The sequence below is a fragment of the Sunxiuqinia elliptica genome (genome assembly GCF_900113005.1).
GTDB lineage: Bacteria > Bacteroidota > Bacteroidia > Bacteroidales > Prolixibacteraceae > Sunxiuqinia > Sunxiuqinia elliptica.
This window is the reverse complement of the sequence record NZ_FONW01000006.1, coordinates 115,344-230,686: the sequence shown is the minus strand read 5'-3', so window position 1 is coordinate 230,686 and position 115,343 is coordinate 115,344. Positions and strand designations below refer to the sequence as shown.

Sequence of the window (115,343 nt, the reverse complement as noted above, 5' to 3'; positions counted from 1 at the left end):
TGTGCCTGAACGCCGGAAAATGCCGTAGCAACAAACAAGAATAGCGTTAATCCGACGATACGTATTTTATTCAATCTTCCCATTTTTTCAATTTTTCTACTTTTAATAGATCATTAGATTTTCAGTTTTCTCGACTACCAGACAATTTCAGGACATTCATTCAGAAAAATTTAACAAAACGACTCATAGAATTAAAAAGAAACTAAAAATCAGGCGACTATAAAAATTCAACTTACTATTATACTTCTCAATAAACGCTTTAAAAACTAGATTCGATCCTTCATCCCTACTCCAAAACAATAATTCTTTCGGAAAAAGAATCTTCATAATGACATGAAAGAGGCTAAACTGAACCTATTTTTTTATTTGAACCGATAAAGATAAAAGAATATCGCGCGCAGAACAATGCCTCCACATTAATAAGTGTTAAAGAGCAAAAAGAGTTCATTGGGAACCAGAGGTTTTGCGTAACAAATGATCAAATCCCCCAAACGTTGTATGCAATTAGGATTATAAAAGAACTGGCATTTAATCTCATCGATTGCTCAATTTTCAGATATCAGACTAAAAGACATTTATAATACCTTAATTAAACTAAGCTTAGCAAGATACAATGAATTACAATACCCGAGCAATCAAGCAACAACAAAAAAGGCTGTCTCTAAACGGACAGCCTTTCATATTTATCGTTATTTCTTTGATTATTCCCACTCAATTGTTGCTGGCGGTTTTGAGCTGATATCATAAACAACGCGGTTAATACCACGCACTTTGTTAATGATTGAATTGGATACTTTTGCCAAAAACTCGTAAGGCAAATGCACCCAGTCAGCCGTCATTCCATCTGTTGACATAACAGCACGCAAGGCAACCACATTCTCATAAGTTCGCTCGTCGCCCATTACACCAACCGACTGTACTGGCAACAACATCACACCAGCCTGCCATACATCGTCATACAGGTTCCATTCGCGTAGCCCATTGATAAAAATAGCATCGGCTTCCTGCAGAATGCGAACTTTCTCTGGAGTAACATCGCTCAAAATACGAATTCCCAATCCTGGTCCCGGAAATGGGTGACGTCCCAGTAATTCCTGTTTAATATTAAGCGCTTTTCCAACCCGACGGACTTCATCCTTAAACAACAAGTTTAAAGGCTCAACCACTTTCAGGTTCATTTTTTCAGGTAGCCCACCCACATTGTGATGTGACTTGATTGTTGCAGATGGTCCATTAACAGACACCGACTCAATCACATCAGGGTAAATTGTTCCTTGAGCCAGCCACTTGACATCTTTAATTTTGTGAGCTTCTACGTCAAATACTTCAATGAAGTCGCGACCAATGATTTTACGCTTTTCTTCTGGCTCTGTGATTCCTTTAAGATCATCCCAAAACTTCTGTTTAGCATCAACCCCAATCACGTTCAATCCCATATCTTTGTACGAATCCAAAACAGACTCAAACTCGTTTTTACGCAACAAACCATTATCCACAAAGATACAAGTCAGGTTCTTGCCAATGGCCTGATGCAACAGAACGCCTGCCACGGTTGAATCGACACCTCCTGAAAGTCCAAGTACAACTTTATCGTCACCCAATTTTTCTTTCAGCTGAGCAACAGTTGTCTCAATGAAAGAATCAGGAGTCCAATCTTGCTGACAGCCACAAATGTCCACAGCAAAATTCTTCAGCAGTTGAGTTCCTTCAGTTGTATGATAAACCTCAGGGTGAAATTGAATGGCATAAGTGGTTTCGCCTTCAATTTTATAGGCAGCATTTTTCACATCAGCTGTTGATGCAATAATTTTATAGTTCTCAGGCAAACGTTCGATGGTATCACCATGCGACATCCAAACCTGCGTATTCAGGGTCATGTTTTTAAACAACTTGCTTTCCTGATCAATAAAACCAAGGTTTGCTCGTCCATACTCTCTGGAGTCAGAAGGAAGAACTTCGCCTCCAAAGTTGTGTGCCATGTATTGCGCACCATAGCAAACGCCCAACAAAGGCAATTTACCTTTGATGTTTGACAAATCTGGTTGTGGTGCATTCTCATCGCGGACAGAAAAAGGACTTCCACTTAAAATTACACCTTTCACGTTTTCATCAATTTCAGGAAAATGATTGTAAGGATGAATCTCACAATAGATATTGAGCTCGCGCACCCTCCGGCCAATTAACTGGGTGTACTGAGAGCCAAAATCAAGAATTAAAATTTTGTCTTGCATGAATCTGTTTTTTTGGATGGGGCAAAGATAAACAAATCCTGCAATGCTATTTTAATAAATAGCCATTAGATGATAGATTTTAGACAATGGAAATATAGCAGCAGATCGTTGGATTTTCAGGCTTCAGACAATTAGACATTTGTAATCTCTTAATTTAAAGCGTTTTATTAGACCAGGCCATAAAATCACAAAAAATTAATAATCAGACAACTACAAGCTCCTCCCCTCAAACTATTGATATAGCACAGATAAGCATCAATACAAAAATAAAGGGATGCCAAATCAGCATCCCTTTAATATTATCAATCGTTGCCATCATCTTCAATGACACCTTTTTGCCTTATTATCTATTGTTTAACAACATCCAGGTATTCTTTTAAAAACCGTTGATCATTCGCATCGCTATCACCGTATTTTTCACGAAGTTCTGTCAAACGCGTGTGCATCATTTTCTGAACATCAGCATAAGCCGGGTCATCATACACATTTTTCATTTCCTGAGGATCTTTCTCCAAGTCATACAATTCCCACTCGTCAATATCGTAATAAAAATGAATGAGTTTATACCGATCGGTCCTTACACCATAGTGGCGCTTCACCATATGAATCGACGGATATTCGTAATAGGTGTAATAAATGGCATCGCGCCATTCTGATGCTTCTTTACTCATCAATTTACGCATTGATACACCTTGCATGTCTGCAGGAATTTCAACACCAGCATAATCCAGAAAAGTTGGAGCAAAGTCAATATTTTGAACCAGTTCGTCAATTACAGTTCCTGGTTTAATTTCTTTCGGATATTTAATTAGCAAAGGCATCCGGAACGACTCTTCATACATAAAGCGCTTGTCAAACCAGCCATGTTCTCCCAAGTAAAATCCTTGATCGGAAGTATAAACGACAATGGTATTTTCATCCAAACCATTTTCTTTCAAAAAGTCCAACATCTGTCCCACACCATCATCAACTGCAGCAATACATCCCAGGTAATCCTGCATGTATCGTTGAAAGCGCCAATGCATCAAATCTTCTTGAGACATGTTAGGATAATTCTTTTTGAACTCATCAATAATCGGGTCGTAAACAGCATCCCAAGCTGCACGTTGCTTTTCATCCATTCGCCCCAGATTACTTTTGAAAGCCGCTTTATCCCATGTCAATGTTTGAGGAATACCAAGCTCGTCCATAACCTCGGGCCGAACTTTTGAGTCTCCAGACCAGTTTTGATCTTTCAAAATATTCATTTCCTGCTCATGAGCAGCCCGACCACGCCCTTCATAATCATCAAAAAGCGTTTCAGGTTCTTTAAAGGTCATTTTTGTGTACTCCTTATAATGCCGTTCAGCCGGAAGCCACTCACGGTGAGGAGCTTTCTGATGATACAACAAGCAGAATGGCTTATTGGGATCCCGTTCCTTCAGCCATTTCAACGACATTTCAGTCGTCAGATCGGTCACATAACCTGGAATGGTCTGCTTCTCTCCGTTGATAATAAATTCGGGATTGTAATAATGACCTTGCCCAGGCAATACTGCAGAAAAGTCAAATCCTTGAGGAAGTCCATCCAAATGAATTTTCCCAATCAACGCAGTTTGATAACCATTTTGCTGAAGCAATTTGGGGAAATTGTTCTGGTTCCAGTCGAATGGCTGCACATTATCCACCTTACCATTCTTAAAGCTATGCTTTCCCGTCAGCATTACCGCACGACTAGGGGCACAGATGGAGTTTGTAACAAACGCACGATTAAAAATGGCTCCTTCTTTAGCAATCCGATCAATATTAGGCGTTTTGTTTAAGCCCTCATGCCCGTAGGCACTAATTGCCTGAAAAGCATGATCATCACTCATGATGAAAACAATGTTCGGCTTCTTTGCTGCTTGTTCAGCTGCTGGCTGATTACATCCTACCAAGCCTAGACCTGCTACTGAAAGCAATCCCATGGAGGCTGCAATATTCCGATTTTTTGACATCTGGTTCTATTTAAAGTTTTACATCGATTTTTCTATTCACTCGCTCTCCCCGGCTCCCGCCGGTTAGCTCCTTCGTTTCCGGTTAACGAATCCCCCATATCCTCACGAGCTTTTTCTGCAAGAGCTTGCAACTCACTTATTTTTTCAGGGTAAAAAGCACTCACATCATATTGCTCACCGGGATCGCGACGAAGATCGTATAGTTCAAGTCCTGATGTTGCCGTGTGTGTTGGTCCTGGCAAACCATTCTGCCCAGGTTCATCTCCTACATAAGAGCGATGATCGTGTGGAAAAACAAGTTTCCAATTGTCTTTTCGAACCGCTTCAAGCTGATTATTTCCATAGTAATAATATAGCACACGACGAGGATCGGCATCCTGTTCTCCTTTCAATAAGGGCAGAATATTAACTCCGTCAATTTTTGCCTTAGGCATGGTGGCTCCTGTTATTTCAGCCAATGTTGGCAGCACATCAATTGTTGAAGATAATTTATTACAGATGGTTGATTCTGGAATTACGCCCGGCCACTTCATAATACAAGGAACACGCTGTCCTCCTTCGTAGCTGGTTCCTTTTCCTTCACGCAATCCACCGGCCGACCCAGCATGATCACCAAAACACAACCAAGGGCCATTGTCCGAAGTAAAAATCACCAAGGTGTTTTCGGCAACTCCGTACTCATCCAACGCGTTTAAAATCTCTCCAACCGACCAATCGATTTCCATCATGACATCACCATACAAGCCTTGCTCACTTTTTCCTTTAAACTTATCAGAAACAGCCAAGGGGACATGTGGCATCGAATGTGCAACATACAAAAAGAATGGATCATCATGCTTCCGCCGGATAAAATCAACGGCAGCTTCCGTATATACTGTTGTAATCTCGTTTTGATCTTCAATACTTTTTAATTCCCTGTATAACTCATTTCCTTTTATTAAAGGCAACTCCGGGTAAGTATTTTTTCGTTTATGCGATGGTGGAACATTTCGCGTATTATCGTAATACAAAGGCCACATGTCATTCGAATAGGGAATCCCCAAATATTCATCGAACCCTTGTTGCAACGGAAGAAATTGGCGCAAATGTCCCAAATGCCATTTCCCGACCATCCCTGTTGCATAGTTTTCACTTTTCAACACATCAGCAATTGTTTCTTCCTCAGGATTCAGCCCAATTTTAGCATGTGGATTTAAGGCTCCATTAATCCCAACCCGATTCGAGTAACACCCGGTTAAAAGCGAAGCCCGGGAAGCACTACAAACCGCCTGCGACACGTAGAAATTTGTAAAACGCATTCCCTCCGAGGCCAATCGATCAAGGTTGGGCGTTTGAAACAGGGTAGCCCCAAAGGTTCCTAAATCGCCATACCCCATATCATCAGTAAAAATCAGAACGATATTAGGCGATTGCTTTTGAGGAGTCGTTACGTTTTGTGCCAATCCCTTCATTCCTGGCACAAGCAATGAAGTTCCGGCAAGTAACTTTGTTAAATTATTCATTTCTTAGTTTTAGTAATAGTAAACGTACGAAGATAATGGTTTTCGAAAACTCCATAGCAAAACTCCCTACAAAGACTACGATTTTCCTCATTTAGCAATGCTTCTTTTGACTTTTACACGCCATTACGGTGGGGCTATAAAAACGAAAAATAAAAAGCTGAAAGTGCCCCCAAAACCATCTCCCCGTTCAAACAAAAAACCCGCAAGGTCTTGCCCAACGGGTTTTCTAAATCAAAAAAACTAAAAAATGAATTATTGAATTACTGTTGTCTTTCCTTTTAATTGAAAACGTCCCGAAACAGTTTCTGTTGTTCCCGCATCAGCTTGTCCGCTAAATCCGGGTTGTTTTCCACCTACTGAAACGGTAAACCATCCTGGTTCTACTACACGTTGATCTTTTTTGTTGATCAGCGACAACTGTCGTGGCTCCACGGTAAAGCTCACCGTTTTTGTTTCTCCCTTTTTTAGGTGAATACGTTCAAAACCTTCCAGCTGACGAATCGGTCGTGGCGTTGAAGCTTTCTCGTCAGTCAGGTACAATTGAACCACTTCATCGCCATCCCAGTCGCCGGTGTTGGTCACCTCAACAAAAATTTTCACCGGCTCGTTCATGCCTACTTTTGCTGGAACTTCCAAGTTGCTATAACTAAACGACGAATAACTCAAACCATACCCGAAAGGGAAAAGAGGCTGTCCTTTAAAATAACGGTAAGTGCGCCCTTCCATGTCGTAGTTTTCAAAAGAAGGAAGTTGCTCCACCGATTGGTAATAAGTCACAGGCAAACGTCCGGCCGGATTGTAATCGCCAAACAAAACATCGGCAACTGCATTTCCCCCTTGCTGTCCGGGGTAACCTGCCGTTAGAATAGCGGGGATATTTTGAGCAGCCCAGTTGACCGACAAAGCACTTCCATTGATCAATACCAAAACAACCGGCTTACCTGTAGCCATCACAGCTTTCATCAATTCAACCTGCGTTGTAGGTAGGTTCAGATGCGTCCGGTCACCTCCTTCAAAGCCATCAGTTTTCACTTTCATTTCTTCACCTTCCAAACGTTCGTTCAAGCCAAGCGCTAAAACCACCACATCCGACTTTTCAGCTATTGCTACTGCCTCTTTCACCATGTCTCCTTTGGGAGTTGTCCACATCAAGCGGGCTGTTGCATCACCATAGTAATTGCGGTATTCTGCAACGATTTCGTATTGCTCTCCGGCTTTCAAGTTCAACGAAACAGGATTAAGAGCAGCATGATGTTCATGATTTCCGCCAGTCACTTCGGTGCCGTTCACCGTAATTTTCATGTATGGCTTGCCCCAATCACTAAAATAATAAAGCCCATCTTTAGGAGCAGTTACATAGCCTGACCAACGAATACTGAATTGTCCGCTTTCCAAGCGAGGATCGGGAGTTCCGATGTCCCAGGCAAAATCGACACGATCATCGAGCTGCGTATATAAAGGCTGTCCTTCAAACTCACTGTTGGCAAAATATTCGCCAAGCAAGCCCTGTTCTCCATTTTTGGTTTGCAAATAAATAGAAGGAATTGACTCCATCGCTGGAACTCCTTCAGCCAAATCGGAACCTTGAGCGTACAACACTTTTGTTTGCGGCTCAAGCTTATTTCGAATCCCCTGCAAAACGGTAACCGGATGCGAAGGAACCCCATTGTAATTTCCCCAAAGCGATTGCACATCGTCCGCATTAGGACCAATAACTGCAATTGTATTCAGTTCTTTGGAAAGGGGAAGTAAATTTTCATTCTTCAATAACACGATGCTCGACCGGGCCGCTTCACGAGCCAACAAGTCGTGCGCTGGATTATCATTCACCTCAAAAGGAATTTGCGCATATTCTACCCGCTCAACGGGATCAAACATGCCCAGCTTGATCCGTGTTTTAAACAAGCGCTTTACGGCAATATCAATTGCTTCTTCCGTTACAAGGCCTTTTTCCAAAGCTTCATCCAGCGCTTTATAGCTTACGCCACAGTTCAAGTCACAGCCTTCGGTAACAGCCATCGCTGCAGCCGAAGCCGCATCGGGAACAATCTTATGAAATTGAAAGAAGTCGGAAATTGCCCAACAATCGGAAACGACATAGCCTTCAAAGCCCCATTCTTTCCGCAAAATATCGAACAATTGAGGGCTGGCACAAGCAGGTTCACCGCGAAACCGGTTGTAAGCACCCATCACCGAATAAACACCTCCATCAACAACTAAAGTGCGAAAAGCTGGTAAATAAGTCTCGCGCAAATCACGCTCACTGACTTCGGCATTAAATTCATGACGTATTGGTTCAGGCCCGGAGTGTACGGCATAGTGTTTGGCCGTGGCTACTACTTTCAGGTAATCGGAGTCGCCACCCTGCAGACCCAATACAAATTCCTTTCCCATTTGTCCGGTCAGGTATGGATCTTCACCATAAGTCTCATGGCCACGTCCCCATCGGGGATCACGAAAGATGTTGATGTTGGGCGACCAAAAAGTCAATCCCTGGTAAATTCCACGCTCTCCCTGGCGAACAAATTCATGATGTTTTGCCCGGGCTTCATCTGAAATAACCGATGCAACACGATTCATCAAAGGCTTGTCCCATGAAGCGGCAATAGAAATAGATTGCGGAAATACGGTTGCATAACCGGCACGGGCAACGCCATGCAAACACTCATTCCACCAATTATACTTAGGAATTCCCAAACGCTCAACAGCAGGGGCTTCATAAAGCAACTGACTTATTTTCTCTTCGACACTCAAGCGTGACACCAAGTCCTCTACCCGCTCGTCATCAGGCAAATCAGGATTTTGAAAAGGAAATTCAAATTGTGCAGACGCCTGAATTAACAGGCCAAAAATAAAGACAAAAAGTAATGTCGTTCGTTTCATCATTAGTTGGTTTTAACTGTTCTGTTCTGGTCTGTAAATATACGAGATTTTTTGAATAAGCTAAATACAAAACAGGAGTCTTTTGAATATTCAAAAGACTCCTGCTAAATAAGTGAATGATCTTATCAATCCAGTCTACTTGGAAACAACACCCCAATTCTTATTGGGTTTTGGTCCCATTTCCAGTTCGAGCTTTCCGCCTTTTAACAATTCGCTAGCCGGAAACTTAAAATCGTTCAACTTCTTGCCATTCAACTTAGCCGATTGGACATATTTATTCAGGCGGGAAGCATGCTTGGCTTCAATAGTAAACTGGCTACCACGTCCAAATCGTTCTCCCAAATCAATTTCTACTTTCTCAAACAAAGGGCTTCCAATTTCATAAACCGGATCAACCCGGCAACCACCATCCGTTTGGAACAGCCCAATGGATGCCATGATAAACCAGGCACTCATCTGCCCTTGATCTTCATCACCCAAATACGCATTGGAAATGCCATAACCATAGTAACGGTCCAAAATGGAACGGCTCCACTTTTGCGTTAACCACGGCTGCTGCACCCAGTTAAAAAGAAAGGCAAAGTGCATCGACTGCTGATTTCCCTGCATAACCGGGTAGTTCCAGTATTGGTCGTTTAAACCATTGAAGCGTGTTTTATAACTTTCAGTAAATCCCCAATCCAGCCGTTCTACAAAACGGCCTTTCCCAATGGCTTCAGCCAATGCCGGCACATCCTGCGGCACAAAGTAGGTTAACTGCCAAGCATTTCCTTCCACATAGTGGTGGTTGGCCCCAGACTTGTACGGATCAAAATCAGGAAACCACTCCCCTTTAGAATCTTTCATCCGGGCAAAACCAGTTTCCGTATCGATCACGTTCCGCCAGTAAGCTCCGCGTTTCGAGAATGCTTGATAATCGCCCTGCTTACCTAGAGCTTCTGCAAACTGTCCAATGGTCCAATCGTCAAAAGCATACTCCAGCGAATTGGAAAAACGGCCTTGGTCGTAGGGCACATAACCATGTTCCAGGTAAGTAACCAAGTCTCGATTACCGGCAAAACCTCCTCCGACTTCCTGCGCGGGAGTTGTTTGCATCTTTTTTACGGCTTCAAAAGCCTTCTCCACATCGTAGTCGCGAATCCCCATTTGGTAAGCACCAACAATCAGTGGAATCTCATGCTCAGCCACCATCACCGGAACATATTCCATTCCGGCCGGCCCCTTGGCTAGCCAACCATTGGCATCGTACATGGCCAACTGCGAATTTACCCAGCGGTTGCTCCATTCCGGCGTTACCAGATTCCAAAACTGATTCAGGTTCCAGAAGGTATTCCAGAAAGCATCGCAGCCCAAAGCCGGAGACGACGGGTCTTCCATTCTTCGGACTTTTTCCCCGGCATCCCGCCACTCGCCATTCACATCGCTAAACGTATTGCGGCTGCACAAAGCACGATACATGTTGGTGTAAAAACGTGTTTTTTCATACTTGTCGTTGCTGCCCACTTTCACACGACTAAAAAGGTCATTCCAGGTATCAACATTATTTTTCTGAACGGCCTCAAAGTCCCAGCCGAAAGGATCAATGACTTCAGTTTTCAGGTTCTCTCTTGCATTTTCAAGGCTCACATAAGAAATCCCCGAACGAAGCTGAACCACTTTATTTTTTTTAGTATCGAAATCAACAATAACTCCGGCATCTTTTGCACCCTGAACATTTAAACTTGCAGCGCCTTCTTCCACGCCATTTTCAGTCCAGGTACTAAATCCGGCTATCGGCTGGTCAAACTCTACAACAAAGTAAATGGTGTACTCCTGCGAGATTCCACCACTCCAGGTATTTGGTGAAAGCTGATGGCTAAAGCCTTCTATTGTATTTTCGCCCGTTTGTTTTACCGAAGCTTCAAGCAGGTCATACCGGTATTCCGAAGGAATCACCAGATCCAGCAAAACACGCGATCCATCGCGATCTTTCGGGAAGGTATAGCGCTGAAAACCACAACGGGTAGTTGCAGTCAATTCGGCTTGAATGTCATAATCGGTTAAATGCACTTTGTAGTAACCCAAAGGTGCCTGCTCTGTTGATTTATCAATTCGCGAACGGTAACCACCATCCACATCTTTTTCATCGCCAACTTCTGTTTGAAGTGCGCCATTGGTGGGCATGGTCCCCAATCCGGCCATGGTCCACTCGTGAATGTGCGAGAAGCAAGCCACCGACTCAAAGGTAGGTTCATATCCAGACTGCCAACCATCATTTTGGTTGTCAGGGCTTAATTTCACCATACTGAATGGCATCCACGGTCCCGGAGCAATCATCCACCGAGAATGGGCAGTCCCAATTTTGGTATCCACATAGCCTGCTGGTGAAGTTAACTTCGGCGGCTGCCTTGTTACTTTCCCCGCCTGAAGCTTTTCTCCATTAAGCCAAATTTCGTAGCTGCTCTTTTGTGCTTTCTGAACCACCGGCATCGGCACTTCAAACACATACCGTCCTTCTTCCAAAGTTGATGCAAAAACTTCCTCGTTATCTAGAATCACGGTCATGTCAGGTGTGCCTGATAGATGCTCAACATCAATCAATAGTGGTTGTATTTTGTTGCCGTAATGCTCTACTTCATAATCGGCAGGTTCCACTTTTCGCAAAAAGGCCTGCTTGTTTTGTGTCAGTTCCACGCCCTTAGGTCCTTCAAGTTTAATTTGATCAAAGCGAAGCCAGGATCCTTCAAGAACAGTTAGAGCAATTTCATTTCCCCCGCTTGCAATTAAGCCTTTGGGAAGGGGAATTTCGACAAGGTATTCCGACGAATTATCAGAATCATTATCGATTGAACTAGCCGGGTTGATTACCGGAATTCGGTACTTCCATGATTTTCCGTTAACCGTTACTTTAAACAGTGGCAAATCATCCGGATTGCAGTCCAAAAGATCAACCACCAGTTTCCAATCATTGGAACGAGGCAACTGATCCAACCCAAACAGAATGGTCAGGGTACTTGAGCGCCAACCGGATGTTCCCCAGGTTCCACCCCAGGTATCACTTGTTCCGGGGATGATGTATGGCCAGTCTTTTTGATCGTTAGATGTCCCGATCAGGAAATATTTGTCTTCCCAGCCAAAGTCATTCGCAATGTAATCAGGATAGCCCTTGGGGGCCAATGCAAATTCAGCACAACTATTGTTATTTTCACCGATTTGCCAAATCACACTTTGATCTTTGGCATAAGCCTTTGTTCCTGCCAGACAACACAACAAAAGCAGGTAGCTTAAGCTTTGTTTTATTTGTTTTCTTCTGCCCATTGGTTAAATAGTTCGATTGATTTTCCAAGTACTCCGGCAGATCCTTTAAAATCGCCAGAACCTGCCGGAGTTCCATCGATTTTATACCACTCGTAAAACCCTTTATTTTTAATGACACGGTTCATCATGGGTTGTACCAACTCATACGCTTTGTCAACCATGTCATTCACAATAAGCTGTTGGATCATTCTTCCGCCAAACCAAGTCCAGTCTCCACCATTCTGATATTCATAAGGCGCGGAGACATTCTTGCCCAAAACATCGCTTGGATAAGTCGGGTAAAGCGTTAAACCGATCGACGGAGCACCTGATTGCTCAACATTTCTCACCATATGCTTAAGGACTGCAGCAATTTCATCTCTGGTTAAAACGCCTGCCTCAATGGCAACTGCGGTTCCCCCATGATAATGAATTTCATTTTCGTTGAAGTCGTCCGGAAAAGGAGAACCATCCAGGTAAATATGTGGAATGAATTTGCTGTTTTCAGCATCCCACAAATACTTTCGAATATTCACCAGCAAATCTTCCTGCATCGTCTTCCATCGCTGTTTATCCGAGTTATCATCCGTTAATTCAGCCAGGTTATCCAAAGCAATTGCCAACATCGCATTGTCATACACATCAATGCTCCAATGAGTCAAGCTATCCACATCCACCACAGCACCTCCTTCAACCTGCACGTCTCCCCAGTCAAATGTCGTAGCACCAGTAATCAGGCCATATTTTGCAGCATACCTTTCATTCAGCAAGTAATTGATCGACCATTTCAGCCGCTCGTAAGCAGACTTACCTGCCACCTCTTCGGCAAGGATTGTTTTATCCCCCGTCTTCACCACATATTTATAAATAGCCTGAATCAGCGAGGTTTCCTGATCCGTTTCTACCGTATTCTTAAAACCGATGTGCCCAGGAGCTGTTTCCGACTCATAAGTATTCGGATCTCCCCAAGTAAAAGCTTCGCAGGGAACATAACCATCCAGCAACTCGCCGTTTGCCTGCTGAAAATGAAAAAACATCAGCAGGTTTTTACGAATAACGTCCTGATCATATTCCTCGCAGGATAGTTCAATGAAGGTGTTTAAGTCGCGCGACCAGACCATTTGGTAGCCTGATCCGGCATAAAACCCATTCTTCATCAGCTGGCGAGCCATGCTGTCTACTTCCTGCATTGTTTGATCAGCAAGTATTTTATCGGCAAGTTCTTTATTCTTCGAACTGCAAGAGCTTAATAATAGCCCTGCCAGTAAAAGAATTGTCGAAATCTTGTAAAGTCTCATATGTTTAGAATTAGATCCAAGACAAAAGAATCAAGACACAAGACTTTTAGATTTTCGGATACGCAGACTTTCATACCGGTGTCCGGCCTCCGCTTTCCTTCCTCCTTTATTGCGTCAAGAAATCTTTGTCTTGGATGTTTCACATTAATTGGGTTAGGTATTCTTTCCTAGAAATTACTTCACAAATGCTTTTACTACCAAGGCTTCGCCTTCACCCTCATTGGTTATTTTATAGGAACCTGCAGCAGCAGGAATTACAAATGTTTCAGCATAGTTAAAGCGCTTCGTCAGGCCATTCTCCGTCTCTACCAAAATGCTGCTTCCTTCAACCAAGCTCAGCACATGACAACGGTTTTCGGTTTGCACCTCAACTTCTCCGGTCAAATGGAAGCGATGCACATCATACAAATGCTTTTCGTGGGTTGGCAAATGATACAACTTCCATCCCGCACCTTCCTCCACCAAGGTCGGTTTTGCCACCAATTTATCGGTCACATAATCGCCTTTTCGGTCGAAACAAACATTTTCCATTCCTCGTTCAATATTGATTGGACGCGGTTTTCCATCCATGTCCAAACGCAGCCAGTCATACATTTTAAAGGTAAAAATGTAGGGGGTTGAGCTAATTTCCAGCACCAGGTTATTAATTCCTGAACCATGAATGGTACCCGGAGGAATCAAAAACAAATCGTGTTTGTGTGAGTCCAATACTTGCACATGGCGGGTAATGTCAATGGACTTATTGTTCTCGAAACTGTACTTCAAATCAGCTTCAAAAGCCTTGGGATCAATGTCCTCATTAAAACCAAGATAACATTTCGCTTCCGGTGCTGCATCCAGGATGTAGTAGGTTTCCTCCTGGGTCATGTTTTCGCCAAAATGCTTTTGAATGTAATCTAAATGAGGATGACATTGAATGGACAAATTCCCTCCGTCGAAGGTGTCCAGAAAGTCGAAACGAATGGGGAATTCGGCCCCAAACTGAGAATGTGCTTGCCCCAAGACATTCTCGCCCTCCTGAAACATAACCGCATCGAACGACACTTCTGCAACATGACCTGAGCTTTCAAAGACCAAGCCGTTTTCAGGAACAATCAACTCAAACGACCAGGCATAATTCGGCACATCTTTGTTCAATCCTTTCACCTTTTCGCCAAGCCATTGTCCACCCCATGCACCGGGCTCAAACCATGGGCGCACTCGGAATACATTTTTGCTTATTTCATTTAATCCTTGCCTTAAATCGTCTCCCTTTAACCAGGTTATTTCATCCAAACGCTGTTCGTCAACAAGCAAGTCAATCTTCGAAAGTAATTCCTGCTTGCGCTTGTTCAGAACCACCCAATCTACAAAGTAGAAGCGCTTGTACATGGGCTTAATCTCGTCCGGATTCGATGCGCCGATATTGGTAATGGTCTTTGCGCGGGCACGGAATTGTAATTCGTTTTTAGGCAGATCAACGTATACCAACAAGCCCTCGATTCCAACAAGGCTGGCTCCTACGCCATAAACTATGTTCTTTCCTGAAGCAATTTTATCTTGAATTTCGCCCCATCGTGTTTTGTCAAAAAGATCAATCAACTCAATGGTTGCCCGTTTCCCAAAAATCGGATCGTCACCCCCGAGAAATGGCTCGATAAGCGCATTGATTTCGGCCTCTGGCTTTAAGTATTCAGCAACATCAATCCAGTTTACGTCAATCCCCTTTTGTTTAAACTGTGCGTCGAGCTTCTCTTTCAGTTTTCCGAAAAACACGCCCTGGTAACCATCGATTATAATCGTTTCATGTTTTTCAAGCTTTTCAACCAAGCTCTCTACCCCCAAATGTATTTTGCCTTCGCCCAACGAATGGGCCGGATACAAGCCATAATCGCCTGCACTTTCCTCTTCCTTTTGAGCTGGCATCAAATACTGACTCGTCTTTCTCCAATTCTGTGTACTCATATTTTGCTTTATCTTTTTCAATTTAGATTCAAGAAACAAGAACTTAGACACAAGACTAAATCTAACGATCTAACTTGTTTCCATTTTCCTCTTGGCTCTTTGCCCCATGCCCTTTGCCTATTATTTCTCTTTCGCGTAATCCTCAAACATCTGAATGGCTTTGTACAATACACCGGCTGAACCGCGGAAAGTTCCTGAACCTTCAGGTTGATTATCAACTGTGTACCATTCAAAGAAACCATCGTTATCCTTTACCCTTTTAACCATGGGCTGCATTTGCTCATAAGCCTCTTCTACAAAACCATACTTGATCAATTGCTGAATCATACGACCACCAAACCAAGTCCAGTCTCCGCCATTTTGATAACCATACGGATACATGCCTTTATTTTCAAACGAACCTTCGGGATACGGAGGATACATGGTTAAGCCAATCGATCCGGCTCCAGATGCTTTGACGTTTTCAATCATTTTATTGAGCGAAACCTTAATTTGCTCTTTCGACAGCAATCCGGCTTCAATGGCTGTAGCGGTACCTCCGTGGTAGTAAATTTGGTTTTCGTCGAAGTCGGCAGGGAAAGGAGAACCATCGAGATATACGTGTGGAATGAACTTTTGATTCTGCTCGTCCCACAAGTATTTCATCGTATTTTTTGCAATTCCATCGCAAATTGGTTTCCACTTCGCCTTCGTTTCAGGAACAAGCTCCATTAAGTTGTTCAACGCAATCACCAACATGGCATTGTCATAAATGTCAAGACAAAATTTCGTGTCGTCTGTGATGTAAACGCCCCAAGGATGGCTGTGCTGCACATCTCCCCAATCGGCAGTAGTCGCTCCGTAGATCAGGCCATACTGATCGCTCCAGCGTTCATTCAACAAAAAGTCCATTGACCACTCCAGGCGTTGAGCAACCGTTTTGTCACCAATTTTCTCCTTCAGAAATGCGGTGTCTCCCGTTTTCTTCACATACTTATAAACGGCCTGAACCAATGATGTTTCATGATCGGTTTCAACCGTATTTTTATGCCCGGCATAGTTCGGCTCCAGATCGGTAAAAATATAGTCGTAACCACCTTCCGATGCCTTTGCTTTCTCTTTCGGAATAAATCCATCAATAATGTTTCCATCATCTCTCTGCAAACGAAAAAAAACACGCAGGTTTTCTTTCAAGGTTTCCTGAGGATAAACTTCCGCAGAAAGTTCAATAAAAGTGTTGTAATCGCGAATCCAAACTTCGCCATAGCCATCACCGGCATTAAAACCTGTTTTGACAATGTCAAGTGCTTTTGCTTTTGTAAAGGCAAAATATTCATTGTTTCGAATCTGATCTTTGAGATCCGGCTGAGTTGATTTCGACGTACAACACGTCATTCCAAGTACTAAGAAAATAGCAATAATTGCTTTCATATCTATTAAAGTTGTTGATTAATAAAGTTTTGTTTGCCACACAAGACAACGACCGATGGGTTCGTTGCCATTATTCATTAAAAGTTTTGATGATTCTTTTTCCATTCCATGGAGCCAATTCCAACTGAAGTTTATTAAAGTCCTTCTCTTTGGGCAATTGCGATAAATCAATCGCAATCTGCTTTTGCTCACCGGGGAAAAGCGTCAGGTAGTTATCTTCAAAAAAAACAGGCAGCATCAACTCGCCAGTCATTCTATCCGTAATTTTCAATCGAATAAAAAAGGCGGTTGACTGATCCTTGTTGGAAATATCAGCCAGGTAGTTGCTTCCTTCCGTTCTTTTTAAGTTCACCTGAAGATTTACTGGAGCAAGATTATCGAGTTGTTGCCAATCGGAAGGTTCGCTCACCAACCAATAAAGATTTTCATCAACTAGTTCATCCTGCTTGTTTTTCAGGCTTAAACGAGCAAAATAAAATCCCTCCGGCTTTTCTTGTTCAAACAGTCGTCCGGCATTTTTATAGGCGTTGGCCTCAACATCAAGCTCGAAGGTTCGTTCATGCAAAAGCTTTCCGTCCAGCCCAATCAACTGCACCTCAACGGTAAGATCGGTCACCTCTGAAAGCGTTTGATTCATCACACAAATGGTAGAATCATTCAAATTGAGTTGAGCATGAATTGGGCTTGCGCCATGCTGATAACCGTAGAAACCACCTGTCTGATCCAGAAACACATCGTAAAACTGTCCGCGCAAAGCGGTCCACGGATTTTGGTTTTTCCACACCAGCATACCGGTGTATTGATTCCACATGCCAGCATTAAAGCCTTCCTGCAACGCCCGGTATTGCTCGTAATTGACCAGTTGAGCCTTTTTACAGAAATCCTCAATCCCTTTGATTTCGCCCATTTGCTCAATGGTATTTCCATAGCCAATGTACTTATGGTAGCGCCACACCTGATTGGGGCGGTCATTGCTCGGTGGAACCAAATCCTTTGCATCCATCATCTTGCGCATGGCCTCAACATTGGGAACGCCCACTGACCCCAACTCCGGATTAAACGGATACGACTCCACCACAAAAAAGCGAAGTGGATCCTGAATGCCGTATGGCCCGTCGCCATTTCCGCCAATCGTATTTCGAAGAATACTGTCCGAGGTCGACTCATTCACGTAGTAACGGGTTCCATCAAACTCTGGAAAAATCCGTTCCTCCAATTGCTCGTTAATGTCCGGTGGAGGTGGAAATTCATTGCCCCCGCACCACAGGTACAAACTCGGATGGTTCCGGAGCATCTTAATCTGATCGATAGCCGATGTCAAAAACAACGAATGATCATCAGGATACGCCTGTCTTCTGGCTTGCGACTCTTTTTTCTTTGGATCGGGCCAGCGGCCATTACAGTCGCCCGACACCCACAAATCCTGCCAAACCAAGAGTCCGTATTTATCGCAGGCCTCATAAAATTCAGGCCGTTCTGGCATCGCGCCTCCCCAAACCCGGATCATGTTCATGTTCATCTCCGCATGCATCCGAACCTCAGCTTCATACCTTTCGGGCGAAAGTCGCAACAGCGCATCCGAAGCAATCCAGTTTCCACCTTTTATAAATACTTTTTGACCATTCACCAGGAACACACGCCCACCAACTTCCTGATCAAAATAAGTTCCGGTTTCGCGTATCCCAAAGCCGACTGCTTCTTTATCCGATTGTGTATTATTCTGCTGAAAGCTCAATTCCAACTGGTATAAATTCGCTTCACCCAAGCCATTCGGCCACCACAATTTCGGATTCTCCATTTTAATCTCAGGAAAGCTTAGCGTAACCGTTTCCCGAGTCTTAAGCGTAGCAGGCAAAGTCCATTTCTGATCACCTATTTGGGCAACTAAAACCCCCTTCTGATCTTCTGCTGTTGCATTAACCAATTCCGCAGAAACAGTTAAAAAGGCCGGTTTTTGTTTCTTTCCGGAAGTTCGTTTTCCGGGCACTCTTGAACGAACAAATGGATTTTGAATATCCACAGGTCCGGTAATTTCAATGGCAACCTGGTCCCAAATTCCGGTATTTCTGTCACGAATCGGACAAATCCAGTCCCAACCTGCAGTAAACTGCTGCGTAACCGACCGGGCAATTGTTCCATCACCTCCTTGTCCGCCATTGGCATGCCCAACCGGATTGGGCGGATGTACAATTACTGCCAGGTTATTGGCAGCACCATCCTCTTGACTTAAAAACGGAGTGATCAAGTACTTTTCCCGCAGGAACATACCATGATGAGTATCAGTATTCACACGCTGTCCGTTCAAAAAGACGTTAGCCGAATAGTTAATTCCTCTGAATTTCAGCCAAACCTGTTGCCCCTCCTGCAATTCCAGCTTCGGCAAACGCTTGTGAAACCAAAACGTATAGTAATCTGCTCCTGTATCGTAAATATCAGGAATCAGCTCGTTGTTCAAACCGTAAAAAGGATCTGGTACTTTGTTATTTTTCAGCATGGTGGTCAACACCGTTCCCGGCACCTGAGCATCCATCCAGTCATAAAACTCAAAGTCAGCCGAGGAAATCACAGTTCCATCCACCGGAAGCTCACTTGCCCGTTTGGCCTTCCACCCTGTGTTCAACAGAATTTCCTCTCCCTGAGCAAATCCCACAGACATGAATGCGAACAAAAAGAACACCGTTAAAACAGAATTTTTACTCATCGCTTTTGGTTTTTGGTTGACAGATTCTACTACTTCGTCATAGACGGAGGAGGCATTCCTACTCCCCAATTTTTATTAGGGCTGCTACCCATTTCAAAAAGCAGGGTTCCCCCTTTCATCAGTTCATTTCGCGAGATCCAGCAATTTTCCACAGGCTGGCCATTCCAGGTAACCGACTGTACGTATCTGTTTTCTTTGGAGTTGTTGCGGGTTTCGAGAACCAAAGTCTTTCCTTCGTAATAGTTTTCATCCAGTTGAATGGTCACTTTGTCAAACATCGGACTTCCGAACTGGAAGGATGGATTCATTGCCGCATGCCCCTGAACATCGAATAGTCCAAGTGCCCCCATCACGTACCAGGCGCCCAGCTGTCCCTGATCTTCATCCTGCCCAAAACCATAACCATGCAGTGGTTCTGTTCCATAAAATTCATCGCAAATGGTTCGTGTCCAATGCTGGGTTTGCCAAGGCTTGCCCGAGTAATTGAACAACCAGGCCTGGTGCAGGCAAGGCTGATTTCCCTGATTGTACAGCTTCTCCACACCTGAAAAACTGTGCACCTCGCGACCTCCTCCAAACAATGATTTTTGACTTTCAACAAATGTTTTCTCCAAACGAACGTTGAATGTATCAATTCCAATTTTCTCGATGAGGCCAGCCGGATCATGCGGAACATACCAGGTATATTGATAGGCATTCCCTTCCTGAAAACCACGCCATCCTTCCAGCGGATTGAAGTTCTCAATAAAGCGGCCATCTTCGTAACGCGGCCTGATAAAACGGGTTTCCGGGTCAAAAATATTTGCCCAGTTTCCAGCCTGAGTCATTAATTTCTGGTAATCAGCCTTATGTCCCAATGCTTTGGCAAATTGCCCTACGGCATACGAACTAAAAGCATATTCCAGGGTGTGAGATGCTCCAAAGTTGAACACCCAACCATTAGCAATCACCGTATCTTTTGATGGCACATAGCCATTCTTTACGAAATAATGCAAATCATATTTCCCATTTCCCAGGTTTCGACTGTGGTATTCAAGCTCATTTCTCAAGGCTGCCTCATAGCCTGTTTCTACTTCAAAATCGCGAATACCTGCATTGTAAGCCGAAGCCATTAACAAGCCCTGAAAGTTGGTTTGGACTCCGTTTGTGTAGGTTCCGGCAGCCATTCCATCATGCAGCCAGCCACTTACTTTCGAGAAGTCGATATTGGACTGGACATATTCACTCAAGTAACGGGGATAAGCCAGCGCCCAAAGCTGCCCAAGATTCCAGAAACCGCCCCAAATGCCGTCTGTGTTATACTGATGATACCGAGGTGTACCCGATTCATCCAACGGAATCTGCCCAATTGTTTTATCGTACTGAATGTATTGGCCATTCACATCGCTCGCTATTCCGCGTCCCAACAGGGCATGGTACAAGCCCGTATAAAATTTGATCCGGTCAGCCTCAGTAGCCCCTTCCACCTGGAAGCGGGAAAGTTTTTCATTCCATTTTAATGCTGCATTTTCTTTCACCGAGTCAAACGTCTGTCCCTCAGCCTCCACATTCAAGTTGTTGCGTGCATTGGCTATGCTTGTATAAGACAAGCCCACCTGCATCTCAACCAGTTCATTTTCATCAGTTTGAAATGTAAGGTAAAAGCCATTGCCAACTCCCTTGCTTTCGGTTTTACCGGCTTCCTGTTGCTCATTGACAAACGAGCCAAAAGCTTCCGGTTCTTTATCCAACTGAATGACAAAGTACATTTTCACCCGGTTATCCGGATCGCAAAAAGTAAGGTACACCGGATACGTTTCGATATAACCTTCAAGCTGCTTTTTCCCATTCATCCGGATAAAAGCATTGGTTACCGTGCTACTTTCACCTTGCTTATGCCCAATGTCAACAATCAGGTTCGACTGCTCCGACTTTGGGAACGTATAACGATGAAAACCTACGCGCTCTGTCGCAGTCAACTCAGCCCGAACGTCGTAATCCTTCAATAACACCGAATAATAACCGGGCTTTGACTCTTCGCTGGCCTTATCGAACCGAGAGCGATAGCCCGCATCCGGCTCTTCCAATGTTCCGGGAACCGTTTTCAATGCTCCCGTTGTTGGCATGACAACCAGCCCACCAATCTGAAATTCATGGAAATGCCCAAATCCTTCGATGGAACCATGCCGGTCGTCATATCCCTGGGGCGACCAACTTCCTTCGCCCTCATAAGCATTGGTGTGCGGAGCCAACTTGGCCATCCCAAAAGGCAAGGCTGCCGGCGTGTAAAAAAACCAACGTCCGTGCACCGAACCGATTTGAGGATTGACATACTGTAAGGCGTCATAAGCTGTTGGATTGCTCTTTGGACTGCATGCTACCAGCAGTGCAAATACGCCTGCTACCAACCACTGCAACCTTTTTTTATTTTTTCTGAAAGCCATAAATTGATACGATTAAGATGAAAACAATTGCTGCGAGTAAGACCACAAAGCTTGCGGTAATATTGAAGGCATCGGCCACCCATCCCATTACTGGAGGCAGAATAGCCCCTCCAACGATGGCCATAATCATTAAGCCTGAAATTTCATTGGCACGGGTAGGATAACGCTCTACTGTAAGTGAAAAAATGAGTGGGAAGATATTCGCAATTCCTAAGCCTACGATGAAAATAACAACCAAAGCCAGTGTCTCGGTAGGTGCAAAAATTAAAGCCAGCAGAGAAAGAACTCCGGCTATAGATGAACCGACAAAGAACTTTCGTGACGACCATTTCGCCAACAAAATAGCTCCTCCCAAGGTTCCAAGCAGTTTACCAAAGAAATAGAAACTGCGCCCTGACTCAGCCAAGGTTTGTGCCGACGAAAATTTATGCAAGAGAAACTGTCCGGAAACCGCATTTACACCAACATCAATCCCCACAACCAAGAAAATACAGAGTACCATTAGGGCAATAAATCCATTTCCCAACAACTTAAAAGAAGAAGCAAAAGTTGCCCGGGTCTCCGTGTTTCGGCTTTCTTCAACAGGGGTTAGGCCCAACCACAAAATAGCCAAAATGGACACCACCCCGAATACCGCAAATAAAAGTTTCCAGTCGCCATACACCAAGGCCAGCCAACCCGCTAAAGGAGCAGCCAACATCGATCCGATGGACTTGATAAATTGAGAGAAACTCAGAAAGCTTGATCGCTTTTGATCCGGCACCACATCTACCAGCAATGGGTTCGCTGAAACCTGCACAATGGTGTTTCCAATTCCCAGTAGGGCAAAGCCAAACAAAACCATTCCGAAGGAATAAAAGAAGAAAGGGACGAGAAGCCCAACGGCAGTCACGGCCATTCCCAGGTTTAGCACATTTCGTTTTCCAATCCGATCCTGCAAAATTCCAACGGGAACAGACAGGACGAAAAACCAGAAGAAAACGGCTAACGGAATTAATTGAGCCATGGTGTTGGACAAGCCAAACTCAAGCTTTACACGATCAACACCAATCCCTACAAGATCGCAAAAGCTCATGACGAAAAAGCTCATCAGGACTGGAGCCACTAGTTTCAAGGAAATTTTTGATTTTGTCATATTTAGTTGGTTTAGATTCGGATTACATTTCAGCCAATAAAGGTTCTACCCGCGCGTAAAAAGAATGGTCGGCCAAGACGGCGCTACCGATAATGGCAGCCGTTTCCTTCAGGCTTGATATCTCGACACGCACGTTACTGTTCTTATCTTTTAAGGCTGCTGTTAAGGCTGGCTGAAACCAATCATAAGCATTGGCTATATTTCCTCCAATAACCAAAACTTCCACCTGAAAACGCTCCAACCAGGGCTGCAACAAATTCACCAGTTGCGATCCAAAATCATTAAAAAGCTCACGAGCAACTTCTTCTGTTGGTGCGCTCATGGCAATCTCTTTAACACCTTTGACCAATTTCCCTGTTTTTTGCTGATAGCGGCCAACCAGTCCTCGGGTTGAGAAGTAATCATCAGCAATTCCCTCTTTAAATGGAAGGTGCCAAATACAGCCTTGCTCGGGAACATCATCGCCTGAAGTAACCGGAAGATTGTCTTTCAGAAAAGCCGATCCAAAGCCGGTTCCCAGTGTAATCGACAACGACCGCTTGCTGCCTTGAGCTTTCCCGGCCCAATCTTCACCAATGGCAAATGCTGTTGCATCATTGATGAAGCGGATTGGAAAGTCGACCGGAAGATTCAGCGACTTTCGCAATGCGGCTGGAACATCAATCCCATAAATGTTTTCGTACTTATTGTTTTCTCCGGTAAATAGCGGAATCCCTTTTTCATAATTGAAAGGACCAGGCATAGCAAATCCAATTCCAGACAGATTTTCCAAACCAACTGCTTCGATGGAACAAGCAATCGTTTTGCTCCACACAGCAATAATCTCATCTGCAGGACCATGATTATCCAGATCACTCTCCGCAAAGGTTTCCGGCAGGTATTTCTTTTCATTCAAATTGAAGGCAGCACAACTAACGTGGCTTCCTCCTACGTCAATTCCGATAGCTATTTGTTGTTTCATATCCTAATATTTTTGGTGTGAATCAATCAATTTCAAGTCCTAATTACGGCCTCCGAATATCAATTTTATAGGTGAATTTGTCGGCTTTGTAAAAACCAATATTGTATTCCAATGGACGATCGCCTGGATCATAAACAAACCGTTCGCGAACCAAAACCGGATCACCGGCTCCAATCTGCAATCGCTTGGCTGTAATGGTGGTTGCCAAACGCGCTTTTAGCTTTTCGCGCGACAAAGACGCCACAACGTGAAAATCATTCTCAAGCAAATCATACAAAGGCTTCGAAAAATCTTCATTCCCGGTTAATCCAATACGCGGATGAAAGTAACTTTCGAAATAGACAAAAGGAGCTTCTTCATCCCCTCGCAAACGACTCAATTTCAAAACAGATGTAGCTTCCGGAATATTAAAAAAAGTAGCAATTTTTCGATCAGCCTCCACCCATTCAACAACTAAGCGATAATTCTTAAAGCTCAAGCCTTGCGCACTCATTTCGTTGGTAAAGCTATGCCAATGATCAAGCTGCGTTGTCACCGTTTTTTCAGCGACTCGAGTACCGACTCCTTTCTTACGAACCAGCAAGCCCTCGTACTCCAATTTATTGGTAGCCTGTCGCAAGGTATTTCTCGAAATTCCTAGTTGCTTGGCCAAGTCAACTTCCTTGGGGAGCAAGCCCCCATTCTTATATTTCGGCAACTCAATTAATTCTCGTAATAATGTCTCGACCTGAGCATGCAAAGGCACCGCACTGGAATGGTCTATTTTAAATTTCATTCTTTTATAATTGTTTATTTCTTAGGGTAACTCATGAAATTTCACTCTCTCAGAAATTATATGTTCATATGTTTGAACATACAAATGTAGACTTTTTAAAATCATAGAAAAAGTTTAAGTGAAAAAAATGCTTAAAACATTATTTAACAAAGGATAATATCCGATCAAAAAATAACGACACAATCTAAATCATAATATTAAACATGCATACTATCTACCTCTCGAGAGATCGTTTTAAGTGTATAAATACAACCAAACGCCCTTTTGTTTAAACAAATAACTACTACTCCCATGCAATAAATGAGCAAACGAATAAACAAGAACAGAATCAATCATTATGACAACACTTATATGATCATAACTTCAATATAAATGAGTTCGATGCTTTGTTTTTCCTATTCCAGATTTTGCTTGCGATTCACTTCGTTTTTGATATCTTTGTCGCCACTTTTGGTGGAAATTTCAGTTTTACTTTGAAGGAGAAAGAGGGAGAATACTTCCATAATACATTGACTTTTCTATCAGCCCCTAACGACCGTTAATTTAAAGAATAGTAAATATGAAGTATCGTTTCATTACATACCTTCTGGTGGCTTCTTTTACCCTATTTTTTACGACTAAGGGATTTGCTCAGTTAACAGACCAGTCTGTGATTCCATTGAATCCTAAGGTTGTAAAGAAAACGTTACCCAATGGGTTCACGTATTATCTGCAGCACAATGCGATTCCAGAAAAACAGGTACAGTTTCGGATGATTATCAAAGCCGGATCGATATTAGAAACTGAAGAACAACGCGGTTTTGCCCACTTTTTGGAACATATGGTATTTAACGGGAGTAAGCATTTCCCCAACAATACACTGATCGACTATTTACAGTCGATTGGAGTTGAGTTTGGAGCCGACATTAATGCCTATACCGGCTATGACGAAACGGTTTACATGCTTCCGCTTCCAAATTCCAATGAACAAACGCTAAATAAGGCCTTCCACTTTTTTGGTGATATTCTTTCGGGCCTGACGCTTAGCACCGAAGCGATTGACAAGGAGCGCGGTATCATTCTAGAGGAATGGCGAACAACAATTGGACTAGACAACCGCTTAAAAGATGAAATGTACCCCATGTTGTACCACAATGCCCGCTATCTTCATCGCCGTCCTATTGGATTGATGGAAGTGGTTACTAAGGAAGGAAATGACGAAGAACTAAGAAAATTTCATCGTGCATGGTATCGCCCCAATTTAACAAGCCTGGTGGTTGTCGGGAATTTCGATCAAGAAGATATTGAACAACGTATTGAAGCTACATTTGGAACGATTAAAAATCCCGAAAATGCCCCCGAGCGTAAGCATTACACCTTGCCAGCTCATGATAACACACTAATTAAAATCATCAAAGATCAGGAAATTACAAATACATCGGTAAAGATTATTCGCAAGTTTCCTCATCAAGATGAAAAGACATTGGCAGATCTCAAACGCAGTGTAACCAATATCATTTACACTTACATGGTTAACCAGCGACTTACCGATATTGCCCAGCAAAAAGATGCTCCCTATATGTACGCGCACTCATACGCAACAAGCGGACCTGGGCATACCGATCGCTACATGTCTTTGGCAACGGTTAAAGCCGACAAAATTATTGAAGGTACCCAAGGTTTAATGCGAGAACTGTTGCGCATCAAAAAATTCGGTTTTACGCAAGCGGAATTGGAGCGAAAAAAGGAAATCCTCTATAACGACATGGAGCGAATGGCTCATGAAGAGAACAAACAATCCTCGGGACAGATCATGGATGCGATTTCCAACCACATTCTTTATGGAGAAGAGAATGCCAGCATTTCGTTCAAAAAAGAGTTTGTTCAGAAAACCCTGGACCAAATCACCTTGGACGACATTCAGGCTTTGGTTGATGAATATATCGATCAATCCGAAGAAAACCGGGTGATTTTTGTGACTGCACCTGCTGATACCGATACGCCGACAGAAGAGGAACTTTTGACTGCCTTGAAAGATGTAGCCAAAGAGAAACTGGCTCCCTATGACGATCTGGCGATTGATGAGCCTTTGATGGCGGAAAAACCTCAGGCTGGACAGATTCTAAAAGAAACATACTCCGAAGAAATGGGCATTACAACCATTGAATTTGACAATGGTGTAAGCGTTGCCTTGAAACCAACGACTTTCAAAAATGATGAAATTCGCTTCTCTTCCTTACGCGAAGGAGGCTACTCATTGGCTTCAATAGACAACTTCGACAACGCCTCAATGGCTGCCATTCTGGTTAATGGAGGTGGTTTATCAAAATTCAATGCACTGGAAGTGGAACGGATTCTTTCCGGCAAGCAAGTGTATATTGCGCCATACATCCATCGCTACACGGAAGGAGTAAGTGGTTTTTCATCGAAAGCTGATTTCGAAACCTTACTTCAGCTAAGTTATTTAACCTACACTGCCCCGCGAAAAGATGAAGCGAAGTTCGAACAGTTCATCGAGAATAAGAAAGAATACAACCGAAATACTTTGAATAGCCCGGACTCCTATTTTGCGGATGAAGTCAATAAAATCATGATGCAAAATAGCCCAAGAACGGCCACGCTGTTAACACCGGAGCAGCTTGACCAAATTAGTCTGGACAAAGCATTCGACTTTTACCAATCGCGTTTTGGGTCAGCTTATGGAACACGCTTTTTCATTGTCGGGAGTTTTGAAGTCGATTCGATCAAGCCTCTTTTAGCGCAATACCTGGGGAGTCTTCCATCAAAAGAAATAAGAACAACTTATGCTGATCATGGAATTCGCCCACCAAAGGGAGAACATCGCTATGAGTTCCCTCGCAACACGGATGAAAAGACCAAAGTACTGATGCGCTTCACCGGGAAGTATCCAAGTTCTCAAAAGTCGAGAATTGAGATGGCCTTGTTAAGCGATATTCTTACCATTCGCCTGAATGAAAAGCTACGCGAAGAAATCGGTGGCGTGTACTCCCCTTATGCTGCTTCAACAATCTTGCAGCGCCCGTACGACAGCTACCGAATGGATATCTATTTCACCTGTTCTCCGGCCAATGTCGACACCTTGATTCAGGCCACTTTTGGCGAAATTGAATCGATGAAAAAGCAAGTGAAAGCTGCAAACCTCGAAAAAGTCCAAAAAGCCTGGCTGAAAAACCGGGAAGGTTCTTTAGAAACCAATGGCTATTGGCGCCGGGTATTGGAAGACCAATGGACACGTGGTGAAAAAGCAAAGGACTTTGAACGTTATGAGAAGCACATACAAGGTGTAACAACCAAACGATTGAGTAAACTGGCTAAAAAATACCTGGATCAGAAAAATCATTTACAGTTTATTCTAAGCCCGGAAAAATAAAAAGGAGGTTCACCCCTTCCTGACGAAAAAGAAAAATATACCTATTCGATTTAATAATGAAGTTTATACAAAAGCATTTAGTTCTTTTAATACTATTCCTGAGTTTGCTTTGCTCGTTTAATACCAATGCGCAGGAGCAAATAACGGTAGAAGGGATTATTACAGATGCACAAACAGGAGAAAGCCTGATTGGAGCAACTGTCATCATTAAAAATACCACTTCAGGAGTCATCACCAATTACGAAGGACATTATAAGTTTGGAGGCCTGGTTCCTGAAACGATTTTGCAATACTCCTACATTGGTTACGAAAGCCAAGAACTGGTTGTAGGAAGCAAAACAATTATTGACATTCAGCTACAACCCTCATCTAAGGATTTGGAAGCGGTCGTGGTCTTTGGAGAGAACCAGAAAGATATCCGGACCATTACCGGTTCGGTTGGCAAGATCGATACTAAAGTATTCTCCGCCGGAACACCTGCGGGTTCATTTGACCAGCTATTGCAAGGACAGGTAGCCGGTTTGGCCATCCAGTCGAGCGGAGAACCCGGCGAAAAAGCATCCATTCGGATTCGCGGGAACAACTCCCTGGGAATTCGTGCAAAAGATGATGCAGAGCTGGTCTCGGCCAACAGAGCCAACGAGCCTCTTTATATTTTAAACGGCTCTCCAATTTCTTCAGATGTCTTTAACACCATTAACCCGGATGATATTGTTGACATTCGCGTACTTAAAGACGGATTATCGACGGTTGAGTACGGAACCCGGGGAGCCAATGGAGTCATCGAAATCAAGACAAAACGCGGGATTGTTGGAGAAACTCAATACAACGTTCGCTACCAACATACCGTCAAACCTATTTCTGGACTCGGTGGAATTAGCTTAATGCAATCAAGCGAGAAACTGGCATTGGAAAGAGAATTGGAGATTGTTTCTGGCTTAGGCTTTATTTATACGCCTACCCCAAGCGACTCCGAAGAAGAAGCTTTCATCAAAAACAAGCGTTACCGTCAACTTGAATCAACCAGCACCAACTGGCTAAAGGAATTGTCGCGCATTGCCCAGGTAAAAGACCTGCAATTGAGCATTTCCGGAGGAGCAGACGATACGCGCTATTATTTATCAACCAGCTATTACGATGAACAAGGTGGCTTTGATAATTCATGGGCTGAGCGATTTACAACCCGCTTTAACCTGGATCATAACTTCAACGATGATGTTTCCGTTGGTTTTGATTCCTCGGTAGGACGAAGTAAACGTTCAAAATCGCACTCATCTCCTGCCAGCTTGATTTACACGCTGCAACCCTACGAAACAGCGAACTCGGACGACTTCATCGCACGAAATCCAATCACCATTGGCGGACAGTACTTCGAAAATCCTTTTGACGAATTGAATGGCCGTTATTCTGATTATACCTCCTGGCGCGTTGATCTTAATTCGCGATTGAACTGGATTGTTTCGGAAGCTTTCAATGCCAACGCTTCATTTGGAATAACCTACAACGATAGCGAAAACAACAGCGTCACACTAGCGAACAAATTGGTACAGGATGCAGGGATCACCAAAGGCAAAGGAGCTTTTAACAAGAACGAATCAAAATCCCTGGCTTCGCGCTTAAACCTCTCGCTTGATTTCAGAAAACGTTTTAACGATCATTCGATCTCGGTAAGTGGTGGAACGGAATACATTCACACAAAAAACTGGGGGTTTGGATTTAATAGCATTGGCATATCCGATAAGGTTGATCCGGAGATTGGGGCCAATCCCAATGCCACCATTTCAACAGCAAAATTTTACGATGCTCTTCTGGGATTCTACCTGCGCGGGAACTATAATTTTGCCTCCAAATACAATGTTACCGGATCGTTCCGCTACGATGGATCATCCATTCTTCCTGAGGACAAACGTTTTGTTCCAGCCTGGGGATTGGGTGCTTCGTGGAACATCCAAAAAGAGTCGTGGTTTGAACAATTCGATGTATTTGATCAGTTTAAATTACGCGCCTCCTACGGTGTAAACTACAACTCCGGCGGCATCCGCCAAACCTTGGGATTGCCGTTCTATGATTTCACCAATAATGATACCTATTTAGGTGATCGCGTCATCAACTTGGTTGAATTTTGGAACCCCGACTTGAAGTTTGAACGTGCCAGACAGTGGAGTTTAGCGCTGGACTTCGGGCTTTTCGATCATAGCATTTACGGAACCATCGAAGCCTATGTGAAAAACACCGATGACCTGCTGGCCGCGGTGGATATTCCTGCCAGCAATGGTTATTCTGATCTATTGCGCAACATTGGAAAGCTCCGTAACCAGGGGATTGAATTGCAGCTGAGTGCTGTAACAATTCGTACCGATCATTTCCGTTGGACAACAAACATCAACTTTGCTTACAACGACAATGAAATCACCGACTTATACCTGCAAGATGAGATTAAAGTAGGCAGTGAAGGCTATTTCAAAGTCGGTGAGCCGATTAACTCAGCCTATGTGAAATATTGGGCAGGCGTGAATCCTGAAAACGGCATGCCTCTTTATTACGACGAAAACATGAATCTGGTAACAGGAGGAGTTGCCCCACAAATGACTGGTTTCGGCACCTACACACATCCTGTAACCGGTGGTTTTACCAATATTTTTAACTATCACGATTTAGAAGTATCAACCTTGTTTACCTACGCCTGGGGAGGTGTAAATTACAACAACCTGAAGGCTCGAATGATTCGTAACGTGAAAAATGGCGAAGTTCCTTATGAAGGTTTTTACAATGATATTTGGCTGAAACCCGGCGATGTGAAGCCACTTCCCTACCCCAAATTCTTTTCCGACACGAGTGTAAACTCCCTGTTTGTTGAAAATGCTTCGTACCTGCGCTGGAAGAATATTATTATTCGATACAACCTTAGTGAGCAGCTTAAAATTAAAGGAATCACTGCTTTCAAAATAACGGCACAGGCAAACAACCTGCTGACCATTACTGGCTACGAAGGTATTGACCCTGAAATTACAGGAATTGGGCAACCACTACCACGATCCTTTACGCTGGGAGTCGATGTCACCTTTTAAAAATTCAAGATGAAAAAATATATTCAATCACTCAAAATAGCACTTTGTGCCCTTGTCTTTTTATCCAGCTGCGACTTGCTGGATATCACTCCAGACCATGTTGTTCCTGAGGAAGCTGCGTTTTCTGACGTGGATTCATACCAAATGGCCTTGAATAATGTGTTTCGCAAGATGACCTCATCCGTCATGAATATGCAATCGACGGATTTTGCCAGCGATGATTTTTCAAGCGTACTCCCAGGCTATGCTCCAACCAATTATTACATTTACAACTGGGACTACCAAACACAACCACAGCCCTTTATTTGGAGTTATCAGTATCAATTGATTGCTCAGGAGAATGTGCTTATTGGGAATTACAGTATTGTTCCGGCCAATGATGAAACGGAGCAAAAAGAGATTGACCAAATTTATGCGCAAGCTTTGGGCTTACGCGCTTGGTCTTTGTTCAACCTGGTTCAATTGTATGCGCCTCACTACACTGGCGAGAACGGCGCTGAAGCTGCCATTCCTCTAAAGCTAAAACTAGATTTGGAATACCTGCCCAGAGCGAGCTTAACTGAGGTGTTCCAACAAATTTATTCGGATTTGGAAAAAGCGGAGCAGCTGTTTGTTGACACAGATTACGCACCTTCATCAACTCGCAAAGCCTACCAATTTGGCTTGGATGCCGTGCGCGCACTACAAGCCCGTGTAGCCCTTTTTGCCGGCGATTTGGACAAGGCCAAGGATGCATCGGCCCATTTCATCCATACGCCACTGCTTTCCAAAGAAACTTACTGGATGCTTTGGGAAGACCAGTTTGGAACGGCTAACAAAGAAATCATCTTTATGACCCATGATTTGAGTGATACCGATGATGCAGATTTGGTAGACTACCACGAAATGTATGTGACCAATAATGTAAGCTTGAGCGACGAACTGATGACCAGTTTTTCGGCAGATGATGTGCGCAAAGAAGCATCCTACATCGGGCCCAACCAAATGCCTTATAAGCATATCATCCCGGTGAATGAGCGCAACAGCCAGCCCGACCGGAACCTGCACTATAAGCATTTTCGCTTGGCAGAACAATACCTGATTTACGCTGAAGCCGTGCTGGAATCAGCTCCCGACGAAGCCATGCGCGTATTAAACCTGCTAAAAGAAGCACGGGGTGCCGAGCTGCTAACTCAGGCTCCCACCAAATTGGATATTTTAAACGAACGCCGGAAAGAGTTATTCGCCGAAGGACTTCGCTTTTATGATTTAAAGCGCTTATCCAGCGAATTAAATATTGTGGTGCAACGGAAAGATGGGAAAGTTCTTACTCCAAACTCTCCACTGTACATCTGGGATATTCCCAAAGAAGAAACCAACTCCAATCCATACATCAATTAGAGCAGCATGAAGAATACAATTGCACTATTCCTATTGGTAATGCTATTCGCTTCGTGCGAAAATCCGTACGAACACGTTTCAGAGGATAAATACTACACCGGAAATCCGTTTGTTAGTTTAAGTTCTGAGCAAGCAGCAATCCGTTTGGGCGTTAATGAAAGTACCAACCACAGCCTGCAAGCCGGCGAATTTAAAGACAGTTTAATCTTAAGCCATACCCTTGACCAAACCATTCTTGTTACCCTGGAAATTGTGAATGAAGCCACCCAAGGAACGATCGACGAGCATTTTGCATTCCAGCAAACAGTTATGATTGAGGCCGGACAAAACTATGGGAGCTTTACGGTAAATGCCTTGAACATACCAGAAGACGAAGTCAGCCAATACAAATTAGCCATACGCATCAAAGAAGTTGATGACGAGCAAATCATTGCCGGCTTGTACGGTACTAAAAAGGAAAACGAACCTCGCCAAAAGCGGTTCAAAACCTATTCGTTTCAGAAGTAATCTATTAACAACAAGTATAAACCAACGGGAGAAATCCCAAATTTCAAAATTAGTGCGATGAAAAAGAGAAATGTAATTTTTGCCCTTTTATTAGGTGCTGTTGCGAGTTTTACGTCTTGTTCAAAAGATGATGATTTAACTCCGGAAGAAATTGAAGCAAAAGAAAAGCAAGAACTAGTTGCTAAGATCACAACCAACTTCGAGACGATTACCACTGCTCAGTGGGCTTATAAAGAGTTTCAACCTTCGGATGATCTTTTAGCAGCTTCAGAAACAGAGGATGGTGCCGTTGCCAAAACGCGGATTATGGATGCGAAGCATGCAAAAAACTTTAATATGGTTTTAACTTTTTCAGCTGACGGAGAGGTATTGAAGCCCAGCATTGCAATGAACGTACCTGAAGAAGAACTGGAGACAAAAGTGTTAGCTTACTTGAATGAGCCATGGGGATTCGAGCTATACACTGAACTGAGCGATAATGAACTAAAAAGCTATTTAGCCCAGTTTCGTCGGGTTATTGCAGCTCCATTAGCTGCTGATGACTTAGCTACTGATGACATTACCAGTGAAGAAACCGGTCTTTGCATTTTCAGCATCAGCATGAGAGATTTCTCTGAGCTTAGCTATGACGATACCGTATTGGCTCAAAAGAAATTAATCGAAGGAAATAGCGATAAAATCTATATCAACGCCGACGGTACGCTAACCGTAGAAACAACAAGCACGGACTACGGTGTTTCTAAATTGATCTTGGAAGAGGTAATGACTAGTCCTAAATAAGCGTTACAGATTATTGGACTAAGTTAATAGATTCACACCCCGTTTCAAATCTGGCTTTGAAACGGGGTGTTTTTATAGCTTTTTATTTTAACGGTATCTTGTTTGTGCATTTGCTCTGGAGTAAGCATTTGGCAAGACCAGTGAGGTCGTTTAGCATTATAAATTTCAATGCTGTTTTTTACTAATTCTTGCATTACCGGTAGCTTCCTCGGATAGTCTTCAAGCATAAATTCCTGTTTCAATATTCCATTAACACGCTCAGCAACTGCATTCGAGTAAGGATCGTAAGATTCGGTCATACTACATCTTACTTCCTGTTTTGTAAGAACTCTCTGGTAGTCATCACAACAATACTGCAGTCCCCGATCTGAGTGATGTATCAGCGTGTTTGCTTTATAAGTCCGGCTTTTTAGACCTTTCTTTAACGCACGTATTGCTCCTTCAGCGCTAAGAGATCCGGATACATCATACCCAACTATTTTTTTAGAATAGGCATCGGTTACCAGGGCCAGGTATTGTTGATTCCTGCGGTTTCCAATATAAGTAATGTCGGCTACCCAAACCTGTTCCGGCTTGGACGGAACAATCCCGGAAACCAAATTTTTGTGTTTATGAAAACGGTGGTGAGAATCTGTTGTTTTCCGATAACTTCTTACTGGTTTTATCAGCAGGTGGTTAGCTTTCAAAATAGAAAACAACCGATCTCTGCCTATTCCAATTTCATTCAGCCGATCCCGTAATAAATAGTAAAGCTTGCGTGTGCCAAGGCGTGGCATCTCTCTCCGTATTTCATGTACCATGGCAACAACCTGCACGGCTGTTGTCTGCTTTCGCTTTACGGATTGAATACTGCGATAATAAACCTGTCTGCTAACCCCGAACAAGTCACAGGCAGAAACTATCGTTTCTTTTCCTTCTTGCCGGCTAAGGTCGACTGTTCGGGTGAGCATTTTTTTCTGATAGGAATATTGAACTCTTTCTCTGCCAGATCAATCATCATGTCAAACAGAACCGCCTTGCGGTCAGCCCGGTCGACCTGATGCTCTAAAAAGGCCTTTTGCTTTTCCAGCAATTTTACCCTGGCTTCAAGTTCAAGTATTTTTTGTTCCTGGCTCTTGGGCATATACGATGGTGTTTGATTCTCCCAATCAAAGGTACCATATTTTCGCAGCCAATTGCGAACACTACTGCGCGCTTGTATCCCATATTTTCGCGTAGCGGCTGTCATACTAAGTTCTCCGCTCTCAATTTCCCGGACAACTTGCAATTTAAAGGACATCGAATAATCCCTCTGTGTGCGCTTAACGTACTGTGAATGATTTATTTTTTCCATAACGTTACTTTTTGTGTAACGCTATTTCAGGACGAGACATAAAATAAAAATAAAAAGCACACTTGAAATCAAGTGTGCTTTTTATTTTTATATTTATCTTAATTTAAAGATTGATATAATACCTCACAGGCATATAAAAACAATAGCAGTATCGATCATAGTAATTTTCCAAAATCTAACATATAATTCATAACACTAAAATTTCAAATAACTATAATAAAACAAATTAATATATTAAAACTATTTATAGTTAACTATGGTATTTATTAAACAAAAAATTATACATTTGACAAAACTAAATTACCATAGAAATATTATGAAAAAAATTACACTTTTTATCTTATTGTTTTGTATTGCTTTCTTTGGATGCGAAGAAGATTCAATAAACCCAATAGCCGAAAATAATGATGAGTTAATTATTATTAAAGAAAGGAATTCCAAATATCCTCTTATCCTTTCACAAAAAAGCAGTCCAAAGTTAAAAAATTCGTCTGTTCTTTCATTTGATGATTATTTAGGACGCTCATACAAAGCGAACACCATACCATTTGGGTATGCAGAAAATGTTGGGTATCCAGTAATCGATATGAAAAAACTACTTGATGCACACCCTACCTATAAAACTCATCTAGGGATAAACACAACCAATGTCAATGCCTTCTCGTTTGCCAATTTTGAACGCTATGTGGATAACTCTACAATTAAAGGAAAATTAAGCGGAGGAGGTTCCATTAACTTAGGGATTCTAAATATTGGAGCAAAAAATAAATTTGAAGATACTTACACTAAAAACAAAATTGCAGAGAGTGATCGAGTACATGGTCAAATTGATATTGAATTTAGATCAGATCTTTATCAACTGCAAACAAGCTCTAATATAAGTAAAAAGATAATGGAGAATTATTTATCACCTGACTTCAAAGACGATTTATACAATACCACCCCAGTCGAAATCTTCAATAATTATGGAGCCTTTGTTCTACGAAGATTCATCACAGGAGGAAGAGCAACAGCTTTATATAGTGCACGCCATACAAAAAATGAGAGTACCATATCAAATGAATTCGATATGGATGCCAATATAAATGCCTCCTTCAAACTTGGAAAAATCGATGGAAAAGCAGATGTTGGATTAGGTTTTGGATACACTAATAATAACTATGAACTACAAAACATAAAAGATTTTCAAATGTCTATTTCTACTGTAGGAGGGAAAAAAGTATATTCACAATTATCTCCCCCAATAGATGTCAAACAAGCAAATGTCGATCTTTCTCCTTGGATGAACTCTTTGGATGACAAAATCTCTCATGCAGTTATTGATATCGCTGATGATGGGCTTATCCCCTTATGGGACTTCATATTAGAAAAAAATATAAAAAAACAATTAAAGGCACGATGTGCTAATGAAATTTTACACTCACAGTTATCAGAACCTTATATAATCGCTGTCAAATCTAAAGATCAATCTAATCCACAAACCCTTGTGCTATTACGAACTCGTTTTAATGACCTTATGATACTTGATGTTATCCCACCTTCTGAATCACTTGAAAATAACATATCAAACAATAAGTATTTTGATATACTAACGGTTAGTCCTACCTCTACTGATGAGTTATCTAGACATACTTTTTTCACAAACAGTATGTCTACCGAGACAAATTTTGTACGGTTTAATTGGAATAACTTCAAAAAGTATACAGATCCAGAAGGAGTTGTATATCTACTGGATACTGCATCCAGCGTTGGATTCACCCTACACTACAAATGGCTTTCTGGAACTTATGGTATTACAGATATAATAAACAAAATGAATACCATAACAGTCGAACGAAGAGATTTATATAATTACACTCTTATTGCCTTGTAATAAAAGAGGTCATTCCTACGAGGAATGGCCTTTTTTTTAAAAAAAAGAGTATTTTCTCTCGTTAACACCACTCAATTTTTTATTACTAATCATTAAATCCACAAAGTCTTATCAGACAGATTTTACTCTTTGTCTTAAAACAAAGAGTAAACAGAAAATTCAAGGCTGATTTTTATCTTCACCCTATATCTTTCTAAAAGCCAAGTCCAACGAGTGATTTCCTCCTTCGTCGGAACTTCTCGTTTGCACTAAGCTTTCAGTTTGATTCCGGCCTTGATAAAAAATAGGCCAATCCACTTCCCTTAAAACTCATATTAATAGTCTCTCCTTTTAATCTACTAATATTGTATTTCCGTCTCTTGCAACCATGCCTTCAGCCAAGCATTCACTTCTATTTTGTTTTTCCTATAAAGTTACTACTGCAAAGCCTAGTCAATTCGAAATACATCAGCCCCTGGACTTTCAGACGCTTCGTTTATTGATTAAAATAGTTTTACGAACGATTGGCCCTGAAACAAAAAAAGTGAAAGATCAATAACCGAAACCGGGTTAAATGACCTTTCACTTCTTCGTGATAGATTATGCTTGTAACGCTATTTTGCGATCAAAACTGCAGCATAGCATCAAAAGGATAAGAGTAAGTAATAAACTCCATCACCTTCTCTCACCTCATAAGTTAAGAGTTTATCAAGGTTAAAAGCTACCTCATCAATTCTCACAAAATGGGAGTAAAATTCAAAATCACGCCCAACATCATTATGAGAAGCCGGCAGGACATAGGATTGACCGGTATGAATTCCAATTACACGATGAATATTATTGTCATCCATCACCTTATGAACTTCTTGGGCAACTATCTCCGCATTGGAGAAATCATCATCTTCTTTGCAAGAGGTGACTGCAAAGAAGAGACTCATCAGCAATAAAATACTTAGCTTCTTCATGATTAATTTTTATTTATACGGAACTTCGTGTCGTTCTTATTTTTCGTTTGAAAATGAATAAGGGAAGTCTGACTTTTTCGTTCCTCGTTTTTTATTTGGTTCTGCTCCCATCTCAAAGTTTATGGTCGCTCCCTTCATCAACTCATCATAGTTGAAGTAGTTTTTGCTGTACTTTTTACCATTCAATTTAATCGATTGAATATAGCGGTTATCCTGATTGTTTTCAGGCGCATTGATTTCAATGGTTTTACCATTTTCCAGGCTCACAGTAATTTTCTTGAACAATGGCGTTCCAATCACATACTCAGGAGTAGCCGGAGCTACCGGATAGAAGCCCATCGCACTAAATACATACCAAGCCGAAGTTTGGCCGTTATCCTCATCTCCGCAGTAACCGTCGGGATTTGGCGTGTACAAACGATCCATCACCTCGCGAATCCAATACTGCGTTTTCCAAGGCTCGCCGGCATAATTGTACAGGTAAATCATGTGCTGAATAGGCTGATTGCCATGCGCATAATTTCCCATGTTCATAATCTGCATTTCGCGAATCTCATGGATTACTTGTCCGTAGTATGAATCATCGAAAATTGGAGGAACTACAAAAACAGAATCCAACATCGATACAAATTCCTTCTTACCACCCATCAGGTCAATCAATCCCTCCACATCGTGGAAAACCGACCAGGTGTAGTGCCAGCTGTTTCCTTCAGTAAATGCATCTCCCCATTTGAATGGGCTGAATGGCGACTGGAACGAACCGTCTTCATTGCGTCCGCGCATCAGTTTCGATTCTTTATCGAAAACGTTCTTGTAGTTCTGAGAACGCTCAGCAAAAATGGCAATTTCACTTTCGGGTTTGCCTAATGCTTTTCCAAGCTTGTAAACACAGAAATCAGCAAAAGCATACTCCAAAGTACGAGCAACATTTTCATTGATACCAACGTCGTATGGCACATAGCCCAGTTCGTTATAATAATCTACACCATAACGACCAACCGAATTCACGGGACCTTCATGTGTGGTATTTTTCACCACGGCATCCCAAAGTGCATCAATATCGTATCCACGCAAACCTTTCAAATACGCGTCAGCAACAATGGTTGCTGAGTTTGATCCAATCATACAATCGCGGTGCCCCGGGCTTGCCCACTCCGGCAAAAAGCCACTTTCCTTATAGGTGTTGGCCAATCCTTCCTGAATTTTCTCATTCAATTCAGGATACATCAGGTTGAAAAATGGAAATACAGCACGGAAGGTATCCCAAAAACCATTGTCGGTGAACATATATCCTGGCAACACTTCGCCATTGTATGGGCTATAGTGAACGATGTCTCCATTAGCGTCGTACTCGTAAAACTTGCGAGGGAACAACAAAACACGGTACAAGGCCGAGTAGAATGTCTTAATCTGGTCATCTGTGCCGCCCTCAACTTTAATCCGCGAAAGCTCCTTATTCCAAATTGATTCGCCTTTTGCTTTTACCTCATCAAAAGAATCTTTTCCTAGCTCGTTTAAGTTGCGTTCAGCCTGCTCAAAACTAATAAAGGAAGAAGCTACGCGAGCGTGTACTTTTTCACCTTTCTTGGTTTTGAACTTTACAACTGCTCCGGCATGTTCATCTTCCAACTCACTTTTTCCTTCCACCACATTATCCTTGCTCCAAACATTGCTGGTAACAAATGGCTTATCGAAAACCACCACAAAGTAGTTCTTGAAGTTATCAGGCACTCCCCCGCTATTGCGAGTGGTATAGCCTATAATTTTATTTTCCGAAGGAATGATTTTCACATACGAACCTTGGTCAAAAGCATCAACCAGCACATAAGCATCTTCGGTTTCGGGGAAGGTGAAACGAAACATAGCCGCACGCTCAGTTGGGGTGATTTCCGTTACCACATCATAATCGGCCAGGTACACCTTATAATAATGAGGCTGGGCGATTTCGGCCTTGTGAGAAAACCAACTTCCACGCTCGTGCTCATCAACCACCAAGTTTCCGGTTAATGGGAAGATGGAGAATTGACCGTAATCATTAATCCATGGACTGGGCTGGTGTGTTTGCTTAAACCCACGAATTTTATAATGGTCGTAAGCATAAACCCATCCGTCACCCATCTTGTTGGTTTGGGGCGTCCAAAAGTTCATTCCCCAAGGCAAGGCAATGGCCGGGTAGGTATTTCCGTTGGATAGTACAAATTCAGAATCGGTTCCCATCAACGTATTGACGTAATCAACCGGGCTAAAGTCTTTTGCTTTAGCTTGCCATCCTAAAAACAGATGACACAATAAAAAGATAACTGCAAGCTTATTCAATCTTTTCATGAATTTCCTTTTTTTTAAATCATCAGACAAAAAAGACCGGGAAAACATTCTTCCCAAAAGTGTTAACGTTCAAGTTGCCTGTTTTTCCGGTCTTCTTCAATTCAATTTTATGAACGGTAAAAAAACGGGGTTGTTATATTGCCAGCAGGCTCAGCTGCCTGGGCTTTACAAAAACCATTAGTAGCCAGAATGCGGACGAGCGGCATTGGCTGCTCCAAACGCTTTATTAGGTTCTGGCCCCATTACAAACTTCAAAGTTCCACCGGCCATAATCGCCTCATGCGAAATGTAAGAACGGTCATAAGTTTCACCATTCAACTCAACCGACTGGATATAGATGTTTTTATCGCTATTATTTTCAGCAATCACGGTGAATGACTTGCCTGCTGGAAGCTTAATTTCGACCTTATCAAACAGCGGACTTCCAAAAACATAATCGCCATTAGCTGGGTTTACCGGGTAAAAGCCCATGGTAGACATGATGTACCAAGCAGACATCTGTCCGCAGTCCTCATTTCCACTCAATCCGTCAGGCTGGTCGGTGTACATTTCATCGTAAATTTGACGAACTTTTTCAGCGGTTTTCCACTGCTGACCAACGTATGCGTACATGTAGGTAATGTGGTGACTTGGCTCATTTCCATGAGCGTATTGCCCAATCAAGCCGGTGATGTCATTTGAAGAACCTTCCAAACGAATTGGATCAATGGAGAAAAGGCTATCCAATTTGAGGATAAATTGCTCTTCACCGCCAAACAAATCAACCAATCCTTCTACATCCTGAGGCACCAACCAAGTGTATTGCCAGGCATTACCTTCGCAATAGTCATCATTCCGGTGCAGTGAAGCAATCGGATTAAATGGGCTTCTCCAGCTACCATCGTCCATTTTTCCACGCATGTGTTGCGTATTTTTGTCGAAGTAGTTTTGGTAGTATTTTGCTCGTTTTGAGAACAACTCGAAATCTTCTGTTTTTCCCATAGCTTTAGCCATAGCTGCTATACACCAGTCGTCAATAGCATACTCCAATGCTTTTGCAACCGACTCCACCTGACTATCGGCAGGAATATACCCACGCTCTTTGATAAAATCCAAGCCACGTTCATCGCGCAATGCCGAAGCTTTAACAGCCTCGAAAGCCAACTCGGCATCAAAGCCATCAAAGCCTTTTAAGTAAGCATCAACCACAACTGGCACGCCATGATAGCCAACCATTGTGTTGGTTTCGCAGCCCATCAGGTGCCAAACAGGTAGTTTTCCTTGCTGCTGATAAATAGCTAACATCGAGTTTACAAAGTCGTTGACACGTTCAGGCTGAACGATGGTAAATAAAGGGTGAGCTGCCCGGTAGGTATCCCACAAGGAGAAAGTGGTGTAGGTTTCAAAACCAGGATTTTTGTGCACTTCCCGATCGGTTCCACGATAATCGCCATTGGCATCATTAAACAACGATGGCGCAATCATGCTATGGTAAAGTGCGGTGTAGAAAATCTTCTTTTGAGTAGCGTTGCTGGTTTCAATACGAACTTTACCCAGCTCAGTATTCCAGGCTTGCTGTGCATTCTTTTTGGCAGCAGCAAAATTCCAATTGTTCAACTCGGTTGTCAGGTTATTTTTAGCTCCCTCAATTCCAACCGGAGAAATTGCTGTTTTAACCAGCAGTTCGCCATTTCCTTCAAATTCGATAACCGCAGTTGCTGTTCCGGTTTCTTCTGAAGAACGAATAACTTCAAATTGTTTGATTGGCTTCGAAAATTCGGTGTAAAAAAACACGCGTTGATCGTTCGCCCATCCTTTAGACATCCGAAATCCCTGAATGCTCTTTTCGCCTACTTGTTCAACAAGACCTTGAGTTAACTGATCCCATCCAGTTCCATATTTCAGATCAACGATAACCTTTGAGTTTCCTTCATTTTGAAACAAGTACTTATGAAAACCAACCCGTTCAGTAGTCGTCAACTCAACATCAACATTAAACCGGTTAATTTTTATGTGATAATAACCAGGCTCTACCACTTCGTCATCGTGCGTATAGCCCGACTTCCAATCAAAAGGATTCTTCGGATCATTTTCAGAAGTAAAAGCTCCGTCAACAGGCATAAATAACAAATCGCCCAGGTCACCAATTCCGGTTCCACTCAACTGGGTATGAGCAAATCCAATGATCAGCGAGTCAGAATAATGATATCCTGAACACCAATCCCAACCTTGCGTTTCATTGTTTGGGCCCAACTGCACTGCACCAAATGGCACACTTGCTCCTACAAAAACATGCCCGTGACCTCCGGATCCGATGTAAGGATCGACGTAATTAATCAGCTCCTCAGTTGGAGCAGCTTGTTCCGAATTCGAACATGAAATCAAACTCGTAAGGGCCAAAACCCACAGTAAAAAGCTTCCGCTCTGCTTCAAAATCTTCATGGTTCTTCCAAGTTTATTTATATTATTCAGGCAAAAATAGCTAAAAATAAGCACCGCCCAACCGGGCGGTGCTTTCTGTACATGCAATTAAAAGATTAATAACCTGAATTCTGAGTTAAGTTCGGATTACGCTGTCTTTCGTTTTCTGAGATTGGGAAAAGCAGGTGTTTTTCAGCCAAGCTCTTTCCCCATACGGTTGTGTGTCCCACGACATTATCGAAAGTCACCTCTCCTTTATTCGCTTCATTGGTTACCGGGAACATATGCGTACGCTGTATATCAGCCCAAATACGATATTCCAGAGACAATTCACGCAGGCGTTCTTTCCACACCTCTTTTACAAACTCATCAACCGACAAGCCAGTCAGTTCAGCGACAATGTCGCTACGATCTGTTTGCCAGTATGCACGCGCACGAACATCAGCCAAATAGCCGATAGCTTCAGAAGTAACTCCTTCAGACTGAGCAATTGCCTCAGCAGCAATCAGCAACACCTCGGCATAACGGTAAACAACCATATCTTTGTTGTTTTTACCTGTTTCGAATAAGGCTTCGTCATTATGCCACAAATAAGGCGATATCTCAAATGTTTTGGTTACTTCTTCGTCTCCATCCATGTAAGTCAAGCTTGAATGGAAGAATTGCTTCTCCTGAATACGTAAGTCTTTTTCATCATCGTAAATCCAAAGCAATTCAGGCATTGGCTTATAAGCATTGTTCGTAATTGAATATTTGAAAATTCCCCATGCTGTAGCACTGTTTGGATAGCAAATTGCTGGTTGCCAGTAGTTCTCCGAAATACTAGCATCATACTCAATGGAGTAAATGTATTCATCTTCAACATCAGACAAACGCATCACATTATAAGCACTTTCACTTTCAGTTGCTCCGTGAGCAATCAACGAGAAGTTTCCACTGTTAATTACTTGACGAGCAGCAGTTGCTGCTTCAGCATAACTGTTATTCTGAACCGGATAGCCACTAATATTCAAATAAACATCAGCCAGCAAAGTTGCTGCTGTTGCTTTTGATACGCGAAAGTCATTCGCTGGCATTGGTAAATTATCCAATCCTCCTTGATCGACTGCATATTTTAAATCGTCAATAATCTGATTGTAAACCTGCGCCACAGGAGTTCTCTCAACATACAAGTTATCCAAAGAGTTGTAAGCATCCAAAATCAGCGGAACATCACCAAAGGTTTTCACTAAATAGTAGTAATTGAATGCTCTGAAAAAGCGAGCTTCTGCTTCCAATTGTTTGATTTCAGAGTCAGTCAGATCTGGAGTCTCAGCAATGTTGGCTACTGCCAGATTAGCCCGAGAAATAGCCAGGTAACAGGCATCCCACGCTCCATCAAAATAACCGGCCAAATTATCTCCATTCAACGTCAAATTTTGACTGTGTTGTACATGTACTTCCTGTCCTTTATAATCATTATCGAATAATCCGGAGATGTAGCCACCAAGCATAGCCCGGCTTCCACCATATACTCCAGTACTATAAAACGTAGGGGCACCAGTTCGGTACAGCACATTCACAGCATTGTAGGCATGAGACGGATAACTGAAAAACTGGTCGACACTCATTTCGCTTCTTGGCTCTTCTTCTAAAAAGTCATCGCACGAAGCAAGGAAACCAAGAGCCATCATTAATATTAGTAATTTTTTCATTGTTCTCTTCTTTTAATTACAGGATTAAAACTTAACGTTGACACCAAAAGTTACTGTTGTTGGCTTAGGGTACTGGAAGAAGAAAATGTTCTGTCCCCACTGGTTGTCAGTCCATGAAGTTGCTTCAGGATCATAGCCTTTAAAATCGTCGGAGTGTAACACAAACAAGTTGTCGACACTGGAGTATACCCGACATGACTTAAAGCCAACACGGCTCAGCAAGCTATTGTCGAAAGTATAACCTAGCGAAATTAAATTACCTCTCAGGTAAGAACCATCAACAACCCAATGGTCGTCAACTTCTGAGTTTTGACCATTAAGTGGCGCATTGCGAATTTGCTGCACCATAGTATTTTGATTGCTTTCAGTCCAGCCATCATACAAAATAGTAGCTAGGCCGTTAGCATAACCTGTACGGTCTTCGGTAGAGTGGAAAAACTGTTGCATAATTTCAACGCCAAGCGTAAATTGAAGATCAACCAACAAATCGAAGTTTTTATAATTGAATCGGTTAATAAAACTACCTGTCAAATCAGGCAATCCTTTCCCAAGAATTTCTCTTTCTTCTGTACGTTTGGCAACGCCAGGAACAGCTCCAACAGCAGCAGCTTCCTCCACCTCATCGGTTCCCCAGGTACCTAAGCGACGGTATCCCCAGAACGAACCAAGTGATTCACCAACCCGTAAAATTGTTTGGCTACCAGAAACCCACCAAGGTCCAGGGAAAATGTCTTCATCATTCTCACCCAGCTCTTCAATTCGGTTCTTGTTGTAGTTCAAGTTCAAGGTTGATTCCCATCGGAAGTCGTTGGTCTCAACGTTTTGAGTTGTCAACAGGAAGTCAATTCCCCGGTTGGATACTGAACCAATATTGTCAGTTACTGAAGTAAATCCGGTGGAATGAGGAACAGGGCGTCCCAACAACAAGTCTGTTGTTAGCTTATAGTAGTAATCCAGCTCCATAGACACACGCTGATCTAACATGGTCAGGTTAAAACCAACATCAAACTGAGAAGTTTTTTCCCATTCCAAGTCAGGGTTTGGCAAACGAGTAACCACATTGTAGTTCTCACGAGCTCCATTCAACAATACGGTACCACCAGAGATGGTCGCCAGCGAACGATAAATCCCCAACTCAGTACTACCTGTAACACCATAACTGGCACGCAATTTTAAATAGTCAATTAATGACGATGAGCTAAGGAAATCTTCGTTAGACACCACCCAACCTAAACCAGCTGAAGGGAAATAACCGTACTTATTGTTCTTTCCGAAACGAGATGAACCATCGGCACGAGCTGTTAATGTTGCCAGGTACTTGTCTTTATAAGAATAACCAAAGCGGAAAAAGTAGGAATTCATCGACCATCTCTCATAACTTGAGCCCGGAGCATCAGGGTCGCTGGCTGCTCCCATGTTGTTATACTTAAAGAAGTCGTCCGAAAATCCGGAGGTACCAGATGTATTGCTACGGTAAATGCGTTCTTGCCAACTCATACCCAAAACAGAGTTGATCCGGTGATCGCCAATAGACTTGTTGTAAGACAAGTAAGTTTCTTCCTGCCAATAAATCTTTTCGTAGTCATTGATATTAGCCCAAGCATTCGGGTACGAAATATTTAATAAATCCTTCGGACTATATTCCCTGTTTTGCTGAATGTGGTTATCAATACCAAATTGTGTTTTCAACTGCAAATCATTGGTCAAATGGAAGTTCAGGTAAGTGTTTCCAAAGAATTGAGTCCGGTTTCTCAAACGCTCCTGAGTTTCAAGAACGTGTACCGGGTTGGCCATTCCTTCCAAAGCAAAGTTGCTGGTACTTGAACTATTACTCCAGCTTCCGTCAGGGAACTTAACAGGCATAATTGGAATCATCTCGATCATTGAACGGCGAGGCATTTGGTGACCACCACCTTCTTCAGCTTCGTTCTCCCAAGTTTTATTGACCAACATGTTAATCCCAAAGTCCAGCCATTTTTTAGGACTTGCATCGTAGGCAATTTTAGCATTCACACGCTTCATCCACGAGTTCAGCATAATTCCTTGGTTGTCGGTATAGTTTAAGAATGCACCAACCGAAGATTTCTCATTTCCTTGCTGAACACTCAACTGGTGGTTATGAGAGATCGCTGTACGTGTAGCTTCCTCTTGCCAATCAGTGTCGTAAAGTGGTTTTCCATTCGCATCAAACAAACGAGGATCAGTAAAATCGATGGTAGGCTCTTCTCCTGGAGCATAATCTTTGTATTTTGGAGCATTTTCATACCCTCTTTTAATGACTTCCAACCACTCTTCAGCATTCAGCAAATCCATTTTTTTACGAATGCGCCCAACGCTAACGTAACCATCATAACCGACAACAACGTCCCCATTTTTAGATCCACGCTTGGTGGTTACCAAAATAACACCATTCGCACCTCGAGCACCATAAATTGCGGCAGAAGAAGCGTCTTTCAATACTTCAATTCGTTCGATATCATTTGGGTTTACCATGTCGAAATCTTCCATCACCACACCATCAACAACATACAATGGATCTGATGTGGTTTCAATGGAGTTCATACCGCGAATCATGACACGAGTGCTTCCTGTTGGAGATCCGGAGTTGGAGAAAATGTTTACCCCGGCAACTTTACCTTTCATCCCTTGAAGGGCGTTGAAAGCCGGGCGCTCCAAAATGTCGTCAGCATTGACTACACCAACCGAACCCGTTACATCGGACTTCCGCTGAACACCATAACCAACGGCAACAACTTCTTCCAAACCAATCACGTCTTCAGCCAGAACTACATCAATTTTTGTTCGTCCACTCACTTCAATTTCCTGGGTGCGCATTCCTACAAATGAGAAGATCAAGATTCCATCAGCAGGAACTCCATTCAACTCATAGTTACCATCAACGTCAGTGATACTTCCAATTGAGGTTCCTTTAACAACCACGGTAGCCCCGGGAATCGACTCGCCACGTTCGTTCGAAATTTTGCCCCGAACCGTTTGCTGTTGCTCAGTCATCAGTTCGCCTGTGGTTAACAAAATCAGGTTGTCATCCATAATTCGGTAGGTCACCCCCTGATCTTTAAAAATATCGGTAAGAATTTCATCGACACGCTTATTATCCGCTTTAAGGTTAACGGTGAGATCGACATTCACTTGCTCTCGTTGATAAAAAAAGCGAAAGTCAGTAGTTTCCTCAATTTGCATCAGAACATCTGAAATCTTTTTCCCTTGAAGGTCAAAGGATAGCTTTGTTGTTTGCGAGTAAACGGAGGCCGAAACCTGCATTAGGCAAACCAGTAAGATTAGTAAGGTCAGCTTCATTTTTAAAAACAGATTTTGTTTCTCCCTTCGTCCATCGGGGAAGGTAAATTCAATTTTTTTCATAAATTTGAATGTTGTTGATTAATAATTAATTGGTGTGACAGCACCAGGTTATTAACTTACTTGCCGGTTGGATGTGACAGCATCTGCCGGCTTTTGGTTTTAGGTTAGTTCAAGTTCATTTTACATAGATTTCCTCCTATTTATTTTCGAGTTATCACGACTTCCTGATCCTGAATAAGATAATTAATAGGAAGCGTTTGTTTGATAATATTTAATACCTCAATGATTGTTTCATTTTTGATGGTTCCATCGTAGTGGTATTTCAAAATTTCCTGATCCTGGACTGAAATATTCACTCCATATTTACGCTCAAGTAAAGTCACCAACTGATCCAATTTCATATTGATGAAGATGAGCTTATTGTCTTTCCAGGATGAAAACAGGTTAGTCCGCACTTTTTTAACACTAACCGTTTTATCTGATTTATGGAAGACCAACTGTTCTCCGGGTTCCAGATTAATATCCTGAGTAAGTTTCAGGTTTGGAGTTGAATTAATTTGAATGCTTCCTTCTTCAAGTGTGGTCACCACATCATCATCGTCCGGATAAGCTTTCACATTAAACTCGGTTCCTTTTACCTGAACATCATAAAATGAAGTATGCACCGTAAAAGGCATTTCTTCGACCTTTTCAACATCAAACCAAGCTTCACCAGTTAAAAACACTTCACGTTCCTGCTGATACCTATTGGCTGCATATTTCAATTCTGATCCTGCATTCAGATAAATTACAGTTCCATCAGGAAGGATGGTTTGTGATACCGATCCTTTGGGCGCAATAGCCGTGTAATATTCAAGTGGAACAACTGGCTCTTCGCGCTCCTGAAGCAAATTGGCGATTAACAAGCCCATAATCAAAACGGCTGCAGCGGCATACCAAACATGATACAACTTGCGCTGCTTGGGCGCACCAGCTTTCGAGGCCTGCATTTTTTTCCATACCTGCTCGAAACTTACCGAAGATTTTCTTTCGGCTGAATCATGCTCCGTTTCAATTAGTTGACGATACAGCTCCTGTTTCACATCGTACTCCGCAGCATGATCGTGAAACAAGCTCAATCCCTCCCGACGCTCCTTCTCTGGTAAGGCGTCATCTCTCAACTTCTCCAACTTAGTTTTTAACTGGTCCCCCATTCTCGCATTTCTTAATTTGTAAGTATTACGAGTAGCACCAAGAATATACTCACGCCCGATTCAAAAAAAAAATACTTTTCTTTTTCGTTTAGCAGAAGAGGTAATAAAATAAGATGGCTGTCATCGGACTATGACGAAGGTTTTCTTTCAGGAAATTAGTTGCCCGATACAGCTGATTTTCAACGGTTCGTTTTGACAAACTTAATTCCGCAGCAATTTGCTCGTTGCTCATCCCTTTCTCCCTACTCATTTTAAAGATTCGCCTGCGCTGTTCCGGCATCTTATCCATCAAGCGCCCAATCTGCAACACCATATCATTATACACCACATCATCCCAGGTGCTATCTACTTCAGCCTGATTTCCTGCCGCAAACTCAACAAAGGCTTGCTCTACGTTTTTTCGTCTTATAAAATCGTAGATACTGTTTACAGCAACTTTAAAAATATAGGAGCGGAGATTACCCGAGCAATCCAGAATTTCTCTTTTTTCCCAGAGTTTGAGAAAAACATCCTGTACCAATTCTTCGGAGTCGTGCTCCGATTTCAGGTAGCTCAGTGCAAAATATTGTAGCCGTCCTCCGTAACGATCAAAAAGCACCCGGAAAGCATCTTTCGATCCCGTCCTTAGCAGTCTGGTCAAATCCTGATCGCTGATGTTTGGAGAAACACTCACAGAGTTTAGTTTTAATTGGCTTGAGGCAAAGATAAAAGAATTTCACCTCCTCAATTCTAATCGAGCCAATTTTTGAACCTATCATGCAGCATCGATTAATGAGAAACCACAGCTATGGAACATAAATACAAGTTCCTCTCTCAACCTATCGGACTTGAATCCAAGAAGTACGAAGATTTGAGCCTAACTCTTGCTGAATAAAAGGTTGCAAAACCAAAGTGGTATCTTGAATTCCAGAAAACGTGAATGTAGGCATTTTCCCTACAGGAGACACAAATTTCAAATGTTGAATTGGATCTGTTCCAGTAAATACTGGAGGCTGTTTGCCCTCAGAACCTGGGTAGCTTAACATCAGTGAGCCATAATTTAACGAGAATGCTTTGGTCGGTTCCTCACGGCTTACAAGCTCAGGACGCATCCCTAAAATGATCTCAACTTCATCGCCGTTCTTCCATTTTTTGGCAATCTCAGTATACTGTCCAGGCACAACATTGTACTTTACTCCTTTTACGGTAACACTGGCTCGATTAGCCCACTCCGGAATTCGAATAAATAAATCGAGGTAGCGTTTATCCTGCAATTCCAGCTTAATGCTCACTCTCCCATCAAAAGGATAATCAGTATCCTGAACAATACGCACCACACCACCTGTTGTGTGCTCGTAGTGCAAACTTGAACTGCCAAATACATTAAAATAAATTCGATCATAAAGCCGGGTAAAATAAAACGATTTCACCTGATCGGTCTCTAAAACGTCATTTACAGGATTATAAACAACGCGTTCCAAGGCATCAGCAAAACGCACTTGCTGGGTGTATTTTAATAAGCTATCATTCAACGCCACCCAGGCATTCAAATCCTGAGTCGTCAAACTCTCGAAAGTGTTGGTTACTTCGGTATTTAAGTTCTCCCAGCGTTCACCAATATCAGTATCATCCAAATCTGTTCCGGTGCTTTTGGTTTGTTCCAAAAGTTTTTGCAGCTCCTCAATTGTCACCATATAAACAGGGCCGCGTTTATCTGCGTCCCTGCCCACTTGATTTGTTTTGGTCAACTCATCTGCCAAGACTCCTCCCAATGAAATTTGCTCATCCGGAATACGCTCCGAAGTATTTACAGGCTCTGCTGTGCGCAACTGACACGCACCAACACTAAACAAAATAGCTGCGACGACAATAATCCTATTCATTGAATTTTAGTTTATCTTGTGGTGTCTGCTCTTCCCAATATTTCCGCGATAACATTTATGGAAATACATTCAACCAGAACACCCTCAAATCAAATATTCATTTTATGCCTACTAGGAACAGTTAACTGCTTGGCAGGTTCAAACAAAATGCTCTGTTCCGAAAAACACACGATCTGATAAACAAAAAAATCGAAATAAAATAAAAAAAGACTTGTTTGGTAAATGTAAAATGTTGTATTTTTGGTTTCTAACAAAAAGGAGACCACATCATGATGACTACTTATCTTACACCGGTCTTTGTCACTAAGACCAACTGCTAAAGCTAGCCCGGGTTGCAGCCGGCTTAGCATACCCTTTTTGTATTTATCTCTTTTTTCAATCATTTTAATTTTTCTCACATGCTTTACAAGAAGTTTGTTTTGTCGTTAGGCAAAATAAAACCCGTCAGCCTCCAATCCCTTTGGTCCGATATCAAAGAAGCTATCGCCGGAAGCGACCGGGATTTCACCAACACCAGTCTGGGGAAAGCCATTTTCATTTTGGCAGTCCCAATGATTCTGGAGATGGCGATGGAATCGGTCTTTGCAGTGGTCGATATTTTCTTTGTCTCGCGCTTAGGAGCTGACGCTGTTGCAACCGTTGGAATTACCGAGTCGGTCATGACCATTGTGTATGCCATTGGAATTGGACTTAGTACCGCAACCACCGCTTTGGTCGCCCGTCGTGTTGGCGAGAAGAAAGCCGGGAAAGCGGGCAATGCCGCTTTTCAAGCCATTATGGTAGGCTTATTCTTTTCACTCATTCTGGCTATACCTGGTTTTATTTTTGCCAAAGAATTTTTGCTTTTAATGGGAGCCAGCGAAAGCATGGCCAATGAAGGCTACCATTATCCCATGATCATGTTTGGTGGCAACCTGGTAATCATGCTGCTGTTCATTATTAATGCCGTATTCCGAAGCTCTGGCGATGCTGCCATTTCTATGCGCGTACTTTGGATGGCCAACATCATTAACTTGATTCTGGATCCTTTGCTGATCTTTGGATGGGGACCTTTCCCTGAATTGGGAATTCAGGGTGCTGCCATTGCCACAACCATCGGACGAGGAATTGCTGTTTGTTATCAATTTTACCTGCTATTTAAAGGAAATGGGCGCATTCACCTTGATGTAAAAAACCTTTCCATTCGGGTAAAGGTGATGCTCAAATTACTTCGGCTTTCGGTTGGTGGAATTTTCCAATACCTCATCGCAACCTCGAGTTGGATTATCCTGGTGCGGCTGGTTTCTGAATTAGGTGCCGATGTACTGGCTGGCTATACCATTGCTATCCGCATTATTGTATTTGCCCTGCTTCCTTCTTGGGGATTATCCAATGCGGCAGCCACTTTGGTTGGTCAAAACCTGGGAGCCAACCGTCCTGATCGCGCTGAAAAGTCAGTTTGGATTACTGGCATAGTCAACCTGATCATGATGGGACTTATTGGAACCTTCATTCTTTTGTTTCCCGAAGGATTAGTTCGCTTGTTCATCGAGGAGGACAGTGTCATTCGCAGTGGTACCATTACCTTGCAATGGCTTGGTGCCGGCTTCTTATTTTACGCCTTTGGCATGGTAGTCGTTCAAGGATTTAATGGAAGTGGGGATACCCTAACGCCAACTAAAATCAACCTAGTTTGCTTTTGGCTGTTAGAAATTCCCCTAGCCTATTTGCTGGCAATGAACATGGGTATGGGAATTACTGGTATTGCAATGGCAATTATTATTGCCGAGTCACTATTGACAATCATTGGAGTCATTCTCTTTAAACAGGGAAAATGGAAATTACGCAAAGTATAACCATAAAGTAACAAGCAGTTTTGCGTCAAGCACAAGCTTTCCGGAACTGGAACAAGCTTGTTCTGCTTGGCGCAAATTTTAACCACCTGCAAAAAAGCTCAACCAAGCTGTAATTCTAAAAAGGAAAATGAAACTAACGAAACAAAAAACATGAATCGACTCTTCAACTTAAGTCTGAGCTTCATGCTTATTGTTGTTTTTTCCTGCACACCCACCAAAGCCAACCAACTAGGTACTCCTGCTGGTGATTTAACAGGTACGGATTCACTTCAGCTGGTTCTTCCGGGTATAATCAATACCGGATTTTACACACGTGATCTAACCATGACTCCGGATCAAAAAGAGTTGTATTTTTCCGTTCAAATTGGCGGATTTAATTACGCTTATATTCTTTATTCAAAGTTTGAACAAGGGAAATGGACATCTCCCGAAGTGCTGGAAGCATTAAACAAGCCTCAGTTCAAGTATCTCGAACCCTATGTATCATCAAACGGGAAACAACTGTTTTATGTGAGTAACGAACAGACTGATTCGAGCCAAATCAACAACATGGACATATGGGTAATGAATCGAAATAGTGATTGGTGGGATGCTCCTCAAAAACTCCCTGCTGTTATCAACTCCGAACATTCGGAATTCTTCCCCTCATTAACCCAAGATGGCACCATTTATTTTACCCGGGAAGATCAGCAGGTCGGTAGAAACTTAATTTGTCGTTCACGTTTAATAAACGGAGAATACCAACCCGTTGAAATTTTGCCAGAACACCTTCACATTGGGCGTGACCGCTATAATGCAACCATTGCTCCCGACGAATCGTTTCTAATCATCCCTGCTTATGGTCTGCCAGACTCCTATGGACGAACCGATTATTACATTTCCTTTAGAAATGAACGAGACCAATGGAGCGTTCCTCAAAACATGGGACCAAAAATAAACTCCAATTCAGGAGAAGAATATTCTGCCAGCCTATCGCCAGATGGAAACACAATTTATTTCATGAGTTCAAAAGTATCAAAGCCCCAAACACCGACTATTTCTTACAAAGACCTTCAAGAAATCTATACAAATCCTGAAAATGGGAAAGCCAACGTTTACATGCTCAACACTCAATTCATTTCAGAATTAAAGCAAAAAGCTCAATATCCACAGTAGCGAATAAACGGAATAGGCAATCCCCAAAAAGCAGATAGCTTCTATTCACCGGAAAAACTACTTGGTTTATCGAAATTCAGAAGATCGTTGAATAAAAAAGTGATACTTTAGTCACTATAAAAAAGAAGATTTTTCAAACTTAAAACCTATGAATACACTCGGAAATATTATTTGGATCGTTTTTGGAGGCTTTTTCATTTTCCTGGAATACTTAATTGGAGGACTTCTGCTATGCCTAACAATTGTGGGAATTCCATTTGGACTTCAAAGTATTAAAGTTGCTCAAATGGCGCTTTGGCCTTTTGGAAAACGCATTAAATACATGGACTACGCCCCCGGATGTTTATCGACGATCATGAATATACTGTGGCTGTTATTTGGTGGTATTTTAATTGCTCTGTCGCATCTTGTTTTTGGGCTGCTTTTTGCCATAACAATTATTGGTATTCCTTTTGCTCGCCAACACTTTAAATTGGTAAGCCTAGCGCTAACTCCTTTTGGGCGCCGAATTGTTGATCGCTAAAAAAAAGCAGGCTCTATAAAGCCTGCTCTAACTATTTTATCCATCTAATGGTTGCTATCTTGCAATAGATCGTTAAACTTTCGGATTTTCAAACGACCAGACATTTCCGTTAATTAATAAGCTGTTGATTTTAGGCACAGCAAAAAAACAATCTGGTCAATTATAAATAACTTAGTGGGTATGCAAACCACATTCTTTTTTGGAGTTGTTTTCCCACCACCACCGTCCGGCACGGAAATCTTCTCCTGGCTTAATGGCTCTAGTACAAGGGGCACAGCCAATACTTACAAAACCACGATCATGCAACACATTGTATGGTACTTGATTTTCCTTCACATAAGTTCGGCAGTCATCCAAACTCCAATCCAACAATGGATTAAACTTGACAATCTCAAAACCGCCATCCCAAACAAACTGCTCCAAGTCATGACGATTGTTTGACTGTGATGCACGTAAACCTGTGATCCAACATGCCATTCCTTTTAAGGCACGCCCCAAAGGCTCAACCTTACGAATGTGGCAACACTGTTTCCGGTTCTCAACCGACAAGTAGAAACTATTTGGCCCTTTCTCTGCAACAAATTGTTCCAAATCCTCATTCTTAGGATAAAAAGGCTGAATCGATTTTTGATACTTTTCAATTGTTCGGTTATAAACCTTGTAAGTTTCTTCAAACAAACGTCCGGTATCTAAGGTAACAACCTTAATGGGAATATTATTTTTGAAAATATAATCTGTAATCACCTGATCCTCGATTCCAAAACTTGTTGTAAAAACAACCTTTCCTGGGAATTTATCAGCAAGAGACTGCAGTGTTTCAACAATTTCTTTTTCTTTAAACTCAATATTTAAATCGGCTGCAGTTTTACTTGTAACCATATGCTTATCCTTTCTTTTAAAAAAACAACATGTTTCACAAAAGTACACATTTTAAAACAAGATTGTAGGCAAGGCGTTACAGGATTAAGAAATTGTAAGAAAAAGGTAGCTATTTCGTTATTTTTAGTCAGAAAACAACCAGTTCATAAAAGCTGGAATGCTAATATCATCAGTTTTTGAAGAGTTAATTACTCAAACAACATACACGAAATAACTTCCTACAAAACAGTCTTTTAAAAAGAAAGTATTTTTTATATTTTCGTTTATAAAGTGTTTCACCAATATTAAAAAAATTTAGTTCCTTTGGGGCGAAATAATTTAATGTAAAAAAGAAAGAATCAATGGGAAAAGTATTGATAATTGGTGCTGGCGGTGTGGGAACAGTTGTTGCTCACAAAATGGCCGCACTCCCTGAAGTTTTTACGGAAATCATGCTGGCTAGCCGAACCAAAGCCAAGTGTGATGAAATTGCAAACAAAATTGGCGGTAACCGGATAAAGACCGCCCAGGTTGATGCTGAAAATGTCCCTCAATTGGTTGAGCTAATCCGGAGTTTCAAACCTGACTTGGTTGTTAATGTTGCTCTTCCATACCAAGATCTTCCAATTATGGATGCTTGTCTGGAAACTGAAGTAAGCTATCTTGATACAGCGAACTACGAACCCAAGGATGAAGCCAAATTTGAATACAAATGGCAATGGGCTTACCAGAATCGCTTTAAAGAAGCCGGAATTACAGCTATTTTGGGTTGTGGCTTTGATCCGGGGGTTACCAGTATTTTTACAGCTCACGCAGCCAAACATCACTTTGATGAGGTTCATTACCTGGACATTGTTGACTGCAACGCGGGCGATCATGGGAAAGCTTTTGCAACCAACTTCAATCCCGAGATTAATATCCGGGAAGTAACCCAAAAAGGAAAATACTGGAAAGATGGTGAGTGGATTGAAACTGAACCACACGAAATCCACAAGCCACTTAATTATCCTAATATTGGCCCTAAAGAATCGTACCTAATTTACCACGAAGAATTGGAGTCACTGGTTAAAAATTTCCCAACCATTAAGCAAGCCAGGTTCTGGATGACTTTTGGACAGGAATACCTCACCCACCTTCGTGTGATCCAAAATATTGGCATGGCAGGTATTGAACCAGTTATGTATGAAGGAAGAGAAATCGTTCCTATTCAATTCTTAAAAGCTGTTTTACCAAATCCTGGTGATTTGGGCGAAAACTACAAAGGACAAACCTCAATTGGTTGTCGTATCAAAGGATTGAAAGATGGAAAAGAAAAGACCTATTACGTTTACAACAACTGCGATCATGAAGTAGCCTATGCCGAAACAGGTACTCAGGCCGTCAGCTACACCACTGGTGTTCCCGCAATGATTGGCGCCATGATGTATTTGAAAGGACTGTGGAAGCAGGAAGGGGTGTTTAATGTTGAAGAGTTTGATCCAGATCCATTCATGGAAGCTCTTAACGAACATGGACTTCCCTGGCATGAAATTCATGATACGAACCTTGAAATGGATTATTAAACCACAATAACTAAAGCCTGGCCCAGCGTCAGGCTTTTTCATTTTCCATGCACAAGTTCGCCAATACTTTCCAATGCAACCCACAAAAAAAACTATATTTTCTTTCCACTGAATTGAACCTTTTATTTTCGCTTTCGTTTCAAGAAAAGCAGACCGACAAACAACTTCCCAAGCCTTTAAAAACATGAAAGAGAGTTTGTTTTGATTATAAACAATAATCAAAACTTCGAGAGCTGAGTAAAACTATTTGAACAATAGTGTAAATAGCAGATTTTAATTCGACAACAGTATATTGTTTTTAACAAAAAAACGGTATATTTATTACGGTTTTATTGTGCGCGTCTAATGAATAAATTTACAGTAAAAGAAAAAATGGGTATCATCCATGCCCGTTTTTATGGTGAGACACCATTATCGGTATTTGAAGAATACTTTCAATACCTTGCAAATAATGTGACAACAGATACCATTCGTATTCTGCAGGATCATGGTAAGGCTTTACCCACCATAAAACCATCTGAGATTGATAAACTAGCTCATTATTGCAACCTATACCTGGCAGGTTTTTCCAAAGTAAAAATCGCCTATGTAAGCGATACTCCCAAGGGAATAGCCTTAGCGATGCTTTTTAAGGATCAAATTGATTCAACAAAGTTTTCAATAAAAATATTTTCGGAAAGAGATACCGCATTAGAGTGGTTAAGCCCACACACTAAACCCCACCTTATTGGTCTAATTTAATTTTTCCAGAACGGAGATCTTCTAAAGTAACCTGCTCAAAATAGTCAACCACCATATGATTCAGCTTTTCCCAAAAGCCGATCACCTCGCAGAAGGACTTTCGCTCACAATCAAAACTTTTGGCCAAACAATCAATCACACAAATTCCTGGCTCAAAGGCATTATGTATATCAAGCATTGTTATTTCGGATGCTTTGCGGGTAAGGATATAACCACTCTTCCTACCTTTCAGATTAATGATTAATCCAGCTACTTTTAAGGCATGTATAATTTGGTCGAGGTATTTTACAGAGATGTCTTGATTGGCCGCAATATCCTTCTGAAAAACACCACTTTGAGATTCGTCTTTTGCAATTTCAAGCATAGCACGAATTCCATATCGGGTTTTAGTACTAAACTTCAACGGTTCGTTTTTTGGTTTTTATGAAAATAAGATTCTAAAATTAATAAATATTTCGTCCTTCACCTTCACTAAACCCAAAAACTTGTGAGGCGGCTCTATATCGAAATCAGTCAATCTTATTTTAAGCTGCCCATTCAAACACCACTGGTCTCCGAAGCATGCCTGCGTATAGGTCGTACATTCAAATTGTTTTTTGATCCCATTTAAGCTCAACTCAATCAGCTTCGTCTCTTCTTCAGCATGCTGAAAGCTAATCTCGTTGCGTGCAATCTCAATACTGATATTAGGATACTCTGCCGCATTAATTAGCTCTAAAAAATCCTTCAACATAACCTGTGAATCAGCCTCTACTTGTGCTGCCGGAATATCAATTTCTAAATTGGTATTCTTTGCATTTAAATCACCTGGAACCCGGCAAAACTCATCCTCGCGATATTCCAGATGAAAACTGTTCACATTGGTTTTCCCCTGAATATGGACCTGATCAAACATGTATTTACTGAAGGGATCCTTCTCTCCCGAAGATCCACTTCCGGCTGCCTGACAGGACAACATCAATAACACACCAATAATTATCCAAGGAGCTTTCATCTCAATAATTCAAAAAGTGAAAATCCGCCCGGAAAATTCCGGGCGGTCTTATCAAACGAGTTAATCAATCGTTAAAAAGAGATGGCTGCTTCAATTACCAAACCATCGAATTTACCTCCATCGATAGCTCCATGAGCAACGCCTTCATACTTTTGATTCACATAGTCTAACTTCACAAGTACATTATCAACCATGTACCATCCTCCACCAATATTGGTGCGTTTTACAGAAGAATCATTGTGGTCTGAAACCTTATTCAAACGTGTTCCCACATAAAAGCTTCCGAAACGATAAATAGCTTGCAAAGCGGTCTGCGTAAAATGTTGATCAACATCACGCTTCACCCCCTTCATGTCTTCATAAATTCCGAACACTTCCAATCCGTGGAATTTCACAAACAAGTTGGCCATATAGCTATTCATTTCCGATTGGCCACTTCCTGGACTCCAACGACCTGAACGGAAGTTGTCTCCTTCGGCATCAGCAGTTTGCATTACATTGTAATAACGTGCCCCGGCACGGTCACCATCCCACAGGTAAGATCCACTATGTCCTTCTCCAACATGATAGCCCGAAACAGTTGCCCGAACCCGCAGGTCTTCGTTGATATCGGTATCGTATCCCAACTTCCAGTTGAAAACCAAATCCTCACCAATATCATTTCCGCGACCATAATTCATCCGGCCATTATTGGTTCCAAGAACCGCCAAGAATCCTTTGTTGCGGTACATAACTTCCAAGCCTGGATTGTTGGTAAACGCATCCATAATCCAGTTTCCTACAAAAGGGTTGTTTAACACGGCTGCATTGTTACTGCGGTAAAAATGAGCATCACCATAGTTAGGCATCATTACCCCAGCCTTGATGGTTAAATACTCCATAACGCCGTCAGAAGCGGGCAAAAACGGCAACTTATCAATCGTCAAATAACCACCTTCAACCCATGTTTCGTTGTGGTGACGTGAGGATAAATAATTGTTGATGTGAAGCTGAATTCCGGGAGCCAACCGTGTAGTCAGATTAAGATTGGCAGTTGGTAAATTAAAGTTATTTTTAAGATCAATTAATTCAACCGGCGCTTCATGATCAAGCGACTGCAACTGAATAGCAAAATCACCTCCCACTTTCACTTCTACACCGTCAAAATCTTCTGCGCTAACTTTTGGTTGCTCGAAATTTTGACCAGATGCTATCACAGCCATAAATAATACGGCAAAAATCAATGAAATCTTTTTCATTTTCGATAAAATTAAAATGGTTAAATATTACGCGTAAGCCTTTTTATGTTGGTGACTTACGAGTTACTTCTGTTTGAAAATTAAATGATAAGCGACCTTCACCTCGTCATCGGTCTTAATGGTTCCCATTAAAGCGACGGGTGGTTCTACCTGGTAACTTGTCATTTTCAAGTCCAGTATTCCCTGGACACTTAGAGCTTGGTTCGCAAGGGTCTTCAATTCAATTTCGTCAGTGACCTTTTGGGTTTGCCCGGCAATTGTTACTACCAGGTTGGCCACCAACTTTCCTTGCACTTCTTTGACACTGTTTACCTGAACAGTAATTTGAGGATGTTTTTTTGACTTAAGTGCTTCGTAAGTCTTCTTGTTCATTAGGTTACGATCGCTTTTTAGCGATTCAACATTCGTTTGGAAATTTCCTTTTTGCAAGGAGTTAATTGAGCCAGCTTCAGCAAGCGTAATGCTTCCCTGAAGCTGCTCAACTTTCATTTCCCAATCATGTATTGTTGAAGTACCTCGAACAAATGCTGAACTCTCAGCTTCATCTAGCATATATGAAACCTGCGCTACTGCCAGGTTCTGAATTCCTAAAAAAAGTACGGCTATTAACGTACCCAAACGTAAAATGTCCTTCATTCTCTTCATATTGTCCTACCTTTCCTACTATTTTAGTAGGACAAACATAAAAACATTTTACATTCCCACAAATGAGGGAAACATCAATTTCCTCAATTTAGAATAAGACCAATTTGTCTTATTATCACAACTTTAAGCAAAACAGCGATCTAGAATATGCTTAACAGAATGATATCAAACAATAAAAACTAGGAAAGTGTTTCGAGCATATCAACCAGATGGTTCCAAAAGCGCTCAACCGTATGTATGTTAATTCGTTCGTCTGGAGAATGTGCTCCACGAATTGTCGGCCCAATGGAAACCATGTCTAATCCGGGATACTTTTGCAAAAACAGTCCACATTCCAAACCAGCGTGAATTGAGCGAACAATCGGCTTATCATTAAACAAACGCTCGTACGAATCTACAGCAACCTTCAGAATAGGGCTGCCTGGATTTGGGGTCCAGCCCGGGTAACCATCAGAGTTTTTAACCTCAGCGCCCGCCAATTCAAAGACAGAACGAACCATTTCTGAAGCAAAATATTTCCGGCTTTCAATTTCACTACGCTGGCTGGTGGTAATTAGTATCTGCGTATCATCAACAAATTTAACCGAAGCCAAGTTGGTTGAAGTTTCCACCATATCCTTCATGCGAGTGCTCATTTCCAAAACGCCGTGAGGACAACCATAGAGTAAGTTCAAAAGACGTTCCTGGCTAGCTTGAGTAAGCACTTTTGAGGGCACGGCTACTGAACTTTGATCCACAACTAAATTGGGCTCAGTACGTTCATATTCGAACTCAACATCCGCAGAGAACATGTTGATTTCAGCCACCAACTGCTCTTTCTGAACGTTGGGAACGATCACCGTAGCCCAAGCTTCGCGAGCAATAGCATTGCGCAAGTTCCCACCATCGAACTCAGCGATGCGTACGCCAAACTGACGAACAGCTTTCCACAAAAAGCGAGTTAGAATTTTTACGGCGTTACCTCTTCCCTTATGAATATCGTCACCGGAGTGTCCTCCCATCAGGCCTTTCACCATGATTTTCATGCCGAAGGATTTTCCGGGTGTCTTTTCCTTCTCCACGGTAAGTGTGCCAAGGGTGTCAATTCCTCCAGCACAACCAATAAACAGTTCACCATCATCTTCCGAATCGAGATTGATCAGAACCTTTCCGGTCAAGAACCCTGGTTGCAAAGCAAAAGCCCCGCTTAGTCCTGTTTCCTCATCCACAGTAACCAAACATTCAATTGGGCCATGAGCAATGTCTGTAGTAGTCAGAACGGCCATCTGTGCGGCAATCCCAATGCCATCATCAGACCCTAAAGTTGTTCCGTCGGCTTTAACCCAATCTCCGTCAATAATGGGGACAATAGCGTCCGTATCAAAATTAAAAACCTTGTCGCTATTCTTCTCACACACCATATCCATGTGCGATTGCAGAATCACTGTGGGTACGTTTTCCTTTCCCGGAGTGGCTGGTTTGCGAATAAGCACATTGCCAATCTCATCGGTTAAAGCTTCCAGCCCATTTTTAGCTGCAAACTCCAGCAAGAAAGCACGAATTTTCTCCTCTTTTTTTGAAGGTCGAGGAACCTGGCAAATATCTTCAAAGTATTTCCACAGTGGTTGCGGACTAAGGTTTTCCAATTTTCTCATAAGACGAATTTATTTTTCAATAAAAAACAACTTCAGGATGAAATTGCAAAGAACAAAGTTAATGGTATTAATAAAAATTGACAGCTAAAAAGCAGATTTCTAAGCATGATTAACAACAATGCGCATAAAAATCTAGCAACAAACCATTTATCAAAATCCCCCTTCCCTGAAAACACAGGAATTCTTCGATCAACAAAGCGTTGACAAAAGCTGTTTTAATATGAAAAACCACAGCTTTTGACGAATTGACTAAAAAGCCTTATGATTGTGCTATGTAAAACTTAGGTAAAATCGTCCAAATACTGATTTTTGTAAGCATTCATCTAAAAAAATGCTTCTTTTTTTGCCGACGATTAAAACGAATGAAACGAGCATGATAAAAGTTTTCTCACAGGAAGATGCTTTGCTCGCGACAAAGTAGATAAAATGGGAAAGTGTACCCGACACGTATCGGGGCAAACGAAAAAAGACAATCAAAAGAGATGAAATCGATTCGCGAAATATACCGGATTGGACATGGTCCATCAAGCAGTCATACGATGGGCCCGAGAATTGCTGCTGAGCAATTTTTGGCAGCACACCGCACAGCTAAGCGTTTTAAATGCACCTTGTATGGTAGCCTTGCCGCTACCGGCAAAGGGCACCTTACTGATTTTGCAGTGGACGAAGTTTTTAAACTTTACCCGCTTGAAATCATCTGGGAACCGGATACCTTTCTTCCCTTTCATCCCAATGCCATTAAATTTGAAGCGCTGGACGAAAAAGACCAAGTGGAAAGTACCAAAACATACTACAGCACTGGTGGAGGAGCCATTTCAGAAGAAGGCATCAACCAGCAAACATCGTCAATTTATGAGCTTACCAAGCTTGATGATATTTTAGATTGGTGTCATAAAAATGGCAAGCAGCTTTGGGAGTATGTCGAAGAAAAAGAAGGTCCGGATATTTGGGATTTTTTAGCGACCGTGTGGAAAACCATGGATGAGGCGATTAAAACCGGCTTACATCGCGAGGGAACTTTACCCGGAGGCTTAAATCTTCCGCGCAAAGCGGCAGCCTTTAAGCTAAAAGCCGATAACTTTACCGGCCCTTTTAAAAAGCGATCGCAACTATTTGCATACGCTTTGGCAGTCTCAGAAGAAAATGCAGGAGGCGGTTTGATTGTCACGGCTCCAACCTGCGGTGCATCAGGTGTTGTCCCAGCCGTACTGAAATACTACAAAAAAGTTTACAAGCTTAAGAACAAGCAAATTTATAAGGCTTTGGCAACTGCCGGGCTAATTGGCAACCTGGTTAAGCATAATGCCTCGATATCGGGAGCAGAAGTAGGCTGCCAAGGCGAAGTAGGAACGGCCTGCGCGATGGCCTCAGCGGCAGCAACCCAGCTTATGGGCGGAACCGTTAACCAAATTGAATATGCTGCGGAAATGGGGCTTGAACACCATTTAGGGCTGACCTGCGATCCGGTTGCCGGGCTGGTTCAGATTCCATGCATTGAGCGGAATGCCATGGCTGCCGAGCGTGCGCTTGCCCACAACACTTACGCATTGATGAGTGATGGACATCACCGGATTAGTTTCGACGAAGTTGTCGAAACCATGTATCAAACCGGGAAAGACCTGTCTGCGCACTACAAAGAAACAAGTAAAGGTGGCTTAGCCCGTTACCAAGCGCTTCCGAAATATTAAGCGATTGATTAAAGAACTAAAAAGACAAAGGCGCACGTTTGATTTTCAATAATGAATCTCAAACATGCGCCTTTATAATATCAGTTAAAGTCTTGCGCTTCGAAAACAAGAAATATCCGTTTCTAAACTGCTTATCGACTAATCATACTTTCGAAAATAACTCGTCAACCGATCAGTTAAGCGGATATAAATTGGACGGGTAAATTCGATGAATAAATCCTGAGGAGCTGGTGGCGGAATTGCCTGATTATTCAAAATACGAACTTGCTGATCTGTCAGCACCCGCTCATCGCCCACAAAAACACCGTATTGGTTCCGCCAAACAAAATCGCCAGGGATCTCCTGATTCAGAATAAGCTTTTGGCTTTGAAATTCTTCAATCTTCACATTCAATAATCCTTGCGAGGATACCTCATCGGTGATCACCTTAATCTTTCCGCGGATTAGCTTCCGGCGCTTTTCAATACGTACCGAATCACGTCCGACCTTCACCTCCACATCATACTCAAGCTCCCGGCTCAGGTTTTCCTGCTTTTCAAAATGCATCGGTTTCCCGATAAAGAAATCGTAGAACTCCATGCTGACCACCATATCCGGATAACGAAGCGCTTGCTTTTCGGCTTCATCGGGCGTGTAGAACGATACAAATCCAGAACCCGGAAAGTTCTGCTTCATCCGGTTAATCACCTGCTCATAGAAAAACTCAGCAGACAGCTCGTAGCGGCGCGATGGCAGCGGAATTGCCTCCAGAATAACATGAATTGTAGCCCGCTCTTTTGCCACATGCATTTTCTCTGCCACATCTTTGTAGCCACCAATAAGCTCATCGGCCCGCTGAAAATGATAAAAAGCCTCTTTAGCCGCTTCGCGCGTTGGCTGGTTTAAGCTGGCTACCCCAGCCTGATATCGCTCTTCGGCAGCCCGCTCGGTAGCCTGTTCCAGTTCCGAAGTATAAATTTTAGGTGAAGGAACCAATTCTCGCGCAGCCGGAACCCGTCGAATCAAATTCCCCAAATGATTAACCCGCTGCATCACATCCAGGGTTTGCCCCCACTTAAATGCAGTGTTCGTACTTAAGATCAGGTCAATTTCTTCCTGATAATATTCCATCGCCATGGAGTAACCATCTTTCACCACCTTGCGTGCTTTGTTGTTGCCCGGATCACTACTCAGCCGGTTAACTGCTTTCTCGATCGCTTCGATGTAATTTCCCCGCTCCAGTGCTTTTTGGCCTGACGAACAGGCCGCAAACAACCAGACAAGAAGGAAAAGATAAGGCCAGCTCTTCATGGGTTTTAGTTTCTCAATCATACAATCAGTTTTCTATTTTTTTCTCAGCAAAAAGTTCCTTACAAATTATAAGCCAGACTTACACCGACCCGTTTTCCGGTAGCCCAGGGCAATACCGCCAAGCGTTTATGCTTCGCTTGCTTGCCACTGACCATGTTGCCAACAGCAATCCCCATGGCGGCACCTGCCACCACATCGCTTAACCAGTGGCGGCCATCATAAAGGCGCGATATACCGGCAGCTGTGGCAATTCCATACGAAAGAATAGGAATAACTGGCCTATCAGCATACTGGTTGGCAATTACCGATGCCACAGCAAATACCGCTGTAGTATGGCCTGAGGGCATGCTCGTTCCTTCAAAAGGCCCATCGAACCGAAAGGGCGACACATCCTCTCCCGAGTCGGGACGGGCACGGCCCAACACCATCTTCGGAATGCGCACCAATAAGCTGGCCAGCACAAAGCTCTCGCCAGCCATCAAAGCAGTTGACTGACTTTTCAAATCGCCGGCCAATAAGCCATAGCCCATCAAGCCGCCAACCACGGCCAAGGAATACTTGGCACCCCAAGGCTCCAAAAAGTTGGAGGTGAACTGCTCTCCCCCATCACCCCATTGCTCATTCCACGATAGAAAGGCATCGTGCACCGGTTCATCAACCAGCATCAGGGCAGCCGTCGAGGCCGTCACTACGCCAAAGGTTCCCCAGTCACGCGAATCCCAACGAACGGGTGTTGTGACCAGTTTTTTTGTGTCAGACCAGCACTTCTTAGCAAAGGTCCGGTTTAATTGCAGGGTATCGACTTGTGCTATTAACACCGAAGGCAGAAATAGAGCAAATAGCAGGAGAAATTTATTTTTTTTCATGAATTGTCTGAAATAGGTTTGGTTACCACAAAGGCAACGAATTTTGTCAGCAACAAATTTAGGGTTTCTCCTTAAACTGAACAGCTGTTTCCGATATTTAAAATAACTTTATCGCCAAACAATAAGCCATGCTGGAAACTGCCAACTACGATAAAACCTTCGAACAACAGACTTTTACAGAACAAGAGCTCGCCGGACTTGAATTTGATGGATGCACCTTCATCAACTGCTCATTAGCCAACTGCAACCTCAGCGAAACCGTCTTTTTAGATTGCGATTTTAAACAATGCAACCTGATACTGGTAAAAGTACTGGATACCGGATTGAAAGACGTTCGGTTTAAACATTGCAAACTGATGGGCTTTGATTTTAGCCAATGCAATAATTTTTTGTTTCAAGTTCGGTTTGAACGCTGCCAGCTGGACTACGCGCTTTTCTCTCAAAAAAAGATGAAGCAAACCCACTTTATCGATTGCTCATTGATTCAGGCCGATTTTAGTGAAACGCAACTCAACGAAGCCGTTTTTGACAACTGTCAACTGAGTGAAGCTAACTTTTTCCGGACCAACCTGGAAAAGGCAGACTTTCGCACGGCCCAAAACTACACCATTGATCCGGCAGCCAACCGGGTCAAAAAGGCCCGTTTCTCGGTGATTGGCTTACCGGGGCTGCTCAGCCAATTCGACCTTCGGATTGAGGGGTTTTAGTTTCTTTCGGCTCTTGAAACCGAAGAAGACACCACTTATTTCAGCTTTTAGCAATTCGGGTTAAGAATGAAGGCTTGATTCGCAAAACTTGTCAGGTCTGTGCGGAGCGTACCTCCTACTTTTGCCATTGATCATTTTTTCAATTCAAATCTTAAAACAGAATAACAATGAACAATGCAATGCAATTAAAGCCAATTGGTGTGGTAAAAGCAGAAAACGGGTTCGCCATTCAGCTGGACAAAGCCTTTATCCCGGCCTTGAAAAACATCGCCGGATTCAGCCACCTGCAAGTGCTGTGGTGGGGCCATTTATCCGACTCGGATGAAGAACGCCAAAGCCTGACCTTTCAGAAACCCTACAGCAAAGGGCCCGAAGAAGTTGGCGTATTTGCAACCCGTGCCGAGGTGCGCCCCAATCCTATCCTGATCACCAACATCGATGTGCTTCACATTGACCAGGAAACCGGAACAATTCACATTCCATACATCGATGCGGCCAACAACAGCCCGGTGCTCGATATCAAACCCTATCATTTTAGTGAGCGGGTGAAAGACTGCGAGGTGCCCGACTGGTGCAAGCACTGGCCTCAAAACCATGAAGACACCGCCAGCTTCGACTGGGATCAAGAGTTCAATTTTTAGGTAGTCTTTGCAAGAAAACGCCAAATACTGCGTTACTCTCGGGTTGAAAGCCTTGTCTTTGACATTTTCTTATCAGAGACTTTGGTTTTGAGGGTTTTCTTGCAGGCACTAATTAGAGATCCATTTCATTGGCTGTCCGCTGACAAAAAGCATCCGTTTTTTAGCGGACAGCCCTTATCTTTAGCACATGACCAACAAAGACCTCGTTTACAAAGCTGTTTGTTTCATGGAGGACCACCTTCAAGCTGAGCTAGATGTGATGACCGTAGCCAATGAAGTGTGCTACTCGCTTTACCATTTCATCCGGCTCTTTCAGCACACCACAGGCTTTTCGCCCAAAAGCTACCTGCAAAAACGGCGGCTCACCGAAGCCCTTCACGAATTACGAACCACCGACAAGAAGATAGCGGACATTGCTTACGATTTCCAGTTTGGCAGCCCCGAATCGTTTACCCGGGCTTTCCGCAAGCAGTTCAACCTAAGCCCCAGCAAGGTGCGAAACGGAGCATCGGTGCTCACACTTCCCCTACTTCAACCGCTAAGTGCGGATCAAATTTTTGGGACCGCTCATTCAAATGCCAGCCCTCCCCAGGAAATTGAGCTTCCGGAGCTTCTCTTGGCCGGCACCTCATTTTTTGCAGCCGAGGATGCTTATCCCAACGATTTATCGAACCAATGGAACCAGTTTATGGCCGAGCACCATCAACTGCAAACGGCCGGCAACGAGCAACACTTTATTCAACTGCAATATTGGTCCGACATTCAGGATCTTGGCGGCATGTACTTTTTTATTGGTGCCGAGATAGCTCAACTAGCCGGGCTTCCGCCTTACTTTGTAGTCAAACAAATTCCGGCAGGGAAATACCTCCGGTTCACACATCGCGGACTGTCCAATGCGGTTGGCTACACCTATCGCTACATTTACCACCAATACCTGCCCGACACCCATTACCGCCTCAACAAACCCTTCAATTTTGAACGGTATGGCGATCAATACCTGGGGCCTTACAACGAACAATCGGAAAGTGAGATCTACATTCCCGTGGATTAATGTCCAAGAGCGAAAACAAACCTGCCAGAACCCGAATCAGGGAAACGATTATCGATGAAAATCGCTACCTTGGCAGCCTTCAAAAAGCAGCAAAATGAAACCCAGACTCCTTGTTTTATCCGATTTGTGGGGGATTGAAAAAGCCCCGTGGCTCAACCACTACCTGATTGACCTGAGTGCTGTTTTTGATATCCAGGTTTATGACTCGTGCCAGTTGGCAGGCCTACCGACTGAAGAGTTGCCCGAAGCCGTGCGGCATGCTCATTTTGTAAACGAAGGGATTGAAGCGGCCTGCAACCAATTGCTACGCCTGGAACCCAAAGCAGTCACGGTACTGGCATTCAGCGTGGGCGGGACCATTGCCTGGCAAGCCGGATTAAAAGGACTCCCCATCCAACGCTTGATTGCCCTTTCATCAACCAGACTACGCTACGAAACACAAAGCCTAAACACCCCAGTCCATCTTTACTTTGGAGCTAATGATCCTTACGCCCCAGCTTCCGAATGGCTGGAACGCATGCCCGTAACTTATGAGCGAATTCCGGGCTTTGGGCACCAACTTTACACCGAACAACAGATCGCTCAGCAAATTGTAAAAGAGCTAAAGGCAAGTGCAACCCCCTGAAAGGGAAAAGGGTTGCAGCCTCCCCAGGACTACAACCCAAACTAATCAAAAAAACATCTAGAATAATTGTTTCTTCCCCAAAAAACAGCTTATTCCATTTGATCGCCAGCTTCGTTTTCCTGGCGGGTATGGCGAGACCGGGCTGTCCGGTTCACCTCGTTAATAATCGTTACCATTTCCTGAAAAGCCGCCTCGTAAGTTTCCGGCTCCAGCTCAGCATACAGCTGAACGTAGGTCACCATTTTTGACAATTCAGGCAACAGTTCTTCGGCAATTTCCGTGGCCGGCTCATTCTCAACCGAGCGGCTGGTTTGTTCGGCTACCCGACGTTTGCGAGCAGCCAAGAAAGTGTTTTCGGCCGATTTTAAAGCTTCGTAATCGTCAATCAGCCCAAGGGTGGCGAGCTGCTGTTGTGCCTCTGCTTTATCAAAAGCCTCAAACAAGGCATTCAGCAAAGACGACTGTACCTGGTAGCCCAAGCGGTAAAGCGAAGTGCCCAGCTTATCAAACTCCGCATAAAGCTGCTTGGCAAGTGCCGCCTTGGCCGGAAGCAAAGAGATGGAAATTGCCTGCAATTGGTCGCGTAAACACACAAAGCCTTGATCCCTGTTTTTATCCAGTTTTGAAAGTGTTTCAGTCAATAAACTTTTTGCTGAATATTTTAGATTTTGAGTTAAGCGATCATTAATCTCCTCAACATTGGAGTAGAGCTCCCGAAAACGGTTATCTGACTGGGCTATTGGCGCGCCTGCCGACAACAAACCAGTGGTTAACGAAGAGACTTCACCCGTATTCAGAATTGAAAATACAATTAGTTTTTCCATGGTAATGATTTTAGGGGTTCTTGATTAATACGATAATCAGAAGCAATTTAACACATCATTATTTTAGAGTCAACCTTCTGAGTCACAAATCAACTATGTTTATAAACATATTTTTAACGATTATACATTAAAAACATGCGACATCCGCCAATTTGAAGGGCTTTTTTAGTTTCTAAACATTTTCTCGCAGGCCTGCGAGAGTCCAAACCCAATCCAAAAAATGCTCTCGCAGCCTTGCGGGAGCCCAAAGTCAATCCAAAAAACACTCTCGCAGCGCTGCGACAATAAATTCCGATCCAGAAAATACTCTCGCAGAACTGCGAGAGCCCAAACCCAGTCCAAGAAATGCTCTCGCAGCGCTGCGAGAGCTAATTCCGATCCAAGAAAGCCTCTCGCCAGCCTGCGAGAAACCAAACCGGCCTCCCCTCCCTGCCCAACATCGCGCGCTGCACCTCCTATCGCTCTATAGCATACAAACATAATCTCGATTATCGCTTTCTATTTTGTACATTGCCCAAACTAATTGGATAAGTGGTGGATTAATCTAAAAACCAAATAATCTCTATTACAATAAAACAATCAAATAATGAGACAAATAGTCATCAGTATTTTAATAATCACACTAAGTTTGAATTCGTTCTCACAAGAGAAAAGTGACAAAGTAATTGCATATGAAAAAGCCGTTAAAGCAATCAAACTGATGGACAATGGAGACATTGATAAATCAATTAAGATGCTGAGAGAATCACAACAACTTGATCCTGAAAATTATAATTACCCATACGAAACAGCTTACGCCTACTATCTAAAAAATGATTATAAAAAGGCGATTCAAGAATTAGAAAAAGTCTTGACGTATAAAGAAAATAGTGATCAGTGTTACACTTTATTGGGAAACATCTGGGACATGGAAAGAGAACCAGAAAAAGCAATAGCAATATATAATCAAGGGCTAGAAAAGTTTCCTAATTCCGGAAGACTACATTTTGAAAAAGGAAATGTTCTGGAGGTTCTAAAAAAATATGATGAAGCATTAAATATTTGGGAAGAGGGTATTCTTCGGAACCCACCTTACCCTTCAAATTACCATACAGCATCAATATATTTTTGCAAATATACTACTGAAAAGATCTGGGGGATTTTGTATGGTGAATTATTTGCGAATATTGAAAGGGGGTCTAAAAAAACTGAAGAAATAAGCAAGCTTCTTTATGAAACATATCAATCAGCAATAACTATAAAATCAGACACCGAAGTTGGTGTTAGTTTTAGTAAAGCAGCTCAATTCCCGATTTCTGAAAAGGCAGACAACTTACAGATTCCTTTTTCGATACCTTATGAAATGACAATGGCTTTGTCTGTTATTCCAGAAGCAAATGAAAATGAATTGGGGATAAAATCATTTAGCAACATTAGAACTGCATTTATCACAGAATGGTATGATAAGAATCGAAATACAGAATATCCAAACATATTGTTTGACTGGCACAAAAAATTAATTGATTTAGAACATTTTGAATCCTACAATTATTGGTTATTTATGAAAGGCAACGAAAAAGAATTCGAAGAATGGTATAATCAAAACAGCGAACAATTTGATAAATTTATTGAATGGTTCTCAAGTAATCCAATGAAAATTAACGATGAAAACAAATTTCACAGGACACAGTATGAATGAAACAAATCAGAAGAAGTTAGCAACCCAACTATCAAAAAGTGAATTCCTTAAATTAATAAGACAACAAAAACAGTCCAACTCCTAATATTAGCTGGTATTTTTAGAGTTTATTATAATAAAGAATAAAAATGCCGGCAATTTTTCACTCACATTCATTAGCTAACAAACACTCAACTCCCCCTCTAAACAAATGATAACGAAACAAAACAAAATCCCGAGTCGTTCGCTGTTAAAACAGGATGAAGCGTCCTTTCATTACATCGATAGTTTCCAAAGCCAGGCAGTGGTTGATGGAGAGCAAAACGACATTCAGCATATTGCCAAATTGCTTTTATCCAGTGGTCCTGCCTGGATAGATACCTTAATGGCCATCCGGGATCAACTCGTCAAATTGGTGGGATTAAAGACCTCCGACCTCCATAAAGCCAAACAACAAGAGCTTGACGAACTCAAATTTGAGCTGGGCGAACAACTGGGGATTTTTAAGCTCTATGCCCGATCTGAGAACGAACTTATTTTAGGTAAAGATGATAAACACCTCGATTTTCGTGTATCGCTTTTGCTTGATCGCCCAAACGCTGAAACCACCCAAAAGAAAATAGCCATAACAACTGCGGTCCAATTCAACAACCTATTCGGAAGGATCTATTTCGTTCCCGTTAAGCCTTTTCATCAACTTATTGTCAGAAGAATGCTTAAAGAGTTAGTCCGAAAAGCGCGCGGCTAGGTGACTTTAAAAATAGGCTTTATACCGCAAAGCCTCATGAATTCCCAACCATCGTTTTCTCATTATTAACTCAATAAACAATTATCCTATGACAACCAAAGACTTTTTCATTTTAGTTATCAAACTATTCGGACTTTATTCCATAGCGGTCACTCTCTTTGTAACTCTACCTCAGAATATCTCTTTCATGCTTCCCCATTTAGAATTACAATCAACTATTTATCTAATTTTGATGATTGCCTTAGTCATAGGCCTTTTCTTTCTACTTATTTTTAAGACACCTCACATCGTCAGGTTACTCAAGCTCGAAAAAGGTTTTGATAACAAACAACTTGATCTCGGCAACTTAAACACGCAGGAAATAGTAAAAATAGGGATATTCATCATCGGAGGCTTTTTGATTATCCATAACCTTCCGGCCTTTATTAGCCAAAGCTGGAGTGCATTTTACACAGACATTCAATCGCAACCACTAAACGCAAATTACAAGTCGAACTGGCTTATTAGCGGACTGAATGTTGTTATTGGCTACTTCATGATCACCAACTTAACGTTTATCACTCGCCTTTTAAGAATAAAATAGCCCACATTTATACATTTTAATTATTTTTGTTTACCTACTTAAAAACCGAACACGATGAAATCAAATCAAGCCGACCTTTTAATCAAGGTTCTTTACAGTTGTGCTTCTGCACTGATCCTGCTGGGAGCTTTCTTCAAACTTCAACACTATCCTTACGGTAGCCAACTTCTAATCACAGGCTCTATCCTGGGAATTGTCATGCTGATTATCGACAACACCCGATTGAAAAACCAACTTAAAAAACTACAAGAGCAACAGAAAGATTAGGAGGCCTTTTCGCCTAAACTAAATTCTTTTGACTGATTTCACCAACTTAAAATTGTTGTTGGATAATTCCTTGGAAAGCTTACTTTAGTCGATCATAATTATTCAAATGATCGACTAACAAAAAGCACCCCAAACGATGAAAAAACTAATCTTTCTGACCGCAACCATATTGCTGATTTCAACCAGTCTATTTGCCCAAGGACAAGCTAAAAAAAGAACTGTTTACGCCGAACTACTGGGAAGTGGAATTATTGGCTCCGTAAACTACGACTTTCGCTTTAAGCCGGGAAACGATGGTTTGGGGATGAGAATGGGCTTTGGCTATGTCCCCGATGTACTTATTTTCCCAATTGGGCTGAACGGACTCATCGGAAAAAATCGCGTCGCTTTCGAATACGGTGCAGGTATATCAGCAGCCGTTTTTCTAAGAACTGTTGGAAATAACCTCTCGTTTTCAAATGGAGCCGACAATTTGGGTTACATTGCTTACGGAAAAGCGGGGATCCGAATTACGCCAAAAGCGAACGGCTTATTTTTTAACCTGAACTGGAATCCGCTAATGAATGCTGTCGAGACCCAATGGGCTTGGTTTGGCATGGGCATCGGCTACAGTTGGAACAAATAACGAAAAGGTCGTGACTAACCAACAAATCCAACCGGTCAACAAAGGAATTCGCCTCATCAACTGCCTTGTTGATCTGGTCGTCATTTTTATTCTTACCACAGTACTTGTCGCCCTCACACAACAACGCGTAGAGCTTCTGTTGTTCGGGTGCAGCTTTATTTACTACTGGCTATTGGAATCGCTAAGTGGAAAAACCATTGGCAAACTGCTCACCAAAACCACCGTTGTTGATGGGCACGGTCAACGCCCAAACAAAGCACGAATCTTTTTACGCACCGTTTTGCGTTTTTATCCTTTCGACACCTTTTCCTTCCTGTTTGGCAAAGCCGGAGCGCATGATGTGTTATCAAAAACCTATTTGAAAGCAGACCAGACTTGAACCAAAAGTCGAGCATTCGACCACGCCAACACCGTAAATCCGCCCACTCCATCAACTCCTCACAGATCAACTAACCAACTGATAAACAATATCACCCCCGATCTGTTTTACAAAACATGTTTCCCGTTTTTCAGGGGAATGCCATTCCTATAACCTGCGTTCACAATCGTTAACCCGCGTTTCTGAACACGAACAATAAAAAGCCAAACGAACTTTGATTCCAGAGCAGCCACCAAGCTCTTATCCTTGATTCGGAGCCATCAACTGCTTTATTTTTTTAATCGCCCGCCAACAAAAGCATGAACCAATAACTAAAATAAAATGAACAAAGTTGTACTGATCACAGGAACATCATCAGGGCTGGGTTTTGAAGCGGCCTTACAATTTGCGGAACAGAATTATACCGTTTACGCCAGCATGCGCAACCTCAACAAAAAAGATCGCTTGCTCGAAGAGTCTGCCAAACGAAATACCCAACTGAAAATTATTGAGTTAGATGTTTGTCAAGTAGCGTCCATTAACCAAGCAGTTCAAACCATTCAGCAGCAGGAAGGCCGAATCGACATCCTCATAAACAATGCCGGTGCCGGCTTTGCAAAAACGACGGAACAAGCATCGGAAGAAGAAATTCAATGGGTTACAGAAGTCAACTACCTAAGTGTGGTTCGTTGTACCAAAGCCGTACTCCCCTGGATGAGAAAGCAAAAGTCCGGCCACATCATCAATATCTCGTCAGTTGGTGGCTTGGTTGGACAACCATTTAACGAGCTCTACTGTGCAGCCAAATTCGCCGTTGAAGGCTATACCGAAGCTTTGGCCACTTATTTGCCACAAAATTTTGGCATTCACTTCACGGCCATCGAACCCGGAGGAATCGCCACGGAGTTCAGCCAATCGGCCACAAAAAAAACCATGGGCACAAATGGAATCCCCCAGGATGACTACCTCCCCATCCTTCAGAAATACATTGCCGGCATCCAGGAACGGGCTGCTCAAGGAGACACGCAATCCTTTCAGCAAGCGCATGAAGTTGCCCAGGTTATTTTAGGAATTGCGCAGTCGAGTGCTCCTCCAATTAGAGTCCGGACTTCGAAATGGGCTGAGGAATTTTGCCAGTACAAAACAAACCTGGATCCAAAGGGGAAGCTGCAAAACAGCAGCGTGGTTCAAGCCTTACTCAATGAACAAGTTTAACGGGTTCAGCAAGCTTCATTCCTTAACACAAACCTTTAAATGATGGATCCAAATTCTCGAAGTTTTGATGTTGACTCCCGGCATTATGCCCGGTCAAGGCCCAAATACCCCGCCGAATTTTACGACTACCTCTGTTCGCTGCTTCCCTCGCGCCAACGCCTTTGGGATTGTGCTTGTGGCAATGGACAGGTGGCCATTGATCTGGCCAATCAGTTTGAAGAAATTCAGGCAACCGACTTTAGTGAAAACCAACTGAAACAAGCGTTCAGGCATCCCAAAATTACGTATCAGCTCAGTGCTGCTGAGTCTACCAATTTTCCGAATCGCCATTTTGACCTGATTTGCGTTGGGCAGGCTTTACACTGGTTCAATATCCCCGCCTTTTTCGAAGAAGCGAATCGCATTCTGCGTTCCCAAGGTGTACTGGCCATTTTTGGCTATGGCTTTTTCATGATCAGTCCTGCCATCGATCAACTTATTGATCACGTTTTGCATGCTGCCATTTCCCCCTATTGGTCGGATAAAAACAGGCTCATTATGTCGGGATTCCAAGGTGTTCAGTTTCCTTTTCAGCAAGTTGACATTCCGGAGTTTTCCATGAATCAACACTGGCAGTTGAAAGATCTCTTGGCTTTTGTTTCAACTTGGTCTGCCGTAAAAAGATACCGCGAAGAAAAGCAGCAGGACATCCTTGAAATCCTTCAAGATCAACTCTCCCCTCTCTGGGAACAAACAGAATCGAAGGTGGTAAAAATGAACTTATATGCTTACATTCGTCAAAAAGAATAAGCCTAGGCATGATTGAAGCATTGCTTGTACATTTGGAGCGCTATACACATTTGACTCAAGCTGAAAAAGAGTTGTTACTACAACACACCCAATTCAGAACAGTAGAAAAGAATGAATTAATTATCCGGGAAGGCGATCTTGCTACCCGGATTTATTTTTTAGTGAGCGGCTGCGTCCGGTTGTTCTATAATGTAAATGGCACGGAAAAGACGGCCTTCTTTTATACCGAAGGGCAATTCATCTGCGCAGGAGAAAGCTACACCTACCAAGTGCCGGCTAAAGAAAACTACCAAGCTGTAGAACAATCACAGCTCGCCTATTTCCCGGAGGAGAATATCGAACAGCTATTGAAAGAATCAAGCAAGTTCGAACTGCTTGCCCGCATTGCCACCGAAAATGAGCTGATCAACTGTCAGCAAATCATTGCCTCTTTCGTTACCAAGTCAGCCGAAGAACGTTACTCCGATTTACTCGAAAACAGGAGCGATCTGTTTCTTCGCGTTCCTCAACAATACATCGCTTCCTTTTTAGGTGTTTCACCCGAAACTCTCAGCCGAATAAAGAAGCGTGTTCATCAGCGCATGAAGCTGGCAAAAAAATCTTGACGATCGTCAAGAGAACTTGGGAGATTCATGTGCATTTTTGACTTATTAAAAATCAGTTATCATGAAAACAACCCAAGTATTATTAGCTGGAGCAACTGGTTATCTGGGACGCTACATCGCCCACCAACTTATCGAGTCCGGCTATAAACCCACACTGCTCGTAAGAAATAAACAGAAAGCCAAGTTCGACACCAAGCAATTCAAAGTGGTAGAAGCTGAAGTTACCCAGCCCGACAGCTTGAGAGGACTGTTTGAGCAAATCGATATCGTGATTAGCACCGTTGGCATCACCCGCCAAAAAGATGGATTGACCTACTTGGATGTCGATTACCAAGCCAATGTCAACCTGATTGAAGAGGCGAAAAAACACCAAGTTAAAAAATTCATCTATGTTTCGGTACTGAATGGCGACAAGCTTCGAAAAATCAAAGTTTGTGAGGCCAAGGAAAAGCTGGGTGATTACCTAAAATCCAGTGGGCTGGATTACTGCCTTGTCCGTCCGAATGGTTTTTTCTCGGACATGGGCGATTTTCTAAAAATGGCTCAAGGAGGCAAAGTTTACCTTTTTGGCGATGGCAAACCAAAACTCAATCCGATACATGGCAAAGACCTGGCAAAAGTTTGCGTTGACGCCATTCAGTCCTCCGATAAAGATCTTCCTGTTGGAGGACCTGATTTATTGTCGCAAAACGAAATCGCCTCCTTGGCACTAGGCGCCTATTCCAAACCTAGCAAGATCATCTATTTCCCCGATTGGACCCGAAAATTGACACTTTGGCTCTTGCGCACTTTTACTTCTTCGAAATTTTATGGGCCTGCAGAATTATTTTTAACCACCATGGCAATGGACATGTCGGCTCCCTGCTATGGCGAAGAACATTTAAAAGATTTCTTTAAGGAAACCGTCAGTAAGCAACAAAAAAGAGCAACCCCCTAACGGATTGCTCTTTCCTAACTGCTATGTTTTTACTGTCCGACTTAGCGGTAGTTTGCAGTAAAAAAGAAACCTGCGGGGAAGTTGGTGTAATCTTTAAAATCATGCACCATTTGGGGAGCTTCTTTGCTAAAGTTGAACACCGTGATGTCATTAATCAGGTAATCCATACCAAAGCCCTTCAAGGTGTTGAAGTAAACCTCTCCAGTTGTCGGGTGTACTCCCAGATTGTTGTAAACAATTCCGGCATGCTCAATGTGCTCGCTTACATCAGTCATCACCGATGTTGCTCCAGTTGCCAGGATATGCTGGCAAATTTTGGTTCCTGAGCCAAAATATACGGTATCACCTTTAGCACCAATCGCCGGGCTTGCTCCCCAGCCTGCACTGACACTAAAATCCGCAATTTCATTTTGCTTGATAATGCTGTAGTCTGCCGGATCAACCTTCAAAATATACGAAGGACTTCCACTGCACGACACCATCAGTTTATCATCAGCCGAAAGTAAAAGCCCTGAGATTGTTCCAGGCAATTCAACTTCCGATTTCACTTCACCGTTTTGCAACACAAGGATTTTCTTCCCTGCTGGAACAAACACCTTCTCGTTGGCAACAGCCATCCGGTTTTTCATTGCTCCTGCGGTACCTTCAATAAAACTTAATGCTTTGCTATCAAGATTGAGTAAATAGACTCCGGCATTATCACGGATATAAGCACTATTGCCAATAACGGCGACGTGCGATGCCCAACTCAACTCGGCCAAATCTTCATTCGAAAAAGCTGCCTCTTTTTCCAAGGTTTCTGCGTTGGCAACCACCAACATACCATCTCCTCCCATGCGATCACCGTTTTGAGCGATGATGTACATTTTGCCATCAGCAATAAAAAGATCTTGGGTTGTATTCCCCAACTCGGATCCATTCACTTTTTGGTAAACACTGTCGATCGCCACGCCTTTAGGGCTGATAAAAATGAGCGTTCCATTTTCAGAGGTCATGTTTCCTTCGTTCAACACAAAAGTACCATCCCGAAACATGCCAAACACATCAACCGCAAAAGTAGCCGTATGCTCTCCGCCTGCATTAACAGCTTTCAGGCTAATCTCGTAGTTCCCCATTACCTCGGCAGTGAAAAGCAAAGTATCTCCGGCCTGCACTTCTTCGTTATTAACCTTCCAGACAATGTCTGTTTCAGCCGAACTGGTGACGGTAGCCACCAAGGCCAGCGTATCCTTCTGGGCGACCTCTTCCAAGCCACTGATACTTTTAATAGATACTTGTGGTGCTTCGGGCAAAACCGGATCATCCGAACAAGAAAATAGCCCCAATGCAATCCCTGCGATTGCTAGTAATTTTAAGTTTTTCATTTTTGTTATTTATAATTTATTTGATTGTCTATTTTTCAGAATCAATCACTTCACCCAGCAGATGAAGATCTTCGGCGCCAGCAATTTCCGTTGAACACTCGCCCAGCCAACCGTTTTCCTGATTAACGCCACAATGCACCCGCACAAAGTCCACTCCGGGCAAATGCACCGGATTTCCTTCTGCATCCACTGCCCAGGCAATATCAATGGCCGAATTGTCATGTGCATTGGGATAGTTATCGGCATAACCAAAGCCAAAACCATACAACACATAGTAGTTCCCCTGCCCGCTTTCGTCAATGCCATTCTCAGGCAAGCGGGTGCCTTTCAAGGTATAAGAATCCCCTTCGATCCAAGCCGGGAAATAAGATTGACGGTGAAATGCGTTTTTCACTTTAAAGCCGGAATTTCCCTGGTTGTCCTCCCAACGGATGTACTCCTCTGTTGCCTGGTCTGGCTCTTCCGTGGGGCGGAAATAGGTAATCTCGTAGCCCGGAATAATGTCTAGATCATTGCCGGCAGCTTTACCCAAGCAATACCAAGCTTCGGAGCTTACCGAATGATGAGCACTTCCTGCAATCTCGTACCACTCTTCCGGATCGGCTTCTCCATTCTGGTTTTTGTCATAAGCGACCATAATCACTCCGGGTTCACAGCTTCCACCAAAGGGAGCATCCGGCTGTGGATTAGATGCGGCACCAAAAGCATTGCCTTTCACCCGAAAGTCACGTTTTCCGGGAAGGTTAGCCACCGTATGGTCAAAACGAAAAGTAACATAGCCACCAAAACCACCGAGGGTAATCATCGAAGCATCTTCGCCAGCCAATAAATCGCTGGTTTTTGCAATCATACTTGCTTGGGTATCCCCTTCTTCGTAGCTTGGAAGCTTGTTTACAAACTGTCCAACTCCTGGCAAATAATCGAGCACTTCTGCTAAATAAGGGCTAAATGCTTCGCCTTCCTGCTCTACCAGCACATCAATGGCAAAATCCTCCTTTTTATCAGCTTGGGTCACTTCAAGGTTTAATGCGTAGGTTCCAGGCCGAATCGTTATAAACTCAAGCTCCAATTCTTCGCTAATCAAAGAGTCCACGGCCCCTTCCGGAGTTTGCGTTAAAGACCATTTGTAAGTGGCCGCTTCGTAGCCAGTTACTTCGGGTTTAATGGTTAGCACCGTTGAACGAGTCGTCGTATAATTGTCGTTCAACTTAATTTCTTTGGGAGGAAGCAATTCTTTCTTGTCATCCTCATTACAGGCCACTAAATTGATAGCAGCCAAGCCAACAAAAAGCCAGCTTACGGGTCGATTGATTCTTCGTATCATATAAAATTTGTTGATGGTTAGTCTTTTTTCAGCAACGCAAAATGAGCCGGAATATCGCCGGTGCGCACACTCCACTTCTTTTTTCCACTTCGTTCGAAACAGTACAGCATGCCGGGCGTGACATAGTTGCCAGCATCAGCAAGGAAAATATCTCCGGAAACGGGATGAACCATTACTCCATAGGGAATTTCAATCTCCTCATCCGTTCCATCTGTAATGAAATTGCGGGTAACGACTTCGCGTGTTTTCGTATTAACAATGGCGTAGGTAATTTCATTGGAATACGTGATGTAGCTCCAAGAAACGCTGCACACATAAAGCGAGTCTCCTGACAGGTAACAGCTACTCACGGGAATATCAAGGGTGTCAGTTACCGCTTGCTTTTCCGAATCGATAAAAAATAACCGGGAAGGCAGCTCTTTATAATCGCCACGGGAGCTCACCCACAAGTCTCCTCGCTGATCCGCGCGCACCCGATGCAGGTTCGCAGCCACATCAATGCGCTTTTCTTCGGTAAAACTTTCCATGTCAATCACCGAAACTGTGCGTTCATAGTTATCACTGCTTCCGGCTCCCATGTAGCCACCCGAGTTTGCGACATAAATTTTACCGTCCACAATTGCCAGTTCATCCGGCTGAAATCCGACCAAGCACTCATCAACAACCTGCAGGGTGGCTGTATCGACTTTCGCCACAAAACCACGCTGCGTATAGTCAGGGTTAATTTCAACCGGTCCAGCGTAAGAAGTAACGTAAGCGTATTTCCCTTCAAACTGAATATAGCGGCAATTGGGGATCTCTATCTGCCCAATTCGAGTGGCAGTTTGAGCATCCATCACCTCAATTTTATTCGAAACATTGATGACTGCATAAAGCTTTGAGCCATAAATCTGAAGATCGTTGCCCACATCTCCCAACTCCTTTGGGACATCTGGATTGACCTCAGCATAAATATTTCGGCTATACGTTCCCGAATCAAAATCGTAAAAATCAAGGGTCGACTTGTTGCTCCCCATATTTCCTTCATTCAGAAGGTAAAAACCACGATACGCTGTTGTTTCCTCCGGTTTTTCCAGGTCAATTTCATCCGAAGAAAACAGTTCAACCTCTTCGCGACACGACGACAGTGCGCCGAGCAACAGCAAACAATGCAGCCCTAATAACAATCGGCTCATAATTCAAGGGTTAATGTTAATTTGTAATTTCGTTTGGGCATTGGATAATTCAACACCACCTCGTAGTCCTGACTCAGCAGGTTATTGACTTCAAGCGCCACTTTTAAGCTCCAGTCGTTTAGCGCAACCGTCTTCAAAAGCGATACATCATTCGTGTACCAAGGCTGTTCGTAATTTTCGCGGATATTGGCCGAATTGTGGTAGCGTTCGCCCACGTAAACGAAGCTGTAGTTCAGCTGCCAGGATTGATACCCGGCCGAAGCAATAAAAGAACCGCTGTGCCAAGGGATGTAAGGGATCTGCCCGCCCCATGTCGTTTTCTCCAAATCCGGATTCTTTCGAGGAGTAAAATCCTGCGCTTTCTGGTAAGTATAAGTTCCCTTCAGGTTCAGCAAAACCTCAAAAGGCAAGTCGAAAGTTGCTGCAGCAACCGCATCAAGTCCGCGGATCTCAACCCTTCCCAAGTTCATCATCATCCAACGGTACATGCCACTTCCCTTGGGAACAGCTACTATTTTGTTGGTCACCTCATTGTAATAACCATCGGCCTGCAATTCCCAATGAACCAAGGAGCGATTCGCCATCGTTTTAGCATACTTAAAACCAACATTGTACTGATGCGTAAACTCAGGCTTCAGTTTGATATTTCCGATGTCGGTGTAATACAAATCATTAAACGTAGGCATCCGGAAAATGTGCTTATAGAAGGCCCGGAAAGTCAGGTCGTGATTCTCAAAAGGAGCATATGAAAAGAATATAGCGGGTGTTATTTCCTCTTTGTTCGGTGCCGAGCTTGCCGCTTGCCCGTCACTGTTTGCTACTGATGTTATGTTTTCATTGATAAAGGTGCCCAACACACTTGCCTGCGACTTAAACGGCCCCAAATCGAGTGCCGTAGCCAAAGCAACCAAAGCTGATCTTCGGGTTGGATAGACCAAGCCTTCCAGGTCCGACTTTAGCCAGTTCCATTGCAGGTCGGTTGACAAAGAAACATCCCAATAAGTCGTGAGTTGATATTTTTGAGCCAGGGAAGCATAGGCCTCTTGCTGCCGAAAGGAATTGTCGATATACATCAAGGTCGTATCCGGATTCAGGTACCGCATGCGATCGTTGGCATACTTCATTTTGAGCATCAGGTCGTAACGATCGGTGATTACTTTTCGCCAGCCTCCCTGCACAAAAAAGTTGGTATCCCATTGGCGCTGCGCATTCATCCAACGATTGTTTACAATGGCACCGGGAATCCCCCGTTCCGAATCATAATAGTAAGTTTTCACCTCCCAGTGCCCATCTTCGGTTCTGCCATACAAGCCACTTTCTACCCGAAAAGCATGAATGTCTCCGTTTTTTCGAATAGCTGTTGTATCGTAGGCCACCTCGTTGCTTCCGGGCAAAACCCGCTTGTAACGGAACTTGTATTTCCCCGATGAATAAATATACTCGGCATTGATGGAAGCATTTACCTTTTCCGACAACTTGCGTTCGTACAGAAAAGATGGATTCACCAAGTCGAATGATCCTGTTCGAAAAGTAGCTTTCAAATGCTCCTTTTCCTGCCCCGAAAAATGTGGACGTCGAAATTTGAGATAAATTGATCCGGAAGAGCCATAATCCCGGGCAGGCTGAAAAATATCGCTTTTTTGTCCGTTGTACAGCGAAATGCTTTCAATATTATCCAAGGAAAACTTTCCCAAATCGATTTGTCCGTTCTGGGCATTTCCCAACTGAATTCCATCGTAAAAAACGCCCATGTGGTTCGTCCCCATGCTTCGCACGTTGACCGTTTTCAGTCCACCAACGCCACCGTAATCTTTGATTTGAACGCCTGCAAAGTACCGGATAGCATCGGCGACCGAAAAGCTATTTAGCGCTTTCAATTGCTTGCCTTCTAACTGTTGAGCTGGAATAATTGCCTTGGAAGTTGCCAAGGGAGCGGCAACAAGTACTTCCTGAATATGCTGGACACTATCGAGTCTGCTTTGAGCTACCAAACAAACAGGCAGCCACAAACAAAGCAGTAATATGGAAAAGAATTTTCTGTTCATTATCGCTAATTCCTAACTATTACTACTTTCAGGAAATGGTATGCGAAGAACAGAAAAGTAGTTCCAAAGAAGAACCTTTCCATCTCTAAACTTTAATCCCCGAAAGTTTAAAAACTATGTAATGTATTGGCAGGTCTTCTGACTTACTCATCTTATGCACCTTCCCGTTATTCACAGTGGTTTATTCCGCATAAGGCCTTCTTGAGCTTACAGCAGCGGGTCTGTTCAGGATTTTCACCTGATTCCCTCTTAGCTACGCAAAAGCATAGCACCAATAATGCAACAAAAGTATATATTATTTTAAGAAAAGAAATAGTACAACGAGGAATTGAATTCTTAGCTTTCCTTTATTCGCAAAATACAGTTCATAAAAAAACTCATTTTTTATGAACGAATGTTGATCATCGAAAAAGATATTGTTAGATTTACTCCTGCTTAACGAATCGAATCGGCAAGTTTTCCGATGTGCCATATCTGAAGAAAGACAGTTATAGGAAAAAGAGATTTTGGGTTTGTGTATTGAAGGCAATTCCCAGGCATCGAATTGTTATGAATGACTGAATATCAACTGATTCAAGAAACACCTACAAGCCTAAAAATATGAGAAACAGCCTAAAAGACACCTTTCTGATTGTTAGTGGTTTTATTGGATTTGTTGCCTCCATTGTCACCCTGATTTCTTATCCGCTATTTGCCGAGAACAAAAAAATATGGATTCTTGCATTAGCTGTTGCAGTGCTTTTTTTCGTATTGATTCTTTTTCTCCGCTTTATCCAGAAAAAGAATAAAGAGATTAGCAGTTTGCGCAACCGTCTGGAATTCTTAGAAAAAGAACGGAATGTTCCCTTTTTTAAGAAATGGCCTTTAATTTACGCCCACATGTGGAGATCAGGAACCATCCGCCCCGACAACCCCGTTATTTTAGATCTATTTGAGGTGAAAGACGAAATACTCCCGAACGGACGCCTGCGTGATACAAAAGCTTCATTCTACTTTAAAGGAAAATTTACGGACGCCACTTGGCAGTTTATCGTAACAATTGGAGGTGACGAAAACACCTCATTTGACAACCTCAATTTTGTTGTAGAAGACCTACGAACCAATCAACGACTAAATGCTAAAATTGCCGATAGAGGCAGGGATGAAACCATAAAAGACATCATCATTTCATTTAAAAACAAAAAAGAAAAAGGCGATACCTTTGAGCTACAAATTAGCTGGACCTGGCCCAAAATGTTACTTGAGCTTAGAGATTATATTTCATTACCGAATGTTTATTCAAAAAGCACTCATAAAGCCATTTTATCGCTTCAGAAAACTCCAGAGATGAAGTTCAACAATGTTGAAGCTTACAAGTATGGTCCCCAAGATAACGAGCCCGTATTTCTTCGGAATGTTTATGCAGATGACGCTAATCCGGATCGTTATACCCTTGAGATTGATCAACCTGAGATGAACGCCGACTACCTCTTGTACTATGAATAAACAAGTACTGCAATTATTGGAGGATTTCTATTCTCAAAAACTACTTAGGAAACAAATAAAAGCAGCAACCAACAAGCTGGATGCTCTCATTCTGGATTTGAGTGTAAGTTATGCTTGCAACCTCAACTGTAAACACTGTTATTGGGGAGATACAACGCTCGTCGGCAACCCACTTTCACTGAACGAATGGAAGACTGTTATTGAAGCATTTTACGATCAGGGATGCCGGCATTTTCATTTCTCGGGGAAGGAAAGTTCATTAAACAGCCAGATCCCTCAATTATGTAAATACGTCAAACAGCTTGATGCTGGCAATTTTTGCGGAATCATTTCAAACGCCTCTTCAAACCTGCCTTTTTTTGAAGCTGTTTCAAATGACATTGACTATTTAGAAATCAGTGTCGATGGTTTGCCCGAACAGCATGATTTCATTCGCGGAGCAGGAAGTTTTGACAAGATGGAGCACAACCTGAAACAGCTAATCAGCTGGATTAACCCTGAAAAGATTAATCTGGCGACCTCGCTGTATCAAGGAAACCAGTCTTGCATGCCTGAGCTTATTTTCCGCTTTTCGTCACTGGGAATTACAAAATTTTTTGCAAGCCCGATTCTTCCAATTGGGCATGCTAAAAACCTGAGTCATCAGCTCATCTCAAACGAAGACTATTCGAGACTCATTCAAAAAACTCATCATTTCTTGGAAGAAAGTGAACAGGCTCTCAATATTTACTTCTGCATTCAGCATCACACGATTCCAGATTTTTGGCAAGAAGATGCTTACCTGCGAAAACGATTCGAACAGTTTTTAGCAACCGGCCAAAACGTAGAAGAAAAGCTCAACAACAGCTGGCTGCAGTTTTCATTCGAGTTTTTTGACCTCCCCTATCTTTACCAAATGGTGATAAGCCCCGATGGCTATGTTCTTCCCAAACCCGATTGTTTTCATGCTAAAAACTATCACGAATTGAGCTTGGAAAATATTTCAACAGAAGGATTAAAATCGATTCTGAAAAAAAGAAAATCAGCAATTATTCAATCAATTTCATCATAACCAATAAAAACGAATACATCATGAAAAATTCACTCGTAAAAATTTTAAAACGACTACTGACAGGAACCAAGTTAAGAGCCAGTAATACTGCCGGAAGTAAAGGCTTATTTATAAGCTCTCAACGCCCAGAGCTGCATAAGAAAAAATAATTCATTTTCTTCGCAACCGGTGCCTGCTACGGCATGATTTATGCTATTTTTAGAAGCATTAGCCTGCTGGCAACTGAGAGGCCAACTTGGCTGCAAATCACAAAAACACCGAATAGATTACACGAAAGCAAATGCGTAAACGACTAAAATAAAGCCTATGAAAACAAAAAGACTTTTTCAAGCCCTTGCATTGTTTTTGGGAATTGGATTCTTTGCCTCTTGCGCTACTGAAATTCCAATTTCAAACCTAGCTCCCCAAAACAATGACACCTACAATGTGAGTTACTTGTTTGAACACGATGGATGTAAAGTCTATCGCTTTTACGATAGAGGCCATTACGTGTACTTCACCAATTGCAAAGGAGAGGTGACCAGCATCAAAAATGACTCTACGGAAACACGGATTCTCAACATCAACGAAATCGTCGAATAAGATCGATTAGAAGTGAAATAGAAACAACAAGATTGAAACGTGTGAAATTAATTCACCTTACTCATAAAAAAAGGGAGAACTGTTTGACAATTCTCCCTTTCTATGATTTAAGAAACTGGTTAAGTGCAATTCTTACAATTCCCGAATCCAAATATTACGGTAACTTACCGGATTACCATGATCCTGCAAAATGATCGGCCCATCGCCATGAGGTTTCACGGTATATTCAGGAATTCCAATATATTCTGTTGGACCACGAACGATGACATTGTTCTGCACCAACACTCCGTTGTGAATTACGGTAACTCGTGGATGTGTAAAATAGCTTCCATCAGCGTTAAAGCGCGGTGCGGTATAAATAATATCATACGTTTGCCACTCACCAGGCCCTTTACAGGCATTCACTAAAGGAGCATGCTGTTTGTAAACACTTCCAGCCTGCCCATTACGATAAGTCCGGTTATTGAAATTATCCAATACCTGAACCTCGTAAATACCTTGCAGAAACACACCACTATTTCCGCGGCCCTGGCTTTCGCCAACAACTTCAACTGGAGTTCGCCATTCAACATGCAACTGAAAGTCTTTAAAACTACGCTTGGTCTTAATGATTCCGGTGCCGCGTTTTACTGTTGCAACACCATTCTCAAAATCCCAACCGGGTTCTTCACCATTCCCATTGGTCCATTCATAACCAAATGGTTTTTCGCTGTTCAGCAACACAATCGCATCCGACGGAGCATCCATTGGACTTTCCCCCGGAGTAATGACTGGAACTTCCGGATCCCAGATTTCAGTCATGGCTGGCACCATCTCAGGCCTTTCTTCCTGAGCCCAAGCCCCGACAGTCACAAACACCACTAGTACGACTACTAATTTTCTCATGGTTTATACAAATTTAGTTTAACAATTATAGGTCTAGTTCTTCCATGATGGCATCAATCTTTTGCTCGGCCAGGCGCTCAACCTCTTCAAATTCATCGCGGCTGCGAAGTTCTCCCGCTACCTCAAAATAGAATTTTATTTTAGGCTCAGTACCCGAAGGACGAACAGAGATTTTTGTTCCATCTTCAGTAAAAAATTGAAGGACATTTGACGTTGTTTTCTGATTGATTTTTTTGCTTTCACCACTAAGCAAATCTCTCTCCGTCAAATCGGCATAATCTTTTACCACTTTCAGCAAACCTCCGCCCAATGATTTAGGTGGATTGGTTCGAAAATCAACCATCATTTGCTGAATCTCATCCGCACCTGTTTTTCCTGGACGAACGATGTATTTCATTTTCTCTTTAGAATAACCATATTCGAGGTAAACATCCTGCAATAATTCGAACAGTGTTTTCCCTTGATCTTTAGCCCACGCTGTAATTTCAGCCATCAAAGCACAAGAAGAAACAGCATCTTTATCTCGCACGAAATCAGCTGGCATAAACCCAAAGCTTTCTTCTCCTCCTCCAATATATTTTTTCTGTCCTTCCAAGTCGCGAATAATTTCAGCAATGTATTTGAAACCGGTATACACATCGAAATACTCAATATTGTTCTTCCGGGCAATTTCAGCGATTTTCTCAGTCGATACAATCGTTTTTACGATGAACTCATTCCCTTCGAATGCTTTATTTTCTTTCATCCGGGTGATGATGTAGTAAATAAACAACAGGGCAGTTTGGTTTCCATTGATAATGAAGAATTCGCCTTTGTCATTTTTCACGGCAACACCAATTCGGTCAGCATCAGGATCTGAAGCCATCACCACATCAGCGTCCACTTCCAAGCCTTTTTTCATGGCCATTTCCATTGCAGCTGGTTCTTCTGGGTTTGGCGAAACCACTGTTGGAAAATCACCGCTCACCACATCCTGCTCGGGCACATTGATGACATTTTCAAAGCCAAAAGCTCTCAATGCTTCAGGAATAAGTTTTACACCAGTACCATGAATCGGTGTGTAAACAATCTTCAGGTCTTTGAATTTTTGAATAATCTCAGGAGCTAAAGAAACCGTCTTCACCTTTTCAATGAATTTGCGGTCCATTTCTTCGCCAAGAATCTCAATTAGTTCTTTGTTGCCTTCAAACTGAATGTCTTCAACCTTTACTTTCTGAACTTCAGCAATGATGTTTACATCATGAGGACCGACAATTTGAGAGCCATCTTCCCAATAAGCTTTGTAGCCATTGTATTCCTTCGGATTATGAGAAGCGGTAAGAATAATTCCACTTTGACATCCCAACTCTCGAATTGCAAAAGATAATTCAGGCGTAGGGCGTAAATCTTCAAACAGGTAAACATGAATGCCATTAGCCGCAAAAATCTCAGCACTCTTCTCAGCAAACAGTCGGCTATTGTTCCGGCAATCGTGTCCAATGGCAACTTTAATTTGCTCCAAGCCAGCAAACTCCTTTTTAAGGTAATTGCTCAGTCCCTGAGTGGCAGCCCCTACCGTATAAATATTCATCCGGTTTGAACCTGCGCCCATAATTCCGCGCAAACCTCCGGTACCAAACTCTAAATCACGATAAAACGAATCAATCAACTCGTTCTTATCTTCTTGTTCAAGCATTCGCTTTACTTCTTTGCGGGTTTCTTCATCATAAACCTCACTTAGCCAGCTTTGCGCCCGGCTAACTACCTGATCCAAAATTTCGTTATTTTTTGTCATATTTTAGTCTACTTTTTTTAATTCAAGAATACAATGCTGCAGGCTATCACGCCAATATGGAATTTGAATTCCAAAAATACGCTTAATTTTAGATTTATTAAGAACGCTATATGGCGGACGAACAGCCACTGACGGATATTCATCTGTTGAGATTGGACGCACTTGACAAGTTACGCCCGATAGCTCATGAATTGCTTTTGCAAAATCATACCAACTACAAACACCTTCGTTCGAATAATGATAAATCCCCGGCTTCCAAACACACTCTTCCTTCGAAGTCCGATTGATAATCGTCAATATAGCCAAGGCTAAATCGCCGGCATAGGTAGGTGTTCCAATCTGGTCATAAACGACCTTCAACTCTTCCCGCTCTTCGCCCAGCTTGATCATTGTCTTTACAAAATTCTTCCCATAAGCAGAATAAAGCCACGAAGTACGGATAATCAGAGAAGAAGGCGCTTCTTTTAGAACGGCTATTTCACCATTCAACTTACTCCTTCCGTAAACTGACTCAGGATTAACTAAATCCTCTTCAACATAAGGAACATAAGTGGTTCCGTCAAACACATAGTCGGTAGATACATGAACCAAGCGAGCATCGGTCGTTTTTGACAACCGAGCCAGCGTTGCGGGAACTTTAGTATTGATCAACTTTGCCAAATCGGATTCTTTCTCAGCAATGTCCACTGCCGTGTAAGCAGCACAATTGATGATATAGTCAGGCCGCTCATGATTTACAAAAGCAGTAACAGCCTCGCTATCGGTTAAATCCAGCTCATTTATATCTGTCAGGATAAACTGAAAATGCTTAAACTGATCTGCCAAATCCCGAATGGCCGACCCCAGTTGTCCTTCAGCTCCTGTAACAAGAATCTTCATCTTCTTTCAAAATTAACACCAAGACTAAAATCTTTCGAAGCGTTTACTACAAGTGATTATTATCCTGGTCGTTTTATAATTATTTCTAGTAATCTATTTGCCAGCCAATCAAAAGTTATACTCTGCTTTGGCAAAAGAAACACTTGCCTCATCCTTTGCAGAAACAACTGCTTTTTGAACATCTACCTTCCAATCAACATTCAGCTCCGGATCATCAAAACGAATGCCTCGCTCGGCTTCCGGATGATAGTAAGCATCACATTTATATGCAAAAACGGCCGTTTCACTCAACACTGAAAAACCGTGAGCAAATCCTCTTGGAATATAAAACTGCTTTTTATTTTCACCGCTCAACTCAACTCCGTACCACTGACCAAATGTTGGCGAATCTTTTCTCAAATCAACAGCTACATCATAAACAGTTCCTTCAATTGCCCGAACCAACTTGCCCTGGGCATAAGGATTTAACTGATAATGCAATCCACGGATTACTCCCTGGGTCGATTTTGATTCATTATCTTGCACAAAGGAAGTGTTAATTCCTGCTTCTTCCAGTTTTTTAATATTAAAAGTTTCTAAAAAATAACCGCGATCATCGCGAAATACTTTTGGGGTGATAACCAATAAGCCTGCTATTGGTGTAGTTGTAATTTCCATTTAATAAATTCGATTTTAGAAAGACGAAATCTTTTTGTTTGCGAGCTTATGCAAGTACTGCCCATACTGATTTTTCATCAAAGGTTCTGCCAGCTCCAGCAACTGTTCTTTGCTGATGTACCCTTTTTTGAACGCAATTTCCTCCAAACAAGACACCTTAAGCCCTTGGCGTTGTTCAATGGTTGCAATAAAGTTTGAAGCTTGTAGCAGGCTATCATGCGTGCCGGTATCCAACCAGGCAAATCCTCGTCCCAATAGCTGTACTTTCAACCGATTCTCCTCCAGATACAAACGATTCAGATCCGTGATTTCAAATTCTCCTCTTGCTGATGGCTCTAAGCTCTTAGCCTTTTTCACCACATCATTCGAGTAAAAGTATAAGCCAGTCACGGCGTAATTTGAACGTGGCTGAGTCGGTTTTTCTTCAATCGACAGCACTTGTCCTTTTTCATCAAAGTCCACCACCCCATAACGCTCCGGATCATTCACATAATACCCAAACACCAAGGCGCCATCTTCCAACGTCCCTGCCTCTGTCAATATCTGGCTAAAATTATAGCCATAGAAGATATTATCACCAAGAATCAAGCAAACCTGATCATCACCAATAAACTCTTCTCCAATAATAAAAGCTTGCGCCAATCCATCCGGCGATGGTTGGATGGCATATTCCAAATGAATACCAAACTGCGAACCATCGCCCAACAGGTCTTGATACAAACCAATATCCTGGGGTGTTGAAATGATCAAGATTTCGCGAATGCCTGCCAGCATCAAAACCGACAGTGGATAATAAATCATTGGTTTGTCGTAAACAGGAATAATCTGTTTCGAAATTGATTTTGTTATTGGATATAAGCGTGTTCCGGATCCTCCGGCCAGAATTATGCCTTTCATAAGTTTCCTTTCTATTTTATTTATTGACTTATGCGACTGCTGTTACTTGGAGTCCACTTGCCGCAAAACAGCCAACTAACTACTTGCTTTTAACAGTTCGTCGAAATAAGCAATTGTTTTGGTCAATCCTTCTGTCAACTGCACTTTAGGCTGCCAACCATTAAGCTTTTCTTTCGCTAATTGAATATCAGGTTGTCGTTGAACCGGATCATCTTCCGGCAAGGGTAAATAAATGATCTTAGAACGACTTCCCGTTAACTTTATGATTTCCTCAGCCAGTTCCAACATCGTAAATTCAATTGGATTACCAATATTCACCGGACCAATAAAATCATCTGGCGTTGCCATCATGCGTTTCAGCCCTTCAACCAAGTCATCAACATACTGAAAACTCCGACTTTGAGTACCTTCTCCAAAAATGGTAATGTCCTCATTTTTCAACGCCTGAACGATAAAATTAGATACCACCCGACCATCATCAGGCTCCATCTTAGGGCCATAAGTGTTAAAAATCCGAGCGATCTTGATGGAAACCCCATTCTGCACATGGTAATTTACAAACAGTGATTCGGCACATCGCTTTCCCTCATCATAACACGAGCGAACTCCAATTGGATTCACATTCCCCCAATAGGATTCAGGTTGTGGATGCAACTCTGGATCGCCATAAACTTCACTGGTGGAAGCTTGCAAGATTTTCGCTTTAACCCGCTTGGCCAATCCCAACATATTAATCGAGCCCATCACTGACGTTTTGATGGTTTTAATCGCATTAAATTGGTACTGGACCGGAGAAGCCGGACAAGCCAAATTATAAATCTCATCCACCTCTATATAATAAGGCATCGTAATATCATGCCGAACCAATTCAAAATAAGGATTGGATAGTAGGTGAACAACCTTCTGTTTTGAGCCCGTGAAAAAATTGTCAAGGCAAATCACCTCGTTCCCCTCATTCAAAAGTTGCTCACACAAATGGGAGCCGATAAACCCTGCTCCCCCTGTTACTAAAATCCGTTTTTTACGTGCGTCCATAAATTTTTGTAATCTGCCCCCAATTAAATCAAGGATTTCAGAGTCCCTCAGCGACGTTTTCAACCAATCATATCCGTATGGGATCAGGAGCTAAAGTTTTCATTTTCACGCCAGCCAATCAAAAGTAAAAAATAAATCAGTCTGAACAATAAAAACGACTGCAAAGCTACACAGTTCGTCGAATTGAAGAGAAAAAAAACGAGCAAATATTCCGTCAAAATTATTTTTCAGCTTCAACACAAGCAAAAAAGCCAAAAAAGCACTGAAAACCTTTGATTTAAACCTATTAAATACTAATTTTGCCGCGCATTAACAAATATAAAGTCTAACTTATTAATTAATTGCATTTTACATGACAGAAGAAAAAAAAGAGAACCTTGAGCAAAAGGAAGAACTCGAACAACCACAGGTTGTAGAAAACGCTCAGCAAGCAGAAGCTCCTGCCGCTGCTGAAACAGAAGAATTTGACTGGGCTGCTTTAGAAGCTGATGATGAAGGCTTCGCCGGAGCAAAGAAACAAGAATTAGTTGATCTTTACGACAACACTTTAAACACCGTTCAGGAAAAAGAAGTACTGGAAGGAACCGTTATTTCAATGAACAAACGCGAAGTTGTTGTTGATATAGGTTACAAATCAGACGGTATTGTAAGTTTGAACGAATTCCGCTACAACCCTGAGTTGAAAGTTGGCGATACTGTTGAAGTTTACGTTGAAAGTCTTGAAGACAAAAAAGGACAAATGATCCTGTCGCACAAAAAAGCACGTGCAGTCCGTTCTTGGGACCGTGTTAATGATGCGCTGGATAAAGATGAAATTATCAAAGGATACATCAAATGCCGCACAAAAGGTGGTATGATCGTTGATGTATTCGGAATTGAAGCTTTCTTGCCTGGTTCTCAGATTGATGTGAAACCAATCCGCGACTACGACATGTACGTTGGTAAAAACATGGAATTCAAAGTGGTTAAAATCAACCAAGAATTCCGTAACGTAGTTGTATCACATAAAGCGTTGATTGAAGCTGAACTGGAACAACAGAAGAAAGAGATCATTTCTAAACTTGAAAAAGGTCAGGTATTGGAAGGAACTGTTAAAAACGTTACTTCTTACGGTGTATTCATCGACCTTGGTGGTGTTGACGGATTGATCCACATTACCGACCTAAGCTGGGGACGTATTTCTCATCCAAACGAAATCGTAGAATTGGATCAAAAACTGAACGTTGTTATCCTTGACTTCGATGATGACAAAAAACGAATTGCACTTGGCTTGAAACAATTGACTCCTCACCCATGGGATAACTTGGATGCTGAGTTGAAAGTTGGCGACAGCGTTAAAGGAAAAGTTGTTGTTATGGCCGACTACGGTGCGTTTGTTGAGATCGCTCCTGGAGTTGAAGGTCTGATCCACGTATCAGAAATGAGCTGGTCACAGCACCTGCGCAGCGCTCAGGACTTCCTGAAAGTTGGCGACGAAGTAGAAGCTCAAATTTTGACTTTAGATCGCGACGAGCGTAAAATGTCATTGGGTATCAAACAACTTAAGAAAGACCCATGGCAAGAAGTTGATACGAAATTCGGCATTGGAACAAAACACCAAGCAAAAGTTCGCAACTTCACCAACTTTGGTGTATTTGTTGAAATCGAAGAAGGTGTTGACGGCTTGATCCACATTTCAGACTTGAGCTGGACGAAGAAAATCAAACACCCATCAGAATTCACTTCAATCGGTGCTGACATCGAAGTTGTTGTTCTGGACATCGACAAAGACAACCGTCGTTTGAGCCTTGGACACAAACAACTGGAAGAAAACCCATGGGATGTATTTGAAACAATCTTCTCTGTTGATTCAATCCACGAAGGTACTGTTGTTGAATTGTTCGACAAAGGTGCTACAATCGCTTTGCCATACGGTGTTGAAGGATTTGCAACTCCTCGTCACTTGGTTAAGGAAGATGGATCAAAAGCTAGCTTAGAAGAAAAATTGGATTTCAAAGTAATTGAATTCTCTAAAGCAGCAAAACGTATCATCCTTTCTCACTCACGTATTTTCGAAGATGAGAAAAAAGGAGAAGACACTGCTAAGAAAAAAGCTCAAAGCAAACAAACTGCAAAAGCTATGAAAGCTGTAAAAGAAAGCCAAGAAAAAACAACTCTTGGTGATATCAGCGAATTGGCTGCTTTGAAATCTCAAATGGAAGCAGAAGAAAATAAAGAAAAATAGAACCACTAAGTATCAATTGTTTCAACATTAATTTGTAAATTTCCTCCCATGGAATTTGAGGTTATTAAAAAAGAGGATCACGTCATTGTTCGGGTTTTATCCAAAAAACTCGATACGAATAATGCGCCGGAGTTGAAATCAGAGTTGGTAGTCTTGGGAAACGATTCAGTGAAAAACATCATTTTGGATGTTAGCAATTGTAATTACATCGATTCTTCAGGATTAAGTGCAATACTTGTTGCCAACCGTCTCTGCGAAGATGCAATCGGAACATTTATACTGTGTGGCCTCCAACCTGATGTTGAACATCTGATACGCATCTCGATGCTTCACACCGTCTTGCTAATTACAAAAGACGTTAACGAAGCTGAAGGATTATTGGTAGAAAAGAGCAAACTCTAAACAGGGATTCCTGTATGCAGATGCCTTTTCAATTGACAATTCTTGGAAGTAGTTCAGCAATGCCTACTTCTAAAAGATACCCAACCGCTCAAGTGCTCAATGTGCTTGGGCGGTTCTTTTTAATTGATTGTGGCGAAGGCACCCAACACCAATTGCGCAAAAATAAAATTGGCTTTGGACGGCTCGACCACATTTTTATTTCGCATCTCCATGGCGATCATTTCTTTGGGCTGATTGGCTTTATCTCAACCCAGGTTTTGCTGGGGCGCACAAAAGACCTCCACATTTATGCGCACTCGGAATTGCAACGCTACACCCAATACCAATTAGATTTTCTGGGAACAGAAGAGCTTGGCTTTCGACTGGTTTTTCATCCGCTCAATTTCAAAAAAGAACAAGTAATTTTCGATGAAGAAAAACTAACCATCACATCGTTTCCTCTCCATCATCGTATTCCTTGTTGTGGGTTTCTATTTCGCGAGAAAAGTAAAGAGCCAAACATCAAAAAAGGTAAACTAAAACAATACAAAATCCCTATCAGGGAAATCAAATACATCAAAGCCGGAGCCGATTTTCAAACTGAAAAAGGAGACATCATTCCAAATAAAGAATTGGTGATTCCGCCAGCTGCTCCACGCTCGTTTGCTTTTTGTTCCGATACGGCCTACCATGAATCAATTATCCCGATAATCTCAAAAGTTGATTTACTCTACCACGAAGCCACTTTTGCGGAATCGGAAAAAAAGTTGGCCCAAGCAACTTTTCATTCAACGGGAGCAGATGCCGCAAGCATTGCCAAGCAGGCAAATGTTGGAAAATTACTGATCGGCCACTTCTCCGCTCGCTACAAAACACCCGAAATTATTCTTGAAGAGGCTCGTGCAATTTTCCCCAACACCGAAGCAATCATTGAAAATGAAGTCTTTAAAGTCGTTCGCGACTAAGCCCGTTTTTTCCAGAGCTTCAAGCTGGCTTTTACTACTCTTTCGATAGCATTCATCAAGGGTTATTTCCTTTCCTTTTCCTATATTTGGCAACTTAATCGATTACTATTATGAGAAATTTATTACGACTACTAATTGCTATTATGATTTGCTCTCCAATGCTGGTTAATGCCCAGGAGAGCGGGAAAGAAAAGGAACAACGCATGCAATGGTTTAAAGATGCCAAACTGGGGATTTTTATCCATTGGGGCATATACTCTGTCAACGGGATCGATGAAAGTTGGTCATTCTTCAACAACTACATTTCGCACGAAGACTACATGAAGCAACTGGATGGCTTTACCGCTAAAAACTACGATCCAACAGAATGGGCCAAATTAATTAAAGAAAGTGGAGCCAAATATTCGGTAATAACAACCAAACACCACGATGGCGTTGCTCTTTGGGACACCAAATGCAACGACCTGAGCGTTGTTAAAAAGACTCCCGCTAAAAAAGATTTGCTTTTTCCTTTGGTTAAAGAATTTCAAAAGAATGATGTAAAAGTTGGCTTGTACTACTCACTTCTTGACTGGTCTCATCCTGATTACCCAAACAAAACCCGGGTTGAAAAGCGCTATACCAACGATCCAGAGCGTTTCAACAAATTTGTTGACTTCAACTTCTGCCAGTTGGAAGAACTATCTAAAAAATATTCGCCAGACTTGTTTTGGTTTGATGGCGATTGGGAACAATCAGCTGAGGCCTGGAAAGCAAAAGAGTTGAGCGAAAGCCTTCGCAAATGGAACAAACACATTATTCTGAATTCAAGGATTCAAGGATACGGTGATTACGAAACGCCTGAACAAGGTCTTCCTGTTACCAAGCCAGACAGCGACTGGTGGGAACTTTGCATGACCATGAATAACTCTTGGGGATACCAACACAATGATCATGATTACAAGACTCCTAATCAAATCATTCGTATTTTGGTTGATTGTATCAGCATGGGTGGAAACCTGTTGCTTGACATTGGCCCAAAAGCTGATGGAACAATTCCTGCAGAACAAGTAAACATCTTGAAAGAATTGGGACGATGGACCAACAAGCACCAAGAAGCCATTTACGGAACCCGCGCAGGAATCCCTCACGAACATTTTTATGGCCCTACAGCCTTGAACAAAGCAGGAGATATTCTGTACTTGTTCGTTCCTCACAAACCAAACGGTCCATTAATGATTAAAGGCTTGAAAAACAACATCAACCGTATTTGGGTTGTTGGAGAAGGTACCAAATTGAATTGGAAAGTGGTTGGGAAACAATACTGGAGCTCTGTTCCTGGCATTGTGTATATCGATGTTCCAGAGTCAGTTCAAGACGAGCAGGTGACTGTTATTGCCGTACTTCTTAAAGATAAAGTAGACCTGTATCGCGAAAAAGGACAAGTGATTGAAAGTAACTAGTCAGTAAGAAAAGTGAATAATATAGAAGAAGGAGCCTTGAACGGCTCCTTTTTTATTCTCCAAAAAACTCTTTATTAAAATTCACAAGATAAAGCTCTTTTACCGGTCGCGTAAAAGCAGTATACAACCATCTCAGATATTCCACGTTCAACATATCTTCCACCAAGTAGCCCTGATCCACAAAAACAGCATCCCACTGTCCGCCCTGTGCTTTATGGCAAGTAACAGCATAGGCAAACTTCACCTGCAAAGCATTGAAATGCTCGTTCTCCCGAATTTTCTCCCAACGCTTCTTTTTACTTCGGATATCCTGATAATCTTCAGCAACCGACTGAAATAAGCGCTGACTATCTTCATACCCCAACGAAGCGGTTTCGATCGACAAGGTTTCCAACAGTATTTTACAATCAATCTCCAGGTCGTCGTAGTCAACAAACTTCAGGCAAACATTGGCAAAGTGAAAACCATATAACTCTTCGTAACTATAGATCGATTGAATTTCGACAATATCACCATTGGCAATGAAATCCACCTTTTCATCTTCACCCAACCAGAAGTAGTTGTTCTTAACCACCATCAATAAATCGCCAACCGTGATTTGAGCTTCCTTATATAATATAGTCGAACGAATGCCTTCATTAAACTTATTGGCCCGTTTATTTGATCGTGTAATAACAATCGTCTCTTCTTCTCCGTACTTGTCATAGCAATCCGAAATCTTCTCAATCAGCTCTCCACCGCCAATTCGTTTAATGTCCGAAAAACTCTCCGTTTCAATCGGAAAATAATCTGGAAAGAAATACCCCTCTCCAATCAGCGAACGAATTTCGGTAGCATTGTACAAAATCCCCGAATCCTGTTCCTGCCGCACCACATCAACCAACTCATGATGATCTACCGTTGCACCATACATTTCGAGCTCCGAAACATCTAAAGCAGGAGTGATCTCCATGCCAACCGGAGGAAGTTGCGCGGTATCTCCCACCAAAATCAACTTACAATTCTTGCCGGTATAGACAAATTCATACAAATCGTCCAACAAACGACCGGTTCCAAACACCGAGCCCTCATTCGATGAATTTGCAATCATCGACGCTTCATCTACGATAAAGAAGCAGTCTTTTGCCAGGTTTTTATCGAGAACAAACTGCCCAAAACCGTCGGTTGTCGACTTCTGGCGATAGATTTTCTTGTGCACCGTGTAGGCACTTTGCCCGGTGTACGAACTCAAGACTTTGGCAGCTCTTCCTGTTGGAGCCAACAGAACAGTTTGAAACTTAAATGCATGAAGTGTTTTTACTAAAGCATTCAACATACTGGTCTTCCCGGTACCAGCGTAACCTTTTAACAAAAACAAAACATCGGGATCGGCGTTGACGACAAAAGTCGCAAGTTTTTCAGTCAATTGCTTTTGCCCTTCTGTAGGCGTAAAGCCTAAGTTCTGATAAATTTGTTCTTGAATGTGTTTTTTCAACATTCAGACGAAATTAAAACTATTCCACAGATAGTAATCTAATTTTTTTTATAAATTTGCATGCAAACATAAACTAATCTTAAAACGATACAGATGAAGACAGTTATTCAGATCGTACTTATAGTCGCTGCAATCATCCTTGCATACCTTATCTATCAGAGTGTAGAAAGACCGATTTTGTTTGAGAAGGCAAAAGATGAAAGGTATGACGCTACCGTTCAGAGACTAAAAGACATTCGTAAAGCACAACTTGCGTTCAAAGATGTAAACGGACGTTTTACCGGAGACTGGGATACTTTAATTACATTCGTAAAACAAGATTCTCTTCCTTTGGTGCGCAAAATTGGTATGCTTACTGATAGTATGATTGAAGCTGGGGTGACTGAAGAAGTTGCGATCAAAAAAGGATTGATTATCCGGGATACAATTAAAGTAGGTGTTTTAGATACTTTATTTGGACGTTCTTACCCTATCGAGGATATCAAAATGATCCCAGTGCAAGACACTGTGGCTGAATTCCATTTAGGAGCAACTGTTCTGACAACCGGTTCCGGAATTAAAGTTCCTGTTTTTGAGGCGAAAGCTCACAACAACACAATCCTGAAAAATTTGGACAAGCAGTTAGTAATTAACTTGAATGACCAAAGACGTACTAATGACAAGTACCCTGGATTGAAAGTTGGATCATTAACTGAAACAAATAATAATGCTGGTAACTGGGAGTAATTTATCCTATGCAACAACACTTATTACTTGTTGACGAGACCTTTGATTTAAATTTCACACAAGAATATCATTTATCCATCCAGTTTAGTCTGGATGGATTTTCTTTTTGTATAAGGGATGGCTTGCAAAACAAGTATGTCTACCTTTTTCATAAAGAATTTTCAGGCACACCCAAATTCTTACATCGCAAACTCGCTGATATTTATGCTGAATTTGACGTGTTAACAGCTAACTTCAAAACTACGCAACTGGTCTATTCTTCTCCAGATAAAATGCAGCTTATTCCAGAGGCTTTCTTTTCGGGGATGGAAGCTCAGGCAAACTATCAACTCAACCATAAACTTGAAGAAGACGAAGAGCTGAGTTATCTCCCGGTAAAAAGCTATCAATCCTTGGTTCAATTTGCCATTGTGGAAAAGGTAAAACGCTTTTTCGAGGAGAATCATCCCGGCACCATGATCCAACATGAGTTTGTGAATGTTTTGAACCGTTATGCCGGAAAAACAGGAAAGAATACACTTTTGGATATCCAAATTTATAAGAACCAGTTCATCCTAAGTGTATTGGATCAACGCATTCATTTTTGCAATTCATTTGCCTATCGAAACGACAATGACTTGCTCTATTTTATTTTGAATGTAGCTCAACGGTTTCCAGAGCAAGAGCTTGCCGTTCACGTAAATGGCAGAATAAACAAACGTGCTCCAATTTATCATCATCTACGTCAGTATTTTAAGTATGTGTCAATTCAAAGTAGAAACCACAATGTGGCCTACAGCTATTTATTTGACCAACTTCCGGATGCTCGTTTTGTAAACCTTTTTAATACCCAATCATGAGAATAGTAGGAGGCATACATCGCGGAAGACAGTTTCATCCAGGAAAATCATTTAAAGCACGTCCGACCACCGACCGAGCCAAAGAGAGCCTGTTCAATATTTTAACCAACCGATACGATTTTGAATCACTCAAAGTACTCGATCTGTTTGCTGGTACCGGCAGTATTTCGTTTGAGTTTTTATCGCGCGGATGCCAATCGATTACCTGTATAGAGCTCGATTTTAAGCACCATGCTTTTATTCAATCCATCGTTCAACAGCTAAATGCCAAGAATGAAATTCGAGCCATAAAGGGCAATGCTTTTAGATTCTGCGAGCAAACATCTGAAAAATACGATCTCATTTTTGCAGATCCACCATACGACCACCCCAAATTTGAAGAGGTTCCCAACCTAATTTTCGACAATCAACTGTTGGCAGAAGATGGGCTATTCATTCTGGAACACTCCAAATATTACGATTTCTCCAATCATCCGGAGTTGATTGAGACACGCAATTACGGAAGTGTTCATTTCAGCTTTTTTCAAAACAAGCAGCCTAGCTAGTCTAAAAACGAACATTCATACCCCTAAATCCAGGGATGACTCCGACTGTTTTTTTGGATTAAAAGCAAAGTCTATACATTTCTCATTCTGTTGAGGGTTACCTTTTGCTTGCCAGACGTATATAAATACGGGAAAATTGCTTATCTTTTTTTTAGCTTAAGTGATCCAGGCAATCCAATCAACAGCGTGGCTATGAATCGTACTTTTTCGACAACAAAACAGGCAAAGATTGAACCTCTTTACAATCGATCAAGCACAAAATACACTTATCAGAACCTAAGTCTGGAGCCCCTCGTCGGACAGTTAACCGATGATCAGTTGCGCCATTTGCTTTCTCGCTGTTTATTTGGATACACCGCAGCCGACCTTCTGCAAGTCAATAATGAATCGGTTGAAACCGTTGTTGATCGACTCCTGGAAGACCTCCCTTTTCCCGATCCTCCGCTTGGAATTGACAGCCGCGATGCAGACACGCCCATCGGAGAAACCTGGATTGACAAGCCGCACAATTCGAATTACAATACCTACCGGCTTCTCAGTTTAAATGGCTGGTGGTTTGGACAAACACTATCCTCAGGCATATCAATTCGCGAGAAACTTGTTCTCTTTTGGCACAACCACTTTGCACTGAAGCAAGAACTTGCTCAACGAGCAGACTTCCTATACGAATACAACCATTGCCTCCGCAAGAATGCATTAGGCAATTTGAAACAGTTTACGGAAGAAATGATCCTGTTACCAGCGACACTTCGAGCGTTAAATGGCGAATCTAATTACGCCCAGTCGCCCAATGAAAACCAAGCCCGGACCCTACTTGAATACTTCACACTAGGCTGGCCTCAAGAGCAAACTGCCGAGCAGGCTGCTTATTATACCGAAACAGATGTGCAGGCAGCGACAGCTATTCTGTCAGGTTGGACAATTGATGAAACGACAGGGCAGGCTTATTTTAATGAAGGCAACCACAATACTGACTCGAAAGTTTTCTCAGAGTACTTTCAGGGAACAAGCATTCAAAACGAAGGAGAGTCTGAGTACAAGCGACTAATTCAGCTGCTTTTTGAGCAGGAAGCCACCGCCAAAAATATCGTTCGAAAGCTGTACCGTTGGTTTGTTTACTATCAGATTGATGAAACCATCGAAGCTGAAATCATTACACCTTTAGCCACAATACTTCAATCAAATGGGTACGAACTGAAGCCTGTTTTATCAAGCTTACTAAAAAGCCAGCATTTTTATGATATCACTCTCAGAGGTTGCCTGATTAAAAATCCTATCGACTTTGTTACGGGGACACTAAAAAATTGCCATTTCCAAATTCCGGGGAAAGAACTGCTCATTGGTCAATATCATCTCTTGAACTATTTTAATAATGAAGCTGCCAAGCAAGGCATGGGGCTGGGATTTCCCCCTGACGAAGCAGGATGGCCGGCTTATTACCAAGCTCCGAGGTATCATCAACTATGGATTAATGCAGCCACTCTTTCGCGCAAACAGCAATTTGTACAGACAATTTGCTCCCCTGAAGGGATCAAACAGAATGGCGTATTCTTTCGAGCCAATTGGGTTGAACTGATCAAAACGATTTCAGAGCCATCAGATATCAATCAAGTCATTGATCAGCTGTCCAAACAATTCTTTCCCAAGCCAATCAGCACTCACCAACTTGCACTTTTAAAAGAACTCATCATGGGAGAGTTAAGTGATGCCGAATGGAGTTCAGAATGGCAACAATTTGAGAACACCCCGAAAGACGCGACTCAACGGGAAATTATTGAAAATGAAATACGAAAACTGGCTCAAACTATTTTTATGATGGCAGAATATCAATTGGCATGAAAAGACGGAATTTCCTAAAATATGGTTTATCAGCAATCAGCTTGCCTGTCCTTATCCAAGGTCAAGCTCTTGGACTAATTCCTGATAACGCCGTTTTAAAAGCCCTTACATCTGGAAATAAAACACGAAAGCTCATTCTGATTCACCTAAAGGGAGGAAATGACGGGCTCAATATGTTTACGCCGCTAGATCAATATATCAATCTCAGGAAGGCACGCCCCAATATTATCATCCCACAGGAAGAGTTGATTCGCCTCACCGATGTTTTGGGTATGCATCCCGCAATGAATAGTTTCAAACGTCTTTATGATTTAAAGCAGGCCCTCATTATTCAAAATGTGAGCTACCCCTCGCCCAGTCTATCGCACTTCCAATCACAAACCATCGTAAATAATGCCTCTTCTACTGAACTAAATTGGAACTCGGGTTGGTTGGGCCGGTATTTCCAAAACGCATCGCCTGATTTCCCAACAGACTTTCCAAATACCGAGGATGCACACCCCTTGGCAATAACGATCGGAACACAAGACTCTCCCATTAGCCAGGGCGATACTGCAAACTATAGCATAAGCATGACCGATGCAAGCAACAACTTTCAGCAAACAATTCAGCAAACTCAAGTTGAAGAAGATTCTCCGTATAATCATGAACTACGCTTTATAACGGATGCCATGCGAGTTGCTGATGCCTATTTGGATCCTATTCAGGAAGCTGCATCCAAAGGGGAAAATCAATCTCCATTGTACCCCGAAGATCCCAAGAACCAACTGGCCAAACAACTGGCACTTGTTGCACGCCTAATTGATGGAGGACTTGAAACGCCGATCTACGTGCTTAGCCTGGACGGCTTTGACACCCACACCAATCAGGTGGCCAGCGAATCCGCCACGACACAAGGACATCATGCAAGCTTGCTCAGGTATCTAGCTGATGGTATTTTGGCTTTTCAAGATGACTTGAACCGAATGGGCTTGGAAGAAAATGTGATTGGCATGGTTTACTCGGAATTTGGACGTCGCATTGCTTCGAACGAAAATCTGGGAACTGACCACGGAACAGCCTATCCTGCGATCCTGTTTGGTCAACCGATTAACCCAACCGTACTTGGTCACAATCCAACCATTCCCGAGGAAGTTAATCCATTTATGAACCTGGATATGCAATTCGACTTTCGATCAATTTATGCATCGATCTTTCAGCAATGGTTTCAACTCCCCGAAGCAACGACCCAACAAATCATGGGTGATGAATTCCCCATTCTACCCATTTTAAAAACAGCTGAAGGAAGTACCTTCTTTTATGAGAATCCGGTAAAGGTAACTGCCTACCCTATTCCAACAGCTGATTACTTAAACCTGAAAATTGAAACCAAAAATCCACAACTAAGGATTAGCCTCTTCAATCCCATGGGGCAGTTCGTAAAGACCCTTTTTAACCAAGAAGTAGAAGGTAATCTTTTGGAGTTACAGTTCTCCGTAAAAGGGCTACCTGCCGGACATTATATCCTTCGTGTTCAATCGGGCGACGACCTTGTTTCAAAAAAGCTGATCATTACGGATTAAACATATCCGGTGTATAATAACCTAAAATATGGTTGGCCATTTCCAGGTTCGATGCAGCTTCGGAATGATCAGGATCGAGGTCTAGCGCTTGATTAAAAGCATTGATTGCCTGCCCCCACTGCTGTTGTTTATAAGCTAGTTTCCCATGCAAAAAGTGTAATTCGGCTTCGCTTGGGTACTGCTCCAATAAACGATCGATCATCCGCTGAGCATCGACCAAATCGCCACGGTCAATATAAGATTTTAAAAGTGCTAGTTCCTTCTTCATTAGTCAGACATTACAAATGATTACTATTCTGTTTTTCCCGGAATGAGTTCAGGCAAAAATAAACAAATTAGGCTGAACCGCATGTGGAGTAAACAACCATTCTTCAGCCTGTTTGTTTACTGGTAAAACGGCTAAAATTAATAGAATAATGAATTTTACAGCAAATGATATCTCTCAGTGGATCAAAAATAGAAAGTCCACCTTTGTCAACGGCTTAAAAGAAGGAAGTCAAATTGATGACACAGTCATTGAGCAATTGTTAGAAAATGCCAGCTGGGCTCCATCACATGGCTTGGTACAAGCCTGGCAATTAAAAGTATTCGCAGGTGAAGGCGTTAAACGCTTTTTTGAGGTTCAACAAGCTATTTATAAAGCAATAACTCCAGCAGATCAATTCATGGATTTCAAGTACAAAGCTTACCTCGAAAAGTGGAAACGAGTTTCGCATATTGTAACCGTCATTGCGCAGCGCGATCCACACAAGCGATTTCCGGCCCAGGAAGATCTGGTTTCAGTAGCTTGCGCCGTTCAAAATATGTACCTGAGTCTTGAATCTTTGGGAATAGCTGGATATCTCAGTACCGGAGCCATCTGTTACTCACAGGAAATGCGCGATTTTCTGGGCCTACAGGAAGAGGACATTCCCGTGGGATTCTTTGTTCTTGGAGAACCTGATCCCGCCTTTCAACGCCCACCACGAACTCGTATTCCGGCCAATGAAAAAACCGAATGGATTAGAAAGTAGCCTCAGAGGAAAGCAAGTTGAGGATGTCTTGTTCTATCTTTTCGGGCTTGGTCATTGGAGCAAAGCGCTTGACGGGAACACCATCCCGGTCGAGCAAGAATTTTGTGAAATTCCATTTGATCCGGCCACCCAACACGCCCGGCAACTGGCGCTTTAAAAAGCGAAAAACAGGGTGTGCCTGGGCTCCATTAACGGCAACTTTATCGAATACCTGAAACGAAACCCCGTAGTTTACCAAACAGCCCCGGGCAATTTCATCGGCAGTTCCGGGCTCCTGTTTACCAAACTGATTGCAGGGAAAAGCCAGAATCGTCAAACCCTCGGGTTGATACTTCTCATGAAGTTCCTGCAACCCTTCATACTGCGGCGTAAAACCACATTGGCTGGCCGTATTCACGACCAATATCACCTGCCCTTTGTACGCCGAAAAATCGATCTCCTCTCCCTGAAGAGACCGCGCTTTAAAGTCATAAAAATGAGTTATCATTGCTCCGTCGTCTTAACTGTTATCGTTTTTATCTTCCTTCTCTGTAAAACATGCTTCGCTTTTTCCAGACAGCTAAGTCAGCAAATTGTTCTCTTAGCATTTTCTTCACACTACAGACTGGGTCGAAACTACAACCTCACGATCAATAAATTAAGTATCAAAATCCGAGAAATCGAAAACCACAGCTCCCTTGCGAGGGATTATTCGGCTAGGTATCGGCCCGGGAAACATGGATCACTCCTTTGATATTTTGCAGTTTATGAATCAGGAAATCCAAATGATCAAGGTTATTGACAAACACTCTCAAAGTCCCTTCAAACTCTCCATTGACCGTATCAATATTGATCGAGCGCATTTGTACGCCAATGTCCTTGGAGAGGACGTAGGATATTTGCCCAACAATTCCAGCTTCATCCGTTCCTGAAACACGTATTGTTGCCTGAAATGAGGTCCGCTTGGTCGAATCACGCCATTTAGCTGGGATCACCCGATAGGGATAGCGCTCAATCATTTGCTTGGCATTGGGGCATGAGCGCCGGTGTATTTTAATCCCGTCATTGATGGTAACAAAACCAAAGATTGCATCGCCGAAAATCGGATTACAGCAAGGAGCTAGTTTGTGATTCACGTTCTTGATGTTGTTATCAATCACCAGGTAATCATTCCCCGTTGAGAAGTCGAGCTCCTTCATTTGATCAGAAGGTAAAATCTCTTCAACCTTCTGCCGTGCTGTAGCCTCTGTTTCCTTTTCAACAATCAGTTCCTTAATGGCCAAGGTATCAATTTTTCCAACCGAAATATTGTAATATAAATCCTGAGCCAACTTCAGATTGTAGTGTTTCAATAATAGCCGGATCAGTTCGTCGTTGTAATCAATCTTCCAGTTTTTCAACTTCCGAAGCAAGATCTCTTTCCCATTTTCAGCCTCAATCCGTCGCTCCTCGTTAACACTCACCTTAATCCGCGTCTTTGCTTTCGTTGTCACCACAAACTCAAGCCAGTCCAGTTTAGGCGTTTGCTTCGCGGAGGTATCAACAGCCACCTGGTCGCCATTTTTCAACTTGTAGCGCAAGGTCACCTTCTTACCATCCAACATCCCTCCCACGCAGTGATCCCCCACTTCGGAGTGAATCTCGTAGGCAAAATCCAGTAAGGTTGAACCGGCCGGCAAGCGTTTTAAATCGCCTTTAGGCGTAAAAACAAATATTTCATCATTGTAAATGTTTGTGCTAAAGTCATCAATAAAATCGACCACGTTCAATTCTGGATTTTCCAGAATCTCGCGAACGTTTGCCAACCAGTTTTCCATTTCCGAACTGGCTGATCCACCTTTGTATTTCCAGTGGGCAGCCAAGCCCTTCTCTGCAATTTCGTCCATTCGACGTGTCCGAATTTGAATCTCCACCCACTTCTTTTGCGGTCCCAAAACCGTAGCATGCAAGCTCTCGTAACCATTCGACTTGGGCATGGTAATCCAATCCCGCATCCGCTCTGGGTTCGACTGGTACTCCTCGGTAACAATGGAATACACCTGCCAACAATCCGATTTTTCGAGCTCCTGCTCCGAATCCAAAATCACGCGAATGGCAAATAAATCGTAAACTTCATCAAAGCTTACTTTCTTGTTTTGCATCTTCTTCCAAATAGAATTGATCGACTTGGTCCGTGCTTTCATGTCGAATTTAAATCCTCGACGTTTCAGCTTTTCTTCGATCGGCTTAACAAACTCTGCCACAAAGTTCTTGCGTTCGTCACGACTTTCCTTTAAGCGATCATCAACATATTGATAAGCTTCTGGATTGGTGTACTTCAGGCAAAGATCCAGCATCTCGGAATTGATGTAGTACAAGCCCAAACGGTGAGCCAATGGCGCATACAAATGCGAAGTTTCCATGGCGATCTTCTGCTGCACCGCTGATGAATGCATCGCCAAGTTCCGCATAACATGTAAACGGTCGGCAATTTTCACCAAAATAACCCGAACATCGCCGGCTAAAGCCAGCATCAACTTCCGGTAGTTTTCGGAATACAGATCCACCGTATCTGTTCCTAAGGCATTGATCTTAGCCATCCCTTCCAGAATCCCCGAGACCTGTGTCCCAAAGCGTTTTTCAACCTCTTTTAGGCCAACTTGCTTGCTCCGCTGTTCGTAGCTTACATTGTGAAGCAAGCCGGCAATAATAGAGCTTGCTCCCAGGCCAACCTCCCGTGCAACAACTTGGGCGACTTCAATGGAATGGACCAATATGATTTCACCGCTTGGCCAGGTATCTTCACCCAACACCTCCCAGGCAAATTGGAAAGCCTTCTCGATTTCAGTTACTTCCTCAACAGAAGGTGAAGCCTTACATAACTCCATCAATTCCAACCAAGCCTTTTCTATTTGTTTATTCATGCTGCTTTCTATTCCGAAATCCAATACGAGGATCATTAAAAATAAAAAAGGCCACCTAATTAGGCAGCCTTAGAATTTATCATTATAAAATTCAATTATTCTGCCTTCGTCGTGTCAACAAACTTGCGTCCCTGAAGCTCCCGGTTAAGCATAAACACGCCATTCCCTTGTCCGTTAATCAACTTCAAGTTATCCAATAGCTCGTTTACATTCGCCTCTTCTTCAACCTGCTCGTCAACAAACCACTTCAAAAAACTTTGCGTTGCATGGTCACTTGCTTTTACGGCTACATCCATCAACTGGTTAATCATTTCGGTAACCTTTTGCTCATGCTCCAAGGTTTTTTCATATACGTCGATGACTCCGTTAAACTCGGTAGGAACACTTGCAATTGGCTCCAAAATTACACGGCCATTACGCTCATTTACAAAGTCAAATATTTTAAGGGAATGTGAAAGTTCTTCTTGGTACTGTACTTTCATCCAGTTAGCAAAGCCAGATAGTCCCTGGTCTTCAAAATAGGCCGACATCGATAAATAAAGATAAGCAGAATGCATTTCAGCATTGATTTGCTTATTCAGGGCTTTTAAAACTGTTTCTTTAAGCATAGTGATCTTGTTTTTCGTTTTATTCAAAAATACTAAAAAAAAGTAGATCGCTGCCTGATTGCAGCTATTTTCATAATGGGTTAACAAAGGCTTAAGCCTGTTTACCATCAATTATTCTCCAAAATCCAAATTAAACCGTTGCTTCATTAAAGCAAGATTTGGGTTCTTTTTAACCATCTCATTCAACTTCTCGGTCTCAGAATAAGGCTTATACTCAACTTCCTGCGCCACAATATCGGTAATCAACTCGATACTTGTGTTCCGCAATTCTTTCCGCAACCAAGAGACCAAGTCCGGTTTAATCTTATTAATTTCCTCTGCCTGAACCGAATTATCAATCTTTAAGCTCAGCTTGAAATTCTCCAATAATTCCGGTGTTCTGGAAAGGGTCGCTTTCAGGTTTGGACGGTCACTCAATCTCAAAAGATACTCTCCCCATTTCGCCTCAAACTGCTCTTTGGTAAACGATTCCTTTAGTTGTTCGCCAACAAAATACTTGAGCTTCTCCTTTGCGTCTCCTTCTTTATCGCCATCGATTTTACCAGACAGAGCATCCTTAATTGAAGGCGTAAAACCACTTCCCCGTCGCTTTATTACTCGTTTTACAGGAGTTCGCACAGGAACGTCACCATCTGATGAGCTAGCGGCATTCGATGCTTTTTGAGGTTCTTCATCTCGTTTGGGAGCAGCCCCGGAAGGGCTTGTTTTTCGTGCAGCAGCTTGACTTTTCCCAGAGAAAATTGGCTCTAATTCAACAACTTCGTTGTCGTTAGCTATTTTTTTTTTAAGGTGAGCTGTGCCATCCGGATCAAACTCAGTTCAACCAGCAAGCGTTTATTCTGGCTGGCTTTGTATTGCATGTCACATTCGTTGCTTATTTTCAACGCCTCCAGCAAAAAGGCGGGATCGCAACCAGCAGCCTGTGCTTTATACTTCTCCTTGATTTCACCTCCAACTTCAAGCAACTGCACTGTAATCTGATCCTTACAGACCAATAAATCCCGTATATGGCTGCTCAGTCCATTAATAAAATGGTGCCCGTCAAAACCATGATCCAACACCTCATTAAACAGCAACAACGCATTGGCGACATCGTTCTCTAACAGCAAATCGACTAAACGGAAATAATAGTCGTAATCCAATACATTCAGGTTATCAATCACATCTTTATACGTGATATTTTTACCTGAGAAGCTAACAATCTGATCAAAAATAGACAGTGCATCTCGCATGGCGCCATCCGCTTTCTGAGCAATGACATTTAATGCTTCGCTTTCGATTTGCACTTGTTCGCTCTGGGCAACATAGTTCAGGTGCCCCGAAATATCTCCGATCTTAATTCGATTAAAATCAAAAATCTGACAACGCGATAAAATGGTTGGGATAATTTTGTGCTTTTCGGTTGTTGCCAGAATAAAAATGGCATGCTTTGGTGGCTCTTCCAAGGTTTTCAGGAAGGCATTAAAAGCAGCCTGAGACAACATGTGAACCTCATCAATAATATAGATGCTGTACTTTCCAATTTGTGGAGGAATCCGCACCTGATCTGTCAGGTTACGAATATCATCGACCGAGTTGTTCGATGCCGCATCCAGCTCATGGATGTTATACGAACGATTATCGTTAAAAGCCATACATGACTCACAGCTATTGCAAGGCTCAGTCTCTGCTGTTAAGTTTTGGCAATTAATTGTTTTTGCAAAAATACGGGCACAAGTTGTCTTCCCAACACCACGAGGACCACAGAACAAATAGGCATGCGCCAACTGACTGTTCTTGATGGCATTTTTCAATGTTGAAGTAATTGAAGCTTGACCAACTACTGTTTGAAAAGTATCTGGACGGTATTTTCTGGCAGAAACAATAAAATTCTCCATAATTTCATTTAATGAAGCTCAAAGATAAACATTTTAAGAGGAAATTCAGGGGGATTTTATTAACAAGAATTAAGATTCGGCTCGCCTTCACATGGCAAACTTTTTACATGATCAACTGTTTTTATCCTAATGAAGCATCTTTGAAAAGGTTAGCAATCTTATTTGCTGACTTTACGTCAACATCCTGAATGTTTCATTGCTATAAAAGATAAATACCTATGAAAAAATTGACTTTTCTTTTAGCTATGATCTTTGCCATTTCATTAAGTTTTGGACAAAGTAGCTTCCATGAGTTTACCGTTAAAGATATTGAAGGCGGGAATTTTGATTTAGCCCAGTTGAAAGGTAAAAAAGTTTTGGTGGTTAACACGGCATCCAAGTGTGGTCTGACCCCACAATATGAACTTTTACAAGAACTTTATGACCAATATGGAGGAGAGCATTTTACAATTGTTGGTTTTCCGGCCAATAATTTTGCGAACCAAGAGCCTGGCTCAGACGAAGACATTGCTGCGTTTTGTGAAAAAAACTATGGCGTAAGCTTCCCCATGATGAGCAAAGTATCTGTTAAAGGCAAAGATATTCATCCCGTTTACCAATGGCTTACCCAAAAAGCAAAAAACGGAGTCAGTGATTCAGAAGTTAGCTGGAACTTTCAAAAATACTTGATTGATAAAAATGGACAGCTAGTCGATTTTATCAAGCCAAAAGTTAAGCCAAACGATCCGAAGATTGTTAACTGGATAAAAGGAGACTCATAGTGTACTCGCTAATGAATAATCAAAATTGATTAAGCGTACACAAAGCATGGTTCGATTGACTAAGAAGTAAATCAACCATGCTTTTTTTATAAAAGATTTTATAACGAATCCAACGCCTTTTTATAGGTTGAAATAGCGCGTTCACGGGCAAATTTGTGTTCAACCATCGGATGCGAATAAGTCAGTTGTTCAAACTCAGGCACCCATTTTCGAATGTATTTTAGTTCAGGATCAAACTTTTGGGCCTGTAACGTAGGATTAAAAACCCGAAAATAAGGCGCCGCATCGCAACCCGTTCCTGCAGCCCACTGCCAACCTCCATTATTCGACGCTAAGTCAAAATCCAACAGTTTCTCTGCAAAATAAGCCTCACCCCATCGCCAGTCAATCAGCAAATGTTTACATAGAAAACTGGCCGTAACCATCCGGACACGATTGTGCATATACCCCGTTTCATTTAGCTCACGCATACCTGCATCAACCAAGGGGTAACCTGTATTTCCCTCACACCAGCGAGCAAACTCTTTTTCCGAGTTGATCCAAGGTATTTGATTGTAAGCTGGCTTAAAAGCACTTCCTTCAACATGTGGAAAGTGCCACAAAATGGCTGCATAAAAATCACGCCAGATCAGTTCATTCAGAAAAACAGAGGAATGTTCCTTTGCCTTTCTTGTCAGCTCACGAATGCTGATTGTTCCAAAGCGTAAATGGATTCCCAAATGAGTGGTTCCATTCTGTCCCGGGAAATCACGATCGTTAGCGTAATTTTCCAATGTCAATTCATCAATATCTCTCGCCGGAAATTCAATGCTACCTCGCCGAAAACCCAAATCGCGCAAGTGAATATCTTTTAATGGAGCTGTTTGGTGAAGTTGATTCAAATGCTTTTCTGAAGGAAAGATTTTTGTTTCTTTAGCAGTCAATCGCTCAAGCCATTTTTTACTGTATGGCGTAAATACCGTATAGGGCTTTCCATCTGCTTTTAAAATATCCTCTTTATGGAAAATCACGTGATCTTTAAATAGCAAGAAATCGACCTCATGCGCTTGTAAAAAACGGCTGATCTCACCCTCCCTTTCGCGAGCATAAGGTTCGTAGTCTTCGTTGGCGTAAACACCTTTAATATCATATTCAACCCATAATCGTTTAAATGCATCCAAAGGCTTACCATGATAAATCCAAAAAGTGCTGCCATTTAACTCAAATTCAGCTTTTAATCGCCGTACTTCATCAACAATAAACTCAACCCGGCTATCATCATCTTCCAAATCATTAATAATTCGGGTATCAAAAATAAAAACGGGCAAAACTGGCTCCCCTGCATGTAAAGCCTCATACAATCCATGGTTATCACGCACCCTTAGGTCGCGCCGAAACCAAAAAATATTGATCTTCTTTTTCATTTGTTTAAGTCCCTTTTTTATACTCAGAACAATTTCGCAACAAAAAGTTCTTCCAGAAACTGGTTTTGTTTAACACAAAACAATATTTCCTTCCTTTTTCCCAAGCCATTATATGCCAAAAAGTACACAAAATTCAGCAACTTATCAATGGTTTAGATGGCTACAATATTCTTTCGTTTAAAATTTTAAACTCATGGAACCGCTTCGCTCTCGCACAATTTTTTTTAATCATACTCCTTTGTGATTTAATGATGAATAAAATCATGCTCGTTTCATCTGTAACAATTTTGTTCGAAGTAATATTTTCTTTTCTTTTATACCCTGCTTCTTCATCTTCGCGAATTAAGGCTAGCACGAAGAAGCTTGAAAAGGAAAACCGCAAATTTCAAATTGTAAAACCCAACTAAAGATTGATTTATGAACAGAGGATTTGCCAGCGATAACAACGCAGGAGTTCATCCCAATATATTAAAAGCCATTGAGCAGGCTAATCGAGGACATGTTGTAGGCTACGGAGACGACCCTTATACGCAAGAAGCCATCGCACTTTTTAAGAAAGAGTTTGGGCAGGATACCGAAGTATTTTTTGTTTTTAATGGAACAGGAGCAAATGTCCTTGCACTCTCCTCGGCAACAAATTCATTTAACTCCATTATTTGTGCAGATACTGCCCACATTCAAGTTGACGAATGTGGTGCTCCTGAAAAATTAACCGGCTGCAAGCTACTTCCGGTTCCAAGTCAAAAAGGGAAAATTACTCCCGAAGGGATCAAGCAATATCTACATGGCTTTGATTTCGAGCACCACTCACAGCCTCGGGTAATTTCCATCTCTCAAGTTACGGAGTTAGGAACCGTATACGCACTAGAAGAGATTAAGGCAATCACCGCACTTGCTCACGAGTATGGACTATTGGTTCATATGGATGGCGCCCGTTTGGCTAATGCAGCTGTTGCGCTAAACTTGCCATTTCGCGATTTCACAAGGGATGCGGGCATTGATATGCTTTCTTTTGGGGGAACCAAAAATGGCCTATTAATGGGTGAAGCGGTCTTGTTCTTCAATCCAGACCTGACCAAATACACCAAATATATCCGTAAACAAAACATGCAACTGTTCTCAAAGATGCGCTTTGTTGGGGCCCAGTTTTTGGCCTATTTCAAAAACGAACTTTGGAAAACCAATGCACAGCATGCCAACCAAATGGCCAAATTGCTCGAGCGAGAGATCTTAAAACTCGGGAAAGTACAACTAACTCAGGAAACCGAAGCCAATGGTGTTTTTGCCATTGTTCCAACTAAGATTATTCCCAAACTGCAAGAAGAATATTTCTTTTATGTGTGGGATGAATCCCGATCCGAAGTTCGCTGGATGACCTCTTTTGATACAACGGAAGAAGACATCCACGGCTTTGTAAAACTAATTGATCGTTTAATTTAAATGCCCTTATTCAACTACTATCCATCCAGCGGCGATTCGCATGATCCCGAATTGGAAAAAAAGATCTTCAAACACAGTCTTGTTTTTCCAACGCTCTTTTTAGTGGCATTTTGGTTGGTCTTTCTAGTTGAATCAACATTAAATATTGAATTGGCTGTCTATGGTATTTTTCCGCTTAAACCAGAAGGTTTGAAAGGCATCCTTTTTTCGCCATTCATTCATAGCGGTTACAAACACCTGGCAGCTAACTCAGCTCCTTTTTTTGTACTATCTCTGGCCCTTTTCTACTTTTACCGAAAACTGGCCTACCGAATATTTATCTTGATTTACCTCCTTTCGGGCCTCTGTGTATGGCTCGGAGGACGTGAGGCCTGGCACATTGGAGCCAGTGGAGTCATCTATGGACTTGCCTCCTTTTTATTCTTTAGCGGCATCTTTCGAAACGACGTCAAATTACTGACGATTGCCATCATTGTTGTTTTCCTTTATGGCAGTATGTTCTGGGGAATTTTCCCAATCAAGCCCGACGTTTCTTGGGAAAGTCATTTATGGGGAAGTGTGAGTGGCCTATTATTAAGCATTTATTACCGAAAACAGGGGCCGCAGCGACAGCATTACGAATGGGAAGAAGAAGCTGATGATGAAGAAGATGACCATTCTACCTTCTACACATCGGACCACACGGCAAATTATTTCGAAGACGACAACGAAAAAAACAAGTAGATGTTGAACAGCAGAAAAGAAATTGTGTAACTTTGCCATCTTTTAAAGGAAAACTAGTTCTATAACAATGATTAGCAGAAGAATTATTCGTATTAAAGTATTACAGGTTCTGTACGCCTATTATACTTCGTCGGAGAAGTCGATTAACAACTCGGAGAAGGAGCTATTCTTCAGTATACAGAAAACATACGATCTTTACCATTATTTGTTGGATTTGGCCATTGAGATCAGTAAGCATGCCGAATCAGTTATTGAGTTGA

93 protein-coding genes, 1 pseudogene and 1 riboswitch (2 of these 95 cut by a window edge) are annotated in these 115,343 nt (G+C 42.3%); of the genes and pseudogenes, 44 read left to right on the top strand and 50 right to left on the bottom strand.

All coding sequences use genetic code 11. From position 1 onward, the window contains the following. The 14 genes from BM156_RS13040 to BM156_RS12975 all read right to left on the bottom strand — a co-directional run. A protein-coding gene (locus BM156_RS13040) for a S41 family peptidase (protein WP_212733512.1) crosses the window boundary here: on the bottom strand, window positions 1–83 show its beginning. The gene continues 1,531 nt to the left of window position 1, outside the view; the window shows 83 of its 1,614 coding nt (coding positions 1–83); the start codon lies at window positions 81–83; its stop codon lies beyond the left edge, outside the window. 618 nt (window positions 84–701) lie between these two features. Then, window positions 702–2,231, bottom strand: a complete 1,530-nt coding sequence (gene guaA, locus BM156_RS13035; RefSeq protein ID WP_093920326.1) for a glutamine-hydrolyzing GMP synthase — start codon at window positions 2,229–2,231, stop codon at window positions 702–704. A 347-nt stretch (window positions 2,232–2,578) separates the two neighbouring features. Further along, the gene (locus tag BM156_RS13030) at window positions 2,579–4,207 is read right to left on the bottom strand and encodes a sulfatase family protein (RefSeq protein WP_244525744.1); all 1,629 of its coding nucleotides are present in this window, start codon (window positions 4,205–4,207) and stop codon (window positions 2,579–2,581) included. A 32-nt stretch (window positions 4,208–4,239) separates the two neighbouring features. Then, the gene (locus tag BM156_RS13025) at window positions 4,240–5,709 is read right to left on the bottom strand and encodes a sulfatase family protein (RefSeq protein ID WP_093920325.1); all 1,470 of its coding nucleotides are present in this window, start codon (window positions 5,707–5,709) and stop codon (window positions 4,240–4,242) included. A 252-nt stretch (window positions 5,710–5,961) separates the two neighbouring features. Then, window positions 5,962–8,595: a beta-glucosidase gene (locus BM156_RS13020; RefSeq protein ID WP_093920324.1), complete on the bottom strand. Its 2,634-nt coding sequence runs from the start codon at window positions 8,593–8,595 to the stop codon at window positions 5,962–5,964. Between the two features lie 132 nt (window positions 8,596–8,727). Beyond that, entirely contained in the window at window positions 8,728–11,889 is a 3,162-nt protein-coding gene (locus BM156_RS13015) for a GH92 family glycosyl hydrolase (RefSeq protein WP_093920323.1), read from the bottom strand. Further along, complete coding sequence (locus BM156_RS13010; RefSeq protein ID WP_093920322.1) at window positions 11,868–13,166, bottom strand: GH36-type glycosyl hydrolase domain-containing protein; 1,299 nt, start codon at window positions 13,164–13,166, stop codon at window positions 11,868–11,870. Before BM156_RS13010 ends, BM156_RS13015 begins: the two co-directional genes overlap by 22 nt. 174 nt (window positions 13,167–13,340) lie before the next feature. After that, window positions 13,341–15,110, bottom strand: a complete 1,770-nt coding sequence (locus BM156_RS13005; protein ID WP_093920321.1) for a class I mannose-6-phosphate isomerase — start codon at window positions 15,108–15,110, stop codon at window positions 13,341–13,343. A 120-nt stretch (window positions 15,111–15,230) separates the two neighbouring features. Next, on the bottom strand, window positions 15,231–16,520 hold the full coding sequence (locus tag BM156_RS13000; RefSeq protein WP_093920320.1) for a GH36-type glycosyl hydrolase domain-containing protein: 1,290 nt from the start codon (window positions 16,518–16,520) through the stop codon (window positions 15,231–15,233). A gap of 70 nt (window positions 16,521–16,590) precedes the next feature. After that, entirely contained in the window at window positions 16,591–19,221 is a 2,631-nt protein-coding gene (locus BM156_RS12995; protein WP_093920319.1) for a glycosyl hydrolase 2 galactose-binding domain-containing protein, read from the bottom strand. Window positions 19,222–19,250: 29 nt separating this feature from the next. Beyond that, window positions 19,251–21,644: a GH92 family glycosyl hydrolase gene (locus BM156_RS12990; protein ID WP_093920318.1), complete on the bottom strand. Its 2,394-nt coding sequence runs from the start codon at window positions 21,642–21,644 to the stop codon at window positions 19,251–19,253. After that, window positions 21,625–22,779 (bottom strand): MFS transporter, encoded by a 1,155-nt coding sequence (locus tag BM156_RS12985; protein ID WP_093920317.1) that lies wholly within the window; start codon window positions 22,777–22,779, stop codon window positions 21,625–21,627. Before BM156_RS12985 ends, BM156_RS12990 begins: the two co-directional genes overlap by 20 nt. A gap of 22 nt (window positions 22,780–22,801) precedes the next feature. Next, entirely contained in the window at window positions 22,802–23,740 is a 939-nt protein-coding gene (locus BM156_RS12980) for an ROK family protein (RefSeq protein WP_093920316.1), read from the bottom strand. Between the two features lie 43 nt (window positions 23,741–23,783). After that, window positions 23,784–24,515: a GntR family transcriptional regulator gene (locus tag BM156_RS12975; RefSeq protein WP_093920315.1), complete on the bottom strand. Its 732-nt coding sequence runs from the start codon at window positions 24,513–24,515 to the stop codon at window positions 23,784–23,786. 559 nt (window positions 24,516–25,074) lie between these two features. On the opposite strand from BM156_RS12975, the gene BM156_RS12970 reads away from it, so the two are divergent. Genes BM156_RS12970 through BM156_RS12950 form a run of 5 tightly spaced genes read left to right on the top strand, consistent with a single transcriptional unit; the run spans window position 25,075 to window position 33,620 of the window. Continuing rightward, a complete protein-coding gene (locus BM156_RS12970) occupies window positions 25,075–27,885 on the top strand; it encodes a M16 family metallopeptidase (protein WP_093920314.1) in 2,811 nt (936 codons plus the stop codon). Window positions 27,886–27,941: 56 nt separating this feature from the next. After that, a complete protein-coding gene (locus tag BM156_RS12965) occupies window positions 27,942–30,953 on the top strand; it encodes a SusC/RagA family TonB-linked outer membrane protein (RefSeq protein ID WP_093920313.1) in 3,012 nt (1,003 codons plus the stop codon). Between the two features lie 9 nt (window positions 30,954–30,962). Continuing rightward, window positions 30,963–32,333 (top strand): RagB/SusD family nutrient uptake outer membrane protein, encoded by a 1,371-nt coding sequence (locus BM156_RS12960; protein WP_093920312.1) that lies wholly within the window; start codon window positions 30,963–30,965, stop codon window positions 32,331–32,333. 6 nt (window positions 32,334–32,339) lie between these two features. Continuing rightward, window positions 32,340–32,840: a putative periplasmic lipoprotein gene (locus BM156_RS12955; RefSeq protein ID WP_093920311.1), complete on the top strand. Its 501-nt coding sequence runs from the start codon at window positions 32,340–32,342 to the stop codon at window positions 32,838–32,840. A gap of 57 nt (window positions 32,841–32,897) precedes the next feature. Then, window positions 32,898–33,620, top strand: coding sequence for a hypothetical protein (locus BM156_RS12950; RefSeq protein ID WP_093920310.1), 723 nt, complete (start codon window positions 32,898–32,900; stop codon window positions 33,618–33,620). 44 nt (window positions 33,621–33,664) lie between these two features. Here the strand turns inward: BM156_RS12950 and BM156_RS12945 are convergent. Further along, window positions 33,665–34,953: pseudogene (locus tag BM156_RS12945) on the bottom strand (IS3 family transposase). A gap of 316 nt (window positions 34,954–35,269) precedes the next feature. On the opposite strand from BM156_RS12945, the gene BM156_RS12940 reads away from it, so the two are divergent. After that, complete coding sequence (locus BM156_RS12940; protein WP_170846954.1) at window positions 35,270–36,826, top strand: MAC/perforin domain-containing protein; 1,557 nt, start codon at window positions 35,270–35,272, stop codon at window positions 36,824–36,826. A 623-nt stretch (window positions 36,827–37,449) separates the two neighbouring features. On the opposite strand, the gene BM156_RS12935 is transcribed toward BM156_RS12940, so the two are convergent. From BM156_RS12935 to BM156_RS12895, 8 genes are all read right to left on the bottom strand, one after another. Then, on the bottom strand, window positions 37,450–37,770 hold the full coding sequence (locus tag BM156_RS12935) for a hypothetical protein (RefSeq protein ID WP_093920308.1): 321 nt from the start codon (window positions 37,768–37,770) through the stop codon (window positions 37,450–37,452). Window positions 37,771–37,806: 36 nt separating this feature from the next. Continuing rightward, window positions 37,807–40,095, bottom strand: a complete 2,289-nt coding sequence (locus tag BM156_RS12930) for a GH92 family glycosyl hydrolase (RefSeq protein WP_093920307.1) — start codon at window positions 40,093–40,095, stop codon at window positions 37,807–37,809. A gap of 177 nt (window positions 40,096–40,272) precedes the next feature. Continuing rightward, entirely contained in the window at window positions 40,273–42,516 is a 2,244-nt protein-coding gene (locus BM156_RS12920) for a GH92 family glycosyl hydrolase (RefSeq protein WP_093920305.1), read from the bottom strand. Between the two features lie 95 nt (window positions 42,517–42,611). Then, on the bottom strand, window positions 42,612–44,189 hold the full coding sequence (locus BM156_RS12915; RefSeq protein WP_093920304.1) for a RagB/SusD family nutrient uptake outer membrane protein: 1,578 nt from the start codon (window positions 44,187–44,189) through the stop codon (window positions 42,612–42,614). A gap of 24 nt (window positions 44,190–44,213) precedes the next feature. Continuing rightward, window positions 44,214–47,570 carry a TonB-dependent receptor gene (locus BM156_RS12910; RefSeq protein WP_212733509.1) on the bottom strand — a complete coding sequence of 1,119 codons (3,357 nt, stop codon included), beginning with the start codon at window positions 47,568–47,570 and terminating at the stop codon, window positions 44,214–44,216. 140 nt (window positions 47,571–47,710) lie between these two features. Continuing rightward, window positions 47,711–48,703, bottom strand: coding sequence for a FecR family protein (locus BM156_RS12905; protein ID WP_093920303.1), 993 nt, complete (start codon window positions 48,701–48,703; stop codon window positions 47,711–47,713). Window positions 48,704–48,791: 88 nt separating this feature from the next. After that, window positions 48,792–49,376, bottom strand: coding sequence for an RNA polymerase sigma-70 factor (locus BM156_RS12900; RefSeq protein WP_170846953.1), 585 nt, complete (start codon window positions 49,374–49,376; stop codon window positions 48,792–48,794). A gap of 145 nt (window positions 49,377–49,521) precedes the next feature. Beyond that, window positions 49,522–50,565 (bottom strand): glycoside hydrolase family 127 protein, encoded by a 1,044-nt coding sequence (locus tag BM156_RS12895; RefSeq protein WP_093920301.1) that lies wholly within the window; start codon window positions 50,563–50,565, stop codon window positions 49,522–49,524. Window positions 50,566–50,963: 398 nt separating this feature from the next. Between BM156_RS12895 and BM156_RS12885 the strand changes: the two genes are divergently transcribed. The 3 genes from BM156_RS12885 to BM156_RS12875 all read left to right on the top strand — a co-directional run bounded on the left by BM156_RS12885 (window position 50,964) and on the right by BM156_RS12875 (window position 54,078). Further along, complete coding sequence (locus tag BM156_RS12885; protein WP_093920299.1) at window positions 50,964–52,400, top strand: MATE family efflux transporter; 1,437 nt, start codon at window positions 50,964–50,966, stop codon at window positions 52,398–52,400. Between the two features lie 150 nt (window positions 52,401–52,550). After that, window positions 52,551–53,555 carry a TolB-like translocation protein gene (locus tag BM156_RS12880; protein WP_139218278.1) on the top strand — a complete coding sequence of 335 codons (1,005 nt, stop codon included), beginning with the start codon at window positions 52,551–52,553 and terminating at the stop codon, window positions 53,553–53,555. A 148-nt stretch (window positions 53,556–53,703) separates the two neighbouring features. Continuing rightward, a complete protein-coding gene (locus tag BM156_RS12875; RefSeq protein WP_093920297.1) occupies window positions 53,704–54,078 on the top strand; it encodes a YccF domain-containing protein in 375 nt (124 codons plus the stop codon). 171 nt (window positions 54,079–54,249) lie between these two features. Here BM156_RS12875 and BM156_RS12870 read toward each other — a convergent pair whose 3' ends face one another. Further along, entirely contained in the window at window positions 54,250–54,957 is a 708-nt protein-coding gene (locus BM156_RS12870; protein ID WP_093920296.1) for a phosphoadenylyl-sulfate reductase, read from the bottom strand. A 341-nt stretch (window positions 54,958–55,298) separates the two neighbouring features. On the opposite strand from BM156_RS12870, the gene BM156_RS12865 reads away from it, so the two are divergent. After that, a complete protein-coding gene (locus BM156_RS12865) occupies window positions 55,299–56,498 on the top strand; it encodes a saccharopine dehydrogenase family protein (protein ID WP_093920295.1) in 1,200 nt (399 codons plus the stop codon). Window positions 56,499–56,843: 345 nt separating this feature from the next. Then, window positions 56,844–57,239, top strand: a complete 396-nt coding sequence (locus tag BM156_RS12860) for a hypothetical protein (protein ID WP_139218277.1) — start codon at window positions 56,844–56,846, stop codon at window positions 57,237–57,239. Here BM156_RS12860 and BM156_RS12855 read toward each other — a convergent pair. The 5 genes from BM156_RS12855 to BM156_RS12835 all read right to left on the bottom strand — a co-directional run bounded on the left by BM156_RS12855 (window position 57,223) and on the right by BM156_RS12835 (window position 61,750). Beyond that, window positions 57,223–57,642: an RrF2 family transcriptional regulator gene (locus tag BM156_RS12855; RefSeq protein WP_093920293.1), complete on the bottom strand. Its 420-nt coding sequence runs from the start codon at window positions 57,640–57,642 to the stop codon at window positions 57,223–57,225. The genes BM156_RS12860 and BM156_RS12855 overlap by 17 nt on opposite strands. A gap of 18 nt (window positions 57,643–57,660) precedes the next feature. Next, window positions 57,661–58,233 (bottom strand): YceI family protein, encoded by a 573-nt coding sequence (locus tag BM156_RS12850; protein WP_093920292.1) that lies wholly within the window; start codon window positions 58,231–58,233, stop codon window positions 57,661–57,663. A gap of 71 nt (window positions 58,234–58,304) precedes the next feature. Then, window positions 58,305–59,471 (bottom strand): hypothetical protein, encoded by a 1,167-nt coding sequence (locus BM156_RS12845; RefSeq protein ID WP_093920291.1) that lies wholly within the window; start codon window positions 59,469–59,471, stop codon window positions 58,305–58,307. Between the two features lie 63 nt (window positions 59,472–59,534). Beyond that, window positions 59,535–60,116: a YceI family protein gene (locus BM156_RS12840; protein ID WP_093920290.1), complete on the bottom strand. Its 582-nt coding sequence runs from the start codon at window positions 60,114–60,116 to the stop codon at window positions 59,535–59,537. A gap of 179 nt (window positions 60,117–60,295) precedes the next feature. Continuing rightward, window positions 60,296–61,750, bottom strand: a complete 1,455-nt coding sequence (locus tag BM156_RS12835; protein WP_093920289.1) for an aminoacyl-histidine dipeptidase — start codon at window positions 61,748–61,750, stop codon at window positions 60,296–60,298. Between the two features lie 482 nt (window positions 61,751–62,232). Between BM156_RS12835 and BM156_RS12830 the strand changes: the two genes are divergently transcribed. Continuing rightward, window positions 62,233–63,438: an L-serine ammonia-lyase gene (locus tag BM156_RS12830; RefSeq protein WP_093920288.1), complete on the top strand. Its 1,206-nt coding sequence runs from the start codon at window positions 62,233–62,235 to the stop codon at window positions 63,436–63,438. Between the two features lie 138 nt (window positions 63,439–63,576). Here the strand turns inward: BM156_RS12830 and BM156_RS12825 are convergent, their stop codons facing one another. Beyond that, window positions 63,577–64,749 carry a hypothetical protein gene (locus BM156_RS12825; RefSeq protein WP_093920287.1) on the bottom strand — a complete coding sequence of 391 codons (1,173 nt, stop codon included), beginning with the start codon at window positions 64,747–64,749 and terminating at the stop codon, window positions 63,577–63,579. Between the two features lie 38 nt (window positions 64,750–64,787). Continuing rightward, on the bottom strand, window positions 64,788–65,594 hold the full coding sequence (locus BM156_RS12820) for a phosphatase PAP2 family protein (RefSeq protein WP_093920286.1): 807 nt from the start codon (window positions 65,592–65,594) through the stop codon (window positions 64,788–64,790). 128 nt (window positions 65,595–65,722) lie between these two features. On the opposite strand from BM156_RS12820, the gene BM156_RS12815 reads away from it, so the two are divergent. From BM156_RS12815 to BM156_RS12800, 4 genes are all read left to right on the top strand, one after another. Beyond that, window positions 65,723–66,301, top strand: coding sequence for a pentapeptide repeat-containing protein (locus tag BM156_RS12815; protein ID WP_093920285.1), 579 nt, complete (start codon window positions 65,723–65,725; stop codon window positions 66,299–66,301). A gap of 167 nt (window positions 66,302–66,468) precedes the next feature. Then, entirely contained in the window at window positions 66,469–66,942 is a 474-nt protein-coding gene (locus BM156_RS12810; RefSeq protein ID WP_093920284.1) for a TrmO family methyltransferase domain-containing protein, read from the top strand. 187 nt (window positions 66,943–67,129) lie between these two features. Then, window positions 67,130–67,993 carry an AraC family transcriptional regulator gene (locus BM156_RS12805; RefSeq protein WP_093920283.1) on the top strand — a complete coding sequence of 288 codons (864 nt, stop codon included), beginning with the start codon at window positions 67,130–67,132 and terminating at the stop codon, window positions 67,991–67,993. 94 nt (window positions 67,994–68,087) lie between these two features. Next, complete coding sequence (locus tag BM156_RS12800; RefSeq protein ID WP_093920282.1) at window positions 68,088–68,618, top strand: alpha/beta hydrolase; 531 nt, start codon at window positions 68,088–68,090, stop codon at window positions 68,616–68,618. Window positions 68,619–68,707: 89 nt separating this feature from the next. Here BM156_RS12800 and BM156_RS12795 read toward each other — a convergent pair whose 3' ends face one another. After that, the gene (locus BM156_RS12795) at window positions 68,708–69,442 is read right to left on the bottom strand and encodes a DUF6261 family protein (RefSeq protein WP_093920281.1); all 735 of its coding nucleotides are present in this window, start codon (window positions 69,440–69,442) and stop codon (window positions 68,708–68,710) included. 586 nt (window positions 69,443–70,028) lie between these two features. Here BM156_RS12795 and BM156_RS12785 point away from each other — a divergent pair. The 10 genes from BM156_RS12785 (at window position 70,029) to BM156_RS12740 (ending at window position 77,226) form a co-directional block, all read left to right on the top strand. Then, window positions 70,029–71,120: a tetratricopeptide repeat protein gene (locus tag BM156_RS12785; protein WP_093920279.1), complete on the top strand. Its 1,092-nt coding sequence runs from the start codon at window positions 70,029–70,031 to the stop codon at window positions 71,118–71,120. 190 nt (window positions 71,121–71,310) lie between these two features. Continuing rightward, complete coding sequence (locus BM156_RS12780; protein WP_093920278.1) at window positions 71,311–71,847, top strand: DUF2867 domain-containing protein; 537 nt, start codon at window positions 71,311–71,313, stop codon at window positions 71,845–71,847. A gap of 88 nt (window positions 71,848–71,935) precedes the next feature. Further along, window positions 71,936–72,430 (top strand): hypothetical protein, encoded by a 495-nt coding sequence (locus BM156_RS12775; RefSeq protein WP_093920277.1) that lies wholly within the window; start codon window positions 71,936–71,938, stop codon window positions 72,428–72,430. 54 nt (window positions 72,431–72,484) lie between these two features. Then, window positions 72,485–72,697: a GldL-related protein gene (locus BM156_RS12770; protein ID WP_093920276.1), complete on the top strand. Its 213-nt coding sequence runs from the start codon at window positions 72,485–72,487 to the stop codon at window positions 72,695–72,697. Window positions 72,698–72,833: 136 nt separating this feature from the next. Next, complete coding sequence (locus BM156_RS12765) at window positions 72,834–73,322, top strand: hypothetical protein (RefSeq protein ID WP_093920275.1); 489 nt, start codon at window positions 72,834–72,836, stop codon at window positions 73,320–73,322. Continuing rightward, entirely contained in the window at window positions 73,261–73,701 is a 441-nt protein-coding gene (locus tag BM156_RS12760; RefSeq protein WP_093920274.1) for an RDD family protein, read from the top strand. The genes BM156_RS12765 and BM156_RS12760 overlap by 62 nt, the downstream gene beginning before the upstream one ends. A gap of 321 nt (window positions 73,702–74,022) precedes the next feature. After that, entirely contained in the window at window positions 74,023–74,895 is an 873-nt protein-coding gene (locus tag BM156_RS12755; protein WP_093920273.1) for an SDR family oxidoreductase, read from the top strand. A gap of 39 nt (window positions 74,896–74,934) precedes the next feature. Continuing rightward, on the top strand, window positions 74,935–75,684 hold the full coding sequence (locus tag BM156_RS12750; RefSeq protein WP_093920272.1) for a class I SAM-dependent methyltransferase: 750 nt from the start codon (window positions 74,935–74,937) through the stop codon (window positions 75,682–75,684). Window positions 75,685–75,692: 8 nt separating this feature from the next. Next, a complete protein-coding gene (locus BM156_RS12745; RefSeq protein WP_093920271.1) occupies window positions 75,693–76,289 on the top strand; it encodes a Crp/Fnr family transcriptional regulator in 597 nt (198 codons plus the stop codon). Window positions 76,290–76,350: 61 nt separating this feature from the next. Then, entirely contained in the window at window positions 76,351–77,226 is an 876-nt protein-coding gene (locus BM156_RS12740; RefSeq protein WP_093920270.1) for an SDR family oxidoreductase, read from the top strand. Between the two features lie 41 nt (window positions 77,227–77,267). Here BM156_RS12740 and BM156_RS12735 read toward each other — a convergent pair whose 3' ends face one another. Genes BM156_RS12735 through BM156_RS12720 form a run of 4 tightly spaced genes read right to left on the bottom strand, consistent with a single transcriptional unit; the run spans window position 77,268 to window position 83,134 of the window. Further along, window positions 77,268–78,590, bottom strand: coding sequence for a DUF5074 domain-containing protein (locus BM156_RS12735; RefSeq protein ID WP_093920269.1), 1,323 nt, complete (start codon window positions 78,588–78,590; stop codon window positions 77,268–77,270). A gap of 28 nt (window positions 78,591–78,618) precedes the next feature. After that, window positions 78,619–79,914, bottom strand: coding sequence for a PKD-like domain-containing protein (locus tag BM156_RS12730; protein WP_093920268.1), 1,296 nt, complete (start codon window positions 79,912–79,914; stop codon window positions 78,619–78,621). Between the two features lie 17 nt (window positions 79,915–79,931). Beyond that, complete coding sequence (locus BM156_RS12725) at window positions 79,932–81,089, bottom strand: YncE family protein (protein ID WP_093920267.1); 1,158 nt, start codon at window positions 81,087–81,089, stop codon at window positions 79,932–79,934. Beyond that, window positions 81,086–83,134 carry a TonB-dependent receptor plug domain-containing protein gene (locus tag BM156_RS12720; RefSeq protein WP_093920266.1) on the bottom strand — a complete coding sequence of 683 codons (2,049 nt, stop codon included), beginning with the start codon at window positions 83,132–83,134 and terminating at the stop codon, window positions 81,086–81,088. Before BM156_RS12720 ends, BM156_RS12725 begins: the two co-directional genes overlap by 4 nt. 111 nt (window positions 83,135–83,245) lie before the next feature. Beyond that, window positions 83,246–83,425: riboswitch (cobalamin riboswitch) on the bottom strand. A 309-nt stretch (window positions 83,426–83,734) separates the two neighbouring features. On the opposite strand from BM156_RS12720, the gene BM156_RS12715 reads away from it, so the two are divergent. From BM156_RS12715 to BM156_RS12705, 4 genes are all read left to right on the top strand, one after another. Further along, window positions 83,735–84,619, top strand: a complete 885-nt coding sequence (locus tag BM156_RS12715; RefSeq protein ID WP_093920265.1) for a hypothetical protein — start codon at window positions 83,735–83,737, stop codon at window positions 84,617–84,619. Then, window positions 84,612–85,670, top strand: a complete 1,059-nt coding sequence (locus BM156_RS12710) for a radical SAM protein (protein ID WP_093920264.1) — start codon at window positions 84,612–84,614, stop codon at window positions 85,668–85,670. Before BM156_RS12715 ends, BM156_RS12710 begins: the two co-directional genes overlap by 8 nt. A gap of 20 nt (window positions 85,671–85,690) precedes the next feature. After that, on the top strand, window positions 85,691–85,819 hold the full coding sequence (locus BM156_RS20885; protein WP_262708126.1) for a hypothetical protein: 129 nt from the start codon (window positions 85,691–85,693) through the stop codon (window positions 85,817–85,819). Between the two features lie 157 nt (window positions 85,820–85,976). Further along, on the top strand, window positions 85,977–86,252 hold the full coding sequence (locus tag BM156_RS12705) for a DUF4884 domain-containing protein (protein ID WP_093920263.1): 276 nt from the start codon (window positions 85,977–85,979) through the stop codon (window positions 86,250–86,252). Between the two features lie 132 nt (window positions 86,253–86,384). Here BM156_RS12705 and BM156_RS12700 read toward each other — a convergent pair whose 3' ends face one another. The 6 genes from BM156_RS12700 to BM156_RS12675 form a co-directional block, all read right to left on the bottom strand. After that, window positions 86,385–87,137, bottom strand: coding sequence for a 3-keto-disaccharide hydrolase (locus tag BM156_RS12700; RefSeq protein WP_093920262.1), 753 nt, complete (start codon window positions 87,135–87,137; stop codon window positions 86,385–86,387). Window positions 87,138–87,162: 25 nt separating this feature from the next. After that, window positions 87,163–88,911, bottom strand: a complete 1,749-nt coding sequence (locus tag BM156_RS12695; protein WP_093920261.1) for a phospho-sugar mutase — start codon at window positions 88,909–88,911, stop codon at window positions 87,163–87,165. A gap of 3 nt (window positions 88,912–88,914) precedes the next feature. Continuing rightward, entirely contained in the window at window positions 88,915–89,790 is an 876-nt protein-coding gene (rfbD, locus tag BM156_RS12690; protein ID WP_093920260.1) for a dTDP-4-dehydrorhamnose reductase, read from the bottom strand. Between the two features lie 108 nt (window positions 89,791–89,898). Next, window positions 89,899–90,447, bottom strand: a complete 549-nt coding sequence (rfbC, locus tag BM156_RS12685; RefSeq protein WP_093920259.1) for a dTDP-4-dehydrorhamnose 3,5-epimerase — start codon at window positions 90,445–90,447, stop codon at window positions 89,899–89,901. Window positions 90,448–90,462: 15 nt separating this feature from the next. Next, the gene (gene rfbA, locus BM156_RS12680) at window positions 90,463–91,344 is read right to left on the bottom strand and encodes a glucose-1-phosphate thymidylyltransferase RfbA (RefSeq protein ID WP_093920258.1); all 882 of its coding nucleotides are present in this window, start codon (window positions 91,342–91,344) and stop codon (window positions 90,463–90,465) included. A 75-nt stretch (window positions 91,345–91,419) separates the two neighbouring features. After that, window positions 91,420–92,379 (bottom strand): UDP-glucuronic acid decarboxylase family protein, encoded by a 960-nt coding sequence (locus BM156_RS12675; protein ID WP_093920257.1) that lies wholly within the window; start codon window positions 92,377–92,379, stop codon window positions 91,420–91,422. Between the two features lie 352 nt (window positions 92,380–92,731). Here BM156_RS12675 and rpsA point away from each other — a divergent pair, with 352 nt between their 5' ends. The 4 genes from rpsA (at window position 92,732) to BM156_RS12655 (ending at window position 97,391) form a co-directional block, all read left to right on the top strand. Next, window positions 92,732–94,603 carry a 30S ribosomal protein S1 gene (rpsA, locus tag BM156_RS12670; RefSeq protein ID WP_093920256.1) on the top strand — a complete coding sequence of 624 codons (1,872 nt, stop codon included), beginning with the start codon at window positions 92,732–92,734 and terminating at the stop codon, window positions 94,601–94,603. A 48-nt stretch (window positions 94,604–94,651) separates the two neighbouring features. After that, a complete protein-coding gene (locus tag BM156_RS12665; protein ID WP_093920255.1) occupies window positions 94,652–95,005 on the top strand; it encodes an STAS domain-containing protein in 354 nt (117 codons plus the stop codon). Window positions 95,006–95,019: 14 nt separating this feature from the next. Beyond that, a complete protein-coding gene (locus BM156_RS12660) occupies window positions 95,020–95,949 on the top strand; it encodes a ribonuclease Z (protein ID WP_244525743.1) in 930 nt (309 codons plus the stop codon). A 110-nt stretch (window positions 95,950–96,059) separates the two neighbouring features. Continuing rightward, complete coding sequence (locus tag BM156_RS12655) at window positions 96,060–97,391, top strand: alpha-L-fucosidase (protein WP_093920254.1); 1,332 nt, start codon at window positions 96,060–96,062, stop codon at window positions 97,389–97,391. A gap of 52 nt (window positions 97,392–97,443) precedes the next feature. On the opposite strand, the gene BM156_RS12650 is transcribed toward BM156_RS12655, so the two are convergent. Continuing rightward, window positions 97,444–98,868, bottom strand: a complete 1,425-nt coding sequence (locus BM156_RS12650) for an ATP-dependent DNA helicase (RefSeq protein WP_093920253.1) — start codon at window positions 98,866–98,868, stop codon at window positions 97,444–97,446. Between the two features lie 90 nt (window positions 98,869–98,958). Between BM156_RS12650 and BM156_RS12645 the strand changes: the two genes are divergently transcribed. From BM156_RS12645 to BM156_RS12625, 5 genes are all read left to right on the top strand, one after another. Further along, window positions 98,959–99,591: a hypothetical protein gene (locus BM156_RS12645; protein WP_093920252.1), complete on the top strand. Its 633-nt coding sequence runs from the start codon at window positions 98,959–98,961 to the stop codon at window positions 99,589–99,591. Between the two features lie 8 nt (window positions 99,592–99,599). Then, window positions 99,600–100,430 (top strand): DUF3822 family protein, encoded by an 831-nt coding sequence (locus tag BM156_RS12640; RefSeq protein ID WP_093920251.1) that lies wholly within the window; start codon window positions 99,600–99,602, stop codon window positions 100,428–100,430. Then, entirely contained in the window at window positions 100,427–100,975 is a 549-nt protein-coding gene (gene rsmD, locus BM156_RS12635) for a 16S rRNA (guanine(966)-N(2))-methyltransferase RsmD (RefSeq protein ID WP_093920250.1), read from the top strand. Before BM156_RS12640 ends, rsmD begins: the two co-directional genes overlap by 4 nt. A 192-nt stretch (window positions 100,976–101,167) precedes the next feature. Then, window positions 101,168–102,814 carry a DUF1800 domain-containing protein gene (locus BM156_RS12630; RefSeq protein ID WP_139218276.1) on the top strand — a complete coding sequence of 549 codons (1,647 nt, stop codon included), beginning with the start codon at window positions 101,168–101,170 and terminating at the stop codon, window positions 102,812–102,814. Next, the gene (locus BM156_RS12625; RefSeq protein ID WP_093920248.1) at window positions 102,811–104,376 is read left to right on the top strand and encodes a DUF1501 domain-containing protein; all 1,566 of its coding nucleotides are present in this window, start codon (window positions 102,811–102,813) and stop codon (window positions 104,374–104,376) included. The genes BM156_RS12630 and BM156_RS12625 overlap by 4 nt, the downstream gene beginning before the upstream one ends. On the opposite strand, the gene BM156_RS12620 is transcribed toward BM156_RS12625, so the two are convergent. Further along, window positions 104,366–104,644: a tetratricopeptide repeat protein gene (locus tag BM156_RS12620; protein WP_093920247.1), complete on the bottom strand. Its 279-nt coding sequence runs from the start codon at window positions 104,642–104,644 to the stop codon at window positions 104,366–104,368. The two genes, BM156_RS12625 and BM156_RS12620, sit on opposite strands and share 11 nt — an antisense overlap. Window positions 104,645–104,792: 148 nt before the next feature. On the opposite strand from BM156_RS12620, the gene BM156_RS12615 reads away from it, so the two are divergent. After that, entirely contained in the window at window positions 104,793–105,389 is a 597-nt protein-coding gene (locus BM156_RS12615) for a nitroreductase family protein (protein ID WP_093920246.1), read from the top strand. Here BM156_RS12615 and BM156_RS12610 read toward each other — a convergent pair. The 5 genes from BM156_RS12610 to BM156_RS12590 form a co-directional block, all read right to left on the bottom strand. Beyond that, window positions 105,379–105,876: a glutathione peroxidase gene (locus BM156_RS12610; RefSeq protein WP_093920245.1), complete on the bottom strand. Its 498-nt coding sequence runs from the start codon at window positions 105,874–105,876 to the stop codon at window positions 105,379–105,381. The genes BM156_RS12615 and BM156_RS12610 overlap by 11 nt on opposite strands. A gap of 208 nt (window positions 105,877–106,084) precedes the next feature. Next, window positions 106,085–108,271 carry a RelA/SpoT family protein gene (locus tag BM156_RS12605; RefSeq protein ID WP_093920244.1) on the bottom strand — a complete coding sequence of 729 codons (2,187 nt, stop codon included), beginning with the start codon at window positions 108,269–108,271 and terminating at the stop codon, window positions 106,085–106,087. Window positions 108,272–108,366: 95 nt separating this feature from the next. Next, a complete protein-coding gene (locus BM156_RS12600) occupies window positions 108,367–108,879 on the bottom strand; it encodes a ferritin (protein WP_093920243.1) in 513 nt (170 codons plus the stop codon). Between the two features lie 111 nt (window positions 108,880–108,990). Further along, window positions 108,991–109,497 carry a hypothetical protein gene (locus BM156_RS12595; RefSeq protein WP_093920242.1) on the bottom strand — a complete coding sequence of 169 codons (507 nt, stop codon included), beginning with the start codon at window positions 109,495–109,497 and terminating at the stop codon, window positions 108,991–108,993. A gap of 155 nt (window positions 109,498–109,652) precedes the next feature. Then, a complete protein-coding gene (locus BM156_RS12590; protein WP_093920241.1) occupies window positions 109,653–110,756 on the bottom strand; it encodes a DNA polymerase III subunit gamma/tau in 1,104 nt (367 codons plus the stop codon). Between the two features lie 218 nt (window positions 110,757–110,974). On the opposite strand from BM156_RS12590, the gene BM156_RS12585 reads away from it, so the two are divergent. Next, on the top strand, window positions 110,975–111,517 hold the full coding sequence (locus BM156_RS12585) for a glutathione peroxidase (RefSeq protein ID WP_093920240.1): 543 nt from the start codon (window positions 110,975–110,977) through the stop codon (window positions 111,515–111,517). A gap of 98 nt (window positions 111,518–111,615) precedes the next feature. Here BM156_RS12585 and BM156_RS12580 read toward each other — a convergent pair whose 3' ends face one another. Next, window positions 111,616–112,920 (bottom strand): cryptochrome/photolyase family protein, encoded by a 1,305-nt coding sequence (locus BM156_RS12580; RefSeq protein ID WP_093920239.1) that lies wholly within the window; start codon window positions 112,918–112,920, stop codon window positions 111,616–111,618. Window positions 112,921–113,337: 417 nt separating this feature from the next. On the opposite strand from BM156_RS12580, the gene BM156_RS12570 reads away from it, so the two are divergent. From BM156_RS12570 to nusB, 3 genes are all read left to right on the top strand, one after another. Beyond that, window positions 113,338–114,360 (top strand): threonine aldolase family protein, encoded by a 1,023-nt coding sequence (locus BM156_RS12570; RefSeq protein WP_093920237.1) that lies wholly within the window; start codon window positions 113,338–113,340, stop codon window positions 114,358–114,360. Continuing rightward, window positions 114,361–115,083 (top strand): rhomboid family intramembrane serine protease, encoded by a 723-nt coding sequence (locus BM156_RS12565; RefSeq protein WP_093920236.1) that lies wholly within the window; start codon window positions 114,361–114,363, stop codon window positions 115,081–115,083. A gap of 67 nt (window positions 115,084–115,150) precedes the next feature. Then, window positions 115,151–115,343 carry the start of a transcription antitermination factor NusB gene (gene nusB, locus BM156_RS12560; protein WP_093920235.1) on the top strand. 770 nt of this gene lie beyond the right edge of the window, so 193 of the gene's 963 nt are visible here — the first part of the coding sequence; it begins with the start codon at window positions 115,151–115,153; its stop codon lies off the right edge, out of view.

What these genes read in the sequence shown, in the direction of transcription:
- guaA (WP_093920326.1), bottom strand. Translation starts at nt 2,231, where the DNA reads ATGCAAGACAAAATTTTAATTCTTGATTTTGGCTCTCAGTACACCCAG.
- BM156_RS13030 (WP_244525744.1), bottom strand. Translation starts at nt 4,207, where the DNA reads ATGTCAAAAAATCGGAATATTGCAGCCTCCATGGGATTGCTTTCAGTA.
- BM156_RS13025 (WP_093920325.1), bottom strand. Translation starts at nt 5,709, where the DNA reads ATGAATAATTTAACAAAGTTACTTGCCGGAACTTCATTGCTTGTGCCA.
- BM156_RS13020 (WP_093920324.1), bottom strand. Translation starts at nt 8,595, where the DNA reads ATGATGAAACGAACGACATTACTTTTTGTCTTTATTTTTGGCCTGTTA.
- BM156_RS13015 (WP_093920323.1), bottom strand. Translation starts at nt 11,889, where the DNA reads ATGGGCAGAAGAAAACAAATAAAACAAAGCTTAAGCTACCTGCTTTTG.
- BM156_RS13010 (WP_093920322.1), bottom strand. Translation starts at nt 13,166, where the DNA reads ATGAGACTTTACAAGATTTCGACAATTCTTTTACTGGCAGGGCTATTA.
- BM156_RS13005 (WP_093920321.1), bottom strand. Translation starts at nt 15,110, where the DNA reads ATGAGTACACAGAATTGGAGAAAGACGAGTCAGTATTTGATGCCAGCT.
- BM156_RS13000 (WP_093920320.1), bottom strand. Translation starts at nt 16,520, where the DNA reads ATGAAAGCAATTATTGCTATTTTCTTAGTACTTGGAATGACGTGTTGT.
- BM156_RS12995 (WP_093920319.1), bottom strand. Translation starts at nt 19,221, where the DNA reads ATGAGTAAAAATTCTGTTTTAACGGTGTTCTTTTTGTTCGCATTCATG.
- BM156_RS12990 (WP_093920318.1), bottom strand. Translation starts at nt 21,644, where the DNA reads ATGGCTTTCAGAAAAAATAAAAAAAGGTTGCAGTGGTTGGTAGCAGGC.
- BM156_RS12985 (WP_093920317.1), bottom strand. Translation starts at nt 22,779, where the DNA reads ATGACAAAATCAAAAATTTCCTTGAAACTAGTGGCTCCAGTCCTGATG.
- BM156_RS12980 (WP_093920316.1), bottom strand. Translation starts at nt 23,740, where the DNA reads ATGAAACAACAAATAGCTATCGGAATTGACGTAGGAGGAAGCCACGTT.
- BM156_RS12975 (WP_093920315.1), bottom strand. Translation starts at nt 24,515, where the DNA reads ATGAAATTTAAAATAGACCATTCCAGTGCGGTGCCTTTGCATGCTCAG.
- BM156_RS12970 (WP_093920314.1), top strand. Translation starts at nt 25,075, where the DNA reads ATGAAGTATCGTTTCATTACATACCTTCTGGTGGCTTCTTTTACCCTA.
- BM156_RS12965 (WP_093920313.1), top strand. Translation starts at nt 27,942, where the DNA reads ATGAAGTTTATACAAAAGCATTTAGTTCTTTTAATACTATTCCTGAGT.
- BM156_RS12960 (WP_093920312.1), top strand. Translation starts at nt 30,963, where the DNA reads ATGAAAAAATATATTCAATCACTCAAAATAGCACTTTGTGCCCTTGTC.
- BM156_RS12955 (WP_093920311.1), top strand. Translation starts at nt 32,340, where the DNA reads ATGAAGAATACAATTGCACTATTCCTATTGGTAATGCTATTCGCTTCG.
- BM156_RS12950 (WP_093920310.1), top strand. Translation starts at nt 32,898, where the DNA reads ATGAAAAAGAGAAATGTAATTTTTGCCCTTTTATTAGGTGCTGTTGCG.
- BM156_RS12940 (WP_170846954.1), top strand. Translation starts at nt 35,270, where the DNA reads ATGAAAAAAATTACACTTTTTATCTTATTGTTTTGTATTGCTTTCTTT.
- BM156_RS12935 (WP_093920308.1), bottom strand. Translation starts at nt 37,770, where the DNA reads ATGAAGAAGCTAAGTATTTTATTGCTGATGAGTCTCTTCTTTGCAGTC.
- BM156_RS12930 (WP_093920307.1), bottom strand. Translation starts at nt 40,095, where the DNA reads ATGAAAAGATTGAATAAGCTTGCAGTTATCTTTTTATTGTGTCATCTG.
- BM156_RS12920 (WP_093920305.1), bottom strand. Translation starts at nt 42,516, where the DNA reads ATGAAGATTTTGAAGCAGAGCGGAAGCTTTTTACTGTGGGTTTTGGCC.
- BM156_RS12915 (WP_093920304.1), bottom strand. Translation starts at nt 44,189, where the DNA reads ATGAAAAAATTACTAATATTAATGATGGCTCTTGGTTTCCTTGCTTCG.
- BM156_RS12910 (WP_212733509.1), bottom strand. Translation starts at nt 47,570, where the DNA reads ATGAAAAAAATTGAATTTACCTTCCCCGATGGACGAAGGGAGAAACAA.
- BM156_RS12905 (WP_093920303.1), bottom strand. Translation starts at nt 48,703, where the DNA reads ATGGGGGACCAGTTAAAAACTAAGTTGGAGAAGTTGAGAGATGACGCC.
- BM156_RS12895 (WP_093920301.1), bottom strand. Translation starts at nt 50,565, where the DNA reads ATGAATAGGATTATTGTCGTCGCAGCTATTTTGTTTAGTGTTGGTGCG.
- BM156_RS12885 (WP_093920299.1), top strand. Translation starts at nt 50,964, where the DNA reads ATGCTTTACAAGAAGTTTGTTTTGTCGTTAGGCAAAATAAAACCCGTC.
- BM156_RS12880 (WP_139218278.1), top strand. Translation starts at nt 52,551, where the DNA reads ATGAATCGACTCTTCAACTTAAGTCTGAGCTTCATGCTTATTGTTGTT.
- BM156_RS12875 (WP_093920297.1), top strand. Translation starts at nt 53,704, where the DNA reads ATGAATACACTCGGAAATATTATTTGGATCGTTTTTGGAGGCTTTTTC.
- BM156_RS12870 (WP_093920296.1), bottom strand. Translation starts at nt 54,957, where the DNA reads ATGGTTACAAGTAAAACTGCAGCCGATTTAAATATTGAGTTTAAAGAA.
- BM156_RS12865 (WP_093920295.1), top strand. Translation starts at nt 55,299, where the DNA reads ATGGGAAAAGTATTGATAATTGGTGCTGGCGGTGTGGGAACAGTTGTT.
- BM156_RS12860 (WP_139218277.1), top strand. Translation starts at nt 56,844, where the DNA reads ATGAATAAATTTACAGTAAAAGAAAAAATGGGTATCATCCATGCCCGT.
- BM156_RS12850 (WP_093920292.1), bottom strand. Translation starts at nt 58,233, where the DNA reads ATGAAAGCTCCTTGGATAATTATTGGTGTGTTATTGATGTTGTCCTGT.
- BM156_RS12845 (WP_093920291.1), bottom strand. Translation starts at nt 59,471, where the DNA reads ATGAAAAAGATTTCATTGATTTTTGCCGTATTATTTATGGCTGTGATA.
- BM156_RS12840 (WP_093920290.1), bottom strand. Translation starts at nt 60,116, where the DNA reads ATGAAGAGAATGAAGGACATTTTACGTTTGGGTACGTTAATAGCCGTA.
- BM156_RS12835 (WP_093920289.1), bottom strand. Translation starts at nt 61,750, where the DNA reads ATGAGAAAATTGGAAAACCTTAGTCCGCAACCACTGTGGAAATACTTT.
- BM156_RS12830 (WP_093920288.1), top strand. Translation starts at nt 62,233, where the DNA reads ATGAAATCGATTCGCGAAATATACCGGATTGGACATGGTCCATCAAGC.
- BM156_RS12825 (WP_093920287.1), bottom strand. Translation starts at nt 64,749, where the DNA reads ATGATTGAGAAACTAAAACCCATGAAGAGCTGGCCTTATCTTTTCCTT.
- BM156_RS12820 (WP_093920286.1), bottom strand. Translation starts at nt 65,594, where the DNA reads ATGAAAAAAAATAAATTTCTCCTGCTATTTGCTCTATTTCTGCCTTCG.
- BM156_RS12815 (WP_093920285.1), top strand. Translation starts at nt 65,723, where the DNA reads ATGCTGGAAACTGCCAACTACGATAAAACCTTCGAACAACAGACTTTT.
- BM156_RS12810 (WP_093920284.1), top strand. Translation starts at nt 66,469, where the DNA reads ATGAACAATGCAATGCAATTAAAGCCAATTGGTGTGGTAAAAGCAGAA.
- BM156_RS12805 (WP_093920283.1), top strand. Translation starts at nt 67,130, where the DNA reads ATGACCAACAAAGACCTCGTTTACAAAGCTGTTTGTTTCATGGAGGAC.
- BM156_RS12800 (WP_093920282.1), top strand. Translation starts at nt 68,088, where the DNA reads ATGAAACCCAGACTCCTTGTTTTATCCGATTTGTGGGGGATTGAAAAA.
- BM156_RS12795 (WP_093920281.1), bottom strand. Translation starts at nt 69,442, where the DNA reads ATGGAAAAACTAATTGTATTTTCAATTCTGAATACGGGTGAAGTCTCT.
- BM156_RS12785 (WP_093920279.1), top strand. Translation starts at nt 70,029, where the DNA reads ATGAGACAAATAGTCATCAGTATTTTAATAATCACACTAAGTTTGAAT.
- BM156_RS12780 (WP_093920278.1), top strand. Translation starts at nt 71,311, where the DNA reads ATGATAACGAAACAAAACAAAATCCCGAGTCGTTCGCTGTTAAAACAG.
- BM156_RS12775 (WP_093920277.1), top strand. Translation starts at nt 71,936, where the DNA reads ATGACAACCAAAGACTTTTTCATTTTAGTTATCAAACTATTCGGACTT.
- BM156_RS12770 (WP_093920276.1), top strand. Translation starts at nt 72,485, where the DNA reads ATGAAATCAAATCAAGCCGACCTTTTAATCAAGGTTCTTTACAGTTGT.
- BM156_RS12765 (WP_093920275.1), top strand. Translation starts at nt 72,834, where the DNA reads ATGAAAAAACTAATCTTTCTGACCGCAACCATATTGCTGATTTCAACC.
- BM156_RS12760 (WP_093920274.1), top strand. Translation starts at nt 73,261, where the DNA reads ATGCTGTCGAGACCCAATGGGCTTGGTTTGGCATGGGCATCGGCTACA.
- BM156_RS12755 (WP_093920273.1), top strand. Translation starts at nt 74,023, where the DNA reads ATGAACAAAGTTGTACTGATCACAGGAACATCATCAGGGCTGGGTTTT.
- BM156_RS12750 (WP_093920272.1), top strand. Translation starts at nt 74,935, where the DNA reads ATGATGGATCCAAATTCTCGAAGTTTTGATGTTGACTCCCGGCATTAT.
- BM156_RS12745 (WP_093920271.1), top strand. Translation starts at nt 75,693, where the DNA reads ATGATTGAAGCATTGCTTGTACATTTGGAGCGCTATACACATTTGACT.
- BM156_RS12740 (WP_093920270.1), top strand. Translation starts at nt 76,351, where the DNA reads ATGAAAACAACCCAAGTATTATTAGCTGGAGCAACTGGTTATCTGGGA.
- BM156_RS12735 (WP_093920269.1), bottom strand. Translation starts at nt 78,590, where the DNA reads ATGAAAAACTTAAAATTACTAGCAATCGCAGGGATTGCATTGGGGCTA.
- BM156_RS12730 (WP_093920268.1), bottom strand. Translation starts at nt 79,914, where the DNA reads ATGATACGAAGAATCAATCGACCCGTAAGCTGGCTTTTTGTTGGCTTG.
- BM156_RS12725 (WP_093920267.1), bottom strand. Translation starts at nt 81,089, where the DNA reads ATGAGCCGATTGTTATTAGGGCTGCATTGTTTGCTGTTGCTCGGCGCA.
- BM156_RS12720 (WP_093920266.1), bottom strand. Translation starts at nt 83,134, where the DNA reads ATGAACAGAAAATTCTTTTCCATATTACTGCTTTGTTTGTGGCTGCCT.
- BM156_RS12715 (WP_093920265.1), top strand. Translation starts at nt 83,735, where the DNA reads ATGAGAAACAGCCTAAAAGACACCTTTCTGATTGTTAGTGGTTTTATT.
- BM156_RS12710 (WP_093920264.1), top strand. Translation starts at nt 84,612, where the DNA reads ATGAATAAACAAGTACTGCAATTATTGGAGGATTTCTATTCTCAAAAA.
- BM156_RS20885 (WP_262708126.1), top strand. Translation starts at nt 85,691, where the DNA reads ATGAAAAATTCACTCGTAAAAATTTTAAAACGACTACTGACAGGAACC.
- BM156_RS12705 (WP_093920263.1), top strand. Translation starts at nt 85,977, where the DNA reads ATGAAAACAAAAAGACTTTTTCAAGCCCTTGCATTGTTTTTGGGAATT.
- BM156_RS12700 (WP_093920262.1), bottom strand. Translation starts at nt 87,137, where the DNA reads ATGAGAAAATTAGTAGTCGTACTAGTGGTGTTTGTGACTGTCGGGGCT.
- BM156_RS12695 (WP_093920261.1), bottom strand. Translation starts at nt 88,911, where the DNA reads ATGACAAAAAATAACGAAATTTTGGATCAGGTAGTTAGCCGGGCGCAA.
- rfbD (WP_093920260.1), bottom strand. Translation starts at nt 89,790, where the DNA reads ATGAAGATTCTTGTTACAGGAGCTGAAGGACAACTGGGGTCGGCCATT.
- rfbC (WP_093920259.1), bottom strand. Translation starts at nt 90,447, where the DNA reads ATGGAAATTACAACTACACCAATAGCAGGCTTATTGGTTATCACCCCA.
- rfbA (WP_093920258.1), bottom strand. Translation starts at nt 91,344, where the DNA reads ATGAAAGGCATAATTCTGGCCGGAGGATCCGGAACACGCTTATATCCA.
- BM156_RS12675 (WP_093920257.1), bottom strand. Translation starts at nt 92,379, where the DNA reads ATGGACGCACGTAAAAAACGGATTTTAGTAACAGGGGGAGCAGGGTTT.
- rpsA (WP_093920256.1), top strand. Translation starts at nt 92,732, where the DNA reads ATGACAGAAGAAAAAAAAGAGAACCTTGAGCAAAAGGAAGAACTCGAA.
- BM156_RS12665 (WP_093920255.1), top strand. Translation starts at nt 94,652, where the DNA reads ATGGAATTTGAGGTTATTAAAAAAGAGGATCACGTCATTGTTCGGGTT.
- BM156_RS12660 (WP_244525743.1), top strand. Translation starts at nt 95,020, where the DNA reads ATGCAGATGCCTTTTCAATTGACAATTCTTGGAAGTAGTTCAGCAATG.
- BM156_RS12655 (WP_093920254.1), top strand. Translation starts at nt 96,060, where the DNA reads ATGAGAAATTTATTACGACTACTAATTGCTATTATGATTTGCTCTCCA.
- BM156_RS12650 (WP_093920253.1), bottom strand. Translation starts at nt 98,868, where the DNA reads ATGTTGAAAAAACACATTCAAGAACAAATTTATCAGAACTTAGGCTTT.
- BM156_RS12645 (WP_093920252.1), top strand. Translation starts at nt 98,959, where the DNA reads ATGAAGACAGTTATTCAGATCGTACTTATAGTCGCTGCAATCATCCTT.
- BM156_RS12640 (WP_093920251.1), top strand. Translation starts at nt 99,600, where the DNA reads ATGCAACAACACTTATTACTTGTTGACGAGACCTTTGATTTAAATTTC.
- rsmD (WP_093920250.1), top strand. Translation starts at nt 100,427, where the DNA reads ATGAGAATAGTAGGAGGCATACATCGCGGAAGACAGTTTCATCCAGGA.
- BM156_RS12630 (WP_139218276.1), top strand. Translation starts at nt 101,168, where the DNA reads ATGAATCGTACTTTTTCGACAACAAAACAGGCAAAGATTGAACCTCTT.
- BM156_RS12625 (WP_093920248.1), top strand. Translation starts at nt 102,811, where the DNA reads ATGAAAAGACGGAATTTCCTAAAATATGGTTTATCAGCAATCAGCTTG.
- BM156_RS12620 (WP_093920247.1), bottom strand. Translation starts at nt 104,644, where the DNA reads ATGAAGAAGGAACTAGCACTTTTAAAATCTTATATTGACCGTGGCGAT.
- BM156_RS12615 (WP_093920246.1), top strand. Translation starts at nt 104,793, where the DNA reads ATGAATTTTACAGCAAATGATATCTCTCAGTGGATCAAAAATAGAAAG.
- BM156_RS12610 (WP_093920245.1), bottom strand. Translation starts at nt 105,876, where the DNA reads ATGATAACTCATTTTTATGACTTTAAAGCGCGGTCTCTTCAGGGAGAG.
- BM156_RS12605 (WP_093920244.1), bottom strand. Translation starts at nt 108,271, where the DNA reads ATGAATAAACAAATAGAAAAGGCTTGGTTGGAATTGATGGAGTTATGT.
- BM156_RS12600 (WP_093920243.1), bottom strand. Translation starts at nt 108,879, where the DNA reads ATGCTTAAAGAAACAGTTTTAAAAGCCCTGAATAAGCAAATCAATGCT.
- BM156_RS12590 (WP_093920241.1), bottom strand. Translation starts at nt 110,756, where the DNA reads ATGGAGAATTTTATTGTTTCTGCCAGAAAATACCGTCCAGATACTTTT.
- BM156_RS12585 (WP_093920240.1), top strand. Translation starts at nt 110,975, where the DNA reads ATGAAAAAATTGACTTTTCTTTTAGCTATGATCTTTGCCATTTCATTA.
- BM156_RS12580 (WP_093920239.1), bottom strand. Translation starts at nt 112,920, where the DNA reads ATGAAAAAGAAGATCAATATTTTTTGGTTTCGGCGCGACCTAAGGGTG.
- BM156_RS12570 (WP_093920237.1), top strand. Translation starts at nt 113,338, where the DNA reads ATGAACAGAGGATTTGCCAGCGATAACAACGCAGGAGTTCATCCCAAT.
- BM156_RS12565 (WP_093920236.1), top strand. Translation starts at nt 114,361, where the DNA reads ATGCCCTTATTCAACTACTATCCATCCAGCGGCGATTCGCATGATCCC.